Genomic DNA, 115,343 nt, shown 5'->3' with positions numbered 1-115,343 from the left:
CGCCCGGCAGCGCCTTGAAGCGGACGCTGTCACCGCTCGGAAGCCCCGTGGCAGGAGATGCCTTGAAGGTCGCTCCGCCGTCCGTACTGACGTAGAACTTCCCGGACTTGAAGCCGTAGAAGGTCTTCGCGTCGACCCGGTCCGACTCGACGATCGCCCCGGCGGGGATCCCTCCGGAGGCCTGCCACGACGTGCCGAAGCCGGTCGAGTGGTGCACGCCGGCGCCCTCGGGGCTCCACACGAACCGGCTGCCGTCGGCCGCCGACGCCACCGTGCCGCCGCCGCTCACGCCCGAAGGGTCGGTCCCGGCGAACCAGTTGGCGCCGTTGTCGGTCGAGAACGCGATGTGCGGTCCCGAGTCCAGGTTGCCCGTCCGCACCACCGTGTTCGGGTTCGACTCGGCGAAGTCCAGGCTCGTGGTCGTCGTGAAGTTCGGCTGGGTGAACATCATCGACGGCACCTTCGTCAGGTCCGTGTGCCGGAAGCCGCCGATGTCACCGAGCGCGCTCAGCAGCGGGGCGCCGGACGGGGGAGAGGCGAGGTCGTTGACCGCCGTCTCCTCCAGCCCCTGCACCATCGGTCGGATGGCGAACTTGCTTCCGCTGTCCCACTTCGTGAGGTTCTCGGTGCCGTAGACCGTCGCACCCGTCCCGTACATCATGCGGTCGGAGTTGAACGGGTCGATCTCCAGCGCCTCCGTCATCCAGCCCAGCTTCGGCGTCTGCTCGGGCGGTTGGGGGTTCGCGCCCCAGGTCAGCCACGGCGAGGACGAGACGTCCATCGTGTAGCGGTTCTCGCGGTTCGGATACGACGTGTAGTCCCACGCCTTGGTCCACGTCGCGCCGCTGTCCGTGGAGCGGAAGATCTGCGTGTCGGGCCACCAGGCGCTGTACGCGGTCGCCATGACCGTGCCCGGCTTCAGCCGGTCCACCGTCAGCCCGCTGAAGCCGTAGGAGGTGTCGGCCTCCGCCACCGGGCTGATGTTCGTCCAGTTCCCCGTGCCCGTCGCGTAACGCCACAGCCGGCCCTTGCCGCCGTCGTACGGGCCGCCCTTGTCGCTGTAGGCGAGGTAGAGGTAGCCGTTCTTCGCGTCCAGGACGCCCTTGTGGGCGAGGTGGCCGGTGGGCTGCCCGGCCAGCCGCTGCCAGGTGGCGCCCGCGTCCGTCGACCGGTACACCGCGTTGTCCTTGTCGGCGACCCCGACGTAGATCGTCTTCGTGGCGCTCCCGGCCGTGCCCGTGGACTCGTCGAAGGTGACCCACACGATGCCCTGGTTGTCGGACGCGTAGCCGCTCGTGTCGCTCGGGTCCTGGGCGTAGTTGCCGACGTTGGGGAAGTTCGCCACCTGCGACCAGCTGACCCCCGAGTCCGTCGACCGCCACAGCCCCTTGCCGCTGGGCGCGCCCAGGTAGAGCACGCTGTTGCGGTTCGGGTCGATCGCCAGCCGCTCGCCCATGCCCCGCCCAGGCATGTTGCCGCCCAGTTTGAACGGCAGGTCGGCCTTCCGCCAGCTCGCGCCCCGGTCAAAGGAGCGCATCACCGCACCGTTCTTCGGGTCCCAGCTGTTCGTGTACGTCCCGACCGCCGCGTACACCCGGTTCGGGTCGACGGAGTCGGACGCGATGCTGACGACGCCCGTGTGCCCCCAGTCGTCCCACCCGACCGAGTCCAGCAGCGGCGTCCAGGTCTTGGAGGACTCCTGCCAGCGGTACGCCCCGCCGATGTCCGTGCGGGCGTAGGCCAGGTTCTTCTCCGAGCGGTTGAAGACGATGCCGGGGACGAACCCGCCCCCGTCGATCCGGGCGTTCTTCCAGGTGTACGTGTCCGCGGCGAGCTTCGTCGCCGGGGGATCGGCCGCCAGGGCGGTGGGGGCGCCCGACAGCAGCCCGGCCGCCAGCGCCAGCACGGCCGTGAGGATACGGGTTCTTCGCACGGTGGGGGTCCTTCCGAGAGGGGAGACGTGCGAGGGCCGGGCGGCCCCTGTGCAAGTGGAGCCGCCCGGCCGTGGTGGCCCCGCGTCAGGTGCAGGGCCGTGTACGCAGAGCTTCGGACGCTGTCTTGGGGGGCGCGGGGAACTGCGCGACCAGCCACTCACGGCCCGCAGACGAAAACCGCACTACCCGCGGAGCGCCCGGCGGGGGCTATTCGAGGAGTTCCGCGTACGAGCCCATGGCCAGGGCGATGTCCGCCTGGGCCCAGAACCGGTGGTAGGTGAATGACGGCACCGCGCCGCCCGAGAGATAGCTCTCGATCTTCGACCAGGCGGGGTCGTCTTCGTAGAAGGAGCGGATCGAGTCGAAGGTGGATGACGAGTTGATCGCGTCGCCGTTCGGCATCGTGCCTGTCCAGCCGCTCGGGATGTGCACCGGGTCGTCGAAGCGGTTGTAGTCGGCCCGGTTCTCGGGAACGGCGATGCCGAGCGCGTCCTGGTGGTTGGCCCACATGCCGTCCAGCAGTTTCTTCGCCGCCGTGGCGGCCTCGGTGTCACCGGAGCGGTCCGCGTAGTACGTCAGGGTCTTGGCGTAGGCGGCCGCCACACCGACGTCGTTGGTGTAGTCGGCGACGGTGACGCGCAGCCCGCTGTTGGAGCCGGGGCTGGAGGCGTTCCAGGTGTCGGGCTGGCCCGACCACTGCAGCGTCGACGGGATGCGGAAGGTGCCGTCGGGGTTGAAGGTGGTCTTGGACAGCGCCCAGTCGACCCACTTGTCCAGGACTGTCTTGGCCTTGGCGTTGCCCGTCTGCTGGTACAGCTCGGCGACCCGCTCCATGGACCATGCCTGGAAGCCGAACCACTGGTTGGACGGCGGGTCGTGGTACACGGGCTTCTCGTCGTAGTACATGCCGTAGAACGTGGACTTGCCCGAGGGCGGGGTCGCGTACCGGCCCGCCCAGCTGTTGGTCGCACCGCCCGCGATGGCGCCCTCGTTCGACTGCAGCCAGCGGTAGAACTCCAGCTGCCGGTCCATGGACTTGGCCCAGTCCGCCGCGCCCGTCGCCGACTTCGGCTTCAGCGGCGCGTAGTTGGCGAGCGCGTAGGCCGCCAGGGGGTTCTGGTAGCCGCCGTGGGCGTGGCTGGAGCCGATGCGCCAGGCCCAGCCGGCACTGGTGTCGGTGGCGCCGCCCCAGGCGTAGTACCAGGACATCAGGTACATCGAGGCGTCCTTGCCGGTGCCCGCCGGGCAGGTGGAGGGCCCGACGCAGTTGCCGACCTTCTTGAAGTACTTGTCGAACATCGAGTAGCGCAGGTAGTCGCCCATCTTGGCGGCCTTGCCCACCGTCGCGGAGACGGCGGAGCCCTTGCCCTGCTCCTTGGCCCACAGGTCCGCCCAGTAGGCGGCCTGCACGGCCCGGGCGTCGGCGTCCGGCGCGTTGGTGAACTTCCACTGCTTGGCGTAGGAGGCGTCACCGGTGAACAGGTCCAGGTAGCCGTTCTTGCCGCCGTACTTGAAGGCGTCGCAGGTCGGCTGCGGGACGGTCTCCCACACCGACTCCTGCGGCCCGCGCTGGAAGGTGTTGATGTACGACGGGCCGGTGTCCGACGGGCCGGCCTCGCACTTGCCGGGCGAGTTGCCGAAGCCGTAGACGTTGTCCACGTCCTGCAGCCAGTGCATGCCGTAGACGTCGTCCGTGCCGTAGGCGCTCTTCAGCTCGCCCGCGATCGGGTCGGAACCGGCCGCGACGGACGGGTCGAGCTTGGCCGGGTACTCGTTCGGCGTGTCCAGCTCGGGGGCGTAGGTGGCGGGCTTGGAGGGGTTGTAGAAGGAGTTGGTCGGCTGGTCGGCCTTGGTGGGGATCATGTACTTCTCCATGAGCTCCCACGCGCCGTTGAACTTCGACCAGTCACCCGTCACCTTGCCGTACATGGCCTGCAGCCACAGCAGGTAGCTGTACGCCTCCGACGTGGTCTCGTGGCCGTGGTCAGGCGCCTCGACGATCAGCGTCTCCACCGAGTGGTACGGGATGCCCTCGGGGGAGAAGTAGCCGTTCGCCGGGTTGGTGATCTTCCCGTACAGCTCCAGGAAGCGGGCGTCGTACACCTTCGACGCCGCCAGCTGCGTGACGGTGACCGAGGCCTTGGCGTGGCCCGCGGCCGTCGACTCGAAGACGGCCGATCCGGTGCCGGAGCCCGCCGCCGACACGGTCACCTTCTGCGCGGTGTTCCAGTTCTGCGGCGTGAAGGTGAGCGAGGCACCGGCCGAGACCGACAGCCCCGAGTTGCCGCTCGCCCGGGCCGAGGTCACCGTCACGTTGGACGACGGCTGCTTGGACAACTTCACCTCGTAGGTGCCCGACTTGCCGGACTGGACGCCCAGTTGGAGCGGCGAGGCGACGACGGTCGGGCCCGAGGAGACGGTGATGCCGACCGGGGTGGAGTCCGCGGAGGCGCCCATGCTGTCGTACGCCTTCGCCACCAGGGAGTGACCGCCCACGGCCAGGTCGGAGACGGACAGCGCGTAGGGCGCAGTCGTGTCCGTGCCCAGCAGCTTGGTGTCGTCGTAGAACTCCACCTTGCTGATCGTGGCGTTGTCCGCGGCGGCCGCGGTGGCCGCCATTGGCACCGCCTGGCCCTGGGTGTAGACGGCGCCCGCGCTCGGGCTGGTCAGCACGGCGATCGGCGGCTGGTGCGCGCCGGTGCAGGGCGTGCCGTTGACGGAGAAGGACGTCGGCGCGGTGTTGCCGCCGCTGTAGGAGAACTGGGCACCGGTGGAGACGGCGGCGCCCGCTGCGACCCGCGCGTTGTGGGAGGCGTTCTTCACGGTGATGTTCTGGCCGGACTGCGACCAGGTGCCGTTCCAGCCGTTGCCCAGCTTCTGGTTGCCGGAGTAGGCGTAGGTCAGCGTCCAGCCGTCGATGACGTCCGTGCCGCGGTTGGTGAGGGTGAGGTCCACCGTGAAACCGGAGCCCCAGTCGTTCGTCTTGTAGTCGACACTGCACTGAAGTGCCGCCGCCTGCGCGGGAGTCGACCCTGAGGAGAGCATCGTCAACGGAAGGGTGAGAGCTGCGAGCGCCGCGGTCCACAGACGCCGCACGGCTCTCCGCCTCCGGGGTGGGGGATGCATGGTGCTGGTTCCTCCTTGCGGCTCGGAGAAGTCAAGGCTTGAACCAGTGGGAGCGCTCCCATAGTGCGGATGCGTCAGGTACCGGTCAAGGTTCTAGAAGAGTCGAAAAGATTCGACGCCTCGCGTTGAGCAAAAGTCAGCAACTCCCCTGTTCTTTACTGTCACTTGGCGCTACCTTCCTTGACACCAGTGGGAGCGGTTCCATCAGTCGACGCGTCCGTCACGGCACGCCCGACCTGCAAGGAGTCGCTCATGCGACACCCCCCGCGTTCAGTACTTTGAGCCGCCGCCGGCGCGAGAGCGCCGCGTGCGGCGGACAGGTGACGCCCTCCGCCGGCTGCGTACGGCGCACCAGGCCCCGGCATGCCCGCAAAGGCGCACACCGCACTCACCGCACCTCTGAACCCCCCACGGAACCGCGGACATCGCAAGGAACCCAACGGAAGAGGGACCCCCACTCATGAGCCGTACGAGAACCGCGTTACTGGCCGCCATGGCTCTGGTCGCCGGCGCGACCGGCACCGCCTTCGCCGTCGACCCGGGCGGCACCGGCGTCGCAGCCGTCCCCTGCACCGTCGACTACAAGATCCAGAACCAGTGGAGCACCGGCTTCACCGCCGCCGTGACCATCACCAACAACAGTGCCGCCAAATCGTCCTGGTCGCTGAAGTGGTCGTACGCCGGGAACCAGAAGGTCACCAGCGGCTGGAACGCCAAGCTCAGCCAGAGCGGCGCGGCCGTCACCGCCGCCAACGAGAGCTACAACGGGCAGCTGGCGACGGGCGGCTCGGTCAGCTTCGGCTTCCAGGGCAGCTACAGCGGCAGCAACGCGATCCCGGCGACCTTCACCCTCGACGGCGTGACCTGCAACGTCGACGGCGGCCCCGGCGGCCCCACGGACCCGCCGGACCCGGGCGGACCGTCCAACCGGGTGAACAACCCCTACGAGGGCGCGAAGGTGTACGTGAACCCGGAGTGGTCCGCGAACGCCGCCGCCGAGCCGGGCGGCAGCCGGGTCGCCAACCAGCCGACCGGTGTCTGGCTGGACCGCATCGCGGCCATCAACGGTGCGAACGGCAAGATGGGCCTGCGCGCCCACCTCGACGAGGCGCTGCGCCAGAAGGGCTCCGGCGAGCTCGTCGTCCAGTTCGTCATCTACAACCTGCCCGGCCGGGACTGCTCCGCCCTCGCCTCCAACGGCGAGCTGAAGGCTGACGAGATCGGCCGCTACAAGACTGAGTACATCGATCCCATCAAGGCCATCCTCGCCGACCCGAAGTACGCCTCGCTGCGGATCGTCACCACGGTCGAGATCGACTCGCTGCCCAACCTCGTCACCAACACCGGCAGCCGCCCGACGGCCGTCCCGCAGTGCGACGTGATGAAGGCCAACGGCAACTACGTCAAGGGCGTCGGCTACGCGCTGAACAAGCTCGGCGACGTGCCGAACGTCTACAACTACGTCGACGCCGGGCACCACGGCTGGATCGGCTGGGACGACAACTTCGGCCCCACCGCCACCATCATGAAGGAGGCGGCGACCGCCGAGGGCGCCACGGTGAACGACGTCCACGGCTTCATCACCAACACGGCGAACTACAGCGCCCTGAAAGAGAACAACTTCACCATCAACGACACCGTGGCCGGCAAGTCCGTCCGCGAGTCGAAGTGGGTCGACTGGAACCGCTACACCGACGAGCTGTCCTACGCCCAGGCCTTCCGCAACCAGCTGGTCTCGACGGGCTTCAACTCGAACATCGGCATGCTGATCGACACCTCCCGCAACGGTTGGGGCGGCACCGCACGGCCCACCGGACCGGGCGCGACGACCAGCGTCGACACCTACGTCGACGGCGGGCGGTACGACCGTCGCTTCAACGCCGGCAACTGGTGCAACCAGTCCGGAGCCGGCCTGGGCGAGCGCCCGAAGGCCGCCCCGGCCGCGGGGATCGACGCGTACGTGTGGATGAAGCCGCCGGGCGAGTCCGACGGGGCGAGCAAGCAGATCCCGAACGACGAGGGCAAGGGCTTCGACCGCATGTGCGACCCGACCTACACGGGCAACCCGCGCAACAACAACAACATGTCCGGTGCCCTGCCGGACGCGCCGCTGTCCGGGCACTGGTTCTCCGCACAGTTCCGGCAGCTGATGCAGAACGCGTACCCGCCGCTGTCCTGACCGGTTCGCGGTGAACCGCTGATCCGCCGGGGCCCCGGCCCCGGCGGATTTTGCCGCACCGGCAACAGCAGTGGCCTCCGCGCGGTGCGTCGGCGCACGCTGACCGCATCCGAGCGAGAGGCTGACCACCATGGCGCACGACCACCACGACCACCACGACGACCACGAGCGCGGCCACGCCCCTCACCACGGCCACACGGACCTCGACTGGGCCGAGATGGGCCCGATGCTGGAGTCCTCGGCGGAGCTGTTCGCGCCTCTGTACGAACGGGCGCTGGGCTGGCTGGCGCAGGAGGTGACCGAGCCGGGTCTGATCGTCGACGCCGGCAGCGGGCCGGGTGTGGTGTCGTGCCTGTTCGCGGAGACGTTCCCGGGCGCCCGGATCGTGGCGGTGGACGGCTCCGAAGCCCTGCTGGAGCGAGCCCGGGCGCGGGCCGGGCGGCAGGGCGTCGCCGACCGTTTCGGCACGCTCGCCGGTGATCTGCCCGAGGTGCTCGGCGAGCTGGACTACCCCGCCGACCTCCTCTGGGCGAGCCGAAGCCTGCACCACCTGGGCGATCAGCGGGCCGCGCTGGCCGCTTTCGCGCGGCGGCTCGCACCGGGCGGCACGCTGGCCCTCATGGAGGGCGGCCTGCCCCTGCGGTTCCTGCCGCGCGACATCGGCATCGGCCGCCCCGGTCTCCAGGCGCGGATCGACGCGGTGGAGTCGGAGTGGTTCAGCCGGATGCGCACCGATCTGGCCGGGCATGTGGCCGAGACGGAGCACTGGCCGGCCCTGCTGGCCGCCGCGGGGCTCAAGCACACGAGGACGCACAGCTTCCTGCTCGACCTGCCGGCCCCCGCCTCGGACCGGGCGCGCGCGTATGTCGTGGCCTCCCTGTCGCACATGCGCGACAAGCTCGCCGAGGGGCTCGACGCCGAGGATCTCGCGACCGTCGACCGCCTGCTCGACCCCGACGACGAGGCGAGCCTGCACCGCCGCCCGGACGTGTTCGTCCTGGAGGCCCACACCGTGCACACGGCGGTCCGGCCCGCGTAGCGGCCGCCGGCCCGGCACCCTCGAGGCAGCCGGTCCGAGGGGGATCCGCCCCGGAACGACAACGCCCCGGCCCGGGCTCCACGAGGGGGCTCCGGACGGGGGCGCTGCCAGGGGTCGGGCCCGCGAGGGGCCTCCGGACCGGTGGCCCTGCCGGGAGGGTGCTCCGGCCCCGCGAGGGGCCTGCAGCCCCTGGGTCCTGCGGCCCCGGGTGCTGACGGTGCGGCTCAGGCGCCGTTGAACTCCGCCGGGTCCGGGCCGATGCGCCGGTCCTCGTTCAGGGCGCTGATCGCCGCCAGGTCCTCGTCGTCGAGGCTGAAGTCGAACACCTCGATGTTCTCCTTGATCCGCGACGGCGTCACGGACTTCGGGATCACCACGTTGCCCAGCTGGATGTGCCAGCGCAGCACCACCTGGGCCGGGGTGCGGTCGTGCTTGCGGGCGATGGCCACGATCGCCGGGACCTCCAGCAGGCCCTTGCCCTGGCCGAGCGGGGACCAGGCCTCCGTGGCGATGCCCTGCTGCGCGTGGTACTCACGGGAGGCACCCTGCTGCAGGTGCGGGTGCAGCTCGATCTGGTTCACCGCCGGGACGACCGACGTCTCACCGATCAGCTTCTGAAGGTGCTCGGGAAGGAAGTTGGAGACACCGATGGCTCGGATCCGGCCGTCGGCGTGCAGCTTCTCGAACGCCTTGTAGGTGTCGACGTACAGACCCCGCTCCGGCGTCGGCCAGTGGATCAGGTACAGGTCGACGAAGTCCAGGCCGAGCTTCTCCAGCGACGTGTCGAAGGCGCGCAGCGTGGAGTCGTACCCCTGGTCGGCGTTCCAGAGCTTCGTGGTGACGAAGAGCTCCTCGCGGGGCAGACCGGAGGCGGCGATGGCCTTGCCGGTGCCCTCCTCGTTGCCGTAGATCGCCGCGGTGTCGATGCTGCGGTACCCGGCCTCCAGTGCCGTCCCGACGGCCTTCTCGGCCTCGTCGTCCGGCACCTGCCAGACGCCGAAGCCCAGCTGGGGCATCTCGACGCCGTTGTTCAGGATGATCGGGGGGACCTTGCTCACGAGCTCTCGATCCTTCGGTAAGTGGTCAGTGTGCTCCCATCGTCAACGATCACGGGCGGTGATGCATTCCTGACGGGAGAATTCCCAAGCCACACCTGCCCCGCGGGGCGGAGGTCACGCCCGGTAGAGCGCCTCGACCTCGTTCTCGTACGCGTTCTCGATGGCCTTCCGCTTCAGCTTGAGGGACGGGGTCAGCAGCCCGTGCTCCTCCGTGAACGGCTGGGCCAGTATGCGGAAGGTGCGGATCGACTCGGCCTGCGAGACGAGGGTGTTGGCGGCGACCACCGCGCGGCGCACCTCCGTCTCCAGATCCGCGTCGCGCACCAGCTCCGCCGCGGACATCTGCGGCTTGGACCGCATGGCCAGCCAGTGCTCCACGGCCTCCTGATCGAGGGTGATCAGGGCGGCGATGTAGGGGCGGTCGTTGCCCACGACGATGCACTGGTTGACCAGCGGATGGTCCCGGACGCGTTCCTCCAGCACGCCGGGGGAAACGCTCTTTCCGCCGGACGTGACCAGGATCTCCTTCTTGCGGCCGGTGATGGTGAGGAAGCCGTCCTCGTCCAGCGCGCCCAGGTCGCCGGTGGCGAGCCAGCCGTCGTGCAGGGTCGCGTCGGTGGCCTTCTGGTTGTTGAGATACCCCTGGAAGACGTTCTCGCCGTGCAGCCAGATCTCGCCGTCGTCCGCGATGTGCACGGTCATGCCCGGGATGGGCTGCCCGACCGTGCCGAACCGGGTGCGCCCGGGCGGGTTGGCGGTCGCGGCCGCCGTGGACTCGGTCAGGCCGTAACCCTCGTAGATGTGCACGCCCGCCCCGGCGAAGAACAGCCCGAGGCGGCGGTCCATCGCCGAGCCGCCGGACATGGCGTGCTTGATGCGGCCGCCCATCGCGGCGCGGATCTTGGTGTAGACGAGTTTGTCGAACAGCTGGTGCTGCATGCGCAGGCCCGCCGACGGGCCGGGGCCGGTGCCCCAGGCCTTCGCCTCCATCGCGTCCGCGTACCGGATCGCGATGTCGACGGCCTTCTCGAAGGGGCCGGAGCGGCCCTCCTTCTCGGCCTTGCGGCGGGCCGCGTTGAACACCTTCTCGAAGATGTACGGCACGGCCAGGAAGAACGTCGGCTTGAACGCGGCCAGATCCGGCAGCAGGGCCGCCGCGTTCAGCTGCGGCTGGTGGCCGAACTTCACCTTGCCGCGGATCCCGGCGACCTGGACCATCCGCCCGAAGACGTGCGCGAGCGGCAGGAACAGCAGGGTCGCCGCCTCGTCGCCGCGCCGGGAGTGGAACACCGGCTCCCAGCGCTCGATGACGGTGTCCGCCTCGTACATGAAGTTGCCGTGGGTGATGACACAGCCCTTGGGGCGGCCGGTGGTGCCCGAGGTGTAGATGATCGTGGCGACCGAGTCGGGTGTGACGGCCTGCCGGTGGCGGTGCACCACCTCGTCGTCGAGGTGTGCGCCCGCGTCGTACAGCTCGTGCACGGCACCGGAGTCCAGCTGCCACAGCCGGCGCAACCGGGGGAGCCGGTCGATGACGGTGGCGATCGTCATCGCGTGGTCCTCGTGCTCCACGACCGCGGCCGTGACCTCGGCGTCGTAGAGCATCCAGAAGCACTGCTCGGCCGACGACGTCGGATACACCGGCACGACCTGGGCGCCGATCGTCCACAGCGCGTAGTCGAAGAGGGTCCACTCGTAGCGCGTGCGGGACATGATCGCGACCCGGTCGCCGAACCGGATGCCGCTCGCCAGCAGGCCCTTGGCCAGGGCGAGCACCTCGTCGCGGAACTCGGCGCTGGTGACGTCCTGCCATTGACCGGAGTCGTCCTTGCGGCCCAGCGCGATGTGCTGCGGATCCTCCTGGGCATGCTCGAAGACCACGTCGGCCAGACCGCCCACCGGAGGTGCCAACGCCAACGGAGGGTTGGTGAACTCGCGCAAACCCCGCTCCCCGTTCCTCAGCGCTCTTGTCGAGTGACGCCCCGCACAGCGCCGTGAAAGCTACCCCACCGGGGCAGAGGGCGGGAGGGGGTACGGAAGCGCGCACCGCTTCGGTCCGCGCTGGACAGCGAGGGAAAAAGCGCTCACATGGGGAAGGGTCGGACACAAACCTGACGGTTGAGTAAGTTTCGGTGCCGTAATCTCCACCGAATCTGTACGAGTCCGGCCGTGGCGCGACGCGCCCCCGAACGGGGTCCCTTCTGTCAGCGGCAGGGCGCCGGATTTCGTCACTCCGCTTCCGTCGGAGGTGTCTGATCGGCCGGCTCAGAGGCCCTTGCGCTCGCTGCGCTGGAGCCGGTCGCCGCCTGCCAGGATCGCCGCTGCCAGGGCGTCGGCCGCGCCCTGGGCGGAGGGCCGGCGCCGGCCGTGGACCAGGACGAAGTCGACCTGCCCCAGTTCCGGCAGCCCCGCCCGGTCGGGGACCCGGACCAGACCCGGCGGGATCAGGCCGCGGGAGTGGGCCATCACACCGAGACCGGCCCGGGCCGCCGCGACGAGACCGTTGAGGCTGCCGCTGGTGCACACCACGCGCCAGTCGCGGCCCTCCCGTTCCAGGGCCTCCAGGGCGAGTGCGCGGGTGATGCCGGGCGGCGGGTAGACGATGAGCGGCACCGGGCGGTCCGGGTCGAGCCGGAGGCGTTCCGCGCCGATCCACACCAGCCGGTCGTGCCGGACCAGCTCGCCCCGCGGGTCCTCGGGCCGCCGCTTGGCCAGGACCAGATCCAGTTTCCCGGCGGCCAGCTGCTCGTGCAGCGTGCCCGACAGCTCGACCGTCAGCTCCAGGTCGACCTCCGGGTGCTCGTGCCGGAAGCCCTCCAGGATTTCCGGCAGCCGGGTCAGCACGAAGTCCTCCGAGGCGCCGAAGCGCAGCCGGCCGCGCAGCCGGGTGCCCGTGAAGAACGCCGCCGCCTGCTCGTGTACCTCCAGGATCCGGCGCGCGAAGCCGAGCATGGCCTCGCCGTCCTCGGTCAGCTCCACGGAGTGCGTGTCCCGGGTGAACAACGTCCGCCCCGTGGCGTCCTCCAGGCGCCGCACGTGCTGGCTGACCGTCGACTGCCGCACCCCGAGCCGCCGCGCGGCCTGCGTGAAACTCAGCGTCTGCGCCACCGACAGGAACGTGCGCAGATGGGACGGGTCGTACATGGGTCCATGTTATCGCGGAACGCAATGACAGTGAGAACGGTATACGGGATTCCCGATCGCCCGTCGGGGAAGCAGGATGGAAGGGGGCCGCTACGGCCCTGGACCGACCGAAGTACCAAAGCAAGTGGAGCACCGTGAAACGCCTGCGCCGGCCGCATTGGATGCCGATAGACCCCTACATCCTGCTCCTCCTCGGGACGGTGGGCCTCGCCGCGCTGTTCCCGGCGCGCGGACCGGCCGCCGATGTCGCCTCGGGTGCCTCCACGGCGGCGGTCGCCCTGCTGTTCTTCCTGTACGGCGCCCGGCTGTCCACGCGTGAGGCGCTGGACGGACTGCGGCACTGGCGACTGCACGTGACGGTTCTGGCCTGCACCTTCCTGGTCTTCCCACTGCTCGGACTCGCGGCCCACGGGCTGGTGCCGGTGATCCTGACGCACCCGCTCTACCAGGGCCTGCTCTTCCTCACCCTGGTCCCGTCGACCGTCCAGTCGTCGATCGCCTTCACCTCGATGGCCCGCGGCAACGTGCCCGCCGCGATCTGCGCGGGCTCCTTCTCCTCCCTCGTCGGCATCGTCGCCACCCCGCTGCTCGCGGCTTCGCTGCTCGGCGGCAGCGGCGGCGGCTTCTCCGCCGACTCGCTGCTGAAGATCGTGCTGCAACTGCTGGTGCCGTTCCTCGCCGGGCAGTTGCTGCGCCGCTGGATCGGCGGCTTCGTCACGCGCCACAAGCAGGTCCTCGGGCTGGTGGACCGCGGCTCGATCCTGCTGGTCGTCTACACCGCGTTCAGCGCGGGCATGGTCCAGGGCATCTGGCACCAGGTCAGCCCGGTGCGGCTGGGCGCTCTGGCCGTCGTGGAGGCCGTGATCCTCGCCGTGATGCTGCTGCTCACCTGGTACGGCGGCAAGGCGCTGGGCTTCGGCCGGGCGGACCGGATCGCGATCCAGTTCGCCGGCTCCAAGAAGTCCCTGGCGGCCGGACTGCCCATGGCGAGCGTCCTGTTCGGCGCGCAGGCGGCGCTCGCCGTACTGCCGCTGATGCTCTTCCACCAGATGCAGCTCATCGTGTGCGCGGTGATCGCCAAGCGGCGCGCGCGGGAGGCGGCGGCGGAGGTCACCGCACCGCAGCCAGCCGCAACGACACGAACCGCGGTCGGTACAGGGACACGTTCCGGCTGAGCCGGTCGGCGGCGCCCGTCATGTCCAGCCAGTTGACGTCGTAGCTCAGGACGAGCCGTCCCCCGCCGCTCAGCACCGGATGCGCCTGCGGATTGTAGGCGGCCACCTCCCCCTGCGGCAGCGGCGGGCCGAACTCCTTCGCCGGACCGTGCCACGGCCCGGCCGGGGAACAGGCCCAGTAGGACGCCACGGTGGTCAGTCCCTTCGGGCCGGCGGCCATCGTGAACAGCACGTACGTACCGCCCTCCCGGACGACCGAGAACGCGCTGCCCACGCCTTTGCGCCGCCCGTCCCCGAGCACCGGCCGGGGGCGGGCGCGGGGCACCCACGCCGAGCCGCTCCAGTACTGCCAGGCCGCCGGATCAGCGAGCGCGCCCTCGGGCACCCGGGCCGCGTACGCGTGCGAGGCGGGCCGGGAAGCGGCCCGGCCGTCGTCGCCGCCGAACACATAGGTCCAGCCGTCCTCCTCGACCAGCGTCGTGCCGAACAGCACCCGCCGGGACGGGTCGGGGACCGACTGCTGGCCGAGCACCTCGACGATCGACTCCAGGCGCAGCTCGGGCAGTGACAGCGTGGCGACCTCGGTCGCGGTGGGCACCCCGTAGATCCAGGGGGGCTGGCCTGCCGTGCGTACCCACAGCAGCACCCGGACGACCCGCTCCGGGGAGCCGGGGGAGCGGGGTTCGACGCGGGCGGCGACCGGCCAGCGCCACTGGTTCGGTGCCGGGTCGGCGAACAGCGGGGCGGGCAGGGTGGTCTCGAGGCGGCCGTCGCGCATCAGCACGGCCGAGTTGCGCACCAGCGGCGTGCCGGCGTCCCGCCAGGCGTAGGACTCGCCGTGCGGGTTGGGCGGGCCGTACACCCGGCCCAGGTAGGTGTCCGAGAACAGCCACAGCACCCGGCCGTCCGGCAACCGCACCGAGTGGGTGCCGTCGCCGCCGGTCCAGTCGTCCGTACGGCTCGCGTCGTCGCCGTAGCGGGCGAACTCGGCGGTGAGGCCGTCGTCCGGCTTCCAGGAGCCGACCGTCAGCGCCCGGCAGGCGTCGTCGTCCGAACCGTCGTCGCCGGGCAGGGCGATGAGCAGCGCCGCGCCGAGAACCAGGACCAGCAGCAGGCCGATCCCGGTTCCCGTGCGCTGTCGTGCTCGTAATGCTCCTGAGTCGTCGGGCACGCCCCGTGACGTTAGTTGCTGCCGCTCACCCGGTCCATGGGCAGCCACAGCACCGTGCCCCGGGAAGCCGCGCCCGAGGCGCCGGAGGCCAGCTCCTCGTCGCTCAGGGCCCGGTTCCACACCCGGACGTCGTCGATCGCCCCGGTGAGGAACGCCCGGCTGTCCATGCGCTGGCCGATGTGCACGCCGAACGGCGAGTTGCGGCTGACCGAGCCGGCCACGTCAGCGGTGCCGAGCGGCGTGCCGTCGAGGAACAGCGTCAGCTGCCCGCCGCCACGGCGCAGCGCCAGATGGTGCCAGCGGCCGTCGTTGTGGGCACCGTCGGTCGACACCGAGGCGGACCTGACGGTCGTGGCGCCCGATCGCGTGGTGATCAGCCCTCGGACCCGGTTGCTCGCCGGTTCGCCCCGCAGCCAGATCTGCGGCTGGGTGCTGCCGATGCCACCCATCCACAGGAAGGGCTGCTCGCCGGCCGTGGCCGTGTAGCGGAAGTGCAGCGAGGCCGTGAAGTCCCCTTCCCCGAGCGGGAGCCGGGACCGGTAGGGCAGCCGTACGGCGTCGTCGGTGCCGTCGAACGACAGCGCACCGCCGCGGACACCGGCCGTCCGTGCGGCACCGCCGAGCACCGCCGCGGGCTTGGCGCCCGCCGCCGCGTCACGCGTGGTCGGGTCGGCGCCCCGGCGTGGCTTCAGCCAGTCCTCGCTGAAGCGGGCGAAGCGGATCTCGTCGCGCGCGTCGACCGCGCCGCCCTCGTACAGCAGGCCCACCGCCCCGCCGCCCAGGGCCGCCATGTCGGAGTAGCCGGACCAGTCGGTGGTGACGACCGTGCCCCGGTCCACGCTCTCCCAGGTGCGCCCGCCGTCGTAGGAGGAGCGGACCATCATGGTGCGGCGGCGGTCGGGGTCGGCCGGAGCGGACAGCAGCATCCGGCCGCCGAGGCGCAGGGTCGCGCCCTGGACCTGCGGGGTGTACAGGTCAGGGAGGTCGCGGAAGGGTGTGGCGAAGCTGTCGCCGCCGTCGAGGCTGAGGGTCTGGGAGCGGTGGCCCAGGTCGGTGCCGTCCTGTTCCCGGCCGCTGACGAGCAGGGCGCCGTCGGCGCGTTCGGTGAGTGTCACCTCGGACGGCTTCTGCCGGAACGTGCCGTCCGGCGCTATGGGCCAGGTGTCCGTGGCGCCGACCCGCCAGGTCTCGCCGCCGTCGTCGCTGACGACGAGCGCGGCGTGGTTGGCGGAGACCCGGCTGCCGTTCCACGTCTCGGTGTTGACGCCGAACACGAGCCGCCCGGCGTGCTCGCCGCGGGTCAGCTGGATGCCGTGCACGGGCCCGGTCGCGTACCAGGAGTTCCAGTGCTCGGGCAGGATCTCGTCGCTCAGATCGCGCGGCTTCGACCAGGTGCGGCCGTCGTCGTCGCTGTACTGCAGGTGCGGGGTGCGGTCGCAGGGGACGGTGCAGTTGCCGGCGTCCGTACGGCCGGTGTTGTACGTCTCGGCCAGCAGGATCCGGCCCGTCCTGCGGTCCACGACGGGTGCCGGGTTGCCGTGCGTGTCGCCCGCGCCCTCGGTGACGACCTGGAGCGGCCCCCAGGTGCGGCCGCCGTCGGTGGAGCGCTTGACGACGATGTCGATGTCGGCCGCGTCACCGCAGTTGAGGACACGGCCTTCGGCGAAGGCGAGCAGGGTGCCGCTGGTGGTGCGCACCATCGCCGGGATGCGGAAGCAGGCGTAGCCCGGATCCTGGGACGCCTTGAAGAGCACCTGCTGGTCGAACTCCGGTTGGGCTGTGGTGGGTCGGCTGTGCGCCGCAGCCGTGGACGCGAGGAGCGCTCCGGCGGCGACCGTGGCTGTCAGGGTGGATCTCAGACGTGTGCGAAGACTTGACGGCATGGTGCGACCTGCCCTTCATGCGTCTGTCGGCTGGACCACCGAATCATGGGAACGGACATCCGGTCATTCGGACATTCCACGTCCCATGTGTGGGGCCACAGACGGTACTTGGCTCACAGACCCCCTACAAGGACCGTGCGTCAGGGGATCAGGACGACCTTGCCCAGGTTGGACCGCCCCTCGACCTCCGCGTGCGCCTTGGCCGCGTCCTCCAGGGCGAACTCCCCGTGGACGACGGGCCTGAGCTCTCCGGCCGCGAACAGCCGCCACAGTTCCTCACGCCACTGCTCGTACAACTCCGGCTTGCCCCGGGCGACGCGGGCCATCTGGAACCCGATGACCGACTTGGCACCCACGAGCAGGTCGTAGGCCTGGATGGCGCCGCCGCCCGAGCTGTACGCCACGAGCCGACCCTCGGGGACGAGCGCGTGGAGGGCGCGGGTGAGCAGCTCGCCGCCGACCGCGTCCAGGACGTAGTCCACCGGCGTTCCCCAGCTCGCGTCGCCGTACGAGATGACGTGGTCGGCGCCGAGACCGCGCACGAAGTCGGCCTTGCACGGGTCGGAGACGGCTCCCACCACGCGTCCGGCGCCGCGCGTCCTGGCCAGCTGCACGGCCAGCTGACCGACACCGCTCGCGGCCGCCGTGACCAGGGCCGCCTCGCCCGGCTCGGGGCGGGCGGCCTCCAGGGCGCCGAGGGCGACCAGGCCGCTGCGGACCAGGGCGACCGCGTCGACGGCGCTCGCGTCCCCGGGGACCGGGGAGGCCATGGTCTCGTGCAGCACCGCGAAGTCCGCGTAGCCGTGACCGAAGCAGAGCCCGGTCACCCGGTCGCCGGTGCCGAAGCGGGTGACGCCCTCACCGACGGCCGTGACCTGCCCGGCGATCTCGCCGCCGAGCGGGACCGGTTCGGCCGCCTCGGTGACCTTGCGTACGACCGGGAGCGTGACGCCGACCGCCTCCGCACGCACGAGCAGCTCTCCGGGGCCGGGCACGGGGAGCGGTGCCTCCTCCACGAAGAGGGGGCCGCCTGGGGATTCGTAGCGGACGCGGCGCATCACACCTCCGGGGCCGTCGGTGATCCCGACGAGATCGTTGGAGTTCCCAACGGTATAGGAGGATCATAGGGAGAACCAACGATTCTCTTGGTTAGGCTGCGGCCATGTCGGAAGCTCCCCTCCCCGCGATCCGCTCCCTGCCCAGCTGGCTGCTCGGCCGCGCCGCCGCCCGCGGCCGGGCCCTGGTGGCCGAGGCGCTGGCGGACGAGGACATGCGGATGTGGCACCACGTGGTGCTGTCCGCCGTCCGCGACCTCGCCCCCGTCGCCCAGGCGGACCTGGGCCGCGGGGTCCGGCTGGACCCCAAGGACCTCGTCGGCGTCCTCGACGACCTCCAGTCGGCGGGTCTGGTGGTGCGCGAGCCGGACCCGCGGGACCGCCGCAAGAACGCGGTGTCCCTCACCCCGCGCGGAGCCCGGCTGCTGAAGCGCTGCGAGGAGGCGGCCCGCGCCGCCAACGACGAACTGCTCGCACCGCTGTCGTCGGCCGAGCGGGAGCAGTTCACGGCGATGCTGGCACGGATATCCGGCACGGCCGACTGAGAACCCGGCCGGGGGCTGTCCACGTGCGGGCAGGCCGTGACGAGGTCTCACGGGTGTCAGGGCAAGCCGAGGCGAGTCCTGCGCGGCTGTGCGCGAGGGCGGGCCGAGACGGGGCCCCTGCGGCGCAGGGGGCGCTCCCCGCCGGTCGGGGCCCCGCCGCCGTGTAGCGGAGGAACCTGCTCAGCCCTGGGCGGCCGCGGCCCGCACAGCGATCCGGTCCTCACCCGCGTACACGTTCATGGAGCTGCCCCGCAGGAAGCCCACCAGCGTCAGGCCCGCCTCGGCGGCCAGGTCCACCGCCAGCGAGGACGGCGCCGACACGGCGGCCAGCACGGGTATGCCGGCCATCACGGCCTTCTGCGCCAGCTCGAAGGAGGCCCGGCCCGACACGAGCAGGATCGCCCGCGACAGCGGCAGCTGCCCGTTCTGCAGGGCGCGGCCGACCAGTTTGTCGACCGCGTTGTGCCGGCCCACGTCCTCCCGGACGTCCAGCAGCTCGCCCTCTTCCGAGAACAGGGCCGCCGCGTGCAGGCCCCCGGTCCGGTCGAAGACCCGCTGGGCCGCGCGCAGCCGGTCGGGGAGGCCCGAGAGCAGCTCGGGGGAGATCCTGACCGGCGGAGTGTCGGCGATGGGCCACCGGGCCGTGGTGCGCACCGCGTCCAGCGACGCCTTGCCGCACAGTCCGCAGGAGGACGTGGTGTAGACGTTGCGCTCCAGGGTGATGTCCGGGATCACCACGCCCGGGGCCGTCTGCACGTCGACCACGTTGTAGGTGTTCGACCCCTCGGCCGTGGCTCCGGCGCAGTAGACGATGTTCCGGAGATCCTGCCGCCCGCCGAGCACCCCCTCGCTCACCAGGAAGCCCGCCGCCAGCGCGAAGTCGTCGCCCGGGGTGCGCATGGTGATCGCCAGGGGCTTGCCGTTGAGCCGGATCTCCATGGGCTCCTCGGCGACCAGCGTGTCCGGCCGGCCGGAGACCACCCCGTCCCGGATGCGGATCACCTTGCGTCGTTCCGTGACTCGTCCCATGTCCTGATCAGTCCCGGTTCTGTACGTGCTGGTAGCCGAAGCGGCCCTTGATGCAGAGGTTGCCGTGGGTCACCGGGTTGTCGTGCGGCGAGGTGACCTTGACGATCTCATTGTCCTGCACGTGCAGCGTCAGGTTGCAGCCCACTCCGCAGTACGCGCACACCGTGGTCGTCTCCGTCTGCCGCGACTCGTCCCAGGTACCCGCCGCGCGCATGTCGAACTCGGACTTGAAGGACAGCGCCCCCGTCGGGCACACCTCGATGCAGTTCCCGCAGTACACGCACGCCGAGTCGGTCAGCGGCGCGTCGCGCTCCACGGCGATCCGGGCGTCGAAACCGCGCCCGGCGACCGAGATCGCGAACGAGTTCTGCCACTGGTCGCCGCATGCGTCGACGCACTTGTAGCAGAGGATGCACTTGTCGTAATCACGGACATACAGGTCGTTGTCGACCCTTGGTTCCTCGTTCAGCCGCGCCGCGTCCGGACCGAAGCGGTCCGGCTTCGCCTCGTACTCCTTCAGCCACCCGGCGACCTTGGGAGTCGTCGACAGGTCGACCGAGGAGGCGAGCAGTTCGAGGACGACCTTGCGGCTGTGCCGGGCGCGCTCGGTGTCCGTACGGACCTCCATGCCCGGCTCGGCCTTGCGGGAGCAGGCCGGGACGAGTGTCCTGGCTCCCTCGACCTCGACCACACAGACCCGGCAGGCGTTCTTCGGGCGGAGGGTGTCGCCCTCGCACAGGGTCGGGATGTTCTTCCCGGCCGCCCGGCAGGCGTCCAGGATGGTGGAGCCCTCGGGGACCCGGGCCTCCTCCCCGTCGAGGGTGAACTCCAGCATGCGGCGCGGGATCCCCAGCGGTGTGACGGTCATTCGTACGCCCCCAGACGGTCGATGGCGGACTCCACGGCGTTCCACGCGGTCTGACCCAGACCGCAGATCGAGGCGTCCCGCATGGCGCGGCCGACCTCCCGCAGCAGCGCGATGTCACCGGCGGCCTCGGCGCCCGTGCGCTCCACGATCCGGTGCAGTGCCTCCTCCTGCCGCACCGTCCCGACCCGGCACGGCACGCACTGCCCGCACGACTCGTCGCGAAAGAACTCCGCGATGCGCAGCAGCAGCCGGGGCAGGGGCACACTGTCGTCGAGGGCCATGACGACTCCCGAGCCGAGCGTCGTGCCCGCCTCCCGTGTCCCTTCGAAGGTGAGCGGCACGTCCAGCTCGTCGGCCCGGACGAAACCGCCGGCCGCCCCGCCGAGCAGCACCGCGCGCAGCCCGTCCCGCACCCCGGCCAGCGTGAGCACCTCGCCGAGCGTCGCGCCGAACGGCACCTCGTAGACGCCGGGCCGCTCCACACTCCCGGACACGCAGAACAGCTTCGGCCCCGTGGAGCGGCCGGTGCCGATCGCCGCGTAGGCCGGGGCGCCCATGGTCAGGATCGGCAGGACGTTGACCAGGGTCTCGACGTTGTTCTCGACCGTCGGCTTGCCGAACAGGCCCTTCTCCACCGGGAACGGCGGCTTGGAGCGCGGCTCGCCCCGGTAGCCCTCGATGGAGTTGAACAGGGCCGTCTCCTCACCGCAGATGTAGGCGCCCGCGCCGCGCCGGATCTCGATGTCGAAGGCGTAGCCCTGTCCGAGGACGTCGTCGCCGAGCAGTCCACGGGCACGGGCCTGCGCGATCGCGTGCTCCAGCAGGTGCAGGGCGCGCGGGTACTCGCCCCGCAGGTAGAGGTAGCCCTTGTGGGCGCCGGTCGCGTACCCCGCGATCGTCATCGCCTCGACGAGCGCGTACGGGTCGCCCTCGATGAGCACCCGGTCCTTGAAGGTGCCCGGCTCCGACTCGTCGGCGTTGCAGACGAGGTAGTGCGGACGGTCGGGCTGGGACGCCGTGGCCTGCCACTTGCGGCCGGTGGGGAACGCGGCGCCGCCGCGCCCGACCAGGCCCGAGTCGGTGACCTCGCGGATGACCCCTGCCGGACCCAGCTCGAAGGCCCGGCGCAGGGCGGTGTAGCCGCCGTGGGCGCGGTAGTCGTCGAGGGACGACGGGTCGACCACGCCGACGCGATGCAGCAGCATCAGCCCGTCCTGCCCCGCCTGGGGCACCGCCAGCGCGGCCGGCGCCTCCTCGGGCGCGGAACCGGGCGAGGACGCGGCGAGCACGGCCTCCTCGACGGTCGCCGGCGCCGAGACCGCCGTACGGACGGGATCACCGGCCTTGATCGCGAGCGCCGCCGGGGCCCGTTCGCACAGCCCCAGGCACGGGCTGCGCTCGACGCTCACCCCGCTGCCGGGGCCCAGCCGCGCCTCGATCCCGGCGCACAGCTCCGCCGCCCCGGCCGCCGCGCACGCCAGGTCCGTGCACACGTGCAGCACGGTCGCCGGACGCGGCTTGACCGAGAACATGGCGTAGAAGGTGGCGACCCCGTACGCCTCCGCCGGCGGTACCGTCAGCCGCCGGCACAGGTAGTCGAGGGCGCCCTCGCTGATCCAGCCGATCCGGTCGTTGACGGCGTGCAGCCCCGGCAACAGCAGGTCGCGGCGGTCCCGGGCCTCACGCCCGCCACGCGCCCACCTCAGATCGGCGGCTCGCATCTCGTCGCGTGCGGCGCCCTCCCAGGAGGACTCGGGAGGCCCGAGCAGGGCGTCGACGGCCGCCCGTTCCTCGTCCGTCGGTTTGCTGTCACCGAAGTGCAGGTCCACTTGCGTTCACCCCACGATGGTCGCGATGGGCAGCTTCTCGATCCGGATCGCCGACGCCTTGAACTCCGCCGTCCCCGCGATCGGGCAGTTCGCCTCGATCGTCAGGGCGTTGGTGTCCACCTCGTCCGGGAAGTGCATGGTCATGAAGGCGAGCCCGGGCCGCAGCGCGGTGTCCACCCACACGGGCGCTGTCACCGACCCGCGCCGGGAGGTCACCTGGACGTGCTCGCCGACCACGACCCCGTAGCGCTCGGCGTCCTCCGGGCTCAGCTCGACGAACTCGCCGCGCCTGAGGGGTGAGGCGTAACCGCCGCTCTGTACACCGGTGTTGTACGAGTCGAGCCGCCGCCCGGTGGTGAGCCGGATCGGGTACCGCTCGTCGGTGAGGTCCACGGGCGGGTCGTGCTGCACGATCCCGAACGGGGCGAGCGGACCGCGCCTGGCCGGGTCGGTCTCCCACAACCGCCCGTGCAGATACGTCGGTTCGATCCCGTCCGTGCTCGGGCAGGGCCACTGGATGCCCTGGTGCTCCTCCAGGCGCACGTACGTCATGCCGTAGTGGTCGGGTGAGACGGACCTCAGCTCGTTCCACACGGATTCGGCGTCGGCGTACTTCCAGTCATGCCCGAGGCGGGCCGCGAGGTCGCAGATGATGTCGATGTCCTCGCGGGCCTCGCCGGGCGGGGTGACGGCCTTGCGGACGCGCTGCACCCGCCGTTCGCTGTTGGTGGTCGTGCCGTCGGTCTCCGCCCAGCCGGCGGTGGCCGGCAGGACGACGTCCGCGAGCTCGGCGGTCTTCGTCAGGAAGATGTCCTGCACGACCAGGAAGTCCAGCGCCTTCAGCCGCCGCACGGCCTGCTCGCTGTCGGCCTCGGACTGGGCCGGGTTCTCGCCGATGCAGTAGACGGCCTTGAGGCTGCCGTCCTCCATGGCCTCGAACATCTCCGTGAGGTTCAGGCCGTAGTGCGGCTGGATCACCGTGTCCCAGGCCGACTCGAACTTGAGCCGCGCGTCCGGGTCGAGGATGTCCTGGAACCCGGGGAGCCGGTTGGGGATGGCCCCCATGTCGCCGCCGCCCTGCACGTTGTTCTGCCCGCGCAGGGGCTGCAGGCCCGAGCCGTAGCGGCCGACGTGCCCGGTGAGCAGGGACAGGTTGATCAACGCGCGGACGTTGTCGGTGCCGTTGTGGTGCTCGGTGATGCCGAGGGTCCAGCACAACTGGGCCCGCTCGGCACGGGCGTAGGCGTGCGCCAGTTCGCGGATCGCCGCGGCCGGTACGCCCGTCACCTTCTCGGCCAGCGACAGTGTCCATGGCTCGACCAGCGCCTTGTACTCCTCGAAGCCGGTGGTCGCCCGCGCGATGAACGCCTCGTTCGCGAGCCCCGCGTGGATGATCTCGCGGCCGATCGCGTGCGCCATCGGGATGTCCGTGCCGACGTTGAGCCCCATCCAGCTCTCCGCCCACTCGGCGGTCGAGGTCCGGCGCGGATCGACCGCGTACATCCGGGCGCCGTTCCTGATGCCCTTCAGCACGTGCTGGAAGAAGATCGGATGCGCGAACCGGGCGTTGGAGCCCCACATCACGATGACGTCGGTGTGCTCGATCTCCTCGTACGACGACGTCCCGCCGCCCGACCCGAACGCCGCCGACAGGCCCGCCACGCTGGGGGCGTGGCAGGTGCGGTTGCAGGAGTCGACGTTGTTGGTGCCCATCACGACACGGGCGAACTTCTGCGCCACGTAGTTCATCTCGTTGGTGGCGCGGGCGCAGCTGAACATCCCGAAGGCGTCGCGGTTGCGCCCGAGGCCCGCGGCGGCCCGGTCCAGGGCCTCCTCCCAGGTGGCCCGCCGGAACGGCTCGTCGCGGGAGTCCCGGACGAGCGGGTGCGTCAGACGGGTGTATGTCTTCGGTTGCCGTTTCCTCATGCGGCGCTCCTCAGTGCGAGCAGGTCCGAGATGGCGTGCACGGTGCGCAGGGTGGGCACCTCCACGCCGGTGATCTCCGCCAGTTCGACGACAGCCGCGAGCAGCACGTCGAGTTCGAGCGGCTTGCCGCGCTCCAGGTCCTGGAGCGTGGAGGTGCGGTGGTCGCCGACCCGCTCGGCACCGGCGAGCCGGCGCTCGATGGAGACCCCGACCTCGCAGCCGAGGGCCTCGGCGACCGCCAGCGTCTCGGTCATCATGATCTCGATGACCCTGCGGGTGCCGCCGTGCAGGCACATCTGCCGCATGGTCGCCCGGGCCAGGGCGCTGATCGGGTTGAAGGAGATGTTGCCGAGCAGCTTGACCCAGATGTCACTGCGCAGGTCCGGTTCGACCGGGCACTTCAGACCGCCCGCCTGCATGGCCTCGCTGAACGCGAGACAGCGGGCGGAGCGGCTGCGGTCGGGCTCGCCGATGGAGAACCTCGTGCCCTCCAAGTGGCGTACGACGCCCGGTCCTTCGAGTTCGGTCGCCGCGTAGACGACACAGCCGATGGCCCGTTCGGGCGCGAGCACCGCACTGACCGCGCCGTCCGGGTCGACACTCTCGACACGATGGCCGTCGTACGGGCCGCCGTGCCGGTGGAAGTACCACCAGGGGATGCCGTTCTGGGCCGCGACGACCGAGGTCGTCTTGTGCAGCAACGGTGCGATCAGCGGCCCGCACGCCGCGTACGCGTTGGCCTTCAGGCCCAGGAAGACATGGTCGACCGGACCGACCTCGGCCGGGTCGTCGGTGGCGTGGGGGCGCGCGGTGAAGTCGCCGCGTGGGCTGCGCACCCGGACTCCGTGCTGCCTCATGGCCGCCAGATGCGGTCCACGGGCGATGAGATGCACCTCGGCACCAGCGCGGTGGAGCGCGGCGCCGACGTAGGCGCCGATGGCACCGGCGCCGAGAACTGCGACTTTCACGGGAACACTCCGTTCGGTTTGAGGGATACCGCGGAGGTGGCTGCCGTCCGGCCGCTCACGGGGTGCGTATGGCTCGCGGACGGCTTGTGTCGACGAAATATTGTCTACAGTATGGAGGTTGAGCGGGCAAGGGTGCGCGCACCGACCGTTCAGCGCATGCCGGATACCGTTCACCGCATACGGTCGACGTGCCGCCTTCCCAACTCCCTTGTAAATCCCTACCGTCCGGGGTTCATGAGTCCCCCAGTCGCGCCCCCGGGCTGGAGCCGCTGGCTCGTTCCGCCCGCCGCTCTCTCCGTCCATCTCTCCATCGGCCAGGCCTACGCCTGGAGCGTGTTCAAACCGCCTCTGGAGTCCGCGCTCGGCCTCAGCGGCACCCAGAGCGCGCTGCCCTTCCAGCTGGGCATCGTCATGCTGGGTCTGTCCGCCGCGTTCGGCGGCACGCTCGTGGAGCGCAAGGGCCCGCGCTGGGCGATGACCGTCGCCCTGATCTGCTTCTCCTCCGGCTTCCTGCTCTCCGCGCTGGGCGCGTCCCTGGAGCAGTACTGGCTCATCGTGTTCGGCTACGGCTTCGTCGGCGGCATCGGTCTCGGCATCGGCTACATCTCGCCGGTCTCCACGCTGATCAAGTGGTTCCCGGACCGGCCCGGCATGGCCACCGGCATCGCCATCATGGGCTTCGGCGGCGGCGCGCTCATCGCCTCGCCGTGGTCCGCGCAGATGCTGGAGTCGTTCGGCGGCGACAGCTCCGGCATCGCGCTGGCCTTCCTCGTGCACGGGTTGTCGTACGCCGTGTTCATGCTGCTGGGTGTGCTGCTGGTCCGGGTTCCGCGTCATGCCCCAGGGGCGCGGGGAACGGCGCGGCAGGCTCCCACCGGCCCGCAGGTCTCCGCGAAACAGGCCATCCGCACCCCGCAGTTCTGGTTGCTGTGGATCGTGCTCTGCATGAACGTCACCGCCGGCATCGGCATCCTGGAGAAGGCCGCGCCGATGATCACGGACTTCTTCGCGGACACCTCCACCCCGGTGTCGGTGACGGCCGCCGCCGGCTTCGTCGCGCTGCTGTCCGCGGCGAACATGGCGGGCCGCATCGGCTGGTCGTCGACGTCGGACCTCATCGGCCGCAAGAACATCTACCGCGTCTACCTGGGTGCCGGCGCGCTCATGTACGCGCTCATCGCCCTCTTCGGCGACTCCTCCAAGCCCCTGTTCGTCCTGTGCGCGCTGGTCATCCTCTCCTTCTACGGCGGTGGATTCGCCACGGTTCCCGCGTATCTGAAGGATTTGTTCGGTACGTACCAGGTCGGCGCCATTCACGGGCGGCTGCTCACCGCCTGGTCCACGGCCGGTGTGCTCGGCCCGCTGATCGTGAACTGGATCGCCGACCGCCAGGAGGAGGCGGGCCGGCACGGCGCGTCCCTGTACGGGCTGTCCTTCGTGATCATGATCGGGCTGCTCGTCGTCGGCTTCGTCGCCAACGAACTGGTCCGGCCCGTCGACCCCCGCCACCACGTCCCCGCCCCGAAGGAGGCCGCCCATGTCGAGCGACAGCAGTCAGAGTCCGCCTAGCCCGGACCGGCGGTGGCTGATCGCCCTCGCCTGGGTGTGGGTCGGTGTACCGCTCGCCTATGGGCTGTACGAGCTCGTCCGGAAGGCGACGCAGCTGTTCACCGGGTAGCCGTTCGACAGGTGTCCGGGCATCCGAGGTCCTGACCGAAGCTGACAACCCCGGCGCTCGTTTCCTGTCGCCTTGGTTGCCGTCGTACCCGTGAGTCACTGATCAGACTGGTGGATCCGCTACCCAAGGCAACGAGGGGGATCCACCCAATGAACGGCTCGCGCATCGCCGCCGTCGGCCACTACCAGCCCGCCAAGGTGCTCACCAACGCAGACTTGGCGGGCCTGGTGGACACCAGTGACGAGTGGATCAGGAGCCGGGTGGGCATCCGCACGCGTCACATCGCCGGCCCCGACGAGCCGGTCGACGAACTGGCCTCCCACGCCGCCGCCAAGGCCCTCGCCGCGGCCGGACTGACCCCGGCGGACATCGACCTGGTGCTGGTCGCCACCTCCACCGCCGTCGACCGCTCGCCCAACATGGCCGCCCGGGTCGCGGCACGCCTGGGCGTCCCGCAGGCCGCCACCATGGACCTCAACGTGGTGTGCGCCGGATTCACCCACGCCCTGGCCACCGCCGACCACGCCGTCCGCGCGGGGGGCGCGAGCCGGGCGCTGGTCATCGGGGCCGACAAGATGTCCGAGGTGACCGACTGGAGCGACCGGAGCACGTGCGTACTCGTCGGTGACGGGGCCGGGGCCGCGGTGGTGGAGGCCGCGGGCGAGGCGGCCATCGGGCCGGTGCTGTGGGGCTCGGTGCCCGAGATGGGCCACGCGGTGCGCATCGAGGGCACGCCGCCGCGCTTCGCCCAGGAGGGGCAGAGCGTCTACCGCTGGGCCACCACCCAACTCCCGCCCATCGCACGCCGGGCCTGCGAGCGGGCCGGGCTGGAGCCGGCCGACCTCGCCGGGGTCGTACTGCACCAGGCGAACCTGCGCATCATCGAACCCCTCGCGGAGAAGATCGGCGCCGTCAACGCGGTCGTCGCGCGCGACGTCACGGAGTCCGGCAACACCTCGGCCGCGAGCATCCCGCTGGCCTTCTCGAAGCTGGTCGAGCAGGGGGCGATCACCACGGGCGACCCGGTGCTGCTGTTCGGCTTCGGCGGGAACCTGTCGTACGCCGGGCAGGTCGTGCGCTGCCCGTGAACGGCGGGGCGGTGTGACGCGGTCTTGCCGCCGCGGTGCGACCCGGTCCCGCCGCCGGGGTGTGACGCGGTCCCGCCGCCGCGGTGCGACCCGGTCCCGCCGCCGGGGTGTGACGCGGTCAACTCCTCGAAACCCTGGCTGTTGTGGGCCGTAGACTGTAGACGAAAGACAATCAATACTGACTCTGCGGCGATACCGGCTCGCGCCGCGTTGTGCACGGCCCTGCCGAGGAGGGGGACCGCGATGCTGTCGACAGGCCTGCCCCAGGGGGCGGTACCCAAGCTGGAACGCCCGGGTCCGCTGCGCGACCGTGTCTACGAGGCACTGCTCGAACTCATCACCACCCGTGCGCTGCAGCCCGGCCAGCATCTCGTCGAGAGCGAACTCGCCGGGCACCTCGGCGTCTCCCGGCAGCCGGTGCGCGAGGCGCTGCAGCGGCTCAACACCGAGGGGTGGGTCGATCTGCGGCCCGCCCAGGGCGCGTTCGTGCACGAGCCGACGGAGGAGGAGGCCGACCAGCTCCTCACGGTCCGTACGCTCCTGGAGGCCGAGGCGGCCCGGCTCGCGGCGGCGGGCGCGAACAGCGCGGGCATAGCCGCCCTGGAAGCGCTGTGCGCGGAGGGTGAGAAGGCCGTCGAGGCCGACGACGTGGACGGGGCCGTCGCCATGAACGCCCGCTTCCACGCCAAGATCATGGAGCTCGCCGGCAACGCGGTCCTCGCCGAGCTCGCCGCCCAGGTCGACCGGCGCGTGCGCTGGTACTACACGCCGGTGGCCCGTCGGCGCGGTCACCAGTCCTGGATCGAGCACCGCGAACTCATCGCCGCGGTCGCCGAGCGGGACGAACAGCGCGCCACCGAGCTGATGCGCGCGCACACCGAGCACACCCGGCGCTCGTACCACGCGCGTTAGCGTGGATAGCGCCGCCGTACGCCTGTAGCGCCGCCACTGCGTACGCCGTGCTGCCATGCGTGCGCCGTGCTGTCATGCGTACGCGGCGTTGTCATGCCTGTCCTGCAACGCATGAGGCACCCGTCACCGCTTCTTTGTCCACTGAGTGGAAAAAGTAAGGGGCAATTCCTGCGCGACTTCTTCCCACCCTCGGCAGCCACTGCTACGTTCCCTCCGAAAGCAAGCCACCGAGGTGGCGGAAAACCGGCGCGCACAGGCCGATCGAGGCGGGGAGGGGCTCGTGAGACGCATGACCGCACGACCCGGAAACGCCCACCAGGCCCGACTGCTCAGACTGCTGCGTGACGGCGGCCCCAACTCCCGTGCCCAGCTGGGCGACCAGGTCGATCTCTCGCGGTCCAAGCTGGCCGTCGAGGTGGACCGGCTGCTGGAGACGGGGCTGGTCGTGGCCGACGGACTCGCCGCCTCGCGCGGCGGCCGCCGCTCCCACAACGTCCGGCTCAATCCCGAACTGCGCTTCCTCGGCGTCGACATCGGCGCGACCTCGATCGACGTCGCCGTCACCAACGCCGAACTGGAGATCCTCGGGCACCTCAACCAGCCCATGGACGTGCGCGAGGGCCCCGTCGCGGTCTTCGAGCAGGTCCTCACCATGGCCGCCAAACTGAGGGCCTCCGGACTCGCGGAAGGGTTCGACGGCGCCGGTATCGGCGTCCCGGGCCCGGTCCGCTTCCCCGAGGGCATCCCGGTGGCACCGCCGATCATGCCCGGCTGGGACGGCTTCCCCGTGCGGGAGGCGCTCAGCCAGGAGCTCGGCTGCCCGGTCATGGTCGACAACGACGTGAACCTGATGGCGATGGGGGAGCAGCACGCGGGCGTCGCCCGCACCGTCGCCGACTACCTCTGCGTCAAGATCGGCACCGGCATCGGCTGCGGCATCGTCGTAGGCGGAGAGGTCTACCGCGGTACGACGGGCAGCGCCGGCGACATCGGGCACATCCAGGCCGTCCCCGACGGTCGCCCCTGCGCCTGCGGCAACCGGGGCTGCCTGGAGGCCCACTTCAGCGGGGCGGCCCTGGCCCGCGACGCCGTGGAAGCCGCCCAGCAGGGGCTCTCGGCCGAACTGGCCTCGCGGCTGGAGACGAACGGCGGCCTCACCGCCGCCGACGTCGCCGCCGCGGCCGCCGCCGGTGACGCCACCGCCCTCGATCTGATCCGCGAGGGCGGCAACCGCACCGGCCAGGTCATCGCCGGCCTGGTCAGCTTCTTCAATCCGGGCCTGGTGGTGATCGGCGGCGGGGTGACCGGCCTCGGCCACACCCTGCTCGCCGCGATCCGCACCCAGGTCTACCGCCAGTCGCTGCCGCTGGCGACCGGCAATCTGCCCATCGTCCTGGGCGAATTGGGCCCCACCGCCGGAGTGATCGGCGCGGCCCGGCTCATCAGCGACCACCTGTTCTCTCCCGCGTAAGCGCACTTCAGTACGTCGGCACGACGCTCCCGTACCGAGCCCTGCTCTGCCCTGCCCTGAAACCGGCCCGCACGCCCGCCAAGGGGACCTCATGGCACCAGAACCACCGCTGCTCAGCATGTCCGGCATCACCAAGTCGTTCCCCGGAGTCCGGGCCCTCGACGGCGTCGACCTCGATGTCCAGGCCGGCGAGGTGCACTGCCTGCTCGGCCAGAACGGGGCCGGCAAATCCACCCTCATCAAGGTGCTGGCCGGCGCCCACCAGCCCGACACCGGAACCATCCGCTGGCGCGGCGAGGAGCTCACCCTCCGCTCGCCGATCGCCGCCATGCGCCTCGGCATCGCCACCATCTACCAGGAACTCGACCTGGTGGAGCACCTGTCGGTCGCCGAGAACGTGCACCTGGGGCACGAGCCGACCACCGCCGGATTCGTCGTACGCGGAAGGGCGGCCAAGGCATCGACAGCGGCCCTGCTCCAGCGACTCGGACACGCAGAGGTCGATCCGGGCCGACTCGTAGGTGACCTGTCGGCGGCGCAGCAGCAGATCGTGTCCATGGCGCGGGCGCTCTCCCACGACGTGCGGTTGATCGTGATGGACGAGCCGTCCGCCGCCCTCGACCCGGACGAGGTCGACAACCTCTTCCGCATCGTCGGCGACCTGACCGCTGCCGGAGTCGCCGTCGTCTACATCTCGCACCGCCTGGAGGAGATCCGCCGCATCGGCGACCGGGTGACGGTGCTGAAGGACGGACGGGCCGTCGCGCACGGGCTCCCCGCGAAGTCCACCCCGACTCGCGAGGTCGTCGCCCTGATGACGGGCCGCAACGTCGAGTACGTCTTCCCCGACCGGCCCGTCTCGCCGCCACCCGGCGAACCCGTGCTGACGATCCAAGGACTCTCCAGACAAGGCGAGTTCGAGCCCTTCGACCTGGAGGTCCGCCCGGGCGAGATCGTCGGCCTCGCCGGGCTCGTCGGCTCCGGCCGCTCCGAGATCCTGGAGACCGTCTACGGCGCCCGTAAACCGACCGCCGGTCAGGTCCTCGTCGACGGGCAGGCGTTGCGGCCGGGCAGCGTACGGGCCGCCGTCCGGGCCGGACTCGGACTCGCCCCCGAGGAACGCAAGGCGCAGGCCCTGCTGATGCTGGAGTCCGTCACCCGCAACGTGTCGGTCTCCTCCCTGCCCCGCTTCTCGCACGGCGGCTGGATCGACCGGGGCGCCGAACTGGGTGCCGCCCGGACCGCCACCCGCGAACTGTCGCTCCGGCCGGACAACCCGTCCGTGCCCGTGCGCACCCTGTCCGGCGGCAACCAGCAGAAGGCCGTCCTGGCCCGCTGGCTGCTGCGCGGCTGCAAAGTGCTGCTGCTCGACGAACCCACCCGCGGCGTCGACGTGGGCGCCCGCGCCGAGCTCTACGCGGTCATCCGCAGGCTCGCGGACGAGGGCCTCGCCGTGCTGCTGGTCTCCAGCGAGGTGCCCGAGGTGCTCGGCCTCGCCGACCGCGTCCTGGTGCTGCGCGAGGGCCGTGTCGTCCACACGGCCCCCGCCCGCGAACTCGACGAACACCGCGTACTCGACCTGGTCATGGAAGGAAGCCCGGCGTCATGACGCAGCCTGTCTCCCCGCCGCGGGACAGCACCGCGAAGGTGCCCGAGGCCCGGCCCCCGGCCTGGCGCGGCCTGCCGGCCCGCGCCGACGTCCGCACCCTCTCCCTGCTCGGCGTGCTCGCCGCGCTGATCGTCGTCGGCGGCGTCACCAAGCCCGACGAGTTCCTCGACACCCGCAATCTGCAACTGGTCCTCACCCAGGCCTCCGTGGTCGGCGTCGTCACCGTCGGCATGACCTTCGTCATCGTCTCCGGCGGCATCGACCTGTCGGTCGGCGCGATCGTCGCCCTCGCCTCGGTATGGGCCACCACGGTCGCCACCCAGGAGTACGGCTTCGCCGGCATCCTCTTCACGGCGATCGTCGTCGGAGTCGGCTGCGGCCTGGTCAACGGGGTGCTCATCGCCTACGGCTCGATGGTGCCGTTCATCGCCACCCTCGCCATGCTGGCCTCCGCCCGCGGCCTCGCCCTGCAGATCACCGACGGCAAGACGCAGATCGTCACCGTGCCCTCCGTCCTCGATCTGGGGGAGCGCGACGCCTACGTCCTCGGCATCCCGCCCCTGGTCATGGTGTTCGCCGTCGTCACGGTCATCGGCTGGCTGGTGCTCAACCGCACCACCTTCGGCCGCCGCACGGTCGCGGTCGGCGGCAACCCGGAGGCCGCGCGGCTCGCCGGCATCGACGTCCGCCGCCAGCGCCTCTACCTCTACCTGCTGTCCGGGCTGTGCTGCGGCATCGCGGCCTTCCTGCTGATCGTCCTGTCCGGCTCCGGCCAGAACACCAACGGCAACCTCTACGAACTCGACGCCATCGCCGCCGCGATCATCGGCGGCACCCTGCTCACCGGCGGCCGCGGCACCATCACCGGCTCCGTGCTCGGCGTCCTGATCTTCTTCACGATCACCAACATCTTCGCCCTGAACAACCTGCAGAGCGACGTCCAGCAGATCGCCAAGGGCGCGATCATCGTCGCCGCCGTGCTGGTCCAGCGCCGTACCGCCACCGCGACCTGAGCGCCGTACCGCTCCCGCCCGGCACGACCTGAGGAAAGGGTTCTCCCGCCATGACAGAGATCACGAGCCGCAGAGGGCTGCTCTTCGGGGCCGCCGCCGTCTCCGCCGGTGCCCTCCTCACGGGGTGCACGAGCAACGAGCCGTCCGAGTCCAAGGACGAACCGGCCGGCAACGACCAGCCGGCCGCCGACGACAAGCCCGGCAAACAGGTCACCATCGGCTTCGCCGGCCCGCAGGCGGACCACGGCTGGCTCAACGCCATCAACGACAACGCCAAGAGCCGCGCCGAGAAGTACTCGGACGTCACCCTGGAGATCACCGAGGGCTCCAACGACACCGCCCAGCAGATCGGCCAGATCGAGACACTCATCAACAAGAAGGTCGACGTGCTGGTCGTGCTGCCCGCCGACGGCAAGGCCCTCACCCAGGTCGGCCTGAAGGCCATGCGCGCCGGCATCCCGGTCGTCAACCTCGACCGCATCTTCAACACCCCGCAGGCCTACCGCTGCTGGATCGGCGGCGACAACTACGGCATGGGCCTCAATGCCGGGCACTACATCGGCGAGAAGCTCAAGGGCAAGTCCGGCGCCCGCGTCATCGAACTGGCGGGCCTGGACAACCTGGAGCTCACCAAGCAGCGCACCCAGGGCTTCGACGACGCCCTGAAGAACTACCCCAACATCAAGAAGGTCGCCCGGCAGGCCGCCGAGTTCACCGTCGAGTCCGGCCAGGCCAAGATGGCCCAGCTGCTCCAGGCACAGTCGAAGTTCGACGCGCTGTGGAACCACGACGACGACCAGGGCGTGGGCGCGCTGCGCGCCATCGAGCAGGCCGGGCGCGACGACTTCCTCATGGTCGGCGGCGCCGGCGCGCTCTCCGCGTTCCAGGCCATCAAGCAGGACGACGGCGTGCTCAAGGCGACCGTGCTCTACCCGCCGACCATGGCCGCCTCCGCGATCGACCTCGCCCGCGCTCTCGGCCAGAGCAAGGGCATCGGGGGCCTCGCCGAGTTCGAGATCCCGTCGTCGCTCACCCTCTACTCGGCCGTCGTCGACAAGACCAACGTCGACCGGTACATGTCCACCGGCTTCAAGTGAGCCACCCCGCACCCCCCACGTGCGCCACCCCGACCAGGACGAGGAGGACACCCGTATGGGACAGCCGCAGGAGCAGTCGGAAGGGACCGAGGCAGGCAAACCACCCCTGCGCGTGGGGATGGTGGGCTACGCCTTCATGGGCGCCGCCCACTCCCAGGGCTGGCGCACCGCGGGCCGCGTCTTCGACCTGCCGCTGAACCCCGTGCAGGCGGTGATCTGCGGCCGGGACGCCGCCGCCGTCCGGGCCGCGGCCGACCGGCACGGCTGGGAGTCCACCGAGACCGACTGGCGGGCCCTCGTCGAACGGGACGACGTCGACCTGGTCGACATCTGCACCCCCGGCGACAGCCACGCCGAGATCGCCCTGGCCGCCCTGGCCGCCGGCAAGCACGTCCTGTGCGAGAAGCCCCTCGCCAACACCGTCGAGGAAGCCACCTCGATGGCGGTGGCGGCCGAGGAGGCCCACGCACGCGGCCAAGTGGCGATGGTCGGCTTCAACTACCGCCGGGTGCCCGCCACCGCCCAGGCCCGCCGCATGGTCGCCGACGGCCGCCTGGGCAGACTGCGGCACGTGCGCGTGACGTACCTCCAGGACTGGCTGGTCGACCCCGCGTTCCCGCTGACCTGGCGGCTGCGCAGGGAGCAGGCCGGCTCGGGCTCACTCGGCGACCTGGGCGCGCACATCATCGACCTCGCCCAGTACCTGACGGGGGAGCGGCTGGCCGGAGTCTCCGCGCTCACCGAGACCTTCGTCAGGGAACGGCCCGTGCCCACCGGGGCGTCGAGCGGGCTCTCCGCCGTCACCTCCGCCGGGACCGGGCAGGTCACCGTGGACGACGCCGCCCTGTTCACGGCCCGCTTCCCCTCCGGCGCCCTGGCCTCCTTCGAGGCCACCCGCTACGCCACCGGCCGCAAGAACGCCCTGCGCATCGAACTCAACGGGGAGCGCGGCTCGCTCGCCTTCGACCTGGAGCGGCTCAACGAGCTGTCCTTCCACGACGCCACCGAGCCCGGCGCGGAGGCCGGTTTCCGCCGGATCCTCGTCACCGAACCCGACCACCCCTACCTGGACGCCTGGTGGCCGCCCGGCCACGGCCTCGGCTACGAGCACACCTTCGTCCACCAGGCCCGCGACCTCGTCCACACCATCGCCGAAGGCCGCCGCCCCTCACCCTCCTTCGCCGACGGGCTGCAGGTGCAGCGCGTGCTCGCGGCGGTCGAGGAGAGCGCCGAGAAGAACTCCGTCTACACGCCGATCGCGGTCTGAGGAGGGCCTGTTCCGATGCCTCGCACCTTCACGCTCTTCACCGGCCAGTGGGCGGACCTGCCCCTGGAGGAGGTCTGCCGCCTGGCCCGCGACTTCGGCTACGACGGTCTCGAGCTCGCCTGCTGGGGAGACCACTTCGAAGTCGACAAGGCGCTCAGCGACCCGTCGTACCTGGACGGCCGCCGGGCCCTGCTCGACAAGTACGGCCTGAAGTGCTGGGCCATCTCCAACCACCTCGTCGGCCAGGCCGTCTGCGACGCCATCATCGACGAACGCCACCAGGCCATCGTGCCGGGGCAGGTGTGGGGCGACGGAGACCCGGAAGGAGTCCGGCAGCGGGCCGCGGACCGCATGAAGGACACCGCCCGGGCCGCGGCGGCCTTCGGCGTGAACACCGTCATCGGCTTCACCGGATCCGCCATCTGGCACCTGGTCGCCATGTTCCCGCCCGCGCCCGAGGCGATGATCGAACGCGGCTACCAGGACTTCGCCGACCGCTGGCACCCGATCCTGGACGTCTTCGACGCCGAGGGCGTGCGGTTCGCACACGAGGTCCACCCCAGTGAGATCGCCTACGACTACTGGACGACCCAGCGGGCCCTGGAAGCCGTCGGCCGGCGCCCCGCCTTCGGCCTCAACTTCGACCCCAGCCACTTCGTGTGGCAGGACCTCGACCCGGTCGGCTTCCTGTGGGACTTCCGCGACCGGATCTACCACGTCGACTGCAAGGAGGCCCGCAAGCGCCTCGACGGACGCAACGGCCGCCTCGGCTCCCACCTGCCCTGGGGCGACCCGCGGCGCGGCTGGGACTTCGTCTCCGCCGGGCACGGCGACGTCCCCTGGGAGGACGTGTTCCGGATGCTGCGCTCCATCGACTACGCCGGCCCCATCTCGGTCGAGTGGGAGGACGCCGGCATGGACCGGCTCCAGGGCGCCCCCGAGGCACTGACGCGCCTCAAGGCCTTCGACTTCGAACCGCCCAGCGCGTCCTTCGACGCCGCGTTCAACAGCTGAACCACGGGTTCGGCACGCAGACCTGTCTTGACGTGCTCAAGGCACCCAAGCCTCCGGGGTGACGGCGCACCCCGGCGCCCGCACCGCACGCTTCGCACCCACCCGTACGGCCCACCCCGTTCCCGGAGGGACTTCGTGCACAGAACCAGACCCAGCAGCACCCGCATCCCCAGGCGGCCCGGACTGCGCACCACCGTCGCCCTGTTCACCGGCCTGCTCCTCGCCGTGGGCACCCCGGCCACCGTCGCCGGCGCCCACCCCGGGCACCCGGAACACGACGAACCGGCAGCCGCGGAGGGCCAGTTCCAGCAGGTGCCGCTCGCCAAGGGCGAACCCGAGACGGGCGAACCCATGTCGCTCGCCGTGCTCCCCGACCGCAGCGTCCTGCACACCTCGCGCGACGGCACGCTGCGCCTCACCGACCAGGGCGGCGTCACCAGGATCGCCGGCAAACTCGACGTCTACAGCCACGACGAGGAAGGCCTCCAGGGCGTCGGGATCGACCCGGACTTCAAGAACAACCGGGCGATCTACCTCTACTACGCCCCGCCGCTCGACACCCCCGCGGGCGACGCCCCGGAGACCGGCAGCGCCGACGACTTCAAGAAGTTCGACGGCGTCAACCGCCTCTCCCGCTTCGTCCTCAACCCCAACGGCACGCTGAACCTCTCCAGCGAGAAGAAGGTCCTGGACGTCGCGGCCTCCCGTGGCACCTGCTGTCACGTCGGCGGTGACATCGACTTCGACGCGGACGGCAACCTCTACCTGTCGACCGGCGACGACACCAACCCGTTCGCCTCCGACGGATACACCCCGATCGACGACCGGCCGAACCGCAACCCGGCCTTCGACGCCCGCCGCAGCTCCGGCAACACCAACGACCTGCGCGGCAAGATCCTGCGCATCAAGGTCGCCGAGGACGGCTCCTACACCGTCCCGGAGGGCAACCTCTTCGCCCCGGGCACCGAGAAGACCCGCCCCGAGATCTACGCGATGGGCTTCCGCAACCCGTTCCGCATGAGCGTCGACGACAAGACCGGCACCGTCTACGTCGGCGACTACGGACCCGACGCCGGCGCCGCCGACCCCAAGCGCGGCCCGGGCGGGCAGGTCGAGTTCGCCAAGGTGACCAAGGCCGCCAACTTCGGCTGGCCCTTCTGCACCGGCGACAACGACCCCTACGCCGACTACGACTTCGCCACCAAGGAGTCCGGCGAGACGTTCGACTGCAACGCCCCGAAGAACACCTCGCCGTACAACACCGGCCTCACCGACCTGCCGCCCGCACAGGCCGCCTGGATCCCGTACGACGGCGGCTCCGTGCCCGAGTTCGGCAGCGGCTCCGAGTCCCCGATGGCGGGCCCGGTCTACCGCTACGACCCCGAGCTGAACTCCGGTGTGAAGTTCCCCGAGGCCTACGACGGGGACTTCTTCGCCGGTGAGTTCGGCCGCCGCTGGATCAAGCGGATCGAGCAGAACACGGACGGTACCGTCGCGAAGATCAACGACTTTCCGTGGACCGGCACCCAGATCATGGACATGGAGTTCGGCCCCGACGGCGCGCTCTACGTCCTCGACTACGGCCTCTCCTGGTTCCAGGGCGACAAGGATTCCGCGCTGTACCGGATCGAGAACGCCGAGGACGGCTTCTCCCCGATCGCCGAGGTGAGCGCCGACAAGACGTCCGGCGCGGCCGGCCTTAAGGTCAAGTTCACCGCCTCCGCCAAGGACGCCGACTCACCGAACCTCACCTACAGCTGGGACTTCGGCGACGGCACCAAGGGCGAGGGCCTCAACCCCACCCACAAGTACAAGAAGGTCGGCACCTACAGCGCCACCTTCACCGCCAAGGACCCCGAGGGCAACACCGGCAACGCCAGCGTCCGGATCGTGGTCGGCAACACCGAGCCGAAGGTGACGATCGAGACACCGGGCAACGGCAGCATGGCCGCCTTCGGCAAGCCCGTCCCGTTCAAGGTGAAGGTCACCGACCCCGAGGAGACCGTCGACTGCTCCGAGGTCAAGGTCACCTACAGCCTCGGCCACGACTCCCACGCCCACGAACTGACCAGCGAGATGGGCTGTGAGGGCACCCTGACACCGCCCCCCGGCGACGGTGGCCACGACCCCAACGCCAACATCTACGGTGTCGTCGGCGCCAGTTACACCGACGGCGGGGCGAACGGCCAGGAGTCCCTGACCGGCACCGCCCGCACCGTGCTCCAGCCGCTGCACCGCCAGGGCGAGCACTTCACCACCCAGTCGGGCGTGTCGGTGATCACCAAGACCGGCGCCAACGGCGGCAAGACCGTCGGCGACATCAACGACAGCGACTGGATCTCCTTCAGCCCCTACCGGTTCGACGGGCAGAAGAAGATGACCGTGAGGGCCTCCTCCGGCGGCGCGGGCGGCTTCGTCGAACTGCGCACCGGCTCGCCCGACGGACCGCTGCACGGCTCGGCCTACATCCCGCCGACCGGCGGCTGGGAGACGTTCCAGAACGTCGACGTGCCCCTGCGGTCGCTGCCGAAGAAGACCACGGACATCTATCTGGTCTTCAAGGGCGGCGAGGGCGCGCTGTTCGACGTGGACGACTTCGAGTTCTCCAAGGAACCCTTCAAGGGCGGCAAGAAAGTCCTCGTCTTCTCCAAGACCGCCGGCTTCCGGCACGACTCCATCCCGGCCGGCATCGCCGCGCTGAAGGAACTCGGCGGCCCGGCCGGCATCACGGTCGACGCGACCGAGGAGGCCAGGCAGTTCACCACCACCAACCTCGCCAAGTACGACGCGGTGGCCTTCCTGTCCACCACGGGTGATGTCCTCAACGCCGAGCAGCAGAAGGCGTTCGAGGACTACGTGGCGGGCGGTGGAGGATACATGGGCATCCACGCGGCTGCCGACACCGAGTACGACTGGGAGTTCTACGGCGGCCTCGTCGGCGCCTATTTCGACTCGCACCCGGCCATCCAGAAGGCCACCGTCCGCGTGGAGGACCACGACCACCCGTCGACCGCGCACCTGGACGACGCCTGGGAGCGTACCGACGAGTGGTACAACTACCGCACCAACCCGCGGGAGAAGGCCAAGATCCTCGCCACCCTGGACGAGACCACCTACCAGGGCGGCACCATGAAGGGTGACCACCCGATCGCCTGGTGCCAGAGCTACGGCGGCGGCCGGTCCTTCTACACCGGCGGCGGCCACACCAAGGAGTCCTACGCCGACGCCGCCTTCCGCGCCCACCTGCTCGGCGGCCTGCGGTACGCCACCGGTCAGGTGAAGGCGGACTGCAAGCCGGGCAAGGACCACCGGAAGATCTTCAACGGCCAGACCCTGGACGGCTGGAAGCAGGCCGGACCCGGCAAGTTCGTCGTCAAGGACGGCGTCATGGAGTCCGAGGGCGGCATGGGCCTGCTCTGGTACCAGGCCAAGGAGCTGAAGTCGTACTCGCTCAAGCTCGACTGGAAGATGCGGGGCGACGACAACTCCGGGATCTTCGTGGGCTTCCCCGCCTCCGACGACCCCTGGTCCGCGGTGAACAAGGGCTACGAGATCCAGATCGACGCCAGCGACGCGGCCGACCGCACCACGGGCTCCGTCTACTCCTTCAAGTCGGCGAACATCAAGGCCCGTGACCAGGTCCTGCGGCCGCCAGGGCAGTGGAACTCCTACGAGATCAAGGTCCAGGGCGAACGCCTCCAGGTGTTCCTCAACGGAGTCAAGATCAACGACTTCACCAACAAGGACCCCGAGCGGAGCCTGACCGACGGCTACATCGGCCTGCAGAACCACGGCGCCGACGACCAGGTCTCCTTCCGCAACATCCAGCTCAAGGAACTGCCCGTCCAGGGCCAGTGAACGGCGGCGGGCGGGGGACGCCGGACCCCCGCCCGCCGTCCCCGTATCCCGCTGCCCCCGTGGCTCGCGCACGATCAGGAGGCTGCCCATGTCCGCGTCCCTCTCCCGACCGCGTGTGGGGGTGTGGCTGATCGGAGCCCGGGGCTCCGTCGCCACGACCGTCGTCACGGGGTGCGCCGCCGTCGCCGCGGGACTGCACCCGCCCACCGGCATGGTCACCGAGACACCCCCGTTCACCGACAGCGGCCTGCCCGCGCTGTCCGACCTCGTCTTCGGCGGCCATGACACTCTCGACTGCCCCCTGCCCAAACGCGCCGAATCCCTGACCGCCGGCGGCGTCCTCCCGCCCGGAGTGGCCACCGCCGTCGCCGCCGAACTCGCCACCGCCGACCGGGAGATCAGGCCCGGCGGCCCCACCCCCGGAGACACCAGGAGCGAGGCCGGACTGATCACGGCCTTCGCCGACGACCTGCGCGACTTCATGCACCGCCACGAGCTGGAGCGGGCCGTGGTGGTGAACGTCGCCTCCACCGAACCCGCCTCCCAGAGGCCCGACGCCCCGCTGCCGGCCAGCACCCTCTACGCCCTGGCCGCCCTGCGCGCGGGCTGCCCCTACGTCAACTTCACCCCTTCCGAGGGCATGCACCACCCGGTCGCCGCCCGAGAGGCCGAGCGCAGCGGCCTGCCCCACGCCGGCCGGGACGGCAAGACCGGGCAGACCCTGCTGCGGGCCGTCCTCGGCCCGATGTTCGCGCAGCGCGCGCTGACGGTCCGGGCCTGGTCGGGTACGAACCTGCTGGGCGGCGGCGACGGCGCCGCCCTCGCCGACCCGGCCGCCGCGGCGGCGAAGAACGCCGGCAAGGAACGTGTCCTCGCCGACACCCTCGGCACCGTCCCCGAGGGCGAGGTCCACATCGACGACGTCCCCGCCCTCGGCGACTGGAAGACCGCCTGGGACCACATCGCCTTCGACGGCTTCCTCGGCACCCGCATGATCCTCCAGACCATCTGGCAGGGCTGCGACTCCGCCCTGGCCGCACCCCTGGTGCTGGACCTGGCGCGCCTGACCGCCCGGGCCCACGAGGCGGGGGCGTCCGGCCCGCTCGGCGCTCTCGGCTTCTACTTCAAGGACCCGGTGGGCGACGGGCCGTCGGGGCTGGCCGAGCAGTACGGCGAACTGATCCGATTCGGGCGGCGCCTCGGCCAGGCCGACGGCGAGGGCCGCCGCACCCGGGCTGTGCGGGGCACGGAGGAGACAGGGGGAGCCCTGTGACGCTGCGCGAGAGCACGTGCGGATGCCCCGACGGGACGTCCACAGCCGCCCCGGGCGACACTGCCGCTGCCACCGCCCCGGGAGTCGCTGCCGCTGCCGCCGTCCCGGGAGTCGCTGCCGCTGCCGCCGTCCCGGGAGTCGCTGCCGCTGCCGCCGCCCCTCGCGCCCACAGCGGCCGCTCGCACCTAAGCCGAGCCTGGGCCGAACTACTGCGCCTGCCCGCCCTGTTCAGCGTCCCCGGCGACGCCCTGACAGGCGCGGCGGCAACCGGCGCACCCGTCAACTCCCGCACCCTGCTCGCCATAGCCTCCTCCCTCTGCCTCTACGAGGCCGGCATGGCCCTCAACGACTGGGCCGACCGCGACATCGACGCCGTCGAACGCCCGCACCGCCCCCTGCCCTCCGGCCGTATCCGCCCCGCCGCCGCCCTCACGGCGGCCGGAGCCCTCACCGGAGCCGGACTGATCCTGGCCGCCCGCGCGGGCCGCCCCGCCCTGGCCGTCGCCGCACCCCTGGCGGCGACCGTCTGGGCGTACGACCTCGGTCTGAAGCACACGCCCGCGGGGCCGCTGGCCATGGGCACGGCCCGCGGACTCGACCTGCTCCTGGGAGCCGCGGCCACGGCAGGCAGTACACGACCGGCGCTGCCCTCCGCCGCCCTCCTCGGCACCCACACCCTGGCCGTCACCACGGTCTCCCGGCAGGAAGCACGGGGCGGCTCGCCCCTGCCGCCATTGGCGGCCCTCGCAACGACCGGGCTGCTCACCCGACTGGTGACACACCGCTCCGCTGCCTGCGCGAGGAGCCGCAGGCAGGCGACCGCCCACGCTCGGCCGGGCCCCCGAGCCCCCTGGCACCCGGGCCAGGAACCCGCGGCGCTGCTCACCACGGCCCTCGCAGCCGCCTACGCCGCGACGACCGCACGTCCCTACTTCCACGCCACCCTGAACCCCTCACCTCCCCTCACTCAACGCGCCGTCGGCGCCGGCATCCGCGCCATGATCCCCCTCCAGGCCGCCCTCACCGCCCGCTCCCGTGGCACGGCCACCGCCCTCCTCATCGCAGCGCTCGCCCCCTTGGGAGCCCGCTTCGCGAGGAAGGTGAGCGTCACATGAGCCCCGAAGCCCGGGCCTCCGCATCCCGAGCAGTCTCCGGACAGCGTGCCGGCGTGTCAGGTGTCCCCAGCAGCCGGGCCTCAGCATCCCGAGCAGTCTCCGAACAGCGTGCCGGGGTGCCAGGTGTCCCCAGCACTCGGGCCTCCGCTGTCTCGCCTGGTGCCATCGTCCGGGCCGCCGCCTCGCCACCTGCCACCGGCGCCCCTCCCGGTGCCGCCCCTCCCCTCCGTTTCGGCTATGGCACCAACGGTCTCGCCGACCTCCGGCTCGACGACGCCCTCGCCCTCCTCGCCGACCTCGGTTACGACGGCGTCGGACTGACCCTCGACCACATGCACCTCGACCCGCTCGCCCCCGGCCTCGCCGCCCGCACCCGCCGGGTCGCGCACCGGCTGGACGAACTCGGGCTGGGCGTCACCATCGAGACGGGCGCCCGCTATGTGCTCGACCCGCGCCGCAAGCACGGCCCGTCCCTGCTGGACCCCGACCCCGGCGACCGGGCCCGCCGCGCCGACCTCCTCGTGCGGGCCGTGCGGATCGCCGCCGACCTCGGCGCGCACGCCGTCCACTGCTTCAGCGGGGTCGTCCCGCAGGGAACCGACACGGACACCGCGTGGAAACGCCTCACCGAGACCCTGACCCCCGTCCTGGACGCGGCCGCCTCCGCGGGCATCCCCCTCGCCGTCGAACCCGAGCCGGGCCACCTCCTGGCAACTCTGGCCGACTTCCACCACCTCCGCAGCGCTCTCGGCGACCCCGAACCCCTCGGCCTCACCCTGGACATCGGCCACTGCCAGTGCCTCGAACCCCTTTCTCCGGCCGATTGCGTGCTGGCCGCCGCCCCCTGGCTACGGCACGTCCAGATCGAGGACATGCGGCGCGGTGCCCACGAGCACCTCCCCTTCGGAGACGGGGAGATCGACTTCCCTCCGGTCCTGGCGGCCCTCGCCGCCACCGGCTACCAGGGCCTGACCGTCGTCGAACTGCCCCGCCACTCCCACGCCGGCCCGCACTTCGCCGCACACTCCCTCCCGTTCCTCCGCCACGCCGAGCGGATCGCGGCCAACGCGTCGCCTGGTTCCGCTCCGGCCCTCCCGCAGGCCGCGCCACCTCACGGCGCTCCCTCCACCGCCCCTGAGGGGAGCAGCACCAGATGACCCATCCCCGAGCCACACCCGCGGCGAGAACCGAGAACACCGCAAGCAGCCAGGACGCCCAGAGTCCTGAAGAGACCGACCGGACTGCCCAGGGCCCGGCCGACGCCCGCACCCGTGCCCGCCTCTCCACCCGGGACACCGCCCCCACCGCCTCGCTCACCGACCTCCGCCAGCACCTCACCACCCACCTCGACCCGCCCGCCCGCACCTGGCTCGACCACGCCCTGCACGAGGCCGCCGCACATCCCGGCCTCCACGGACCCATCTCCGTCTGGGAACTGCGTCTCGCCGAAGCCGGCCGGCGCTGCGGCCCCGCGTACGCCGACGCCGCACGTGTCCTCATCCTGGACGCGGCCCGCGCCGGTGCCGACGCCCTGACCCGGGTGTACTTCCAGGGCACCGCCGATGAACGCCGAGCCGTGCTGCACGCCCTGCCCCACCTCGTGTCCGGTCCGGGCGCCCTCCCTCTGATCGAGGACGCCCTGCGCACCAACGACACCCGGCTCCTCGGCGCCGCAGTCGGCCCCTACGCCGCCCGGCACCTGACGGCCCACGCCTGGCGCCACGCCGTGCTGAAGTGCCTGTTCACCGGTGTCCCGGTCGACGACGTGGCGGACCTTCCCCGGCGCGCCGCCGGCGACGGCGAACTCGCCCGCATGCTGGGCGACTACGCCGCCGAACGCACCGCCGCCGGGCGCACCCTCCCCGAGGACCTGTACCGCGTCCTGGACCTGACCGAGTCCGTCCCCCCGGCCCCCGGCACGGACCACCCCCACGGCAAGGAGTCCTGATGCGCATCTTCGACCCCCACATCCACATGACGTCCCGGACCACCGACGACTACGAGGCCATGTACGCCGCCGGTGTCCGCGCCCTCGTCGAGCCGTCCTTCTGGCTCGGTCAGCCGCGCACCTCGCCCGCCTCCTTCCGTGACTACTTCGACTCCCTCCTCGGCTGGGAGCCCTTCCGCGCCGCCCAGTACGGCATCGCCCACCACTGCACGATCGCCCTCAACCCCAAGGAGGCGAACGACCCGCGCTGCCGGCCCGTCCTCGGCGAACTGCCGCGCTATCTCGTCAAGGACAACGTCGTGGCGGTCGGAGAGATCGGCTACGACTCCATGACCCCGGCGGAGGACGCCGCCCTCGCCGTGCAGCTCCAGCTCGCCGCCGACCACGGCCTGCCCGCCCTCGTGCACACCCCGCACCGCGACAAGCTCGCCGGGCTGCGCCGCACCCTCGACGTCGTCCGGGAGTCCGGCCTCGCCCCGGACCGGGTCCTGGTCGACCATCTCAACGAGACCACCGTCAAGGAGGCCAGGGACAGCGGCTGCTGGCTGGGCTTCTCCGTCTACCCGGACACCAAGATGGACGAGGTGCGCATGGTCGAGATCCTGCGCACCTACGGAACCGGGCAGGTCCTGGTGAACTCCGCCGCGGACTGGGGGAAGAGCGACCCCCTCAAGACGCGCAAGGTCGGCGACCTCATGCTGGCGGAGGGCTTCGACGAGGACGACGTCGACCAGGTGCTGTGGCGCAACCCCGTCGCCTTCTACGGGCTCAGCGGACGCCTGAACCTCGATGTCACCGGCACGGAGCCCACTCACGAGGGCAACTCCGTCCTGCGCGGCGCCCCGAGCGATCCCCACGAGGCCGACACCGGCTCCGGCTCTCCGGTCCGGGTCCCGGCCGCGGAGGCGTGAATCATGCGCTTCCGCCACCCCGACGGTTCCACCGTCCACCTCGCCTACTGCACCAACGTCCACCCCGCCGAAACCCTCGACGGTGTCCTCGCGCAGCTCCGCGACCACTGCGAGCCCGTCCGCCGACGCCTGGGCCGCGACCGGCTGGGCATCGGGCTGTGGCTCGCCAAGGACGCCGCCCACGCCCTCGTCACCGACCCGTCCGCACTGCGCGGCCTGCGCACGGAGCTCGACCGGCGGGGCCTCGAGGTCGTCACCCTCAACGGCTTCCCCTATGAGGGCTTCGGCGCCGAGGAGGTCAAGTACCGCGTCTACAAGCCGGACTGGGCCGATCCGGAGCGCCTGGACCACACCGCCGCCCTGGCTCGCGTCCTGGCCGGTCTCCTTCCGGACGACGTCACCGACGGGACCATCTCCACGCTGCCCCTCGCCTGGCGCACCGCGTACGACGACACACGCGCGGAGACCGCCCGCACCGCGCTGCGCACACTCGCCGAACGCCTCGACGCCCTCGAGGAACTGACCGGCCGCTCCATCCGTGTCGGCCTGGAACCGGAACCCGGCTGCGTCGTCGAGACCACCCACGACGCCATCGCCCCGCTCACCGCGATCGGCCACCACCGCATCGGCATCTGCGTCGACACCTGTCATCTCGCCACCTCCTTCGAAGATCCGCACACCGCCCTGGACGCGCTCGCCGCAGCCCGCGTCCCCGTCGTCAAATCCCAGCTCTCCGCCGCCCTGCACGCCGAGCACCCCCATCTCCCCGAGGTACGCGAAGCACTGGCCGCCTTCGCCGAACCCCGCTTCCTGCACCAGACCCGCACGGCGACCGCCGCCGGCCTGCGCGCCACCGACGACCTCGACGAGGCCCTCGCCGGACACGCCCTGCCGGACGCCTCACCCTGGCGCGCCCACTTCCACGTCCCCCTGCACGCGGCTCCCGCCGCACCCCTCACCTCCACTCTCCCGATCCTGAAATCCGCACTGACCCGGCTGGTCGGCGGCCCGGCCCCGCTCACCCGCCATCTGGAGGTCGAGACCTACACCTGGCAGGCCCTTCCGCCCGAGCTGCGCCCCAAGGGCCGCACGCAGCTCGCCGAGGGCATCGCCGCCGAACTCACCCTCGCCCGCGACCTGCTGACGGACCTCGGCCTGAAGGAGCTGCCATGAGCACCGGCCCCCATGAGCACCCCGATCCGGCCGCCACGGACACACCCGCCCCGCTCCCGGCCGTCACGGACACACCCGCCCCGCTCCCGGCCGCCACGGACCGCCCCACCCCGCTCCTCGTTCTCGACGTCGTCGGCCTCACCCCCCGTCTCCTCGACCACATGCCCCACCTCAAGGCGCTCGGCCAGTCCGGCTGCCGCGCCCCGCTGGGCACCGTCCTGCCCGCCGTCACCTGTGCCGCCCAGTCCACGTTCCTCACCGGCACCATGCCCTCGGAGCACGGCATCGTCGGCAACGGCTGGTACTTCCGCGAACTCGGCGACGTCCTGCTGTGGCGCCAGCACAACGGGCTCGTGGCCGGTGACAAACTCTGGGACGCCGCCCGCCGCGCCCACCCCGGCTACACCGTCGCCAACATCTGCTGGTGGTACGCCATGGGCGCCGACACCGACATCACCGTCACCCCCCGGCCGGTCTACTACGCCGACGGCCGCAAGGAACCCGACTGCTACACCCGGCCGGCCGCACTGCACGACGAACTCACCGCGGAATTCGGGACGTTCCCCCCTGTTCCACTTCTGGGGCCCCGGCGCCGACCTCGTCTCCAGCCGGTGGATCATCGACGCGACCCGCCACATCATCCGCACCCGGCACCCTGACCTGACGCTCTGCTACCTCCCCCACCTCGACTACGACCTGCAGCGCTTCGGCCCCGACGACCCGCGCTCCCTGAAGGCGGCCGCCGACCTCGACGCCGCCCTGGCCCCGCTGCTGGACGACGCCCGCGCCGAGGGCCGCACGGTCGTCGCACTGTCCGAGTACGGCATCACCCGCGTGAACCGGCACGTCGACATCAACCGCGCCCTGCGCCGCGCCGGGCTGCTGGAGGTGCACACGCAGGACGGCATGGAGTACCTGGACCCGATGGCGTCCCGTGCCTTCGCGGTCGCCGACCACCAGATCGCCCATGTCTACGTGCGCCGCCCCGAGGACCTCGACGCCACACGAGCGGCCCTCGACGGCCTGTCCGGCATCGCCCAACTCCTCGACGACGAGGGCAAGAAGAGCCACCACCTCGACCATCCGCGCGCGGGCGAACTCGTCGCCGTGGCGGAAGCCGACGCCTGGTTCACGTACTACTACTGGCTCGACGACGACCGCGCGCCCGACTTCGCGCAACTGGTCGAGATTCACCGCAAACCCGGCTACGACCCGGTCGAACTCTTCATGGATCCCCTCGACCCCTACGTCAAGGTCAAGGCGGCCACCGCACTGGCCCGCAAGAAACTCGGCCTGCGCTACCGCATGGCGGTCGTGCCCCTGGACCCCTCACCTATTCGAGGCAGCCACGGCCGCCTTCCGCAGAGCGACGACGACGGTCCGCTCCTCATCTGCTCCACCCCCCGCGCTGTCGGCGACCGCGTCGCGGCCACCGATGTGAAGTCACTGCTGCTCCGACTCGCCGGTCTCGCCTGAGGTCACAGCCCTCGGCACCGACTGGTCACAAGTGAAGCACTCACCACTGACAACGCCCCGCGATCACGAGGAGTTCCCCCGCATGAGCCGCTTCTCCCAGCCCGATCCCGAGCTCGGCCACCGCCTCAGCAGACGAGGCATGCTCGGCGTGGCCGCCGGTGCCACCGCCGCCGCCCTGCTCGGCGCCGCGGCCCCGGCGAGCGCCGCCACGGGCAGCACGCCCGCCGCCACCGGCAACGCCACGCCCGCCACCGCCTCCGGAACCAAGGGCCGCGGCCGCCCCGTCCTGCCGCCCGGCCGTCTCGGCGTCCAGCTCTACAGCCTGCGCGACAAGGTCTCCACCCTCGGCTTCGGCCCCGTCTTCGCCGAACTGGAGCGGTACGGCTACGACGAGGTCGAGTTCGCCGGCTACAGCCAGGGCTCCGCCGGCCCCATCACGCTCGCCCAGCTCAAGCGGCTCGCCCGCAACCATGGCCTGAACCCGATCGGCAGCCACGTCGGCTACTACTCCGACGACCCGAACGCGTATACCTTCGCCCAGAACCTCACCAAGGTCCTCGACGACGCCCAGGCCCTCGGCCTCAAGCACATCGGCACGGCCTCCGGCCCGTTCCGCTACGGCTCGACCGTCGACGCCTGGAAGCGCGCCGCCGAGGACTTCAACACGTACGGCGCGGCGGCGAAGGCCCGGGGCATGAAGTTCTACCAGCACAACCACTCCGAGGAGTTCTCCTTCGCCACCGACAACCCCAAGGTCCGCCTCTACGACATCCTGCTCAAGGAGACGGACCCCGACCTCGTCCACCTGGAGATGGACATCTACTGGGCGTACGTCGGCCAGTTCCGTTTCTCCAAGCGCCCCGACGGCACGCCCGCGCCCTTCGAGCCGCTGAACTACGTCCTGCGGCAGCCCGACCGCTATCCGCTCTTCCACGTGAAGGACGGCGAGAGCGACCCGTCGAACCCGTACGGCTACCGCATGACCGACGTCGGCGACGGGGACATCGACTACCAGCGGTTCATCTCCGCCGTGACCCGGCTGCGCGGCCACCGCATGGCCCACCACTGGCAGGCCGAGCACGACAACCCGGCCGAGTCCTTCACCTTCGCGCGCCGCTCCAGCGCGCACCTGCACTCCCTGAGGGAGAAGTGCTGACGATCCCGGAAACGTGAGGAGGCCCTTCCCCGGCCGGGGAAGGGCCTCCTCACGTGGGGGACGGTCAGCCCCCGGGCCGGACCCGGCCCGGGACGTCCCCGCCCGTCCCGGGGCGGCGGACGCGGGGGTGGCTGTCGGTCGTTCGGCTATGGGGACGGTGTACGGCGGCGGACGGTGCCGAGGGGCTGGGTGCCGCGGCCGGATCCGGCGTCATATCAGGTGGTGTCCTCGCCGAGCGGTTGCGGGTTGGGGGAGATGCGGCGCGTTTCCTTGTCGCGTCCCGGCGGGGTCAGGAACAGTGCCACGCAGCCGGCGAAGAGGGAGATGGAGCCGGCCAGGATGAAGGCGCCGGAGTGCCCCCAGGCGCCGACGACCACGGCACCCATGCCGGCGCCCAGGCCGGAGACGAGCTTGGCGCTGTAGACCATGCCGTAGTTGGACGCGTTGTTGTTCTCACCGAAGTAGTCGGCGGTGAGCGCGGCGAACATCGGGAAGATGGCGCCGCCGCCGAAGCCGGAGATCGAGGAGAAGACCAGGAACAGCGGAAGGTTCTCGGCGTTCGCCGACCAGAGGATGCCGTACTGGGACAGGCCCAGGATCACGCAGACGACGAGCAGGCACCGCTTGCGGCCGTACAGGTCGGAGAGCCAGCCGATGACACCGCGGCCGGTGCCGTTGACGATGGCCTTCAGGGACATGGCCGTGGCGACGATCCCGCCCGCGAACCCGGCCTCCTCGCCGATCTCCACCTGGAAGGCGATGCCGAAGATGTTCACGCCGGACGTGCACGCCAGACAGAACCACATCAGGGCGACCCGGCCGGTCTTCCACGCCTCCTTGGGGGAGTACTGGCGCACCGCCGGCGGGTTCATCCGCATCGAGCGGGCCGCGCGCGGGTCGTCCGGCGGGTTCAGCGGGTCGATCGTGGAGGGCCACCAGTTCTTCGGCGGGTCCTTGAAGAAGTAGCCGGAGCACGCGACCATCGCGGCCAGGAACACACCCACCGAGACCAGCACCCAGCGGAAGTTGGTCAGGTCCATGTAGCCGTTGAAGAGGAAGACGAAGGGCACCGAGCCATAGGCGAAACCGCCGTTGACGAAGCCGGTCTTGCCGCCCTTGCGCTCCGGGTACCACTTGCCGACCATGTTGACGCAGGTGGCGTAGACCATGCCCGCGCCCATGCCGCTGAACATGCTGAACCCGATGTAGGCGAAGACGACGTGCGGCGCGAAGGCGAGGGACAGGTAGCCCAGCAGCGTGCCGGTGGCGCCGAGCATCATGGCCCAGCGGGCCGGCAGTTTCCCGCTTTCCCGCAGCTTGCCCGCGGGGAAGGCCACCGCGGCCTGGAAGAAGACCCAGACGGTCATCATCCAGAAGATGTGCATGCTGTTCCAGCTGTGCGCCGTGTGCAGGGTGTCCTCGGCGGACGCGAACGCGTACTCGGCGGAGGAGATGCCCATCATGCCGATCCAGGGCAGGATCACCATCCACTTGCGTTTGCGCCCCATGATGTCGATGTCGGTCTCACCGAGGCGGTAGACGCGACCGTTCGCGTCGGTGACCTCCCGGTAGGGAACCGTGGTGGGCAGATCGGTCGTTGTCATGTCGTGTCGCACCCCTTGCGTCGAAAGATCTGGCCAGCGCCCCCTGTCCCATGCCTTTCGTGCGCGTGCGGCTCCCGGGGCCGGCCGACGCGCACCGTCGGCCGGCCCCCCGCTCACTCACCTCATGTACCGCCCCCCAGCAGTCCCGCCTCCCGCGCCCAGCGGTACTTCGCGCCGAGCACGGCCACCGGCTTCTCGGTCGTGTACGGATACGCCACGACCCCGTGCTCGAAGAGGTACTGGCAGGCCTCCTCGACCTCCACGTCCCCCGCGAGCGACGCCACCACGGGCTTCTCGATCCCCCGCTCCCGGAACTCGGCCACCACGCGCGCGGTGAGCTCCGCGAAGACCATGGGAGGAGTGACGATGGTGTGCCAGTAGCCGAGGACGAGCGCGTGGATGCGCGGGTCCTCCAGACCCAGCCGGATCGTCGCCTCGTACGTCGACGGTGGCTCGCCCCCGGTGATGTCCACCGGGTTGCCCGCGGCCCCGAAGGGCGGGATGAACCTGCGGAACGCCTCGTCCAGGTCCGGCGGGATCTCCATCAGCGACAGGCCGTTGTCCGTCACCGCGTCGGAGAGCAGCACACCACTGCCGCCGGCGCCCGTGATGATCACGACGTTGTCGCCCTTGGGCGCGGGAAGCACCGGCAACGCGCGGGCGTACTCCAGCATGTCGTTCAGCCCCGGCGCGCGGATCACGCCGGCCTGCCGCAGGATGTCGTCGTACACGGCGTCGTCACCGGCGAGGGCGCCGGTGTGCGAACCGGCCGCCTTGGCGCCCGCCGCGGTCCGCCCGGCCTTCAGCACGACCACCGGCTTCTTCGGCACGGTAGCCCGGGCGGCCTCCACGAAGGCGCGGCCGTCCTTGAGATCCTCCAGGTGCATCGCGATGCACTGGGTGTTCGGGTCCTCGCCGAACCAGGTCAGCAGGTCGTCCTCGTCCAGGTCCGACTTGTTGCCGAGCCCGACGATCGCCGACACACCCGTCTTGGTGGTGCGGGCGAAGCCCAGGATGGCCATGCCGATGCCGCCCGACTGCGAGGTCAGCGCCACCCCGCCCTTGACGTCGTACGGCGTGCAGAACGTGGCGCACAGGTCCTGCCAGGTGGAGTAGTAGCCGTAGATGTTCGGCCCCAGCAGCCGTACGCCGTGCCGTTCGGCGATCTCCACGATCTCCGCCTGGAGTTCGTGCTCGCCGGTCTCCGCGAACCCGGAGGGGATCAGCACGGCGTTCGGGATCTTCTTGCGCCCCACCTCCTCCAGGGCCGAGGCCACGAACTTGGCGGGGATCGCGAAGACCGCCACATCCACCTCACCGGGAACGTCCGTGACACTCTTGTACGCCTTGCGGCCCAGAATGTCATCGGCCTTGGGGTTCACCGGATGGATCTCCCCGGCGAACCCTCCGTCGATGAGGTTGCGCATCACCGAATTGCCGATCTTGCCCTGCTCGTTGGACGCGCCGATCACGGCGACAGAGCCAGGCTGCATCAGTCGGCGCATCGAGATGAGGATCTCGTCGCGCGTGTACTTCCGGCGCGGGGCGGGCTGCGACTCGGCGAGGATCACCCGGATGTCGGCCGCGACGGCACCCTCGGCCGTTGCGATCACCGGGTTGAGGTCCACCTCGGCGATCTCGGGGAAGTCCGCGACGAGTTGCGACACCCGGCGGATCTGCTCGGCGACGGCCCACCGGTCCACGCCCGCCTGGCCGCGCACCCCGCGCAGGATCTCCGCCGACCGGATCGAGTCCAGCATGGACAGCGCCTCGTCGGCCGACACGGGGGCCAGCCGGAAGGTGACGTCCTTGAGGACCTCGACGAGCACCCCGCCGAGTCCGAAGGCGACCACCTTTCCGAACGTCGGGTCCGTGACCGTGCCGACGATGACCTCCTGCCCCTTCGGCAGCAGCTCCTGCACCTGCACGCCCGAGATGCGGGCATCGGCGTCGTAGGCGCGTGCGTTGTCGATGATGGTGTGGAAGGCGGCCCGTACGCCGGTCGCGCCCTCGACCCCGACGATCACTCCGCCGGCGTCGGTCTTGTGCAGGATGTCCGGCGAGACGATCTTCATCACGACGGGCCCGTTGAAGCGCGCCGCGAACGCCACGGCCTCCTCGACGTCCGTCGCCAGTTCCTCGCCCGGCACGGCGATCCCGTACGCGTCGGCGATCACTTTGCCCTCGGGCGCGGTCAGCGCGGTCCGTCCCTCGGCCCGCACGGACTCCAGGAGGGACCGCACCCGCAGGACCCGGTCTTCGGCCATCACGTCAGATCACTCCGTTCGACTTGAGCAGGCGCACTTCCTCGTCGCCGAGGCCGAGTTCGCCGACGTAGACCTCTTCGTTGTGCTCGCCGAGCAGGGGTGAACTGGTCACCTCGACGGGGGAGTCGGACAGTTTGAGCGGGCTGCCGACGGTCACGAAGTCCCCACGCTCGGGGTGGGGGACGGTGACGACCATCCCGTTGGCGACCAGCGAACGGTCCTCGATGATCTCCCGGGTCGACAGGATCGGCCCGCACGGGATGTTGCGCGCGTTGAGCCGCTCCAGCACCTCCCACTTGGGCAGCGTCGAGGACCACTCCTCGATCAGCTGGAACATCTTGCCGAGCTTGGGCAGCCGTGCCTCGGGCGTCGCCCACTCGGGGTCGTCGGCCAGCTCGGGCCGGCCGATGAGCTCGCTGATCGGCTGCCAGCCGACGGGCTGCACGATGACGTACACGTAGTCGTTCGGGCCGCCCGGCGCGCACTTGACGGCCCAGCCGGGCTGGCCGCCGCCGGAGGCGTTTCCGGACCTGGGAACCTCGTCGCCGAAGTCGTCGTTGGGATATTCAGCGAGCGGCCCGTGTGCCAGACGCTGCTGGTCCCGCAGCTTCACCCGGCACAGGTTGAGTACGGCGTGCTGCATGGCCACGTTGACCCGCTGCCCGCGCCCGGTGCGCTCCCGTTGATAGAGCGCGGCGAGGATGCCCGCCACGGCGTGCACACCCGTCCCCGAGTCCCCGATCTGGGCCCCCGTCGCCAGCGGCGGCCCGTCCTCGAAACCGGTGGTCGACATCGACCCGCCCATGGCCTGCGCGACGACCTCGTACGCCTTGAAGTTGGTGTACGGGCCCTCGCCGAACCCCTTGATGGAGGCATAGACGATCCGTGGATTGATCTCCTGGATGCGGTCCCAGGTGAAGCCCATCCGGTCCACCGCGCCCGGGCCGAAGTTCTCGACCATGACGTCGGAGCGCCGGATCAGCTCGGTGAGGATCTCCTTGCCGCGTTCGGTCTTCGTGTTCAGGGTGATGCTCCGCTTGTTGCAGTTGAGCATCGTGAAGTAGAGGGAGTCGACGTCCGGCAGGTCACGCAGTTGCTTGCGCGTGATGTCGCCGGTCGGAGCCTCCAGCTTGACGACGTCCGCGCCGAGCCAGGCGAGCAGCTGGGTCGCCGACGGCCCGGACTGGACGTGGGTCATGTCCAGGATGCGGATGCCTTCGAGGGCCTTGGTGGAGGTAGCAGTCATCGCGGGCACCTCACTTGTACATGGTCTGGTTCATGGTTCCGGGGGCGTACGCGTCGGGGTCGACCCAGACGTTGATCAGCGACGGCTTGCCGGACTCGCGTGCACGCAGCAGGGCCGGGCCGATGTCGGCGGGGTCGCGGACCTCCTCGCCGTAACCGCCCAGCATCTGGGCGAACTTGTCGTAGTGGACGTCGCCGAGGGTGTTGCCGACCCGGTCGCGGTCCTTGCCGTACTTGGCGGCCTGGCCGTACCGGATCTGGTTCATGGAGGAGTTGTTGCCGACGATGCCGACGAACGGGAGGTTGTAGCGGACGAGGGTCTCGAAGTCCCAGCCGGTGAGGGAGAACGCGCCGTCGCCGAAGAGTGCGACGACCTCCTTGTCGGGCCGCGCCTGCTTGGCCGCGAGCACGAAGGGGACGCCGACGCCGAGCGTGCCGAGGGGACCGGGGTCCATCCAGTGACCGGGTGACTTGGGCTGCACGACCTGGCCGGAGAAGGTGACGATGTCGCCGCCGTCACCGATGTAGATGGAGTCCTCGGTGAGGAAGTCGTTGATCTCGCTGACCAGACGATAGGGATGGATGGGGGAGGCGTCCGACTTCAGGCTGGGCAGCCGCTTCTCCAGAGCGGTCTGCTCGGCCGCCCGCAGCTCGTCCAGCCACTCCTTGCGCTTGGACGCACCGCCGTTGATACGCCCGGAGGCCGCCTCGGTCACGGACTTCAGCACCAGACCGGCGTCGCCCACGATGCCGAGGTCGATGTCGCGGTTCTTGCCGACCGTGCGGTAGTCGAGGTCGATCTGCACGACGGTCGCGTCCGGCGACAGCCGCTTGCCGTAGCCCATGCGGAAGTCGAAGGGCGTCCCGACGATGACGATGACGTCGGCGTTGGAGAAGGCGTACCGGCGGGAGAGCTGGAAGTGGTGCGGGTCGCCGGGCGGGAGGGTGCCGCGTCCCGCGCCGTTCATGTAGGCGGGGACGTTGAGGGTCCTGACGAGCTCGATGGCCGCTTCGGTGCCCCGGGTCGTCCAGACCTGGCTGCCCAGCAGGACGGCCGGCTTCTCGGCGTGCACCAGCAGGTCGGCGAGCTTCTCGATCGCCTCGGGGTCGCCTGCAGAGCGGGTCGAGGCGCGGTAGGCGCCTTCTCGCGGCACGCGCGCCTTGGCGGCGGGGACCTTGGCGTCCAGCACGTCGCGCGGGATCTCCAGGAAGGAGGGTCCGGGCGCGCCGTGGAAGCACTCGCGGAACGCCATGGACACCATGTCCGCGGCGCGGGCCGTGTCCGGCACGGTCGCCGAGAACTTGGTGATGGGGTTCATCATGTCGACGTGCGGCAGGTCCTGCAAAGACCCCATCTTGTGCTGGGTGAGGGCTCCCTGACCGCCGATCAGCAGCATCGGGGACTCCGCGCGGAAGGCGTTGGCGACACCGGTGACGGCGTCGGTCGTCCCCGGCCCCGCGGTGACCACCGCGCAGCCGGGCTTGCCGGTGATGCGGGCGTAGCCGTCTGCGGCGTGGGCGGCGACCTGCTCGTGGCGTACGTCGACGACCTCGATGCCCTCGTCGACGCAGCCGTCGTAGATGTCGATGATGTGGCCGCCGCACAGCGTGTAGATGCGGTCGACCCCCTCGGCCTTCAGCGCCTTGGCTACGAGATGACCACCGGAAATCAAGTCCTGGGTGTCGTCGGGCATGGCGAAGTCCTGTCCCTTCGTAGGGGGTTGGAGCGGCTCGCAGTACATTGCATACAGTCGACGAATACTGTATGAAGCTTGTTATCCCGCATCCGGTGGGTGGTGTCCAGGGGGCGTGCGGCATTTTCGGGGGACTGGGGGTCGCTCCCCAGAAGACACGGCAGTCAGGAGCCGAAATGGACCTGTACGAACACCAGGCAAGAGAACTCTTCGAAGAACACGGCATCTTGGTGCCGCGGGCCGAGGTGACGGACTCGCCCAAGGAAGCTCGCGAGATCGCACGCCGGCTCGGTGGCCGGGTCGTGGTGAAAGCCCAGGTGAAGACCGGTGGACGCGGCAAGGCCGGTGGCGTGAAACTCGCCGCCGACCCGGCCGCCGCCGAGCTGACCGCACGCCAGATCCTCGGCATGGACATCAAGGGACACACGGTCGGCACGGTCATGCTGGCCCAACCGGTGGACATCGACACCGAGTTCTATGTGTCCTACGTACTCGACCGCGCGGCGGGACGCTTCCTCGCGATCGCCTCCGCGGAAGGCGGCATGGAGATCGAGGAGGTCGCCGCCACCCGTCCCGAGGCCGTGGCCCGTGTCCCCGTCGACCCCGCCGAGGGAGTCACCACCGCGAAGGCGGGCGAGATCGCCGAGGCCGCCGGGCTGCCGCGGCAGGCCGTGGACGTCCTCGTACGCCTGTGGGAGGTCCTGGTCCGTGAGGACGCCCTTCTCGTCGAAGTCAATCCCCTCGTGCGCACGAAGGAGGGCCGGATCCTGGCCCTCGACGGCAAGGTCACCCTTGACGACAACGCCCGTTTCCGGCAGGCGCGCTGGGGCGCGGACGACGCGGAGCACGACGACGCGCTGGAGGCGGCCGCCGCCGCGAAGGGCCTCAACTACGTCAAGCTGGACGGCGAGGTCGGCATCATCGGCAACGGCGCAGGTCTCGTCATGTCGACCCTGGACGTGGTCGCGGGATGCGGCGCGCGACCGGCCAACTTCCTCGACATCGGCGGCGGAGCGAGCGCCCGGGTCATGGCGGACGGCTTGTCGGTCATCCTCTCCGACCCGGCCGTGAAATCCGTCTTCGTCAACGTCTTCGGCGGGATCACCGCCTGCGACGCGGTCGCCGACGGCATTGTCCAGGCCTTGGAATCCGTGCGCTTGAGCAAGCCGCTGGTCGTCCGCCTGGACGGCAACAACGCGGCCCGGGGCCGGGCCATCCTCGACGAGCACGCGCATCCGCTGGTCCAGCAGGTCACCACCATGGACGGCGCCGCCGCCCGTGCCGCCGAACTCGCCACCACGGCCTGAGCAGAGGGAACGTCATGGCCATCTACCTCACCAAGGAGAGCAAGGTCCTCGTCCAGGGCATGACCGGCGGCGAGGGCATGAAGCACACCCGGCGCATGCTCGCGGCCGGCACGAACGTCGTCGGCGGCGTCAACCCGCGCAAGGCCGGCCGCACCGTCGACTTCGACGTCCCCCAGGGGCTCCAGGGCCTGGGAGGTGCCCCCATGGCTGTGCCGGTCTTCGGCTCAGTCGCCGACGGCATGCGCGCCACCCAAGCGGACGTCACCGTCGTCTTCGTCCCGCCCTCCTTCGCCAAGGCGGCCGTGATCGAAGCCGCCGACGCAGGCATCGCCCTCGCCGTCGTCATCACCGAGGGCATCCCCGTCCACGACTCCGTCGCCTTCACCGCGTACGCCAAGGACAAGGGCACCCGCATCGTCGGCCCCAACTGCCCCGGCCTCATCACGCCCGGCCAGTCCAACGCGGGCATCATCCCGGCCGACATCACCAAGCCGGGCCGCATCGGCCTGGTATCCAAGTCGGGCACGCTGACCTACCAGCTCATGTACGAGCTGCGCGACGTCGGCTTCTCCACCTGCGTCGGCATCGGCGGCGACCCCGTCGTCGGCACCACGCACATCGACTGCCTCACCGCCTTCCAGGACGACCCCGACACCGACCTGATCGTCCTCATCGGCGAGATCGGCGGCGACGCGGAGGAACGGGCGGCGGCCTACATCCGCGAGCACGTCACCAAGCCCGTCGTCGGCTACATCGCCGGATTCACCGCACCAGAGGGCAAGACCATGGGGCACGCGGGCGCGATCGTGTCCGGCTCCTCCGGCACGGCCGCCGCGAAGAAGGAGGCCCTGGAGGCGGTCGGCGTCAGCGTGGGCAGCACACCGACCGAGACGGCGAAGCTGGTCCTCGCGCGCCTCGAAGGCTGACGGCCGGGCCGCCCCACGCCGCATTCCCCGCCCCCGACTGTGCACCGAGAGCGGAGCAACCCATGGCACCCACCCTCACTCTCAAGACCGGCACGTCCTGGCCCGACGCGTGGCAGCGCTGCCTCGCCGTCGCTCCCGAGGCCTTCCACGACGACCGGACCTTCAACCTCTGGAACGGCGCCTGGCACGAGGACGGACGGGTGCTGCCCGCCGTCAGCCCGGTCGACGGCAGCCCGATCGCAGGCCCGCCCCGCCTGGACGGCACCACCGCCCACCGGGCCGTGTGCGCCGCCCTCGACCAGCACCGCGCCTGGCGGCACGTCCCCCTGGAGGAGCGCCGGGCCCGGGTCGCGGCCACCCTCGACGCCCTCACCGAACACCGCACGCTGCTCGCCCTCCTGCTCGTGTGGGAGATCGGCAAGCCCTGGCGGCTCGCCCAGGCGGACGTCGACCGGGCCATCGACGGGGTCCGCTGGTACGTCGACGGCGTCGAACCGATGCTCGCCGGCCGCTCCCCGCTGGACGGCCCGGTATCCAACATCGCCAGCTGGAACTACCCGATGAGCGTGCTCGTTCACGCATTACTGGTCCAATCACTGGCAGGCAACGCGGCCATCGCCAAGGCCCCGACCGACGGCGGTGTCGCCTGCCTGACCCTGGCCTGCGCCCTCGCCGCCCGCGAGGGAGTTCCGGTGACCCTCGTCAGCGGCAGCGGAGGCGAGCTGTCCCAGGCGCTGGTGCGGGCGCCCGAGATCGGCTGCGTCTCCTTCGTCGGCGGCCGCGACACCGGCGCCGCGGTGGCCACAGCCGTCGCCGACCTCGGCAAACGACACGTACTCGAACAGGAGGGACTCAACACCTGGGGTATTTGGAATTATTCGGACTGGGACGCCTTCACCGCGGTGATCCCCAAGCTCTTCGACTACGGCAAGCAGCGCTGCACGGCATACCCGCGCTTCGTCGTCCAGCGGCACCTGTTCGACGCGTTCCTGGCGGCGTACCTCCCGGCGGTGCGCACGCTCAGGGTCGGGCATCCGCTCGCCGTGGAGCAGGGGGACGATCCGTACCCGGAGCTGGACTTCGGGCCGGTGATCAACGCGGCCAAGGCGAAGGAGCTGCAGGACCAGGTCGCCGTGGCGATCGAACGCGGCGCCGTACCGCTGCACCGCGCCACGCCCGACGACGCCCGCTTCCTGCCCGGCCAGGACACCTCCGCCTACGTCCAGCCGGTCACGCTCCTCGACCCGCCCTCGTCCTCCCCACTGCACCACGCGGAGCCGTTCGGCCCGGTCGACACGATCGTCCTGGTCGACACGGAGGCGGAGCTGCTGGCCGCGATGAACGCCTCCAACGGCGCGCTGGTAGCCACGCTGTCCACGGACGACCGGGCGACGTACGAGCGGCTCGCCCCGCACATCCGCGCGTTCAAGGTCGGCCACGGCACGCCCCGCTCAAGGGGCGATCGCGACGAGCTGTTCGGCGGACTCGGCGCGTCCTGGCGCGGCGCGTTCGTCGGCGGCGACCTGCTCGTGCGGGCGGTGACGCGAGGACCGCAGGGGGAGCGGCTGCCGGGGAACTTCCCGGAGTACCAGCTGCTGCCCTGACGCAGGGGGCGCGTCCGACGCCGGTTCCCCGCGGGGTCCGCGATGAGGGGGGGCCGGCGTCGGACGCCGGAGCGGTCCGACGGCCGGCAGGGGGCCGGCACAAGGGTGCGGTCCGACGTGGCGCGGCCCGGCACAAGGGTGCGGTCCGACGTGGCGCGGCCCGGCACAAGGGTGCGGTCCGACGTGGCGCGGCCCGGCACTTCGAGACGTCGCTCAGCCGATGCCCTGCCGGTCCGGGCGCAGGGCGAAGTCCCGGTCCGGCGCGGTCGCCGCGGCGAGATCGACCGCCTGCCGGAGCAGTTCGCGATGGCGCAGCAGCGGCTCTCGGCGTTCCGGCGGTGCGAGCAGGAGCAGGTCGTCGAGGCCGGCCAGCATGCGCCGGGAGACCTGCGGGCTCCCGACGGCGCAGCCCCGTACCTCGGTGAACCCGAGATCCACCAGCTCGGTCCAGTCCGGCACGTGCTGCACCATCCGCACCGCACCGGCCCGGTCCCGGTGCAGGGCGGCGTCCAGCGGACGCCGGCTCAGCGCGGCAAGGAACTGGACGACGCGGTCCAGAGCCTGGACGGCGGTCGTCGGATCGTTGATCGCGGGGGACAGGGCGCGCAGTGCGATGTCGGACAACTGCCGCAGTCCGAAACCGAGATCCTGGTGGTAGGTCCGCTCCACCCCCACCGAGACCGCGGAGCGCAGCGCCCTGCGCGGTGGGACCGGCCCGCCGTGCACCGCCAGCACGGGCATCCCGGGCACCACGAAGTCCCCGATCCGCGGCAGCAGCCGCAGCACGACCCCGTGTTTGCGCGCCACCCGCACCAATCGTGCGATGTGCACGTCCCGCAGCACCCCGGCCCGGCCCTCGTGCGGCACCCACGCGGTCTCGGTGCCGAGGCCGGGCGCGTCCTGCCCGCCCACCGGCACGGGCATCGAGGCGACCACCCGGAACGACTCCGAGGCGATCCGCGCGATCACATGGCTGATCCGCATCAGCCGCAGGGTGGCGTTCACGTACAGCACGAAGAGCAGCAGGCTCAGGGCGACCATGCCGAGGGTGAGGACCGACTGCACCAGAGGGACCGTCGTGACGGCCCGGGGATCGTCGACGGTGTCGAAGCTCGTCAGGACCAGCAGGGTCAGCACAAAAGTCGACAGGAAGACCGCGAAGGTCGCCTTGGTGATCCGGCTGCGCACGAAGAGCCGCACCACGCGCGGGGTGAACTGCCCGCTCGCCATCTGCACCGCCACCAGCGAAATGCTGAAGACCACACCGATGAAGGTCATCATCGCCGAGCCGATCGCGCTCACCACCGCCTTCGCGTCCTCCGCGAACCGCAGCAGCTCGCCCAGCGTCTCGTAGTCACGGTCCTGCTGGAGCGCGTCGACGACGGCCGTGTCGAGCGCCTCCGCCCCCACCCAGACCACGAAGACCCCGACCATCGCCGCGGTGGGGGCGAACCAGAACGTGTCCCGCAGATGCTCCCTGAGCGGCGACAGCGCACGCGGGCGACGCCGGACCGAGGGGCTCTGCGTAACCATCCAGTCACTCATGGTGCGACCCTAGAGGTAACGGTGCGCGAGGTCCCGGACCCCCGCCAGGCGCACGGAAACGCAGGTGAAAGGCACTCCGAAAGCTTGGTATTGTTGTCCATGTCGCCGCGGGGAGCACCCCTGGCAAGGCGGCAGACACCTGGTCCGGGTGGCGGAATGGCAGACGCGCTAGCTTGAGGTGCTAGTGCCCTTTATCGGGCGTGGGGGTTCAAGTCCCCCCTCGGACACAGACCAGCTCGGGCGGGTCGAGATCTTCTCGACCCGCCCGAGCTGTTGTGCGTCATCCCCGTCATCCCCGTCATCAATGATCAGCGCCGGTACTCCCGCAGCTTGCGGTACAGCGTCGCCCGGCCGATCCCGAGGGCGACCGCCGTGCGCGCCTTGTTGCCCCCGTGGCGGCGCAGCGCCTCCAGGATCGCGGCCCGCTCGGCGCGCTCCATCGGGCTGAGCGGACGAGCGGCCGGTCCTTCCCGGACGGCGTCCGGCAGCTCCGCCCGGCGGACCGGCCCGGACATCCGCCGGTGCTCCGCGAGGGCCCGCACGACATGGGCCAGCTCGGTGACGTTGCCGGGCCACGGGTACCGCTCCAGCGCGTGCAGGGCGTCCATGGTCCAGGTCAGCGGCGGCTGCCCGGGCGCCGGACGGGGAGTGAGGGCCGACACCAGTTCCCGTATGTCCTCGGCGCGTTCCCGTAGCGGTGGCAGAGTCACCGAGCGGGCGGACAGTTTGTCCAGCAGGCGCTGCAGGCAGGGGCCGACGGGCGTACCGGGTGTGTAGGTGATCAGCAGCCGGGTGTCCGGGTGCCGGTCGAGCAGGGAGTTGAGCGCGGCCACGCCGGGCTGCGCGAGGCGCTCGGCGTGACGGAGCAGGAGGGGGCGATCGGAACGCCACCCGGGCAGGGCCTGATCGAGGCCGGTGTCGAGCGCCGCGTCGGCGACCTGGACGGGGCCCGGCCCGAACAGCTCCCGCGCAAGCGCCGACTTGCCCGTACCGCGCTCACCGGTGAGCAGCAGGGGCTCCCGGGAACGGGCCAGTTCGACGGCATGTCCGACGGTGTGCCGCCAGGGGACCGAGGAACCGCTCAGGGCCACCGGCGGGGACGAGACCGGGGTCGAGGCCCTGGGGGCCGGATCGTCGAGCGGTTCCAGGGCGGCCACGATCCCGAGGGTCCTGCCGTCCAGACGCACCGGAGTGACGCGCGCGGTGCACCCGGCTCCCTCCGGCAACTCCGCGAAGCCCGAGACGTCCGTATCCCGCGCGCCGGCCGCCGTACGCTCCAGCACCCCGAGCACCTCGGGCGTCAGCAGCCGCTGCGCCGCCTCACTGACCAGCCGGTTGCGGCCGTCGAGTGCCGCCACGGCCCGGCCCGGCCCCCGCGCCGCCCGCACATAGGCGTCCAGCAACACCCGCTCGTCCCACCCGGCCCGTGCCCGCAGCTCCGTCTCGATCGCCGCGACCGTCGCCTCGGCGAAGGCCGCCTGAGGGTGCGGCGCTCCCGTGGCGCACAGCCGTGTCCCGACCGTCACGGTGCCCAGCACCTGCCCGCCCTCCGGCCCGAGCACCGGGACGCTGACCGCGGACACGTCCTGCCACCGGTCGAGGAAGTGCTCGGGCCCGTGCACCTCGGCCCGGCCCCGGACACGCACGGCGAGCGCCGCGCTGTTGTTGCCGACCTCCTGCTCCGACAGGAAGGCGGGGCACGTACCGAACTCCGGGACGTGCCCCGCCGTCCACAGCACACGCAGCCGCTCATCGGTCAGGACGAGCAGCGCCCCGCCCACGCCCAGCGCCGGGACGACCCGGTCGAGCACCGGCCGGGCGGCGCCGAGCAGCGCAGGCTCCCCGGTGAGCGGGGGGCGGGTCGCGGGCTCCGCCAAGTCGTGCGGCACGCCGAAGAAGCGCGCCCGCCGCCACGCCGCGACGACCTCCTCCGGCACGCTCCGGGGCAGCGGACGCCCTGACAGGAACCGCTCGCGGGCGAGGCGCAGCGAGGGCCGGGCGGTGGCTGCGGGGGAGGGGTCTGTGGTGGTCACGGCACGGCCCACCGTAGCGCGTTCGGTTGAACAGGAAACAAGTGCGGGTCCCGGCGCCGCCCTTCGCGGCTCCGCGGCGCCCCTTCCCGAGGGACCCGACGCCGCCCCTCGTCGGCGAGCGGGTGTCTCGTAATGAGACACCCGCGTCCGGCCGCGGCGCACCATGATCATGCACGTTCCGCATCCGCCACCCGCCCCCTTTCGCAGGAGCGCCGCATGGCCACCGTCGTCGAGACCGACGTCCTGATCGTGGGCAGCGGCCCGGCCGGTGCCTCGGCCGCGCTCGCCCTGAGCACCTACGGCGTCCCCAACATCGTGGTGACCCGCCACGCGAGCCTCGCCGACACCCCCCGCGCGCACATCACCAACCAGCGCACCATGGAGGTGCTGCGCGACCTCGGCGTGGAGCAGGAGGTCGTCGCCCAGGCCACCCCGCAGCACCTGATGGGCAACACGACGTTCTGCACGAGCCTCGCCGGCGAGGAACTGGGCCGGGTGCGCTCCTGGGGCAACGACCCGCTCATACAGGCCGAACACGAACTTGCCAGCCCCACCCGCATGTGCGACATGCCGCAGCACCTCATGGAGCCGGTCCTCGTGAACGCGGCCGTCGCCCGCGGCACCCGGCTCCGCTTCGAGACCGAGTACCTCTCCCACACCCAGGACCCCGACGGCGTCACCGCCACCGTCCGCGACCGGCTGCGCGGGGACACCTACGAGATCCGCGCCAAGTACCTGATCGGCGCCGACGGCGGGCGGTCGAAGGTCGCCGCGGACGCCGGGCTGCCGATGGGCGGCCAGATGGGCGTGGCCGGCAGCATCAACATCGTCTTCGAGGCGGACCTGAGCGAGTACACCGCCCACCGCCCGTCCATCCTCTACTGGGTCCTCGCCCCGGGAGCGACGGTCGGCGGCATCGGCGCGGGGCTGGTGCGCTGCGTGCGCCCCTGGAACGAGTGGCTGATCGTCTGGGGCTACGACGTGAACGCGGGAGCCCCCGACCTGACGACCGAGTACGCCGAGGCGATCGTCCGGAAGCTCGTCGGCGACGACGACATCCCCGTGACCGTCACGTCGTCCTCGGCATGGACCGTCAACGAGATGTACGCCGAGACGTACGCCAACGGCCGGGTCTTCTGCGCCGGGGACGCCGTCCACCGGCATCCGCCGTCCAACGGCCTCGGCTCCAACACCTCGGTCCAGGACGCCTACAACCTCGCCTGGAAGCTCAAGCTGGTCCTCGACGGCACCGCCCACCCCCGCCTGCTCGACAGCTACACCACCGAACGCGCCCCGATCGGACGGCAGATCGTCACCCGCGCCAACCGGTCCATCCGCGAGACCGCGCCGGTCTTCGAGGCCCTCGACGGTCTCTCCCCGCAGACCCCCGAGCAGCTCTGGTCCAACATCGCGGCCCGCAAGGACGCCACCGCGGCCGCCGAGAAGCAGCGGGCGAAGCTGCGCGAGGCGATCGCCTTCAAGGTCTACGAGTTCAACGCACACGGCGTCGACCTCAACCAGCGCTATTCCGCGCAGAACTCCGCCGCGATCGTCCCGGACGGCACGCCCGACCCCGGCTTCACCCGCGACCCCGAACTGCACCACCAGCCGTCCACCCGGCCCGGCGCGCGGCTCCCGCACGCCTGGATCACGCGCGGCACCCGCACGCTCTCCACCCTCGACACCGTCGGCCGGGGCCGTTTCACCCTGCTGACCGGCATCGGGGGCGAGGACTGGGTGCGGGCGGCCTCGGCCCAGGACATCGGGATCGCCACCGTGGTGATCGGTCCCGGCCAGGAGTACGAGGACCCCTACGGCGACTGGGCACGCCTGCGCGAGACCTCCGACGCGGGCGCCCTCCTCGTCCGCCCGGACGGCTTCGTCGCCTTCCGTCACGCCACCGCCGCTCCGGACGCCGGGGAACTGCTCGCGAACGCGCTGCTGCAGATCCTCGGCCACGGTGAGCGGGCCATCATGGAAGAAGCGGACGTCGACGACGAGGAGCCGGGATGACCACCGATGCGACCAGGGCCGGCGTCACCGAGCAGGCCCTCGCCAGCCTGCGCGGGACCGCCGACCCGCGGCTGCGTGAGCTGCTCACCGGCCTCGTCCGCCATCTGCACGACTTCGCCCGCGAGACCCGCCTCACCCAGGTGGAGTGGGAGCGGGCGATCGCCTTCCTGACGGCGACCGGCCGGGCGTGCACCGACACCCGGCAGGAGTTCATCCTGCTGTCGGACGTACTGGGCCTGTCCATGCTGGTGGAGACCCTGAACGCCGATCACGCGGCAGGGGTCACCGAGTCGACCGTGCTGGGCCCCTTCCACATGACCGAGTCGCCGCCGCGCACGCTCGGCGACGACATCGACCTGGTGGGCGGGGGTGAGAGGTGCGTCGTCAGTGGCCGGGTGCGGTCCGCGGACGGCACCCCGCTGCCCGGCGCCGTCGTCGACGTCTGGCAGGCCGACGACCAGGGCTACTACGACGTCCAGCAGCCCGGCGTCCAGCCCGCGGGCAACGGACGCGGGCTGTTCACCGCCGACACCGAGGGCCGCTTCTGGTTCCGCACCTGCGTCCCGGCGGCGTACCCGATCCCCACCGACGGTCCCGTGGGCGGGCTGCTGCGCGCGACCGGGCGACACCCCTACCGCCCCGCGCACATCCACTTCATCGCCGCGGCCGAGGGCCACACACCCGTCACCACACACATCTTCGTGGCCGGCGGCGACTACCTCGACTCCGACGCGGTGTTCGCCGTCAAGCAGAGCCTCGTCCAGGACTTCACGGAGACCGACGACCCGGCGCTGGCCCGGGAGTTCGGCGTGGACAACCCCTTCCGGCACGCCAGCTTCGACCTCGTACTGGAGCGGACCGCATGACGTTCCAGGACGAGTTCAGCTACGAGACCCGGCCCCAGCGGGTGGTCTTCCGGCCCGGCGCGGCCGTCACCGCGACTCCGGACGAGGCGGCGCGCCTGGGTCTGAGGCGGCTGCTCGTGGTGTCCGGCAGCCGGGGCGAGCGCGTGGCGCGGGCGGTCGCGGACGCGCTCGGCGACAGCTGCGCCGGGCTGCACCCCGAGGCACGGATGCACGTGCCGGTGGAGGACGCGGACCGGGCCGTCGCGGCCGTCCGGGCGGCCGGCGCGGACGGTTGCGTCGCGGTCGGCGGCGGCTCCGCGATCGGGCTCGGCAAGGCGATCGCCCTGCGCACCGGACTGCCGCTGATCGCCGTACCGTCCACCTACTCGGGCTCCGAGATGACCCCGGTGTGGGGCCTGACCGAGCACGGCACCAAACGCACCGGCCGCGACCCAGTCGTCCAGCCCCGCAGCGTCGTCTACGACCCCCGGCTCACCCTCTCCCTGCCCGTACCACTGACCGTGACCAGCGGGATCAACGCACTCGCGCACGCCGTCGAGGCGCTGTACGCCCCGGACGTCTCACCGCTGGTCTCGGTCATGGCGGAGGAGGGCGTCCGGGCGATGGCCGAGGCGCTGCCGAGGCTGGCCGGCGACCCAACGGACCTCGACGCGCGCAGCCGGGCACTGTACGCGGCATGGCTGTGCGGCGCGTGCCTCGGCGCGACGACCATGGGCCTGCACCACAAGCTGTGCCATGTCCTCGGCGGCACCTACGGCCTGCCCCACGCCGAGACCCACACGGTCGTCCTGCCCTACGCCCTCGCCCACAACGCCCCCGCCGCCCCGCAGGCGTTGACGGTACTGCGCCGCGCCCTCGGCGCCGACGACGTGCCCCACGCCCTGTGGGACCTGGCCGGCCGCCTCGGCGCACCGCGAAGCCTCGCCGAACTCGGCCTCACGGAGGCCGATCTCACCCCGGCGGCGGCCCGGACCGCGGGCGAGCCGTACGCCAACCCGCGTGAGGTGACGGTGGAGGGAGTGCGGGGCGTGCTGCTCGCGGCGTTCGAAGGGCGCCCGCCGGACTCCGGCTCGCGGACAGAAGGTGACCGCAAGCGTTCCTAGGGTCGTGGCATGACTCAGACGCAGAAGATCCTTGTCACCGGCGCCACCGGAACCGTCGGCCGTCAGGTCGTCGCCGAACTGCTCGCCCGGGGGCACGAGGTGCGTGCTCTCACGCGTGACGCAGGGAAGGCCTCCTTCCCGACGGGCGTCGAGGTCGTCGAAGGCGACCTGACCGAGCCGGACGGCCTGGCTCCGGCCCTGGAGGGCGTCACGGGGCTCCACCTGATCACCTTCGGGGGCGCCGCCTTCAGCCCGCTGGAGACCGGCCCCCGGATCCTGGAACTCGCCCGCGCCGCCGGTGTCCGTCGCCTCACCGTGCTCCACGGCGGAGGCCCCACCCCGCTGGAGGACGCGGTGCGGGCCGACGACGGCGTGGACTGGACCGTGCTCATGCCGGTCGAGTTCATGGCCAACGCCCTGGAGTGGGTGGACGGGATCGTGGCCTCGGGCGAGGTGCGGGAGCCGTTCGTCGACCGCCTGAGCGCCATGGTCCACGAGGGTGACATCGGCGCCGTCGGCGCGGTCGCGCTCACGGAGGAGGGGCACGGCGGCCAGGAGTACGTGATCACCGGGCCCGACGTGCTCACCGTCGGCGACAAGGTGAAGACGATCGCCGCGGCCACCGGCCGGGAGATCACCCTGATCGAGCTGACGGAGGAAGAGGCGCTCGCGCAATGGCGGGCGGCGGGCCTCCCCGAGGACGTCATCGGCTTCCTGCTCATGGCGTACGGGAACACCCCGGAGGTGGGCCGTACGGTCTCGGGCACCGTGGAGAAGGTCACGGGCCGGCCGGCGCGCACCTTCGCCACGTGGGCCGCCGAGCACGCGCACCTCTTCGGGGGACGGTCGTGACTGTCTCGTATTGAGACACCCGTACCCGAACCCGGCCCGTCAAGATCGACAAGGGGGTGTGACCGCAGCAAGGTGCGGCCGTCGGCGTGCGCTGAATCGCTGCTCGTACGGCCGCACACCCGAAGAAAGGTGACCACCATGGCCCTCGCACTGCTCCGGCGCCGGTGGCTCAAGAACACCTCCGCCGCGGCGGCGGGCCTCGCCCTCCCCCTTCCCGACGGCGCGGGCGCGGTGGCCCGCGAGGTCGTCGACCCGATGGGCTCGCCCCTGGCGGCCGCGGACGTCACCGTCACCGCCCTGGACACCCACCGCGTCGCCGCCCGCGGCACGACCGACCCCTACGGCTACTTCCTCGCGGCGCTGCCGCCCGGCCGGTACAGCCTGCTCATCTCGGCGGAGGGCCTGCGGCCGCACCGCGAGACGATCGAGACGGGCCCGGGCGCCCCGACGGCCCCCGAGCGCGTCTGGCTGCAATCCGCCGAGGCGCTCCAGTTGCCGACGCCCGGAACCTGGCTCTTCGACCCGCCGCACACGGCGATCCGCTTCATCGCCAAGCACGTCGGGATGGCCCATGTGCACGGTCGTTTCGAACGCTTCGAGGGCGGTATCCGGATCGCCCCGGACATGTCCGACTCCCGCGTGCACGTCAGGATCGACGCCTCCAGCATCACCACCGGCAACACCACCCGCGACAACCATCTGCGATCCGCCGACTTCCTCGACGTCGAACGCTTCCCGTACATCGACTTCACGAGCGCGCGCTTCGCCTACCGCGGCGGCACCAAGTGGACGCTGCAGGGCTCCCTCACGATGCACGGCGTCAGCCGCTCGGTGGCCCTGGACACGACGTACCTCGGCACCGTGAACGGCGGCTACGGCCAGGAACTGCGCTGCGCGGCCCTGGCGACGGCGGAACTGCACCGCGAGGACTACACGCTGAACTGGCGCTCCATGCTGGCCCGGGGCATCGCGGTGGTCGGCCCGACGGTCCAACTGGAGCTCGACGTCCAGGCGATGTACCGCACCCACGACACGCCGACCCCGCCGGAATAATCCCTGGCCCCCTTCCCTCCGGTCTTCCTACACTCACGGACGGACCCGACGCCGCCTGCCGAGCGCCGGGCATCATCGCGACGAACGAAGGGAGACGGCCATGCGTGACCACGCCGCTGTCGTCGTCTCCCTGCCGCGCTACGAGGTGATCCTCGTGTCTTCGTCGTTCCGGTGCCCGCTGCGCGGCGGCACCGGCTGACCGGGTCGAACGACTCAGGCACCCAAAGTTGCTGACGCAATGTCAGATGTGGTGCCACCCACCTTCCCGTTTCGCCCTGGAATCGCGCTGCCCCTTTTCCCGATCGCACCGAAAGGCCCCGGGCCGTGCGTACCCACCTCAACCCGCTCTCCGCCGTCCGCAACCTCGGCATCCTCGCCCACGTCGACGCCGGCAAGACCACCGTCACCGAACGGATCCTGTTCGCCACCGGCACCACCCACAAGCGCGGCGAGGTCCACGACGGCACCACCGTCACCGACTTCGACCCGCAGGAGCGCGATCGCGGCATCACCATCTTCGCCGCGGCGGTCAGCTGCGCCTGGGACGGTCACCGGATCAATCTCATCGACACTCCCGGGCACGTCGACTTCGCCGACGAGGTGGAGCGTGCCCTGCGGGTGCTCGACGGGGCGGTGGCCGTGTTCGACGCGGTCGCCGGGGTGGAACCGCAGAGCGAGTCGGTGTGGCGGCAGGCCGACCGGCACGGTGTACCGAGGATCGCCTTCGTCAACAAGATGGACCGCGCCGGGGCCGACCTCGACGCGGCCGTGACGTCGATCCGGGAGCGACTGCACCCGGCGCCCCTGGTCGTGCAGCTTCCGATCGGCACGGAGGACACCTTCACCGGCGTCGTCGACCTGGTGCGCATGCGCGCACTGCTGTGGGACGAGGGCGGCTCGGCCGAGGAGACGCCGGTGCCGAACGTCCTGCGGGACGAAGCCGTCGCCCGCCGCCGGGCGCTGGAGGAGGCCGTGGCGGAACTGCACCCGGGCGCGCTGGAGGAGTTCTGCGACACCGGCACGCTCTCCGCGGGGACCCTCACCTCGGCGTTGCGCGCGCTGACCCGGGACGGTGACGGCGTGGTCGTGCTGTGCGGCTCCGCGTACCGCAACCGCGGTGTCGAACCGCTGCTGGACGCCGTCGTGGCCTACCTGCCGTCGCCCCTGGACGTGCCGCCGGTCAGGGGCACGCACGAGGGTGAGGAGCAGGAGCGGGCCGCCGACCCCGCGGCACCGGTGGCCGCCCTCGCGTTCAAGGTGCACGCCACCCCGACGGGACGGCTGACCTACCTGCGGATCTACTCGGGCACGATCGAGAAGGGAGACACCCTGTGGGACGCGAGCGCGCGGCGCACCGAGCGGATCGGGCGGATCCTGCGCGTCCGGGCCGACCGGCACACACCGCTGGACCGGGCCGTCGCCGGGGACATCGTCGCCGTGGTCGGGCTGAAGTCCGCCCGCGCCGGCTCGACCCTGTGCGCACCGGGCGCGCCGCTCGTCCTGGAGCCGCCCGGTGTGCCCGAGCCGGTCGTGTCGGTCGCGGTGGAGTCCCGCCGCGCCGGTGACACGGACCGGCTGGCGTCGGGGCTGGCCCGGCTGACCGAGGAGGATCCCTCGCTGGTCGTGCGAACCGACCCGGAGACCGGGCAGACGGTGCTGTCCGGCATGGGTGAGCTGCACCTGGAGGTGGCGGTGGAGAAGCTCCGGCGCGAGCTGGGGCTGGAGGTCAACGTCGGCCGCCCCCGGGTCAGTTACCGCGAAACCGTCGGCCGGGGCGTGTCCGGTCTGGTGTTCCGGCACGTCAAGCAGGACGGCGGGGCGGGGCAGTTCGCCCATGTCGTCCTCGATGTGGAGCCGTACGGAGAGGGATTCGCGTTCCGCTCGGCCGTGGTCGGTGGGCGGGTGCCGCAGGAGTACGTCCGGGCGGTCGAGGCCGGCTGCCGTGACGCCCTGGCCGAGGGGCCGCTCGGTGGTCATCCGGTCACCGGGCTGCGCGTCACGCTCACCGACGGGACGACCCATGTGAAGGACTCCTCGGACACGGCGTTCCGCACGGCCGGCCGCCTCGGTCTCCGTGAGGCCCTGCGCGCCTGCGCGATGGTCCTGCTGGAGCCGGTCGTCGAGGTCACGGTCACCGTGCCCGAGGACGCGGTCGGCGGTGTGCTCGGCGATCTCGCCGCCCGGCGCGGCCGGGTGACCGGTTCGGTCACCCGGGCCGGTGCGGCGGTCGTCACCGCCACCGTGCCGCTGGCCGAACTGTTCGGCTACGCGACCCGGTTGCGCAGCCGTACCCAGGGCCGCGGCACTTTCACGGCCCTTCCCACCGGCTACGCGCCGACGCCGGTCGCGTCGCCGGCGCGGTAGCGCTGGGGCCCGTCCCCTCCCTTCCTGCCCGAAGGGAGGGGACGGGCCGGGCCGGTTCTCCCTTCCTCGTCTCCAGGGAGGGGCCGGGCCGGTGTCTCATGGCCTGCCCCTACGGGTAAGACAGCACAGTGGACGTCCCCGACGTCGGCAATCCGTACTGGATCGCGGCCCGCGACCATGCTGGTGGTGGCCCAGGAACCCGGCGAGCCGTACGCCGTCGATGTCGGCGACCTTCAGGGCGGTGACGCCGTTGTCGGGGATGAGCGTGGCGTATCCCAGGCCCATGGTTGCGGTGCGACGACGAGGCCGGTGTCATCGGCGCGACTCCTGCGCGCAAGACGGAATGGGGAGACGACCATCATCGTGCGTGCTGTAGATCACTCACGATTCACGCGTGAGCGGCGGCCGTCCTGCCGCCCCCCTCCGCCTCGAAGCCCGGCACCGGCCCGGTGAGCTCCGGGTCGCCGAACTCCGCGCGCAGGGCCTGGAAGGCGGTCACCTTGTCCTCGCCGAAGCGGCGGATGTGGGCGGCGTATTCGTCGGGGGAGAGGAACACCGACGGCCGGGACTTGGTGTGGAACTTGTCCGCGTACATCACCAGCCTCTCCTCCTCCGTCACCGCCACATAGTCGGCGGGAGGGAGAGGCAGACCCTGGCTGACGATGTCCTGCCGGGTGAGTCCCACTCCGGTGTGGTGGGAGCAGAAGCGGCGGAGGGTGTCGGGGAAGCCCTCCGCTTCGAGGATCTCGTGGCCGAGCAGACCGTGCCGGATGTAGTTCCGGTGGTCCAGCCGCCCGTCATCCGCGTAGAGGCGGTAGACGCCGATGTCGTGGAGGAGACAGCCGGCGCGGACCAGTTCGGCGTCGAGGTGGGCGAGGTGGGGCGCGGCGAGGAGCTGCTCGGCGATTCCCCAGACGGTCTCGCAGTGCCTGTGGACGAGGGCGAACGCCTCGGTGGTGGGCGCGTACTTCTCGTGCAGCGCCCGGATCTCTGCGGGGCCCGGAATCCTCATCGGGGGAGCGTAACAACCGCTCGTCCGGCCGAGCCGGGAAGTTCCCGCAGCGGTCCTTTTCACGCGATCGGATGGTGCCTGGGGGATCGGGCACCTGCCCGGCCCGCGGGCCGTTCGAGCTGGTGACGGGACTTGTCGTCCACTACTCAGCACAGTGACGGGAGCACACCATGGGCCTGCATTTCCACCGTAACCCCGACGGCACGACGACCGGGCGCAACGAGGCCACCGGCTTCACCGTGACACATGCCGAAGAGGAGGAGGTGAAGCGGCAGTTGTACGAGGACGCCGGGTGGGAGTACACGCCTCCACCGCCGCCGGTTCCGCCCGGCTTCCATCGCTTCTCCTTGGTGCACGACGAGTTCCGGGCCTGCGGGTTCGAGGACGAGAGGTACGCGGGGCTGCGGGCGAGTCCGCCGGAGGGGTGCGTGCCGGTCGACCGGGGGTGCTTCGCCCTGGAATGCGAACGGCCGGGGAAGACGCTCCTGGACGCGGTCGCCGGTACCGTCGCGGAGGTCCGCCGAGAGCACGGCCTGGTGATGAACAGCTCGGGTGTCGAGAAGCCCCAGGAATGGTTCGACGCGGACAGCAAGAACGGATACGCCGCGAAGATCGTCGCGCACTTGGTGCTGATGGCAGCCGACCGGGCCCGGCTGCTCGGATACGGGCGCAAGGACGTGGTCCGGCTGCTCGACGCCACGGGGATCGAGTAGGGGAACGCCCAGGCGGGGACTCACAGACGGCGGAAATCCCGTTGTCCAGGACGCCACCTCCTGCAAAGGTCGCTTCCATGCCCGCCTTCACCGCACCGGACGGCACCACCTTGGCCTACCACGTGATGGGAGACGGACCGCCCCTGGTCTGCCTCCCGGGTGGCCCCATGCAGGACTCCGTCTACCTGGGGGACCTCGGCGGTCTGACGGCCCGCCGCACCCTGATCCGGCTGGACCTCCGGGGCACGGGCCACTCCACGGTGCCGAGGGACCCGGTGTCGTACCGCTGTGACCGGCAGGTCGGCGACGTCGAGGCGCTGCGTGCGAAGTTGGGCCTGGAGCGGATCGATCTGCTCGGGCACTCCGCCGGGGCGAACCTGGCCGTGCTGTACGCGGCCCGGCATCCGGAGCACGTGGGCCGGCTCGCGCTCGTCACACCCAGCGTCTTCGCCGTCGGCCTCGACATCACCGCCGAGGACCGGCTGGAGACGGCCCGCCTGCGCCGGGGCGAACCCTGGTACGCCCCGGCGCAGGCGTCCCTGGAGGCGATCACGTCCGGCCGGGCGAAGCCCGCCGACTGGGACGCCGTCGCCCCCTTCTGGTTCGGCCGGTGGGACGACGAGGCACGCCGGTTCCGTGCTGCGGAGCAGCGGCAGCGCAACGACGAGGCAGCGGCCCGGTACGCCTCCGAGGGTGCCTTCGACCCCGGCGCCACGCGTGCCGCTCTCGCCGAGTCGCCCTCACCGGTGCTCGTCCTCGCCGGGGAGTACGACATCGCCGCGCCCGTGCGCGCGATGAGGGAGTACGCCGGTCTGTTCCCGCATGCGGAACTCGCCGTGCAGAGCGGAGCGGGGCATTTCCCGTGGCGGGACGGGGCAGGTGCGTTCGTGACGGCCCTGGCGGCCTTCCTGGATCAGGCGTCCGCCCCGCTGCCCGGGACATAGTCCGGGTCCACCTGCGCCGCCAGATCCCGGCCCGTACGTGCGTCCGCCCAGGCGTGGACGTTGCGCAGGTGGAACTCGACCGCGTGGCGGTGGATCCGATTCCAGTCGCGAACCTCGGCGTCGACCGCCTCACGCAACACCGTGAGGGCGTGGCGGTTGTGCGGCTCCAGCGATGCCAGCGCGTCGGGGCCGGACCCGGCCCGGCCCTGTTCCGCCGCGCGGATCCAGGGGGAGTGCACCAGGTGGGTCAAGAGGTCGTCGCCCACCTGCTCCTTGAGGAAGAGCAGATCGTCCTCGCCGGTCACCTTGTTGCCGACAACGGCGATGCGGATACCGAACTGCTCCGCGTGGTCCCGGTACTGGCGGTACACCGAGACGCCTTTGCGGGTGGGCTCCGCCACCAGGAAGGTGATGTCGAAGCGGGCGAACAGGCCCGAGGCGAAGGCGTCCGCGCCGGCGGTCATGTCGACCACGACGTACTCGCCGGGGCCGTCCAGCAGATGCCCGAGGTACAGCTCGACCGCGCCCAGCTTGGAGTGATAGCAGGCCACGCCCAGGTCGGACTCGTCGAACTCGCCCGTCACCATGAGCGGGACGCCCCCCGCCCTGCCGACGTGCCGGACGTGCAGCTCGTCGTCGCCGAGCGGACGCAGGAGACGGGACCCGCGGCCGGGCGGGGTCGTCTTGATCATCGCCTCGGGGGAGGGGATGCGGGGGTTGTCGCCCCGTAGGTAGTCCTTGATCTCGGGCACGTGTGCGCCCAGGGGAGGGGCGGACTTCTCCTCGCCGCCCAGGGCCTCGGCCAGATGCTGGTTGATGTCGCCGTCGACGGCGAGGACCTGCGCGCCGGAGCGCGCCAGATGGCGGGAGAAGAGCGCGGAGAGCGTGGTCTTGCCGCTGCCGCCCTTGCCGACGAACGCGATCCTCACGACAGCCCCACCTTGTTGAAAATGGATGTCATGTGGCTAGGTGTAGGGAGTGATCGCCGCCCCTGTCAAATTCCGTGAGCCAATCGGGAATTACCTTGGTGCATAGGATGTGCAAGTGCGTATTTTCAGCAGCAAGAGTGCGGTCCGGTTTCTCGTCCCCCTCGTCCTTCTCCCGGGACTGCCCGGCTGCTTCGTCTCACCCGGCGGGGAGTCGTCGTCGGACGGAGGGCCGTCGGGGTCGCGGTTGCGTGTCGCCCTCGCCTTCCCGCCCGCCGAGAACCTCTCGCCGTACGGCGCCGACGCCACGCTGCTCAGCCGGCTCGGCGTCACCGAGGGTCTGACCGCCCTGGACGCCAACGGTGCCGCGGTCCCCGCGCTCGCCCGGTCCTGGCGCCGGGTCAGCGACCGGACCTGGCGCTTCACCCTGCGCGAGGCCACCTTCCAGGACGGCACGGATGTCACACCCGCCGCCGTGGCCTCCGCACTCACCCACGCCACGCAGGCCGAGCCCCCGCCCGCCGCCCTCGCCGGTGTCACCCTCGACGCGAAGGGCGACGGCGACAGCGGCATCCGCATCACCACCGCCGAGCCCGACCCCGTCCTGCCCATGCGCCTGTCCAGTCCGAGCCTGGCGGTCCTCGCCCCGAAGGCGTACGGGAAGAAGGGCACCCCGACCCCGGTCGGCACCGCCACCGGGCCCTTCGAGATCGCCGAGGTCAGCGGCGGCGGCTCCGCCACCCTCGACCGGTACGACCACTACTGGGGCGGCCTCGCCCACGCCTCCGGCATCGACGCGCGCTTCGTCAAGGACGGCACCGCCCGCGCCAACGCCGTCCGCACCGGCGGCGTGGACATAGCCGAGGCGATCCCCGTCGCCCAGGCCGCCACACTCGACGAGGCCACCCTCGAGGAAGCCGGCACCACCAGGACCACCAGCCTCCAACTCAACACGACGACCGGGCCGTTCAAAAACCCGAAGCTGCGCGTCGCGGCCCGCACGGCGATCGACTCCTCCGCCCTCGTCAAGGGCGTCTTCGAGGGGTACGCCGACCCGGGCGCCGGCATCTTCGGGCCCGCCGTCACCTGGGCCGAGAGCAAGCGCGTGAAGCCGGCCGGGCGCGCGAAGGCCGCCCGCCCCGACGGTGCGTCGATCACCCTCGCCACCTACGACAACCGGCCCGAACTCCCCGAGGTCGCCCAGGTCGTGCAACAGCAACTGCAGAAGGCGGGCTTCACGGTGAAACTGGAGGTGCGCGAGTACTCACGGCTGGAGAGCGACGCGCTCGCCGGGAAGTTCGACGCGTTCATCGGAGCCCGGAACAGCCTCCTGGACACCGGCGACCCCGTCGGCGTCCTCGGCAGCGACTACACGTGCGACGGCGCCTACAATCTCGCCCGGTTGTGCGACAAGCAGGTCGACCGGGCCGTCGGCCGGGCCGTCGAGACCGACGGCACCGATGAGCGGCAGGACGCCGCGATGGCCGCCGAGGCCGCGATCCTCGGCACGGACGCTGTCGTGCCGCTGGCCCATCAGCAGATCATCGCCGGCGTCTCCACCAAGGTCAGGGGCGTCCTGCTCGACCCCTACGAGCGGACCCTCGTGGGTGCCGGAACGCGTCGCTGACGGGGCGGTTCAGGCGGGCAGCTTCGTGTCGATCACGCAACTGATCTCGACGAGCTGCCCGGGGAAGGTCAGTTCGGTGACGCCGAGGGCCGTGCTGACCGGACGGTGGGCGCCGAAGTACGCCCGGTTGCCCTTCGCGACCACCTCGGCGTTCCGCACGAGGTCCACCGCGTACAGCGTCTGGGAGACGATCTGGTCGCGGGTGGCGCCGTAGTGGGCCAGGACCTTGTCGAGGTTGACGTAGGTCCGGTCGAGCTGGGCGGCGAAGTCGTCCTCGGGGTCGAAGGCGCCCGCCTCGTCGAACGAGAGCTGTCCGGAGACGTGGATAAGGTCACCGGACCGGATCGCCTGGGCGTAGCCGAAGTGGCCCTCGGCCGGGATGCCGTGGTCGTAGACGTCGAGCGTGGTCATGGCGTGCGTTCCTTCCGTCGGGCACGGACCGCGGGAAGCGGGTCCGTACTCTCTTGCGGTTACTCGGAAACCGTAGGAGAGTGAACGACGACCTGGAAGAACGCACTTTTCGGTGACTGGGGAACCAGATGGTGACCAAGCAGTTGAGAGACCTGCCCGAGAACGCGGACCTGCGGCGGGCGGACTCCCTGGCCCGGGAGATCTTCTCCGACGTGGCCAACAAGTGGGCCCTGCTGATCATCGAGGCGCTCGGGGAACGCACCCTGCGCTTCAGCGAGTTGCGCGACGAGGTCGAGGGCGTCAGCCACAAGATGCTGACGCAGAACCTGCGGATGCTGGAGCGCAACGGCCTGGTCGACCGGAAGGTGCACCCCACCGTGCCACCCAAGGTCGAGTACACGCTCACCGAGCCGGGCCGCGCCCTGCGCGCCACGGTCGACGCGATCTGCGGCTGGACCCACCACTACCTCGGGCACATCGAGGCGGCCCGAGGGCGCTTCGGCACCTGACCGGCGAGGCCGGCCGGGCGTCAGCTCGCGACCAGTTCCCGCACCTGACGGGGAGCGGCCTGCTCCGCGGCCCGGGAGGTCCGGTACAGCCACAGCACGTCTCGCCCGAACGACCAGACCAGCAGGCCCAGTGCCAGGGCAGCGACGCCGAAGTTGGCCGCGTACGGCAGCAGATCGGCGCCCGCCAGGAGCAGCAGCACGCCCTGGAGCGCGGCGACGGTCTTGCGGGCGGTGCTCGCCGGGAGCGCGGCGGTCAGCCAGGGCCACACCTTGGCCGCGGCGACGAAGACGTAGCGCATGCCGCCGATCAGCAGCACCCACGGGCCCAGTTGCATCGACACGTACACGCTCAGCACCAGGATCAGGAAGGCGTCGACCTCCATGTCGAAGCGCGCGCCCAGCGGCGTCGACGTGCCGGTGCGGCGGGCGACCTTGCCGTCGACGCCGTCGAGGATCAGCGCCACCGCCGTCAGACCGACGAACAGCGACACCGGTGGCGAGCTCTGGAACGAGTCGGCGACCAGGGCCGTGACCCCGCCGACGAGAGTGGCCCGGCCGAGGGTGACCCGGTTCGCCGCGCCGAAGGAGCGCAGCCGGGAGCGGTGCAGGGCCCGGGAGAGCACCGCCCAGGTGGCGATCGCGAACGCGAGGCCGCTCAGCCAGCCCGCCGGCCCCATCCCGATCGCCGTGCCGATCAGGGCCAGCAGCAGGACCTGCACGCCCGCCCCCAGGGCGGTCTCCTGCTGTACGAGCCTCGCGTCGTAAGTGTTGTTCAGGGCCACCGAACGTCCTCCGGCCGTGTGACAGAGTCGATCAAGGCCGCTACGTTGTGCGCGGCCTGTGCACCCCTCGGTACGCAAGCAGCTTCCCGATCGTTCAGGAGGACTTCGATGAAGCACACCGGACGCGCGTTCTGGATCGACTCGCCTGGGCGAGGCGAGATCCGGGACGTCGCCCTGCCGGCGCCCGGCGAGGGCGAGGTGCTGGTCCGCACGCTGTTCTCCGGCGTGAGCCGCGGCACGGAGACGCTCGTCTTCCGCGGTGGCGTGCCCGTCAGCCAGCACACCGCCATGCGCGCGCCCTTCCAGGAGGGCGACTTCCCGGGCCCGGTGAAGTACGGCTACCTCAACGTCGGTGTGGTGGAGCAAGGCCCCCCGGAACTCACCGGCCGCACCGTCTTCTGCCTCTACCCGCACCAGACGCGCTACGTCGTCCCGGCCGCCGCGGTCACCCCCGTCCCGGACACCGTGCCCGCCGAACGAGCCGTGCTCGCCGGGACCGTGGAGACCGCCGTCAACGCCCTGTGGGACGCCGCGCCCCTGGTCGGCGACCGGATCGCCGTGGTCGGCGGCGGCATGGTCGGCTGCTCGGTGGCCGCCCTCCTCGCCCGGTTCCCCGGGGTCCGCGTCCAGCTGGTCGACGCCGACCCCTCGCGCGCGAAGATCGCCGAGGCGCTCGGCGTCGGCTTCGCCACTCCCGAGGACGCCGACGGCGACCGCGACCTGGTCGTGCACGCCAGCGCCACGGAAGCGGGCCTCACCAGGTCCCTGGAGCTCCTCACCGCCGAGGGAACCGTGCTCGAACTCAGCTGGTACGGCGACCGGCAGGTGCGCCTCCCGCTCGGCGAGGCCTTCCACTCCCGGCGGCTCGTCATCCGCAGCAGCCAGGTCGGCACCGTCTCACCGGCCCGCCCGAACCGCACCTACGCCGACCGGCTCGCCGTCGCCCTCGACCTGCTCGCCGACCCCGCGCTCGACGCCCTGATCACCGGTGAGTCCCCCTTCGAGGACCTGCCGGACGTGCTGCCCCGGCTCGTCTCCGGCGAGGTCCCCGCACTGTGCCACCGCGTCCGTTACGACGGGAGCGATTGACGCATCGGATGACGATTCGTTCCATCCGGTACGAGTCGGCCACGACAAGAGCGCCTGACCTGAGAAAAGACGTACGACAGGCTGAACAGGGGAAGGCAACGGGCCGTACTACTCGGCATCCCCGGCACCGAGAGCGGGGAACAGACGCGCCGCACCTGGAGGGTCGTCCGTTGTTCAGCATCACCGTCCGCGATCACATCATGATCGCCCACAGCTTCCGTGGCGACGTCTTCGGACCCGCGCAGCGCCTGCACGGGGCCACGTTCCTCGTGGACGCCACGTTCCGGCGCGAACAGCTGGACGAGGACAACATCGTCGTCGACATCGGGCTGGCCACCCAGGAACTCGGCGCGGTCGTCAGCGAGCTGAACTACCGCAACCTCGACAACGAGCCCGACTTCGCCGGAGTCAACACCTCCACGGAGTTCCTCGCCAAGGTCATCGCCGACCGGCTCGCCGAGCGCATCCACAAGGGAGCGCTGGGCGAGGGCGCCAAGGGCATCGCGGGCCTGACCGTCACGCTGCACGAGTCGCACATCGCCTGGGCGAGTTACGAGCGTGCGCTGTGACCGACACGACCGTCGAACGGCCCGAGCACATGGGTCCGGCGCCGGCACGGCTGAATTATGTTCCCGTGCAGCACGCCTCCCTGAAGAACGCCGAGATCATCCCCATGTCCCTGCGCACCGTGCATTTCGTACTGCCGGGCGGCATCGACGACCCGACGGCCCCCAGCGGCGGCAACGCCTACGACCGGCGCGTGTGCCTGGATCTGCCCGGCTTCGGCTGGCAGGTGACCAAGCACGCCGTGGCCGGTGACTGGCCCCGGCCGGGAGCCGACGCCCGTACGGAACTGGCCGGCGCCCTTTCCGCGTTGCCCGACGGATCCGTCGTGCTCCTCGACGGGCTGGTGGCCTGCGGCGTGCCGGAGATCGTGGTCCCCGAGGCGGAACGCCTGCGCATGGCCGTCCTCGTCCACCTCCCGCTCGGCGACGAAACGGGCCTGGACGCGGCGGTCGCCGCCGAACTGGACGCCAAGGAGCGGACCGTGCTGCGGGCGGTACCCGCGGTGATCGCAACCAGCGACTGGGCGGTCCGCCGCCTGGTCTCCCACCACGGCCTTCCGCCCGAGCGGGTGCACGTCGCCGCCCCCGGCGCCGACATCGCGCCGCTCGCGCCCGGCACCGACGGGATGTCGCGCCTGCTGTGCGTGGCCGCCGTCACCCCGCGCAAGGGCCAGCACCGGCTGGTGGAGGCGCTGGCCGCGGTGAGCGACCTGCCGTGGAGCTGCGTGTGTGTCGGCTCCCTGACCCAGGACCCGGAGTACGTCGACCATCTGCGGTCCCTCATCGTCAAGCACGGCCTCGAGGACCGGCTGGAGCTGGCCGGTCCGAAGTCCGGCCCCGCGCTCGACGCGAGTTACGCAACGGCCGACCTGATGGTCCTCACCTCCTACGCAGAGACGTACGGCATGGCCGTGACCGAGGCGCTGGCCCGGGGCATCCCGGTGATGGCGACGGACGTGGGCGGGCTGCCGGAGGCGGTCGGCCGCGCCCCCGACGGCGGGGTGCCGGGCATCCTCGTCCCGCCGGAGAACCCCGCCGCCATCGCCGCCGAACTGCGCGGCTGGTTCGGCGAGGCGGACGTACGACGTCGCCTGAAGGCCGCCGCCCGCAGCCGCCGTGCCGCTCTCGACGGCTGGGCGACGACCGCACAGAGCCTGGCGGCGGTACTGCGCCGGCTCCCGACCGAACCCCGGAGGTCCGCATGACGAACCCGGCGACGACGACCCAGCACAACGGGGCGATCCCGGCACAGCCCGGGCCGAGGGAGGTCACGGGCGTGACGGACGGCGTACTTCCGGGCGGGAAGCCCGGCCCGGGGCAGGCCGCCGCAACGGGCATAGCGGGCGCGGTTCCGGGCGGGACCACGGGAACCCCGGGCCTGGGCTCCAGCGTGGAGTTCGTCCCCGGGTACGCCCCGGATGCCGTCATCCCCGGCGCCGGACCCAGCGGCAGGCCCGGCTCGCGGCCGACCGTCAAGCTGCGCGAGGCCAACCCGGACGACCCGCCCCGGTACGCGCCCGAGTGGCTGGAGCTGCGGGAGCCGGCCGACGCCGCCGCACGGGCGCACGACCTGCTCGACCCGCTGCGGATCCGGCTCGCCAACCTGCCGGGCAAGTCGGGCGTCGTCATCCACGACCTGGGCTGCGGCACCGGCTCGATGGGCCGCTGGCTCGCGCCCCGCCTGGACGGCGCCCAGCACTGGATCCTGCACGACCGCGACCCCTACCTGCTGCACTTCGCGGCCGTCTCCTCCCCGCGCTCGGCCGCCGACGGCAGCCGGGTCACCGTGGAGACCCGCCGGGGCGACATCGCCCGCCTCACCCCGGACGCCCTGCAGGGCGCGTCCCTGGTGACGGCGTCCGCCCTGCTGGACGTCCTCACGCGTGAGGAGATCGACAAACTCGCCGCCGCATGCGCCGGAGCCGGCTGCCCCGCCCTGCTGACGCTGTCCGTCGCCGGGCGCGTGGAACTGACCCCGTCCCACCCGCTGGACGCGGAGATCGCCCAGGCGTTCAACGACCACCAGCGTCGCGACGGCCTGCTCGGACCCGACGCGGTCACCGCTGCGGCGGAGGCGTTCTCCGAGCACGGCGCGACCGTACGGCTGCACCCGAGCGCCTGGCGGCTCGGCCCCGAGCAGGCCGCGCTCACCGAGCAGTGGCTGCGCGGCTGGGTCGGCGCCGCCGTCGAGGAGCGCCCCGAACTGCGGGCCGAGGCCGACGTCTACCTGACCAACCGGCTGGCCGCGTGCGCGGCGGGCGAGCTGCGCGTCACCGTGCACCACGTCGACCTCCTCGCCCTGTCCCGCCCGGTGGGCGGAGCGTCATGAGCCCGCAGGCGACGGGAACGCGCCCGCGCACCACGCTCACCGAGCAGCCCGGGCTGCCCGCGACCGCCGGCGGCACCCGTGTGCCCGCGCCCTCCGGCCCGGTGGACACGGCCCGGGCGGACGCGGCCGTGCCGCGCCCGCTGGTGAGCGACAGCAGCGAGCCCGCCGCCTCGACCCCGCCCGGCCCCACCCGGACGACCCAAGCTCTGACGAACCGTCACAACACGGGCATGACTGTTCCGGACGGCACCAGTCGCCTGGACGGCACCAGTGCCCTGGACGGCACCAGTGCCCTGGACGGCACCAGCGGCCTGGACGGCACTGCCCTACAGGTCACCCCTGGCCCGGACGGCGGCAGCGGTCCGGACGGCTTGCTTCCGGACGGCTTGCTTCCGGACGGCACCGGTACGCCGGCGCGCGGCCCGGTCCGTACGGCTCTGGCCCGCCTCGGCTCCCCGAAGGTCCGCACGCACCTCGGCACCCTCGCCGGAATCGCCATCTTGGGCGTGCTGTTCTGGCGCCTCGGTACCGGTGTCTTCCTGGACGGGCTGCGGCGGATCGACGGGGTGTCGCTGCTGCTCGCACTCGGCATCGGGCTCGTCACCACCGTGTGCAGCGCGTGGCGGTGGGCGCTCGTGGCCCGGGGACTCAGGATCCGGCTGCCGTTCGGGCCGGCCGTCGCCGACTACTACCGCGCGCTGTTCCTGAACGCGGCCCTGCCCGGCGGCATCCTCGGTGACGTGCACCGGGCCGTGCGGCACGGGCAGAGCGAGGGGGACCTGCGGCGGGGCGTGAAGGCCGTCGTCCTCGAACGGACCGCCGGGCAGCTCGCGTTGTTCGCCGCCGGGGCCGTGGTCCTGCTGACCATGCCGTCCCCGGTTCTGGCTCAGGCCCGGAACATCGCCCTGCCGGCGGCGCTGACCGGCCTGGGCGCACTCGCCGTCGTCCTCGCCCTGCGCATGAACCGCGCGGCACCCTCGCCCCGGGGCCGTAAGGTGCGCGCGTTCCTCGCCGAGGCCCGCGAGGGGCTGCTGTCGCGACAGAACGGGCCCGGGGTGGCTGTCTCCTCCGTGGTCGTGCTGGCAGGTTACGTCGCGATGTTCGTACTCGCCGCCCGGGTCGCCGGGACCGCCGCCTCCGCGACCGTCCTGCTGCCCCTCGCCGTCCTTGCCCTGCTGGCGATGGGCCTGCCGCTGAACGTCGGAGGCTGGGGGCCCAGGGAGGGCGTCACCGCCTGGGCGTTCGGCGCCGCGGGCCTGGGCGCGGGCCGGGGGCTCGCCGTCGCGGTCGTCTACGGCGTGCTCAGCCTCGTGGCGAGCCTGCCCGGCTTGATCGTGCTCGTCGCCCGCTGGTACGCGGGCCTGCGGGCCGGGGACCGGGCGACTCCCCAGGCCCCGGCACCGCAAGGTGACTACGCGTCGGAGGTCAGCAATGAGAAATACGCTCCGAAGGAATCCGCAAGGCTCGCCAGGAGTTCCTTCCCTTTTTCCGCCGAACCCAGCGAAGGACGGCCGATGACACCGGAATCGGTATAGCCGGACATGCCGAGGGTGAGCAGATGACGCCGGTCGTCAGCGACGAAATCGGAAGTCTCGTAACCGGGTCGGAGCATTTCGGGATGAGCGTGCAGGAGGATGGAGGTCTCGATTTCCCCCGCGTGCATGTCCGTGAGCAGCGAGGTGACCACACCCGCCCGCTCGCGCGCCGCCTCCCAGTCCTCCGCGGCCGGGAAGAGCGCCATCCGCTCGCCGCGGGCGGAGGATTCCTGAACCACGTTGCCCAGCACGTAGTTGCCGCCGTGTCCGTTGACCACCACCAGGGCGTCGACCCCGGACCGGCGCAGCGAAGCCGCAATGTCCCGCACCACCGCATGAAGGGTCACCGAGGAGATGCTGACGGTCCCCGGCCAGGCCGCGTGCTCGTGCGAGCACGAGATCGTCACCGGAGGAAGGAGGTGCACCGGATACGCGCCGGCTATCTCCCGCGCGACGGCACAGGCGACGAGCGTGTCGGTCGCCAACGGAAGATACGCGCCGTGCTGTTCGAAGCTCCCCACGGGAAGCACCGCGACCTGCCGTGAGACGCCGGCAGCTCGCGTCCGTACGTCTTCCGTGGTGTCCGCCGGCACCAGATCACTCATATCGTCACGGCCTTTCGTCTCTGCTTAGGAACTCGAGAATCATGACAGACAAAATTGGCGTACTCGGCAAGAAGGCACCGCAGCGGACCGGCGTGGAACGCGTCGTGAATGCCCCCTTGCCCACCGTGTACGGGAAATTCCAGGCGATCGGCTACATGGACCACGACCGCGGTGACGAACAGGTCGCGCTGGTCTACGGCGAGATCGGCGCGGACGACGTCCTCATCCGGCTGCACTCGGAGTGCCTGACCGGTGACGCCTTCGGCTCCCAGCACTGCGAGTGCGGCGACCAGCTCGACGCCGCCCTGCGCGCGGTCGTCGCCGAGGGTGCCGGTGTCGTGGTCTACCTCAGAGGGCATGAAGGCCGGGGCATCGGCCTGCTCGCCAAGCTGCGCGCGATGGCCCTGCAGGCGGAGGGCCTGGACACGGTCGAGGCCAACCTCGCCCTCGGCCTGCCCGTGGACGCCCGCGACTACGGTGTCGCCGCCCGGATCCTGGACGACCTGGGCGTGCGGTCCGTGCGCCTGATGTCCAACAACCCGCGCAAGCGCGAGGCGCTCGTGGACCACGGCATCACGGTCGCCGAGCAGGTGCCGCTGCTCATACCGCCGTGCGAGAACAACATCACCTATCTGCGCACCAAGCGGGAGCGCCTCGATCACCACCTGCCCCACCTGGACGCGGTGGTCAGCTCCTCCTGACCGGCCTCGTCCGGTTCGGGCCCCCAGACGTGAGCTGGGCGAATCCGTGCGCGACCCGTGGGTGGGCCGCGTACGCTTCGTGGACGTCCGCCCCAGAAGCGTCGGCCCTCGGCGGCCGACGCCTCACGCCGGAGGCCCACCTGGTATGACCGAGCTCCGACTGTGGCTGCGCCACGAGGCCCGCACGACCGAGCGACGCACTCCGATCGTGCCCGACGACGCCCGGCGGCTCGTCGGGCACGGAGTGGAACTGACCGTCGAGGAGTCCCCGCAGCGGGTCTTCCCAATCGAGGAGTACGAGGCGGCCGGCTGCCGTGTCGCGCCCGCGGGCTCCTGGGTGACGGCGCCCCGGGACGCCGTCGTGCTCGGCCTGAAGGAACTGCCCGACAAGCCGGCCGGACTGACGCACCGGCACATCTTCTTCGGCCACGCCTACAAGGGCCAGCCGGGAGCGGCGGATCTGCTGGGCCGGTTCGCCGCCGGGGGCGGGGCGCTGTTCGACCTGGAGTACCTGGTGGACGACACCGGACGGCGTCTCGCCGCCTTCGGGTTCTGGGCCGGTTATCTGGGCGCCGCCCTCGCCGTGCTCCGGCACCGGGGCCGGCTACGGGCACCGCTGACCCCGACCACCAAGGAAGACCTGGACGAGACCCTGAAGCCGGACGCCGCCGACGCCGGGTTCACCGGCCTGGTCATCGGCGCCCTGGGCCGCAGCGGCCGCGGCGCCCGCACGGCCTTCGCCACCGCCGGCGCCGATCCGACCTGCTGGGACCTCGCCGAGACCCGCGACCTCGACCGCGCCGCCCTGCTGCGGCACGACGTGATGGTCAACGCGGTGCTCGCCATCACCCCAATCCCGCCCTTCCTGCGCCCACAGGACCTCGACGCCCCGGACCGCCGCCTGCGCACCGTGTGCGACGTGACCTGCGACGTCGGTTCCCCGCTCAACGTCCTGCCGGTGTACGACGACACCACCTCCTGGGACGAGCCGGTACGCCGGCTGCGCCAAGAGCCCCCGCTCGACCTCATCGCCATCGACAACCTGCCCTCCCTGCTGCCGCTGGAGTCCAGCACCGATTTCTCGGCCGCCCTGCTGCCCCACCTGCTCGACTTCGGCGTCTCCGGGGCCTGGGGGCGCTGCCTGGACCGGTTCCGTGAGGCGTCCCGCGCCCACGGCCTCGACAAGGACAAGGGGGAGTCCCTTGACCACTGAACCGGCACCGGCGAGCGGCACCGTCCACTGGATCGGCGCCGGCCTGTCCACGGGCAGCGGTCTCGCCGCGTTGTGCGACACCGCCGATCGGGTACGGCTCTGGCACCGCACCGAGAGCCGCGCCGCCGACGCCCTCGGCAGGCTGGGACTCGCCGGCCGGGCCGAGCCCCGTGCCTACACGCTGTCCGCGCTCGCCGCCGAACTCGCCCCGGGCGACGTCGTCGTGTCGATGCTGCCCGCGCCGGAGCACGCCCCGCTCCTGGCGGAGTGCGTCCGGCGGGGGGCGCACTTCGCGTGCTCCAGCTATGTGTCGGAGGCGGTGCTGGAACAGGTGCCCGCCGCAGGCAAGGCCGGGCTCGTCGTCCTCACCGAGGCCGGTCTCGACCCGGGCATCGACCACCTGTTCGCCCACGCCCTGGTCGCCCGGGCCCGGGAGGCCATCGGTGACGGGACGCCCGCCTCATACACCTTCACGTCGTACTGCGGCGGTGTCCCCGCCGTCCCGAACGACTTCACCTACCGCTTCAGCTGGGCCCCCGCGGGTGTCCTGGGCGCCCTGCGCTCCCCGGCCCGTTACCTCGAGGGCGGTGCGGAGACGATCGCCGAGCGGCCCTGGGAGGCGACCCGGCGGCATGTCGTCGACGGGGAGACCTTCGAGGTCTACCCGAACCGCGACAGCGTCCCGTTCGTCGCGCAGTACGGGCTGCCGGACGCCTGGACACCGCGCACGTTCGTCCGCGGCACCCTGCGTCTGGAGGGTTGGCTGCGCGCCTGGGACGGCGTCTTCGAGGAGCTGCGGACCGGTGACGACGCCCGGATCGCCGCCCTGGCCCGGGAGCTGGCCGCCACGTACCCCACCACGGACGACGACCGCGACCGGGTGGTCCTGGCCGTGTCGCTGGACGTGCGCGCCGAGTCGGGGCGCAGGTGGAAGGGCGGTTATCTCCTCGACCTGGTGGGCGATGCCGAGGAGAGCGCGATGGCCCGCTGCGTCTCCCGGACCCTCGCCCTCGGCGTCCGCCACGTCCTGGACGGCTCCCTCCCGCCCGGCCTGAACCGCGCAGCGGAGACGGCCGACCGGTCCGAGCAGTGGCTGGGTGAACTCGCCCGGAACGGCGTGGACTTCACCCTGCGCGTCGACCAGTAGCGGTCAACGGTCCGACAGGGCCTCGTGGATGAGCCGCTTGAGGTCCTTGAAGACCGTGTGGGAGGTCCGGGGCCGCACCTGCGTCATGAACTGCACCGTCAGGTCGCGGCCCGGGTCGACCCAGAACGTCGTCGTGGCCACGCCGCTCCAGCCGAAGGCGCCGCGCCCGGACGGGACCAGGGTCCGGGACGGGTCGATCACCACGGAGCAGTTGAGGCCGAAGCCGAGCCCCTCGTTGCCGGGCTCGTCGTGGGCGGGGCGGCTGCCGAAGGCCCGCAGGTCGGTGCCGCCGGGCAGGTGGTTGCGGGTCATCAGCTCCACGGTGCTCGGGTCGAGCAGCCGCACGCCGTCGAGTTCGCCCCGGCGGCGCAGCAGTTCCATGAAGCGGTGGTAGTCGTGGGCCGAGCACACCATGCCGCCGCTGCCCGACAGGAACCGCGGCCGGCCGCGCAGCGGCAGCCCGGCGATCGGCTCGATGCCGCCGCCCTCCTTCTCCCCGTACATCTCCGAGAGCCGGGGCGCCTGGGCGTCCGTGACGTGGAAGCCCGCGTCCGTCATGCCGAGCGGCCCGAAGATCCGCTCCGCGCAGAACACGTCGAGCGGCTGCCCGGACACGACCTCGATGATGCGGCCCAAGACGTTGCTGGCCACCGAGTAGTTCCACTCGGTGCCCGGCTCGAACTGCAGGGGCAGACTCGCGTACACCTCAATGGTCTCGGCCAGGTCCGCGCCCGGCGGCACCGACGACTCCAGGCCTGCGTCGCGGTACAGGGCGTCGACGGGATGGGTGCGGTAGAAGCCGAAGGTCAGACCCGAGGTGTGGGTCATCAGATGCCGGACGAGTATCGGGCCGTCGGCGGGGCGGGTCTCGACCTCCGCGCCTTCGCCCGCGACGTAGACCCGCGGTTCGGCGAAGGCGGGCAGGTGGTCGGCGACCGGGTCGTCCAGCGACAGCCGGCCCTCCTCCACCAGCAGCAGCGCGGCGACGGCGGCGACCGGCTTCGTCATGGAGTACACCCGCCACAGCGTGTCGGGCTCGACCGGCAGCCCGGCCGCGACGTCGCGCAGCCCGTGTGTCGTGAGGTGGGCCACGCGTCCGGCCCGGGCGACGGACACGAGGAAGCCCGGCAGACGCCCCTCGTCGACCAGCCGGGCGAAGGTCCGGTCCAGCCGGCCCAGCACCTGCGGATCCAGCCCGGCCTCACCCGGATCGACCTCTTGTCGCAGCTGTGCCATGGCTCGTCTCCCGTCGCACTGGTCGAGATGAGATCCGGCATACCCCGCCCGGACCGCATCAGACACCCATCGCGGTGCAGGATCGGTTCATGATCGCGTCAGAACAGGTGAGCGAGGGACCGGAGGGGTCGAGGCCCGGAGGAGTCCCCTCAGGGGGCGCGGGGAACTGCGCGACCAGCCCCCGCGCACCGCACGCACGTCCTCGACGCCCCGTTCCCCGCAGCGCGCGGGGAGCGGGGCGTCACGGGCACCCGCACCCGCCCTCAGGCCGTCACCTTCTCCGGCTGCGCTGCCCGGAGCCCGGCCCGTTCCCCCAGCGACTCCGCAGGGACCCGGTGGGTCTCCCGCGCCGACAGCGCGGCGATCACCGGCGGCACGCACAACGCCGCCGTGAACAGCGCCACCGCCGCCCAGTCGTCGCCCCCGGGCCCGGCGATCCGCGCCGCGAACGTCACCGCGAACCCGGCCGCCGCGAAACCGATCTGCGTTCCGATGGCCACGCCGGACAGCCGGACCCGGGTCGTGAACATCTCGCCGTAGAAGGCGGGCCACACGCCGTTCGCGGCGCTGTAGACCACGCCGAAGCAGATGACGCCCGTCAGGAGGGTCAGCGGGTAGGAGCCCGTGGAGACCGCCCACAGGTACAGAAACATCGTCACCGCGCTGCCGGCCGCGCCGATCAGGAACACCGGGCGGCGCCCGATCCGGTCGGACAGCGTCGCCCACAGCGGGATCGCGGCGAGCGCGACGACATTCGCCAGCGCGCCCACCCACAGCATGGCCGTACGCGACATGCCGACCGCGTCGCTCGTGGCGTACGCCAGCGCCCACACCGTGAAGATCGTGCTGACCGAGGCGATCAGCGCGCCCGCGATCACCCGCAGCACGTCCGCCCAGTGCTCGCGGAGCAGGATCACCAGGGGCAGCTTGACCACACCCGCCTCGGCGGCCTGCCGGGCGAAGGCCGGTGTCTCGTCCAGCCTGCGGCGGATGACCCAGCCGACGACGGCGACCGCGACGCTCAGCCAGAACGGCAGCCGCCAGCCCCACGACAGCAGCTGGTCCTCGGGCAGCGCGGCGACGGGGATGAAGACCAGCGTGGCCAGCAACTGGCCGCCCTGGGTGCCGCTGAGGGTGAAGCTGGTGAAGAAGCCGCGCCGGCCCGGCGGCGCGTGTTCCAGCGTCATGGAGTTGGCGCTGGCCTGCTCACCGGCGGCCGAGATGCCCTGGAGCACCCGGCACAGCACCAGCAGGACCGGAGCGAGTCCGCCGACCTGGTCGCGGGTCGGCAGACAGCCGATGAGGAACGTCGACAGGCCCATCAGCATCAGCGTGAAGACCATGATCTTCTTACGGCCGACCCGGTCACCGAAGTGCCCGAGCACCAGCGCGCCGACCGGGCGGGCCGCGTACGCGACACCGAACGTGGCCAGCGACAGCAGGGTCGCCGTGGCCGGGTCGGACTCGTCGAAGAACACCTCGGGGAAGATCAGCGCGGCGGCGCTGCCGTAGATGAAGAAGTCGTAGTACTCCAGGGCGCTGCCGATCCAGGCGGCGGTCGCGGCTTTCCTGGGCTGACCGGGCGGGGCGGCGGACCCTGAGGGCATGGCGGGGACGGACACGGCGGCTCCTTGGGGGCTCCGTCAGAGGCGGAGGGCGAAGACGGCGATCGGATGGGGGCGTGCCGGATCGCGGCTAATTAACCCACTGGGTAGTTAGTAGGGGATGGCCAGAGATGCTGCGCCCGTGGGCCGCCGGTGTCAAGGGGTGGTGCGCCGGGCGTTCAGTCCGCCGAGCGCTCCGCTGTCAGGTACGCGATCACCATGTCGCCCAGCATCGCCCGGTAGTGCGCCCGCTGCGCCCCGTCGAGCAGGTCGCGGCCGAACAGCGCACCGAAGGTGTGCCGGTTGGAGACCCGGAAGAAGCAGAAGGAGGAGATCATCGCGTGCAGGTCGACGGCGTCGACGTCCGCCGTGAACAGGCCGGACTCCTGGCCGGACGCCAGGATCCGGCGGATCACGTCCAGGGCGGGGGAGCCGATCTTCCCGAGCTTCTCGGAGCCGGCGATGTGGTGGGCCTCGTGGATGTTCTCGATGCTGACCAGCCGGATGAAGTCCGGGTGCTGCTCATGGTGGTCGAAGGTCAGCTCGGCCAGCCGCCGGATCGCCGCCACCGGGTCCAGGTGGTCGACGTCGAGCTCCTGCTCGGCCTCCCGGATCACGCCGTACGCGCGCTCCAGCACGGCCGTGAACAGCTGTTCCTTGCCGCCGAAGTAGTAGTAGATCATCCGCTTGGTGGTGCGGGTGCGGGCGGCGATCTCGTCGACCCGGGCCCCGTCGTAGCCGGCCCGCGCGAACTCCTGGGTGGCGACGTCGAGGATCTCGGCCCGGGTGCGGGCGGCGTCACGGATGCGCTCGCCGGGTCGTGCCGGTTCTTCGACGCTGGTCATCGGGTTCCTTCGGGCTCGGGGGCCGGTGCCGGTGATTCTAGAAGCAGGGGCCCGTCCGGCCGCGGGGGTCTTCCCGGGCTCGTCCCCGGCTGATATAGCTACCGTACTGGTTCGTACATTAGTGAGCCCTCAGGAGGCGCGCGTGCCCCACAGGTCGTATCTCGTCGGGCTGATCGGTTCCGGCATCGGCCCGTCGCTCAGTCCGGCCCTGCACGAGCGGGAGGCCGGCCGGCAGGGCCTGCGCCTGGTCTACCGGCCGATCGACATCGACACCCTCGGGGTGCCGCCCGAGGCGGTGGGCGATCTGCTGCGGGCCGCCCGCGACCTGGGCTTCGACGGGCTCAACATCACGCACCCCTGCAAGCAGCTCGTCATCGAGCACCTGGACGCGCTCGCCCCGCAGGCCGAGGCGCTGGGCGCGGTCAACACCGTCGTCTTCGAGGACGGCCGCGCGGTCGGCCACAACACGGACGTCACCGGCTTCGCCGCGTCGTTCGCGCGCGGTCTGCCGGACGCGCCGCTGGAGAGGGTCGTGCAGCTGGGCGCCGGCGGTGCGGGGGCGGCCGTCGCCCACGCCCTGCTCACCCTCGGCGCCGGGCGGATCACCGTCGTCGACGCCCTGCCCGAGCGGGCCGCGGCGCTGGCCGGGTCCCTGAACCGCGCCTTCGGGGACCGCCGTGCGGCCGCCGCGCCGCCCGACCGGCAGGCCGGACTGCTCGCGCACGCCGACGGCATCGTCCACGCCACCCCCACCGGCATGGCCGCCCACCCCGGCCTGCCCCTGCCCGCCGAGCTGCTCCACCGCGGGCTGTGGGTGGCCGAAGTGGTGTACCGCCCGCTGGTCACCGAGCTGCTGCGCACCGCCCGCACCCTGGGCTGCGCCACCCTCGACGGCGGGGGCATGGCCGCCTTCCAGGCCGCCGACGCGTTCCGCCTGTTCACCGGCCGGGAACCCGACGCCGCGCGGATGCTGGCGGACCTGACCGAACTGGCCGGGGCCGTCGGGGCCTCGAACTAGAGAGAGGTACCGCCGTTGCGTACGTCCATCGCCACCGTCTCCCTCAGCGGCTCCCTCACCGAGAAACTCGACGCCGCGGCCCGGGCCGGCTTCGACGGGGTGGAGCTCTTCGAGAACGACCTGCTGGCCAGCCCCCTCACCCCCGAGGACGTCCGCGCCCGCTGCGCCGACCTCGGTCTGCGGATCGACCTCTACCAGCCGATGCGGGACATCGAGGCCGTCCCCGAGACCGAGTTCGCCCGCAACCTGCGGCGGGCCCGGCACAAGTTCGAGCTGATGCGCCGGCTCGGCGCCGACACGGTCCTTGTCTGCTCCAGCGTCTCCCCGCAGGCGGTGGACGACGACGCCCTCGCCGCCGAGCAGCTCGCCCGCCTCGCCGACCTGGCGCGGGAGTCCGGCATCCGGGTGGCCTACGAGGCGCTCGCGTGGGGGCGGCACGTCAGCACCTACGACCACGCCTGGCGCATCGTCGAGACGGCCGGGCACCCGGCGCTCGGCACCTGCTTGGACAGCTTCCACATCCTCTCGCGCGGCTCCAGCCCCGAGGACCTCGAAGGCATCGCGGCGATCCCCGGCGAGAAGATCTTCTTCCTCCAGCTCGCCGACGCGCCGCTGCTCGCCATGGACGTCCTGCAGTGGAGCCGCCACTACCGCTGCTTCCCCGGCCAGGGCGGCTTCGACATCGAGGGGCTGCTCCGGCACGTGCTGGCCACCGGCTACGACGGCCCGCTGTCCCTGGAGGTCTTCAACGACGTGTTCCGGCAGGCCGAGGCCGGCCCGACCGCCGTCGACGCCCGGCGCTCCCTGCTGCTTCTCCAGGAGGCGGTGGGCAAGACACCCCTGCCCGACCCGGTCGTCCCCACCGGCGTCGCCTTCGCCGAGCTGGTCACGCCCGATGCCGAACCCCTGGCCGACCTGCTCGGGGCCCTGGGCTTCACCCGCACCGCACGGCACCGCGGCAAGCCCGTCGCCCTGTGGGAGCAGGGGGACGCCCGGATCCTCGTCAACACCGGCCCGGCCGCCCGCCGCGACGGCACCCGGCTCGCCGCGATCGGGCTGGAGTCACCGGACCCGGCCGCAGCGGCCCGGCGTGCCGAGGCGCTGCTGGCTCCCGTCCTGCCCCGCCGCCGCGCACCGCAGGACGCCCCACTGGACGCCGTCGCCGCCCCCGACGGCACGGAGCTGTTCTTCTGCGCCACCGGCCGCCCGGACCTGCCCGACTGGCGGGCCGACTTCGCCGGCACGGGCGTGCCCCCGGCGCAGGCGGGCCTCCTGGGCATCGACCACCTCGCCCTCACCCAGCCCTGGCACCACTTCGACGAGGCGGCCCTCTTCCACCGAGGCGTGCTCGGCCTGCACGCCCAGGAGAGCGTGGACGTCGCCGACCCCTACGGTCTGCTGCGCAGCCGTGCCGTCACCAACGCCGACGGCGGTGTCCGGATCGCCCTCACCGTCGGCGCCGCGCCCACCGACGACACCGTCCACGCCCAGCACATCGCCCTGGTCACCGATGACGTGGTCGCCGCGGCCCGCCGCTTCCGGGACGCGGGCGGCAGTCTGCTGCCGGTCCCCGCGAACTACCACGACGACCTCGCCGCCCGCTTCGAGTTCGCCGACGGCGAGCTGGAGACCTACCGCGACCTCGGCATCCTCTACGACCGCGACGCCCACGGCGTCTTCCGCCACTGCTACACCCGCACCGTGGGACGGGTCTTCTTCGAACTGGTCCAGCGTGACGGCGGTGACGGCGGTGACGGCGGTGACGGCGGTGAGGGCGGCTACCGGGGCTACGGCGCCGCCAACGCCCCGGTGCGGCTGGCCGCGCAGCACACGGCGCGGGCGCTCACTGGCGGCTGACGGTCCGGGTGATGCCGGTGACGACGGTGGTGGCGAGGATCCAGCCCGTGAGCACGAGGGCGTAGGAGAGCCACTGGTAGCCGTCGGTGGGGGCGAACGCGGCCTCCTGCCCGAAGGAGATCACCGGCAGCAGCAGGTCGAGGGTGTAGAAGACCGGGTTGAACTGCGGTGCCTCGTCCGGCTTCAGCGGCGCGGGATGGTGCAGCGCGTAGACGAGGGAGCCGATCATCAGCAGCGACACCAGCCAGCCGGCGGCCCGCAGGGGGCGGAAGCCGTAGCCGACGGTGGCGTCCTGCACATGACCCCACAGCCGGCCGTACCAGGGCAGGGTGGCGCGCCTGCGGCGCTGCTTGGCGAGCTGGACGAGGCGGGCCGCGGGATCGTCGCCGATCCTGCGGTAGGCGGCGGTCAACTGCTCGTAGGCGTGCGGGACATAGCCCTCGCCGTCCCGCTCCAGCATCGCCAGCCGCCGCTCGGCGGGCTCGTGGGGGGTGAGGGAGGTGTAGACGAGACTGTTGAGCAGGACCTCGTCGGGCACCACCTCCGGCTCCAGGAACAGCACGTCCATCTGGGCGCGGCGCAGGTTGAGGGTGCCCTCCATACGAGGCCCCTTGCGCAGCCAGAGTTCACCGATGGTGCAGCTGCTGGCCCGCAGCGCCGCGTCTCCCGGATTCGCCAGCGTTGCGTGCGACAGGTCGAGACGGCCCGCTATGTGGGCGCCGCGCAGGCCGATCCAGCCCAGCACGTCCGCTTCGCGCAGCCTGGCGTCACCCTCCACCGTGAGAGTCTCGGCGTCCAGTGCGACCTCGCCCGCGCCGACCCGCAGTCGCGCCTCGTTGAGGTCGATCGTGCCGGCGACCGACGCGCCCGACAGCCGTACCTCACCGCGCGTGCGCAGCCCCGGCGCCGACAGGCCGTCCCCGATGGTCACATGGTTGAGCTGGAGCGCCGGCTGACCGGCGGGCGGCTCGCCGATGTCGGCCCCGTCCATGAACAGCGCGCCGGAGATCTGCGCCCCGCCGAGCCGCACGGGACCGCCGAACCGGCAGTCCGACAGGCGCAGGACGCCGTCCACGCGCAGGGTCTCGGCGCTCAGGGCGGGCAGGACGGAACCGCGCAGGTTCAGCTGTCGCAGTCGCGCCGCGTACAGCACGGGTGTGTCCTCGAAGAAGCAGTCGCTGAGGCGCACGGCGTGGTCGACGTCGGCGTACTGGAGCAGCAGTTCCCCGGTGATCCGCGCGCCGGCCAGCCTGAGGGCTGCGGTCTCCCCGTCCTCCTGCGGCGCGCTCAGCAGAAGTGCCCGCACCACGGCCGCCCGTACGGTCCGTTCGGGTCCCCAGTGCGCGCCCTCGGCGGCGCCCTCCTCCGCCGGGCCCCGGAAGTCCACGTCCCGCCCCCGCGGAAAGGCGCGCCACACCCGCTCCTCGGCGGGTGTCATGTCGTCGATCTCCATCAGCCGGGACTCTGACGTGCCCGGCCGGAGGTGTCAACTCACCTCCGGCCGGGGCTCGTTACGCCCGGGTGTTCCACTCCGCGATCACGGGCCGGCCGTGCTCGGTCGACAGTCGGCACACCGTGCCGGTCTCCAGCCGGAACAGCCGTCCCTCCGCCGGGGACAGACCCAGCCGACGGGCCGTCAGCACGCGGAGGAAGTGGCCGTGCGCCACGAGCATCACATCGCCGCCGGGCAGCGACTTCTCCGCCCGTGTCAGTACCCGGTCGGCCCGTTCGCCGACCTCCTCGGGGGACTCGCCCGGCTCGCCGTCCGGGCCGGGCGGGCCCCCGTCGGTCCACAGGTCCCAGTCGGGGCGGGTGCGGTGTATCTCGTCGGTGGTGACGCCCTCGTAGGCGCCGTAGTGCCACTCGTGCAGGTCCGCGTCCCGCACGGTCCCGGTCAGGCCCGCGAGTTCGGCGGTGCGCACCGCGCGGCCGAGCGGACTGGTGAGGACCAGCGCGAAGGAGCGGCCCGCGAGGAGCGGGGCGAGCGAGGCGGCCTGCTCCTCACCGTGTGGGGTGAGGGGCAGGTCGGTGAAGCTGGTGTGCTGTCCGCTCCGGCTCCACTCCGTCTCGCCGTGGCGGACCAGCAGCAGATCACCCACGTCCTACGCCTTCTTCGCGGACTCGACGGCGTGGCCGCCGAACTGGTTGCGCAGTGCCGCGATCATCTTCATCTGGGGCGAGTCGTCCTGCCGGGAGGCGAACCGGGAGAAGAGGGAGGCGGTGATCGCGGGCAGCGGCACGGAGTTGTCGATCGCGGCCTCCACCGTCCAGCGCCCCTCACCGGAGTCCTGGGCGTAGCCCCTCAGCTCCTCCAGGTGCTCGTCCTCGTCCAGGGCGTCCACCGCCAGGTCGAGCAGCCAGGAGCGGATGACGGTGCCCTGTTGCCAGGAGCGGAAGACCTCGCGGACGTTGTCCACCGAGTCCACGGCCTCCAGCAGCTCCCAGCCCTCGGCGTAGGCCTGCATCATCGCGTACTCGATGCCGTTGTGGACCATCTTCGCGAAGTGCCCGGCACCGACCTTGCCCGCGTGGACGTAGCCGTACGGGCCCTCCGGCTTGAGCGCCTCGAAGATCGGCAGCAGCCGGTCGACGGTCTCCTTCTCGCCGCCGACCATCAGGGCGTAGCCGTTCTTCAGGCCCCACACGCCGCCGGAGACGCCCGCGTCGACGAAGCCGATGCCGCGCTTGCCCAGCTCCTCGGCGTGCCTCTCGTCGTCCGTCCAGCGGGAGTTGCCGCCGTCGACCACCGTGTCGTAGGGCTTCAGGAGGCCCGCGAGCTGGTCGATGACGCGCTGGGTGGGCCCGCCGGCCGGGACCATGACCCAGACCGTGCGGGGCGCTTCCAGCTGGTTGACGAGGTCGGCGAGGCTGTCGGCGTCCGACTTCTCGGGATTGGTGTCGTAGCCGATGACGGTGTGGCCGGCGTTGCGCAGGCGCTCGCGCATGTTGCCGCCCATCTTGCCGAGACCCACAAGACCGATCTGCATGTCAGCTCACTTCCCGAAGTTTGCGGTAGGCGGCCACCAGGGCGGCCGTGGACGGGTCGAGACCGGGGACGTCAGCGCCCTCGGTCAGGGCGGGCTCGACGCGTTTGGCGAGCACCTTGCCGAGTTCGACGCCCCACTGGTCGAAGGAGTCGATGTTCCAGACGGCGCCCTGCACGAACACCTTGTGCTCGTACAGGGCGATCAGCTGGCCGAGGACCGACGGGGTCAGTTCGGTGGCCAGGATCGTCGTGGTCGGGTGGTTGCCCCGGAAGGTGCGGTGTGGCACCTGCTCCTCGGGCACGCCCTCCGCGCGGACCTCCTCGGCGGTCTTGCCGAAGGCGAGCGCCTGCCCCTGCGCGAACAGGTTGGCCATCAGCAGGTCGTGCTGCGCCTTGAGTTCGTCGCTCAGCTCGGCGACGGGACGGGCGAAGCCGATCAGGTCGGCGGGGATGAGCTTGGTGCCCTGGTGGATGAGCTGGTAGTAGGCGTGCTGCCCGTTGGTGCCGGGCGTGCCCCACACCACCGGACCGGTCTGCCACTCCACCGGCTTCCCGTCGCGGTCCACCGACTTGCCGTTGGACTCCATGTCGAGTTGCTGGAGGTAGGCGGTGAACTTCGACAGGTAGTGGCTGTAGGGCAGCACCGCGTGCGACTGGGCGTCGTGGAAGTTGCCGTACCAGATGCCCAGCAGGCCCAGCAGCAGCGGGGCGTTGGCCTCGGCGGGGGCGTTGCGGAAGTGCTCGTCGACGATGCGGAAGCCGTCGAGCATCTCCCGGAAGCGGTCCGGGCCGATCGCGATCATCAGGGACAGGCCGATCGCGGAGTCGTACGAGTAGCGGCCGCCGACCCAGTCCCAGAACTCGAACATGTTGTCGACGTCGATACCGAAGTCGGCGACCTTCTCGGCGTTGGTCGACAGCGCGACGAAGTGCTTCGCCACCGCCTTTTCGTCGCCCCCGAGACCCTCCAGCAGCCAGGAGCGGGCCGAGGTCGCGTTCGTGATCGTCTCGATCGTGGTGAACGTCTTGGACGCGACGATGAACAGCGTCTCCGCCGGGTCCAGGTCGCGCACCGCCTCGTGCAGATCGGAGCCGTCCACGTTCGACACGAAGCGGAACGTCAGGTCCCGCGCGGTGAACGGCCGCAGCGCCTCGTAGGCCATGGCCGGACCGAGGTCCGAGCCGCCGATGCCGATGTTGACGACGTTCCGGATCCGCTTGCCGGTGTGCCCGGTCCACTCCCCGGAGCGCACCCGGTTCGCGAAGCCGGCCATCTTGTCGAGCACGGCGTGCACTGCCGGGACGACGTTCTCGCCGTCGACCTCGATCACCGCGTCCCGCGGGGCGCGCAGCGCGGTGTGCAGCACGGCCCGGTTCTCGGTGACGTTGATCTTCTCGCCACTGAACATGGCGTCACGCAGCCCGAACACGTCGGTGGCCGTGGCCAGCTCCTGCAGCAGGGCCAGCGTCTCGTCGGTGACCAGGTTCTTGGAGTAGTCGATGCGCAGATCGCCCACGTGCACGACGTAGCGCTCGGCACGCCCCGGGTCCGCGGCGAACAGCTCGCGCAGGTCCGGCTGCGGCACGGCGTCCGTGCGGTGGTCCTCCAGGGCGGTCCACTCGGGGCGCCGGGTGAGCCTGGGGGAGTGGGAGGGGGAGTCAGACATGAGCAGGGGTCTCCTCGGTCGCCTCGCCGTTCAGGGCGATGGCGTACATCTCGTCCGCGTCGAGGCGCCGCAGCTCCTCGGCGATCAGTTCGGAGGTCGCACGGACCTTGAGCGCGAGGGTGCGCGGCGGCTGGCCCGGCAGGGTCAGCGTGGCCAGCGGTCCCTCGGGGCGGTCGATGACGATCTCGCCGTTCTCGGTGCCCAGGCGCACGGCGGTCACGACCGGCCCGGCGGTGACCACGCGGTCGACCCGGACGTGCAGTCGCGCCTCCAGCCAGCGGGCCAGCAGCTCGGCGGCCGGGTTCTCGGCCTCGGCCTCCACCGCCGCGGAGACGATCCGCGCCCGGGCCTGGTCCAGTGCCGCCGCCAGCATCGAACGCCAGGGCGTCAGCCGGGTCCAGGCGAGGTCGGTGTCACCGGGGGCGTAGGCGCGGACCCGGGCCTGCAGCGTCTCCAGCGGGTTCTCGACGGCGTACAGGTCGGTGATCCGCCGCTGGGCCAGCGCGCCGAGCGGGTCCTTCGAGGGCACCTCGGGGGCGTCCACCGGCCACCACACCACCACCGGCGCGTCCGGCAGCAGCAGCGGCAGCACCACCGAGTCGGCGTGGTCGGACACCTCGCCGTAGGTCCTGAGGATCACGGTCTCGCCGGTACCCGCGTCGGCGCCCACCCGGACCTCGGCGTCCAGCCGGGAGGACTGGCGGTCGCGCGGGGTGCGGGCGTGCCGCTTGATGACGACCAGAGTGCGCGAGGGGTGCTCGTGCGAGGCCTCCTCGGCCGCCTTGATCGCGTCGTAGGCGTTCTCCTCGTCCGTGACGATCACCATCGTCAGGACCATGCCCACGGCGGGCGTGCCGATGGCGCGGCGGCCCTGCACCAACGCCTTGTTGATCTTGCTTGCCGTGGTGTCGGTCAGGTCGATCTTCATGGCCTGCGCCAGCTCCGTCCGTCTCGTGCGAGCATCTCGTCGGCTTCCTCGGGTCCCCAGCTGCCCGAGGCGTACTGCGCGGGCCTGCCGTGCGTGGCCCAGTACTGCTCGATCGGGTCGAGGATCTTCCAGGACTCTTCCACTTCCTGGTGACGGGGGAACAGGTTGGCGTCGCCCAGGAGCACGTCAAGGATCAGCCGTTCGTACGCCTCGGGGCTCGATTCGGTGAACGACTCGCCGTAGGCGAAGTCCATCGTGACGTCCCGGATCTCCATCGACGTCCCGGGCACCTTCGAGCCGAAGCGGACCGTCATGCCCTCGTCCGGCTGGACGCGGATGACGATCGCGTTGGAGCCCAGTTCCTCGGTGGCCGTGGAGTCGAAGGGGGAGTGCGGGGCCCGCTGGAAGACGACCGCGATCTCCGTCACCCGGCGGCCCAGCCGCTTGCCGGTGCGCAGGTAGAACGGGACGCCGGCCCAGCGGCGGTTGTCCACCTGGAGCTTGATCGCGGCGTAGGTGTCGGTCGTGGAGGAGGCGTCGATGCCGTCCTCCTCCAGATAGCCGCGTACCTTCGCGCCGCCCTGCCAGGCCGCCGCGTACTGCCCGCGCACGGTGTTCGCCCCCAGGTCCTGCGGGAGCCGCACCGCCTTGAGGACCTTCAGCTTCTCGGTGAGCAGCGAAGGGGCGTCGAAGGCGGCCGGTTCCTCCATCGCGGTGAGCGCCATCAGCTGGAGCAGATGGTTCTGGATGACGTCACGGGCGGCGCCGATGCCGTCGTAGTACCCGGCCCGGCCACCGATGCCGATGTCCTCAGCCATGGTGATCTGCACGTGGTCGACGTACGACCGGTTCCAGATCGGCTCGAACATCTGATTGGCGAAGCGCAGCGCCAGGAGGTTCTGGACGGTCTCCTTGCCGAGGTAGTGGTCGATGCGGAAGACCTGTTCCGGATCGAACACGTCGTGCACGATGCGGTTGAGCTCCTCGGCCGAGGTCAGGTCGTGCCCGAACGGCTTCTCGATGACCGCGCGGCGCCAGGAGCCCTCGGGGGCGCTCGCCAGCTTGTGCTTCTTCAGCTGCTGGACGACCTTCGGGAAGAACTTCGGCGGCACCGAGAGGTAGAAGGCGTAGTTGCCACTGGTGCCCCGGGAGGCGTCCAGCTCCTCGACCGCGGAGCGCAGCTGCTTGAACGCCGTGTCGTCGTCGAAGTCGCCGGGGATGAACCGCATGCCCTCGGCGAGCTGCTGCCAGACCTCCTCGCGGAACGGGGTCCGGGCGTGCTCACGGACCGCGTCGTGCACCACCTGCGCGAAGTCCTGGTCCTCCCAGTCCCTGCGGGCGAAGCCCACCAGGGAGAAGCCCGGTGGCAGCAGACCGCGGTTGGCCAGGTCGTACACGGCCGGCATCAGCTTCTTGCGGGACAGGTCGCCGGTGACGCCGAAGATGACGAGCCCGGAGGGCCCCGCGATCTTCGGCAGACGGCGGTCGCGTGCGTCGCGCAGGGGATTCTCGAAGTGGGTGTCGGCGATCTCCGTGCGGGGGGCGTGACCGCTCACCCCGCTCTGCTCGACCCCCGCCGCCTCCTGCGCGGCCAGGGCCTCCTTCTCCTCCTTGGTCCCCTTCGTCTCCTGTTCGGCCGTCTGGGGGATGCCCTCGATGCCCTCGCTCATACCGCGTCAACTCCCTTGCTGTTCAAGGACTTGGTGACCGCGTCCAGCAGCTCCTGCCAGGCCACCTCGAACTTGGCCACGCCCTCGTCCTCCAGTTGCCGCACCACCTCGTCGTATGCAATGCCGAGCCGTTCGACGGCCGCCAGGTCCGCGCGCGCCTGGGCGTAACCGCCGGAGACGGTGTCGCCCTGGACGTCGCCGTGGTCGGCGACGGCGTTCAGCGTGGCCTCCGGCATGGTGTTGACGGTGCCGGGGGCGACCAGCTCGTCCACGTACAGGGTGTCCTTGTAGGCCGGGTCCTTCACACCGGTGGAGGCCCAAAGGGGGCGCTGCCGGTTGGCGCGCGCCCCGCCCAGCGCCTGCCAGCGCGCCCCGGCGAAGACCTGCTCGTACGCCTCGTAGGCGAGCCGCGCGTTGGCCAGGGCGGCCCGGCCCTTCAGGGCGAGCGCCTCCCGGGTGCCCAGCAGCGTCAGCCGCTTGTCGATCTCGGCGTCCACACGGGAGACGAAGAACGAGGCGACCGAGTGAATCGCGGACAGGTCGTGGCCGGCCGCCTGCGCCTTCTCCAGGCCCGCGAGATAGGCGTCCATCACCTCGCGGTACCGCTCCAGCGAGAAGATCAGCGTCACGTTGACACTGATACCCGCCCCGATGACTTCCATGATCGCGGGCAGGCCCGCCCGCGTCGCCGGAATCTTGATCATCACGTTGGGGCGGTCCACCAGCCAGGCCAGCTGCCGGGCCTCCGCGACGGTCGCCCGCGTGTCGTGGGCCAGGCGCGGATCGACCTCGATGGAGACCCGGCCGTCCCGGCCGCCGGTGGCGTCGTACACCGGGCGCAGGACGTCGGCGGCGGCCCGGACATCGGCGGTCGTCATCATCCGGACGGCCTCGTCGACCGTCACACCGCGCACCGCCAGGTCGGCGAGCTGTTCCTCGTAACCCGCGCCGGAGCCGATGGCCGCCTGGAAGATGGACGGATTGGTGGTGACGCCGACGACGTTCCTCGTGGCGACGAGCCCGGCCAGGTTGCCGGACTCGATGCGCCGGCGCGACAGGTCGTCGAGCCAGATCGACACGCCCTCGTCGGACAGGCGCTTGAGTGCTCCCGCGTGCGCGGTCGCTTCGGACACAGTGATCATCTTCTTTCGGGCGGTCGGATCAGCCACGGGCGGCGGCGAGGGATTCCCGCGCGGCGGCGACGACGTTCTCGGGGGTGAAGCCGTACTCGGCGAACAGGGTCTTCGCGTCGGCGGAGGCACCGAAGTGCTCCAGGGAGACGATGCGTCCGGCGTCCCCCACGAACCGGTACCAGGTCAGGCCGATCCCGGCCTCGACGGCGACCCGGGCCTTCACGGACGGCGGCAGGACGCTGTCGCGGTAGGAACGCGGCTGCTCCTCGAACCACTCCACGGACGGCATCGACACCACGCGGGTGGGCACGCCGGCGGCCTGGAGGTGCTCGCGCGCCCCGGCGGCGACGTGCACCTCGGAACCCGTGGCGACGATGATCACCTGGGGCGTCCCGCCCTCGGCCTCGAACCTCACGTAACCGCCGCGTGCCGCGTTCGGGTCCGGCTCGTAGGTGGGCACGCCCTGGCGGGTGAGCGCGAGGCCGTGCGGGGCCGGAGCGGTGCCGTGCCGCTTGAGGATCTCGGCCCAGACGACAGCGGTCTCGTTGGCGTCGGCCGGGCGCACGACGTTCAGGCCCGGGATCGCGCGCAGTGCGGCCAGGTGCTCCACCGGCTGGTGGGTCGGGCCGTCCTCGCCCAGGCCGATGGAGTCGTGCGTCCACACGTACGTCACCGGCAGCTGCATCAGGGCCGACATCCGCACGGCGTTGCGCATGTAGTCGGAGAACACCAGGAACGTGCCGCCGTAGACGCGGGTGTTGCCGTGCAGGGCGATGCCGTTCATCTCCGCGGCCATGGAGAACTCGCGGATGCCGAAGTGCACGGTGCGGCCGTAGGGGTCGGCCTCCGGGAGCGGGTTGCCCTCGGGGAGGAACGAGCTGGTCTTGTCGATGGTGGTGTTGTTCGAGCCGGCGAGGTCGGCCGAGCCGCCCCACAGCTCGGGGACGACCGGGCCGAGGGCCTGCAGGACCTTGCCGGAGGCGGCGCGGGTGGCGACGGCCTTGCCCGGCTCGAACACCGGCAGGGTGTCCTCCCAGCCCTCGGGCAGCTCGCCCTTGCTGACCCGGTCGAACGTGGCGGCCCGCTCGGGGTTCTCGCTCCGCCAGGCGGCGATCCGCTTGTCCCAGGCGGTGTGCGCCTCGGCGCCCCGGTCCAGGGCCAGGCGCGTGTGGGCCAGCACCTCGTCGGCCACCTCGAACGACCGCTCCGGGTCGAAGCCGAGGAGTCGCTTGGTGGCCGCGACCTCGTCCTCGCCGAGCGCCGAGCCGTGGGAGGCCTCGGTGTTGCGCGCGTTCGGGGCGGGCCAGGCGATGATCGTGCGCATCGCGATGATCGACGGGCGCTCCGTCTCGGCCCGAGCCGCCCTCAGCGCCGCGTACAGCGCGTGCACGTCGACGTCGCCGTCCTCCCGCGGCTCGATCCGCTGCACGTGCCAGCCGTAGGCCTCGTAGCGCTTCAGCACGTCCTCGGAGAACGCGGTGGCGGTGTCGCCCTCGATGGAGATGTGGTTGTCGTCGTAGAGGAAGACCAGGTTGCCGAGCTTCTGGTGACCGGCGAGCGAGGATGCCTCGGCGGAGACGCCCTCCTGCAGGTCGCCGTCGGAGACGATCGCCCAGATCGTGTGGTCGAACGGGGAGTGGCCCTCGGGGGTGTCCGGGTCGAACAGGCCGCGCTCGTAGCGGGCGGCCATGGCCATGCCGACCGCGTTCGCGACGCCCTGGCCGAGCGGGCCGGTGGTGGTCTCCACACCGGCGGTGTGCCCGTACTCGGGGTGACCGGGCGTCTTGGAGCCGTGCGTGCGGAACGCCTTCAGGTCGTCCAGCTCCAGCTCGTAGCCCGCGAGGTAGAGCTGTGTGTAGAGGGTCAGCGAGGTGTGGCCGGGGGAGAGGACGAAGCGGTCACGGCCGGCCCACTCCGGATCGGCGGGGTCGTGCCGCATCACCTTCTGAAAGATCGTGTAGGCGGCCGGCGCCAGACTCATCGCCGTGCCGGGGTGGCCGTTGCCGACCCGCTGGACGGCGTCCGCCGCCAGCAGACGGGCGGTGTCGACGGCACGCCGGTCGAGTTCGGTCCATTCGAAGCTGTCCGCTGTCTGCGTGCTCATCTTCAAGAAGTCCTCGATCGGTGCGAAGGTGCTGGGCCTGACGCTTCAAAACTAAAAGTCTGACTTTTACGCCGGAAGGTCGCCGTGTGCCAGCCTGTGGTGAAAGTGGGACACCCACCTGCAACAGGGCACGCACATGGGGCGGTACGAGGCGGACATGGCGGACAGAACCATCCAAGGCGGCGACGGGATCGATACGTTCCCCTTCCCGGTCGAGCTCAGCGTCGGCGGCGTCGGCATGCAGGTCGCCCCGATGGGCGACACCTGGCCGTCCGGCGTACCGCTGGAGCGCGTGCACCGCATCGACTTCCACATCGTCCTGCTGTTCGGCGCGGGCCCGGTCCGGCACATGGTCGACTTCACCGAGCACGAGGCCGCGGCCGGGGACCTGCTGTGGATCCGCCCGGGGCAGGTCCACCGCTTCTCGCCCACCAGCGAGTACCGCGGAACCGTGCTGACCATGCAGCCCGGCTTCCTGCCCCGCTCGACCGTCGAGGCCACCGGCCTCTACCGCTACGACCTGCCGCCGCTGCTGCGCCCCGACCCGCCCCAACTCGCCGCCCTGCAAGCCGCGCTGACGCAGCTGCGGCGCGAGTACGAGGACACGGACACGCTCCCGCTGAGCCTGCACACCGCCGTCCTGCGCCACACGCTGACGGCGTTCCTGCTGCGACTCGCCCACCTCGCGGCGAGTTCGGCCGAGGCTCGGCGGCAGCGGTCCGACTCGACGTTCACCCTCTTCCGGGACGCCGTCGAACGGGACTTCGCCACCAACCACAGCGTCAGCGCCTACGCCGACGCGCTCGGCTACTCCCGCCGCACGCTGGTCCGGGCGGTGCGCGCCGCGACCGGTGACACCCCCAAGGCCTTCATCGACAAGCGGGTGGTCCTGGAGGCCAAACGACTCCTCGCCCACACGGAACTGCCGATCGGCCGGGTCGGCGCGGCGGTCGGCTTCCCCGACGCCGCGAACTTCTCCAAGTTCTTCCACCAGCACACGGAGCAGACCCCGGCGGCGTTCCGCGCGGAGTTGCGCTGAGGACGCGAAAAGGGGCTCCACGCGCGCGCGAAGCCCCCTTCCCGATGAGCCAGAGGGCCGTCAGTGCCCGAAGGTGAACCAGTTGACGTTCACGAAGTCGGCCGGCTGACCGCTGGTGAAGGTCAGATACACGTCGTGCGTGCCCGTCACGGCGCTGATGTTCGCCGGGACGGTCCGCCACGACTGCCAGCCCCCGGTGCTGCCGACCGCGAAGCTCCCGACGGGCGGGTTGCTCCGGTTGTCCAGCCGCACCTCGACCAGTCCGCTGACGCCGCCCGCCGCTCCGCTCGCGACCCGGGCGTTGAACTGCCGGGCCGCCGAGGAGCCGAAGTTCACGCCCTTGAAGTGCAGCCAGTCGCCGCCCGCGAGCGCGCCGACGTTCTGCCCGCCGCCGGAGTCGGCCGTCGTCTCGGTGAGCACGCCGGACTGGCCGTCGTAGGACTCGGCCTGGATGGTGGAGTAGGCGTCGCGGTTCCCGGTCGGCGGGGGCGTGGTGCCGCCGCCGGACGACAGCACCTGCACGTAGTCGACGACCATCGCGTGCCCCGGCTGCGTTCCGGCGTCGGGGCCACCGCCGAACGCGTCGGGGAAGCCGCCCCCCATCGCGACGTTCAGGATGACGAAGAAGCCGTGGTCGGTGGCGTTCTTCCAGGTCGTCGCGTCGACCTGATTCGCGCGCACCGTGTGGTAGTTGACGCCGTCGAGGTAGAAGCGGATCTCCTCGACGCCCGTCGAGCGGTCCCACTCCATCCGGTACGTGTGGAAGCCGGCCTGGCAGGAGCTGCCCTGACAGGTGGTCGAACCGCCGATGCCGCTGGTCTCGTTGCAGGGGCCGCCCGGGGAGGTGCCGCAGTGCATCGTGGCGAACACCGTGTTCATGCCCTGGGTGTTCTCCATGATGTCCAGCTCGCCCACGGCCGGCCAGTTCCAGTAGTTGCCGCGGTACGGGCCGCCCAGCATCCAGAACGCAGGCCAGTAACCCTTGGCGGCGGCGCCGGTGACGTTCGGTACCTGGATGCGCGACTCGACGCGGAGCTTGCCGCCGGCCGGAGGCCGGAAGTCGGTGCGGTTGGTCTCGATCCGCCCGGAGGTCCAGTTGCCGGCGGCGTCCCGCCGGGGCGTGATGCGCAGGTTGCCGTTGCCGTCGAGCGAGACGTTGTCCGTGCTGTTCGTCATCGTCTCGATCTCGCCGGTGCCCCAGTTCGCGGGGCCGCCCGGGTAGCCCTTGCCGGTCGCGTACTGCCAGTCGGAGGTGTTGACGCCGGAGCCGGCGGCGCCGTTGAAGTCGTCCACGAACAGCTGCGTCCAGCCCGACGGGGGTGGGGGCGCGGAGGCGTTCGCGGACGGGCTGGCGACCATGGTGGCGGCCGCCGCGAGCCCGAGGGTGCTGACCACGGCGACGAACGCCCGCCGCAGCGGACGCCGTCTCGGGGAGGTGCCGGTGGTGTCGCTCATGTGGGGATGCCTCTCGGAAGGGAGACGGGGGTGAGAGCACGCTTGAGAGCGCTCTCAAAGTGCCGTCAATGTGCTCCACGCGGTCTGGGCCGTCAAGAGGTAAAGCCGGGATTGGTGCGGGGCTGAGCATGAGTGCACTCCTTGAACGGGACTGCAGGGTCCGGCCCCGGGCCGGGCTCCGCGCTGTTGAACAAGAGGTTCCGGGGCACTCGGGGGTCGACGGACTACCGGTCGAGGCAGCTGGAGGCATCCGTGGCCGTTCGCCATCACCTGATCCGAGTCGGCCCGGGCGCCGTGTGGGACGTCCTTGCCGACGGCAACCGCTACGCCGAGTGGGTGGTGGGCACCTCCGGATCCCACCCCGTGCGCGGACAGTGGCCACGTACCGGAGCGGCGATCCGCTACGAGGTCCGGCTCGGCCCGATGCGGCTCAACAACGAGACGACCGTCCGCGACTGCGAGGAAGGTTCCCGGCTGGAGCTGGAGGCCCACGCCGGTCCGCTCGGCACGGCACGCATCGCGATCGAGCTGCGGCCCTGGGGCGAGCACTGCCTGGTGATCGTGGACGAGCATCCGCTGCGCGGCACGGGCGGCCGGTTGCACAACGTCGGTTTCGAGGCGCTGATCCAGCTGCGCCACCGTGCCATGCTGGCCCGGCTGGCCAGGCTGTGCGAGGCGGAGGCACAGGTCCCGGGAGGAACCCGCCGCGGCCTCGGCCAGGTGACCATCGGTCCCGACACGGGCGGGGCCCACCATGCCTGACGCCGTGGTGATCGGCGCGGGCCCCAACGGCCTGGTCGCCGCCAACGTCCTCGCGGACGCCGGGTGGCACGTCGAGGTGCTGGAGGAGCAGCCCGAACCGGGCGGCGCCGTGCGCCACGACCGGGGCGTCGACCCGGCGTTCGTCAACGACCTGTTCAGTTCCTTCTACCCTCTCGCCGCCGCCTCGCCCGTCCTGGCCGCGCTGCGCCCCGAGGAGCACGGACTGCGCTGGAGCCACGCCCCCAGCGTGGTGGCCCACCCCCTCACCGACGGCAGCTGCGCAGTCCTGGACCGGAACGTGGACACCACCGCCGCGTCCCTCGACGCCTTCGAGCGGGGCGACGGAGCCGCCTGGCAGCGGCTCCACGACGTGTGGGAGAGCCTGCGCCCCGACCTCCTGGACGCGTTGTTCACCCCGTTCCCGCCCGTGCGCGCGACCGCCCGGCTGGCGCTGCGGCTGCGGGCCGCGGGCGGACTGCGCATGGCCCGCTCCCTGGTCCTGCCGGTGCGCCGCCTGGGCGAGGAGGAGTTCCGCGGCCAGGGCGGGCGCCTGCTGCTGGCCGGCAACGCCCTGCACGCCGACCTCGCGCCCGAGTCGGCGGGCAGTGGCGGCTTCGGCTGGCTGATGGCCATGCTGGGCCAGAGCTACGGCTTCCCGGTCCCGGTCGGCGGTTCCGGCGCGCTGACCTCGGCCCTGGTGCGCCGCCTGGAGTCCCGGGGCGGACGGGTGCGCTGCGGGCAGCGCGTCGAGCGGGTCGTCATCGGCGGCGGGCGGGCGCTCGGCGTGCGCACGGCGGCCGGTGACGCGGTGCGGGCCCGCCGGGCGGTGCTGGCGGACGTGTCGGTGCCCCTCCTGTACGGCGAACTCGTCGAGCCCGAGCACCTGCCCGCGCAGACCCTCGACGACCTGCGGCGCTTCCAGTGGGACTTCGCCACGTTCAAGGTCGACTGGGCGCTCGACGGCCCGGTGCCCTGGCAGAGCGAGCAGGCATCCCGGGCCGGTACCGTGCACCTCTCCGACGGGATGGACGAGCTCACCCGCTTCGCCGCGCAGATCGCCATGCGGCAGGTGCCGGACCGGCCGTTCGTGATCTTCGGCCAGATGACCACCGCCGACGCCTCCCGTTCCCCGCAGGGCACCGAATCCGCCTGGGCCTACACGCACATCCCCCACGAGATCGCCGCCGACGCCGCCGACGAGGGCATCACCGGCCGCTGGGGCACCAAGGACCAGGAACTCATGGCCGACCGCGTCGAACGCCAGGTGGAGCGCTTCGCGCCCGGCTTCCGCTCGCTGATCCGCGGCCGCCGCATCCTGGCGCCCCCGACCCTGGAGGCGCTCGACGGCAATCTCGCGGGCGGCGCCATCAACGGCGGCACCACCGCCATGCACCAGCAGCTCGTCTTCCGGCCCCTGCCGGGCACCGGCCGCCCGGAGACGCCGGTACCGGGCCTGTACCTCGCCTCCTCCGGAGCCCACCCGGGCGGCGGGGTGCACGGCGCGCCCGGAGCCAACGCCGCCCGGGCCGCCCTGCGCCGTCACCGGGCCCCCGGCCTCGCCGGCGCCCAGCGGATCCTGGCCCGCCGCGACCGCACCGGAGCCAGACGCTGACCCCGCCCCTCCGGGAGAGGGGCCCGACGCGGGAAGAAAGGGCAGCCCATGCGCAGCAGCCCGCTCGCCGACCGCACGATCGTCGTCACCGGAGCCGCCCGCGGCGTGGGCGCGGCCCTGGCCCGCGAGGTGGCCCGGCGCGGCGCCCGGGTGGCGCTCCTCGGCCACGAGAAGGCCGCCCTGGACGCGGTGGCCGCCTCGCTGCCGGGCCCGGCACTCGGCCTGGAAGCCGACGTCACCGACCTCGCAGCGCTGGACGCCGCGGCGCAGACCGTGCGGGACGGTCTCGGCCGCCCGTCGGCGGTGGTGGCGAACGCCGGCATCGCCGAGGGCGGTTCCCTGCTGGCCTCCGACCCGGCGGCCTGGCGTCGCGTGGTCGACGTCAATCTCACCGGCAGCGCCCAGACCGCCCGGGCGTTCCTGCCTGACCTGCTCGACACGGCGGGCTACTTCCTCCAGGTCGCCTCCCTGGCGTCGATCGGCGCCGCACCGCTGATGAGCGCCTACTGCGCCTCCAAGGCGGGGGTCGAGGCCTTCGCGCACTCCCTGCGGGCGGAGGTGGCGCACCGTGGGGTCGGGGTCGGCATCGCGTACCTCAACTGGACGGACACCGACATGATCCGCGACGCCGACCGGTACGCGGTCCTGCGGGAACTGCGCCTGCACATGCCGCCACCGGCCCGCCGCGTGTACCCCGTGGAGGTCGTCGCCGCCCGCCTGGTCGAAGGCATGGAGCGGCGGCGTACAGCCGTCTACGCCCCCGCGTGGCTGCGGCTGGCCCAGCCCATACGCCCGGCCATGCCCCCGGTGGTGCTGCGCGTGGCGCGCCGCGCACTGCCCCGCCTGGAGGCTTCGGGCCCCGTCCGCTACACCGGGCCGCTCGGCGCCGGGGGCCGGGCCGACCGCGCGGCGGCCGGGGGAGGGGCCTGACAGGGGGTGACCGGCCAGGCCCGGACCGGCGCGGTCATGCCGGACACTGGTCATCAGGGGAAGGGAGGCCGACCGTGCTGACCGGAGTCCGAGAACAGCTGGGCCAGGCGCTGTTCCGCCGCGTCGCGGGCCCGGGCGGGCCCGCGACCCGTGCCCGCATCCACCACACCCCCGGCCCGCGCTGGTTCGGTCCCGACCGGCCGATCCGCGCGGTCCACGGCGACGCCTCGATGTTCATCGGCGGGCTGACCGCGCTGCTCCTGCAGTCGCTGCATCCCCTCGCCATGGCGGCGGTCGCCGGTCACTCCGGCTTCCGCGGCGACCCGTGGGGCCGGTTGCAGCGCACCAGCACCTTCCTGGCCGTCACGACGTACGGCACCGCCGCGGACGCCCAGCAGGCGGTCGACCACGTACGCGGCATCCACGAACGGATCCGTGGCACGACGGCGGAGGGCGTGCCGTACCACGCGGCCGATCCCCATCTGCTCGGCTGGGTGCACGCGGCCGAGACGGACAGCTTCCTGCGCGCCCACGAACGCTACGGGGCCCGGCCGCTGGACGACGCGGGCTACGACGCCTACGTCGCCGACACCGCGCGCGTCGCCGAGGCGCTGGGCGCGGTCGACCCGCCGCGAAGCCGCACCGAACTGGCCGAGTGCCTGACGGCCTACCGGCCCGAACTGCGGGCCACGCCCGAGGCCCGGGCGGCCGCCCGCTTCCTGCTGTTCCAGCCTCCCCTGCCCCTGGCAGTCCGGCCCTTCTACGGCGGGCTGGCCGTGAACGCCGTCACCCTGCTGCCGCCCTGGGCGCGCGGCATGCTGTGGCTGCCCCGGGTCCCGGTCGTCGAGGACCTCGCCGTGCGCCCCACGGGCCGGGCCCTGACCCGGACCATCCGCTGGGCCATGACACCGGCCCGGGAAGTCTGAACCAGGGGTGTGCGGCGCGCGTCGAGCCAGGCACCGCTCAGGGCTGCCACCCCAGCGCCCGCGAGATCCCCCGCGCCGCCACCCGCACCGCCGGTCCCAGCACCGGCACCTGGGCGTCGGCGTGGGGCACCACGATCGACACGGCGGCGGTCACCGTGCCGTCCGCGCAGCGCACCGGCGCGGCCACCGACAGGGCGTCCTCCGTGACTTGACGGTCGCTCACCGCCACACCCGACCTGCGCACCTCGGCGAGGACCCGCCGCAGCCGCTCCGGTTCGGTGATCGTGTACGGGGTGAAGGAGGCGAGTTCGCCCGCGCAGTACTCCTTCTGGAACACCGGGTCGCCGTGGGCCAGCAGGGCGAGGCCGACCCCGGTGGCGTGCAGGGGCCAGCGGGCGCCGACGCGGATGTGCACACCCACCGCCGACCGCCCCGACAGCCACTCGATGTAGACGACGTCCCGGCCGTCCCGCACGGCCAACTGCACGTTCTCGTGCGTCGCCTCGTACAGGTCCTCCAGATACGGCAGCGCGATCTGCCGCAGCGCGAGGCCGCGTGGGGCCAGCGCGGCGAGTTCCCACAACCGCAGCCCGACGTGGTAGACGCCGGACGCGTCCCGCTCCAGGGCGCCCCATTCGGTGAGCGCGCCCACCAGCCGGTGCGCGGTGGTCAGGCTCAGCCCGGCCCGCCGGCTGATGTCCGTCAGGCACAGCGCCGGATGCTCGTGGTCGAAGGCCGCGAGCACGGACAGCAGCCGGCCGGGCGCGGTGGGGGCGGTCATGGCCGGGCGTCTCCCGGGTGGGCGAGGTCGTAGGGGCGGGGGTAGGGGGCCGGGCGGTATGTGAGGTAACGGGGTTCCGCCGTCGGGTCCGCCGCCCTCGCGCGGGAGTTGAGGGCGCCCGGCGAGGTGTCCCAGCGGCCGGTGTCCAGGCGGTGCTCCAGGGTGTGCAGGGCGGCCAGTGTCTCGCCCGGGGTGAAGGTGCAGTGGCCCGGCGCGTCCACGTACGCCTGGCGGAGCAGCCCGGCGGCGCCCGAGGCGGTGGCGGCCCGTCGGTAGGCGCTCTCCGACTGCACCGGGATCAGGGCGTCACCGGTGGTGTGGATGTTCAGCTGGGGGTCGCCGAGGCGGCCGGAGAGCACGCTGGTGTTGCGCATCCACCGCACCGCCGACGGGTCGGCGGAGACCCGGGGTGCCCGGCCCAGAGCCGAGAGGTCCGTGCGCAAGGACAGTCCCGCCTCCTTGTAGAGCTCCGTCACCTCTTTGTACAGCGGGGAGCGTACGAGCATCGAGCGGTAGTCGACGCCCGTGTTCCAGGACGGGTTGCCGCCCGCACGGCTCTCGGCCTCCTGCCGCCAGCTGAACGCGGGCCGTTGGAGCAGGCCCCGTACCGCGGCGTACTGGTTGGACTGCGCGGTCTTCCAGTCGCCGGGGCCCGGCTCGGTCTGCGAGGCGTCGTTGTGGCCGGGGATGTTGTGCAGGGCGGCGGCCAGGGCGATCCGGGCCCGGCCCTCGGGGGTCTGCTGGGCCGCGTCGACCTTCGAGGTGAGCGCCTTGGCCGCGGCGACGGCCTCGGCCTGGTCGGCGAACCCCGCGAGCCGCACACCGGAGTCCGGGGCGAGGAGGGTGCGCAGCGCGAACACCGGGTCCAGGGTGCTGTTCCAGTTGGCGACCCCGCCCTGCACCAGCCCGCACATCGACAGCGATCCGTCGAAGCGGCCGGCGTGCCGCTCGGCGAGCATGCTGGTGACGAAGCCGCCGTAGGAGGTGCCCCAGGCCAGCGTCCGCCGGGCCGCGCCGAACTTCTGCGTGAACAGGTCCAGCGTGGCGAGCTGGTCGGGCACCGCCTCGGTGATCGCCCAGCCGTTCGTCGCGTACGAGGAGCCGATCAGGGCGTAGCCCTCGGCCAGCAGCTTGTCCCGGGCGGCCGTACTCGGAGTGTTCTGGGCCCGCTTGGGGGATCCGGCCGGGGCGTAACCGTGGCTGTACAGCAGCACCGTGCCGTTCCAGGACGCGGGCACGTCCATCACGTACAGCGCGCCGGAAGACAGCTCGCCCTCCAAGTGGGCGTCGGTGGCGTCGGCGGCCTGCGCGGGCAGGGCGGTCGCCGCCAGGGCCAGGCAGGCGGTCGTCAGTAAGGCGAGGCGGATCCTCAAAGCGGGGTTCCTTCCAGGGCGGGGGCGGCGGTGGGGGAGTCCAGGGCGTCCGTGTGCGTCTCGCGCAGCCGCCACACGGTGACCGCGGTGACGGCCGCGCCGGCGCACAGCAGCAGCGACACCGGGGTGCTGCCGCCGCCGAAGGAGGCCAGCAGGCTGCCCGCGATCAGCGGGGAGAACCCGGCGCCGATCAGAGTCGCCCCCTGGTAGCCGAGGGAGGCGCCGGTGTAGCGGACGCGGGTGCCGAACATCTCGGTGAGCAGGGCGCCCAGAGGGCCGTACATCGTCGACTGGGCGACGCCGTGGCCCAGGGCCAGCGCGAGGATCAGCAGGCCGGGCGAGCCGGAGTCGACCAGGGCCAGCACCGGGAAGGCGAGCGCCGCCGAGGCGACGGCCCCGGCGAGGACGACGGGCCGGCGCCCGACACGGTCCGACAGGGCGGAGGCGGCGGGCAGGACGACGAGGGCCACGCAGGAGGCGACGGTCACCGCGGTCAGCACCTGCGGTCGGGTGTATCCCTCGTCGACGGCGTAGGAGATCATGAAGCTGGTCAGCAGCGACTGGGCGGTGAACGCGCCGATGCCCACGCAGGCGGCCAACAGCACGGGCTTCGGGCGGCGCAGCACCTCCACGATCGGGGGCCGGTCCACCGGCTCCCTCCTGACCTGTGCGAACAGCGGGCTCTCGGCGACCTTCAGACGCACGAACAGGCCGACGGCCAGCAGCACGATGCTCAGCAGGAACGGCACCCGCCAGCCCCAGGAGCGGAAGTCGTCGTCCGGCAGCGTGGCGACGAGCGTGACCACACCGGCCGACAGCACGGATCCGAGCGGGGCGCCGAGCTGGGTGAAGCTGGACCACAGGCCGCGCCGGGTACCACGGGCGTGCTCGGCGTGTTCGACGACCATCAGCATCGCGCCGCCCCACTCGCCGCCGATCGCGATGCCCTGCACCACGCGCAGGGCGACCAGCAGCACCGGCGCCCAGACGCCGATGGTGTCGTACGTCGGCAACAGGCCGATGAGGAAGCTGCCGGTCCCCATCAGGACCATGGTCAGCAGCATCATCGACTTGCGGCCGATCCGGTCGCCGAAGTGCCCGAAGACGATGCCGCCGAGCGGCCGGGCGAGATAGCCCGCGGCGAAGGTGCCGAACGCCGCGATGGTGCCGACGGCCGGGTCGGCCCGCGGGAAGAACAGCTCGCCGAAGACGAGCGCGGCGACGGTGCCGTAGACGAGGAAGTCGTAGAACTCGACGGTCGTGCCGAGCAGGCCGGACACGGCGACGCGGCGCAACTGCCGGGAATCGGGGGAGGGTTGGGGGGTGGACGGAGATGGCTGCACGGTGGGCTCCCTGGGGACGGGGCGCGGTTGGTCCGTGAAGTTATGCATCCATCGTGCAGCCGTCAATCATTTGCACAACATCAGTTCAGGTCGTTCTCCGCGATCCGCAGCAGCAACGCGTGCAGCGTCTCGCGCTCGGCCGGGTCCAGCGGGCCGAGCAGCTCACCGGTCACGCGCTGGCCGTCCTCGTCGGTGTCGCGGAGGAGGTCGCGGCCGCTCTCGGTCAGGACGACGATCCGGCTGCGGCGGTCGTCGGGGGAGGGGCGCCGCTCGGCCAGGCCCAGTTTCTCCAGGTCGTCGACCAGGCCGACGATCGCGCTCGGGTCGTAGCCGAGCCGGGCGCTGAGTTCGCGCTGCAGGGCGCCGTCGGTGGTGGCGAGGAAGCGCAGCACCGCGTAGTGGCGCAGGCGCAGGCCGGATTCCTGGAGGCAGGCGTTGAAGAGCTGCCCCGAGCGCAGGCCCAGGCGGTACAGCAGGTAGCCGGTGTCGGCGTGCAGTCCG

General features: G+C 71.6%; 89 protein-coding genes, 1 tRNA gene and 2 pseudogenes (2 of these 92 cut by a window edge). 52 read left to right on the top strand and 40 right to left on the bottom strand.

Annotated elements, in window-relative coordinates; genetic code table 11:
* Positions 1-1,933, bottom strand: partial view of a cellulose binding domain-containing protein gene (locus ACFY5B_RS10560; protein WP_389967484.1) — the 5' portion only. The gene continues 722 nt to the left of window position 1, outside the view; 1,933 of the gene's 2,655 nt are visible here — the first part of the coding sequence; it begins with the start codon at positions 1,931-1,933; its stop codon lies off the left edge, out of view.
* 208 nt (positions 1,934-2,141) lie between these two features.
* A complete protein-coding gene (locus tag ACFY5B_RS10555; protein WP_389967481.1) occupies positions 2,142-5,060 on the bottom strand; it encodes a glycoside hydrolase family 48 protein in 2,919 nt (972 codons plus the stop codon).
* 460 nt (positions 5,061-5,520) lie between these two features.
* On the opposite strand from ACFY5B_RS10555, the gene ACFY5B_RS10550 reads away from it, so the two are divergent.
* Positions 5,521-7,239: a glycoside hydrolase family 6 protein gene (locus ACFY5B_RS10550; RefSeq protein WP_389967478.1), complete on the top strand. Its 1,719-nt coding sequence runs from the start codon at positions 5,521-5,523 to the stop codon at positions 7,237-7,239.
* Positions 7,240-7,369: 130 nt separating this feature from the next.
* Positions 7,370-8,278, top strand: coding sequence for a class I SAM-dependent methyltransferase (locus ACFY5B_RS10545; protein ID WP_389967476.1), 909 nt, complete (start codon positions 7,370-7,372; stop codon positions 8,276-8,278).
* A 224-nt stretch (positions 8,279-8,502) separates the two neighbouring features.
* Here ACFY5B_RS10545 and ACFY5B_RS10540 read toward each other — a convergent pair whose 3' ends face one another.
* From ACFY5B_RS10540 to ACFY5B_RS10530, 3 genes are all read right to left on the bottom strand, one after another.
* Positions 8,503-9,294 (bottom strand): aldo/keto reductase, encoded by a 792-nt coding sequence (locus ACFY5B_RS10540; RefSeq protein WP_389967736.1) that lies wholly within the window; start codon positions 9,292-9,294, stop codon positions 8,503-8,505.
* Between the two features lie 156 nt (positions 9,295-9,450).
* On the bottom strand, positions 9,451-11,277 hold the full coding sequence (locus ACFY5B_RS10535) for an AMP-dependent synthetase/ligase (RefSeq protein WP_389967473.1): 1,827 nt from the start codon (positions 11,275-11,277) through the stop codon (positions 9,451-9,453).
* 324 nt (positions 11,278-11,601) lie between these two features.
* Entirely contained in the window at positions 11,602-12,480 is an 879-nt protein-coding gene (locus tag ACFY5B_RS10530; protein ID WP_389967470.1) for a LysR substrate-binding domain-containing protein, read from the bottom strand.
* A 161-nt stretch (positions 12,481-12,641) separates the two neighbouring features.
* On the opposite strand from ACFY5B_RS10530, the gene ACFY5B_RS10525 reads away from it, so the two are divergent.
* Complete coding sequence (locus ACFY5B_RS10525; RefSeq protein ID WP_389967735.1) at positions 12,642-13,655, top strand: bile acid:sodium symporter family protein; 1,014 nt, start codon at positions 12,642-12,644, stop codon at positions 13,653-13,655.
* Here the strand turns inward: ACFY5B_RS10525 and ACFY5B_RS10520 are convergent.
* The 3 genes from ACFY5B_RS10520 to ACFY5B_RS10510 all read right to left on the bottom strand — a co-directional run bounded on the left by ACFY5B_RS10520 (position 13,591) and on the right by ACFY5B_RS10510 (position 17,767).
* Entirely contained in the window at positions 13,591-14,826 is a 1,236-nt protein-coding gene (locus ACFY5B_RS10520) for a DUF4185 domain-containing protein (protein ID WP_389967467.1), read from the bottom strand. The genes ACFY5B_RS10525 and ACFY5B_RS10520 overlap by 65 nt on opposite strands.
* An 11-nt stretch (positions 14,827-14,837) precedes the next feature.
* Complete coding sequence (locus tag ACFY5B_RS10515; protein WP_389967464.1) at positions 14,838-16,709, bottom strand: exo-alpha-sialidase; 1,872 nt, start codon at positions 16,707-16,709, stop codon at positions 14,838-14,840.
* Positions 16,710-16,849: 140 nt separating this feature from the next.
* Positions 16,850-17,767, bottom strand: a complete 918-nt coding sequence (locus tag ACFY5B_RS10510) for a zinc-binding alcohol dehydrogenase family protein (RefSeq protein ID WP_389967461.1) — start codon at positions 17,765-17,767, stop codon at positions 16,850-16,852.
* Positions 17,768-17,871: 104 nt separating this feature from the next.
* On the opposite strand from ACFY5B_RS10510, the gene ACFY5B_RS10505 reads away from it, so the two are divergent.
* Positions 17,872-18,309, top strand: a complete 438-nt coding sequence (locus ACFY5B_RS10505) for a MarR family winged helix-turn-helix transcriptional regulator (RefSeq protein ID WP_389967458.1) — start codon at positions 17,872-17,874, stop codon at positions 18,307-18,309.
* Between the two features lie 180 nt (positions 18,310-18,489).
* Here ACFY5B_RS10505 and fdhD read toward each other — a convergent pair whose 3' ends face one another.
* From fdhD to ACFY5B_RS10480, 5 genes are read right to left on the bottom strand one after another with little or no spacing between them, the layout of a single operon-like run.
* Entirely contained in the window at positions 18,490-19,338 is an 849-nt protein-coding gene (gene fdhD, locus ACFY5B_RS10500; protein ID WP_389967455.1) for a formate dehydrogenase accessory sulfurtransferase FdhD, read from the bottom strand.
* 7 nt (positions 19,339-19,345) lie between these two features.
* Positions 19,346-20,206: a 2Fe-2S iron-sulfur cluster-binding protein gene (locus ACFY5B_RS10495; RefSeq protein ID WP_389967452.1), complete on the bottom strand. Its 861-nt coding sequence runs from the start codon at positions 20,204-20,206 to the stop codon at positions 19,346-19,348.
* Positions 20,203-22,035: an NAD(P)H-dependent oxidoreductase subunit E gene (locus ACFY5B_RS10490; protein ID WP_389967449.1), complete on the bottom strand. Its 1,833-nt coding sequence runs from the start codon at positions 22,033-22,035 to the stop codon at positions 20,203-20,205. The genes ACFY5B_RS10495 and ACFY5B_RS10490 overlap by 4 nt, the downstream gene beginning before the upstream one ends.
* A gap of 6 nt (positions 22,036-22,041) precedes the next feature.
* Positions 22,042-23,961: a molybdopterin oxidoreductase family protein gene (locus tag ACFY5B_RS10485; protein ID WP_389967446.1), complete on the bottom strand. Its 1,920-nt coding sequence runs from the start codon at positions 23,959-23,961 to the stop codon at positions 22,042-22,044.
* A complete protein-coding gene (locus ACFY5B_RS10480) occupies positions 23,958-24,929 on the bottom strand; it encodes a 2-dehydropantoate 2-reductase (protein ID WP_389967442.1) in 972 nt (323 codons plus the stop codon). Before ACFY5B_RS10480 ends, ACFY5B_RS10485 begins: the two co-directional genes overlap by 4 nt.
* Positions 24,930-25,163: 234 nt before the next feature.
* Here ACFY5B_RS10480 and ACFY5B_RS10475 point away from each other — a divergent pair, with 234 nt between their 5' ends.
* From ACFY5B_RS10475 to ACFY5B_RS10385, 19 genes and pseudogenes are all read left to right on the top strand, one after another.
* Positions 25,164-26,498, top strand: coding sequence for an OFA family MFS transporter (locus ACFY5B_RS10475; protein WP_389967439.1), 1,335 nt, complete (start codon positions 25,164-25,166; stop codon positions 26,496-26,498).
* Positions 26,467-26,607 carry a hypothetical protein gene (locus tag ACFY5B_RS10470; protein WP_167526639.1) on the top strand — a complete coding sequence of 47 codons (141 nt, stop codon included), beginning with the start codon at positions 26,467-26,469 and terminating at the stop codon, positions 26,605-26,607. The genes ACFY5B_RS10475 and ACFY5B_RS10470 overlap by 32 nt, the downstream gene beginning before the upstream one ends.
* 149 nt (positions 26,608-26,756) lie before the next feature.
* Positions 26,757-27,695: a beta-ketoacyl-ACP synthase III gene (locus ACFY5B_RS10465; RefSeq protein WP_389967436.1), complete on the top strand. Its 939-nt coding sequence runs from the start codon at positions 26,757-26,759 to the stop codon at positions 27,693-27,695.
* 243 nt (positions 27,696-27,938) lie between these two features.
* Complete coding sequence (locus tag ACFY5B_RS10460; protein WP_389967433.1) at positions 27,939-28,607, top strand: GntR family transcriptional regulator; 669 nt, start codon at positions 27,939-27,941, stop codon at positions 28,605-28,607.
* Positions 28,608-28,896: 289 nt separating this feature from the next.
* Positions 28,897-30,078: an ROK family protein gene (locus ACFY5B_RS10455; protein ID WP_389967430.1), complete on the top strand. Its 1,182-nt coding sequence runs from the start codon at positions 28,897-28,899 to the stop codon at positions 30,076-30,078.
* A 91-nt stretch (positions 30,079-30,169) separates the two neighbouring features.
* Positions 30,170-31,687 carry a sugar ABC transporter ATP-binding protein gene (locus tag ACFY5B_RS10450; RefSeq protein WP_389967427.1) on the top strand — a complete coding sequence of 506 codons (1,518 nt, stop codon included), beginning with the start codon at positions 30,170-30,172 and terminating at the stop codon, positions 31,685-31,687.
* Entirely contained in the window at positions 31,684-32,700 is a 1,017-nt protein-coding gene (locus ACFY5B_RS10445; protein WP_389967424.1) for an ABC transporter permease, read from the top strand. The genes ACFY5B_RS10450 and ACFY5B_RS10445 overlap by 4 nt, the downstream gene beginning before the upstream one ends.
* A 50-nt stretch (positions 32,701-32,750) precedes the next feature.
* Positions 32,751-33,797 (top strand): substrate-binding domain-containing protein, encoded by a 1,047-nt coding sequence (locus ACFY5B_RS10440; protein ID WP_361872496.1) that lies wholly within the window; start codon positions 32,751-32,753, stop codon positions 33,795-33,797.
* Between the two features lie 55 nt (positions 33,798-33,852).
* Complete coding sequence (locus ACFY5B_RS10435; RefSeq protein ID WP_389967421.1) at positions 33,853-35,064, top strand: Gfo/Idh/MocA family protein; 1,212 nt, start codon at positions 33,853-33,855, stop codon at positions 35,062-35,064.
* A gap of 15 nt (positions 35,065-35,079) precedes the next feature.
* A complete protein-coding gene (locus ACFY5B_RS10430; RefSeq protein WP_389967418.1) occupies positions 35,080-36,078 on the top strand; it encodes a sugar phosphate isomerase/epimerase family protein in 999 nt (332 codons plus the stop codon).
* A gap of 135 nt (positions 36,079-36,213) precedes the next feature.
* Entirely contained in the window at positions 36,214-39,936 is a 3,723-nt protein-coding gene (locus ACFY5B_RS10425) for a ThuA domain-containing protein (protein WP_389967415.1), read from the top strand.
* Between the two features lie 88 nt (positions 39,937-40,024).
* On the top strand, positions 40,025-41,209 hold the full coding sequence (locus tag ACFY5B_RS10420; RefSeq protein WP_389967412.1) for an inositol-3-phosphate synthase: 1,185 nt from the start codon (positions 40,025-40,027) through the stop codon (positions 41,207-41,209).
* On the top strand, positions 41,206-42,324 hold the full coding sequence (locus ACFY5B_RS10415; protein ID WP_389967409.1) for an SCO3242 family prenyltransferase: 1,119 nt from the start codon (positions 41,206-41,208) through the stop codon (positions 42,322-42,324). Before ACFY5B_RS10420 ends, ACFY5B_RS10415 begins: the two co-directional genes overlap by 4 nt.
* Before the next feature lie 164 nt (positions 42,325-42,488).
* Entirely contained in the window at positions 42,489-43,481 is a 993-nt protein-coding gene (locus ACFY5B_RS10410) for a sugar phosphate isomerase/epimerase family protein (RefSeq protein ID WP_389967733.1), read from the top strand.
* Positions 43,478-44,272 carry an EboA domain-containing protein gene (locus ACFY5B_RS10405; protein ID WP_389967406.1) on the top strand — a complete coding sequence of 265 codons (795 nt, stop codon included), beginning with the start codon at positions 43,478-43,480 and terminating at the stop codon, positions 44,270-44,272. Before ACFY5B_RS10410 ends, ACFY5B_RS10405 begins: the two co-directional genes overlap by 4 nt.
* A complete protein-coding gene (locus ACFY5B_RS10400) occupies positions 44,272-45,183 on the top strand; it encodes a TatD family hydrolase (RefSeq protein ID WP_389967403.1) in 912 nt (303 codons plus the stop codon). The genes ACFY5B_RS10405 and ACFY5B_RS10400 overlap by 1 nt, the downstream gene beginning before the upstream one ends.
* Before the next feature lie 3 nt (positions 45,184-45,186).
* On the top strand, positions 45,187-46,356 hold the full coding sequence (gene eboE / locus ACFY5B_RS10395) for a metabolite traffic protein EboE (protein WP_389967400.1): 1,170 nt from the start codon (positions 45,187-45,189) through the stop codon (positions 46,354-46,356).
* A pseudogene (locus ACFY5B_RS10390) lies at positions 46,353-47,832 on the top strand (alkaline phosphatase family protein). Before eboE ends, ACFY5B_RS10390 begins: the two are co-directional and overlap by 4 nt.
* 82 nt (positions 47,833-47,914) lie before the next feature.
* A complete protein-coding gene (locus ACFY5B_RS10385) occupies positions 47,915-48,988 on the top strand; it encodes a sugar phosphate isomerase/epimerase family protein (RefSeq protein WP_389967397.1) in 1,074 nt (357 codons plus the stop codon).
* Positions 48,989-49,203: 215 nt separating this feature from the next.
* Here the strand turns inward: ACFY5B_RS10385 and ACFY5B_RS10380 are convergent, their stop codons facing one another.
* From ACFY5B_RS10380 to ACFY5B_RS10365, 4 genes are all read right to left on the bottom strand, one after another.
* The gene (locus tag ACFY5B_RS10380) at positions 49,204-50,592 is read right to left on the bottom strand and encodes an OFA family MFS transporter (RefSeq protein ID WP_359629456.1); all 1,389 of its coding nucleotides are present in this window, start codon (positions 50,590-50,592) and stop codon (positions 49,204-49,206) included.
* 122 nt (positions 50,593-50,714) lie between these two features.
* Positions 50,715-52,859 carry an acetate--CoA ligase family protein gene (locus tag ACFY5B_RS10375; RefSeq protein ID WP_389967731.1) on the bottom strand — a complete coding sequence of 715 codons (2,145 nt, stop codon included), beginning with the start codon at positions 52,857-52,859 and terminating at the stop codon, positions 50,715-50,717.
* Between the two features lie 4 nt (positions 52,860-52,863).
* Entirely contained in the window at positions 52,864-54,105 is a 1,242-nt protein-coding gene (gene frc, locus ACFY5B_RS10370) for a formyl-CoA transferase (protein ID WP_389967393.1), read from the bottom strand.
* A 10-nt stretch (positions 54,106-54,115) separates the two neighbouring features.
* Complete coding sequence (locus ACFY5B_RS10365; RefSeq protein ID WP_389967390.1) at positions 54,116-55,798, bottom strand: thiamine pyrophosphate-binding protein; 1,683 nt, start codon at positions 55,796-55,798, stop codon at positions 54,116-54,118.
* Between the two features lie 176 nt (positions 55,799-55,974).
* On the opposite strand from ACFY5B_RS10365, the gene sucC reads away from it, so the two are divergent.
* The 3 genes from sucC (at position 55,975) to ACFY5B_RS10350 (ending at position 59,635) form a co-directional block, all read left to right on the top strand.
* Entirely contained in the window at positions 55,975-57,105 is a 1,131-nt protein-coding gene (gene sucC / locus ACFY5B_RS10360) for an ADP-forming succinate--CoA ligase subunit beta (RefSeq protein WP_389967387.1), read from the top strand.
* 14 nt (positions 57,106-57,119) lie between these two features.
* Entirely contained in the window at positions 57,120-58,031 is a 912-nt protein-coding gene (sucD, locus tag ACFY5B_RS10355; RefSeq protein WP_389967384.1) for a succinate--CoA ligase subunit alpha, read from the top strand.
* Between the two features lie 62 nt (positions 58,032-58,093).
* Positions 58,094-59,635 (top strand): aldehyde dehydrogenase family protein, encoded by a 1,542-nt coding sequence (locus ACFY5B_RS10350; protein WP_389967381.1) that lies wholly within the window; start codon positions 58,094-58,096, stop codon positions 59,633-59,635.
* 213 nt (positions 59,636-59,848) lie between these two features.
* Here the strand turns inward: ACFY5B_RS10350 and ACFY5B_RS10345 are convergent, their stop codons facing one another.
* Positions 59,849-61,180, bottom strand: coding sequence for a DUF2254 domain-containing protein (locus ACFY5B_RS10345; RefSeq protein WP_389967378.1), 1,332 nt, complete (start codon positions 61,178-61,180; stop codon positions 59,849-59,851).
* A 142-nt stretch (positions 61,181-61,322) separates the two neighbouring features.
* Here ACFY5B_RS10345 and ACFY5B_RS10340 point away from each other — a divergent pair.
* Positions 61,323-61,407, top strand: a tRNA-Leu gene (locus ACFY5B_RS10340).
* A gap of 81 nt (positions 61,408-61,488) precedes the next feature.
* On the opposite strand, the gene ACFY5B_RS10335 is transcribed toward ACFY5B_RS10340, so the two are convergent.
* Entirely contained in the window at positions 61,489-63,213 is a 1,725-nt protein-coding gene (locus tag ACFY5B_RS10335) for a sigma-54-dependent Fis family transcriptional regulator (RefSeq protein ID WP_389967375.1), read from the bottom strand.
* A 216-nt stretch (positions 63,214-63,429) separates the two neighbouring features.
* On the opposite strand from ACFY5B_RS10335, the gene ACFY5B_RS10330 reads away from it, so the two are divergent.
* The 6 genes from ACFY5B_RS10330 to fusA all read left to right on the top strand — a co-directional run bounded on the left by ACFY5B_RS10330 (position 63,430) and on the right by fusA (position 71,464).
* Positions 63,430-65,226, top strand: coding sequence for an FAD-dependent oxidoreductase (locus tag ACFY5B_RS10330; RefSeq protein WP_389967372.1), 1,797 nt, complete (start codon positions 63,430-63,432; stop codon positions 65,224-65,226).
* Complete coding sequence (locus ACFY5B_RS10325; protein WP_389967369.1) at positions 65,223-66,092, top strand: dioxygenase; 870 nt, start codon at positions 65,223-65,225, stop codon at positions 66,090-66,092. The genes ACFY5B_RS10330 and ACFY5B_RS10325 overlap by 4 nt, the downstream gene beginning before the upstream one ends.
* Positions 66,089-67,195: a maleylacetate reductase gene (locus tag ACFY5B_RS10320; protein ID WP_389967366.1), complete on the top strand. Its 1,107-nt coding sequence runs from the start codon at positions 66,089-66,091 to the stop codon at positions 67,193-67,195. The genes ACFY5B_RS10325 and ACFY5B_RS10320 overlap by 4 nt, the downstream gene beginning before the upstream one ends.
* Before the next feature lie 9 nt (positions 67,196-67,204).
* The gene (locus tag ACFY5B_RS10315; protein WP_389967363.1) at positions 67,205-68,047 is read left to right on the top strand and encodes an NAD(P)H-binding protein; all 843 of its coding nucleotides are present in this window, start codon (positions 67,205-67,207) and stop codon (positions 68,045-68,047) included.
* Between the two features lie 138 nt (positions 68,048-68,185).
* Entirely contained in the window at positions 68,186-69,100 is a 915-nt protein-coding gene (locus ACFY5B_RS10310) for a YceI family protein (RefSeq protein ID WP_389967360.1), read from the top strand.
* 324 nt (positions 69,101-69,424) lie between these two features.
* A complete protein-coding gene (gene fusA / locus ACFY5B_RS10305; protein ID WP_389967357.1) occupies positions 69,425-71,464 on the top strand; it encodes an elongation factor G in 2,040 nt (679 codons plus the stop codon).
* Between the two features lie 388 nt (positions 71,465-71,852).
* Here the strand turns inward: fusA and ACFY5B_RS10300 are convergent, their stop codons facing one another.
* Positions 71,853-72,476 (bottom strand): HD domain-containing protein, encoded by a 624-nt coding sequence (locus ACFY5B_RS10300; protein ID WP_389967355.1) that lies wholly within the window; start codon positions 72,474-72,476, stop codon positions 71,853-71,855.
* Between the two features lie 170 nt (positions 72,477-72,646).
* Here ACFY5B_RS10300 and ACFY5B_RS10295 point away from each other — a divergent pair, with 170 nt between their 5' ends.
* Together ACFY5B_RS10295 and ACFY5B_RS10290 are read left to right on the top strand one after the other, a co-directional pair.
* Positions 72,647-73,189 carry a hypothetical protein gene (locus ACFY5B_RS10295; protein ID WP_389967352.1) on the top strand — a complete coding sequence of 181 codons (543 nt, stop codon included), beginning with the start codon at positions 72,647-72,649 and terminating at the stop codon, positions 73,187-73,189.
* Between the two features lie 77 nt (positions 73,190-73,266).
* Positions 73,267-74,133: an alpha/beta fold hydrolase gene (locus ACFY5B_RS10290; RefSeq protein WP_389967349.1), complete on the top strand. Its 867-nt coding sequence runs from the start codon at positions 73,267-73,269 to the stop codon at positions 74,131-74,133.
* On the opposite strand, the gene ACFY5B_RS10285 is transcribed toward ACFY5B_RS10290, so the two are convergent.
* Positions 74,103-75,062, bottom strand: coding sequence for an AAA family ATPase (locus tag ACFY5B_RS10285; protein WP_389967346.1), 960 nt, complete (start codon positions 75,060-75,062; stop codon positions 74,103-74,105). The two genes, ACFY5B_RS10290 and ACFY5B_RS10285, sit on opposite strands and share 31 nt — an antisense overlap.
* A 109-nt stretch (positions 75,063-75,171) precedes the next feature.
* Between ACFY5B_RS10285 and ACFY5B_RS10280 the strand changes: the two genes are divergently transcribed.
* Entirely contained in the window at positions 75,172-76,686 is a 1,515-nt protein-coding gene (locus tag ACFY5B_RS10280) for an ABC transporter substrate-binding protein (protein ID WP_389967343.1), read from the top strand.
* 9 nt (positions 76,687-76,695) lie between these two features.
* On the opposite strand, the gene ACFY5B_RS10275 is transcribed toward ACFY5B_RS10280, so the two are convergent.
* Positions 76,696-77,097: a Rid family hydrolase gene (locus ACFY5B_RS10275; RefSeq protein WP_389967340.1), complete on the bottom strand. Its 402-nt coding sequence runs from the start codon at positions 77,095-77,097 to the stop codon at positions 76,696-76,698.
* Between the two features lie 128 nt (positions 77,098-77,225).
* On the opposite strand from ACFY5B_RS10275, the gene ACFY5B_RS10270 reads away from it, so the two are divergent.
* Positions 77,226-77,606 (top strand): winged helix-turn-helix transcriptional regulator, encoded by a 381-nt coding sequence (locus ACFY5B_RS10270; RefSeq protein WP_389967337.1) that lies wholly within the window; start codon positions 77,226-77,228, stop codon positions 77,604-77,606.
* A 20-nt stretch (positions 77,607-77,626) separates the two neighbouring features.
* Here ACFY5B_RS10270 and ACFY5B_RS10265 read toward each other — a convergent pair whose 3' ends face one another.
* Entirely contained in the window at positions 77,627-78,388 is a 762-nt protein-coding gene (locus tag ACFY5B_RS10265; protein ID WP_389967334.1) for a CDP-alcohol phosphatidyltransferase family protein, read from the bottom strand.
* Positions 78,389-78,496: 108 nt separating this feature from the next.
* Here ACFY5B_RS10265 and ACFY5B_RS10260 point away from each other — a divergent pair, with 108 nt between their 5' ends.
* From ACFY5B_RS10260 to ACFY5B_RS10240, 5 genes and pseudogenes are all read left to right on the top strand, one after another.
* Positions 78,497-79,477 (top strand): zinc-binding alcohol dehydrogenase, encoded by a 981-nt coding sequence (locus ACFY5B_RS10260; RefSeq protein WP_389967331.1) that lies wholly within the window; start codon positions 78,497-78,499, stop codon positions 79,475-79,477.
* Between the two features lie 170 nt (positions 79,478-79,647).
* Positions 79,648-80,046 (top strand): 6-carboxytetrahydropterin synthase, encoded by a 399-nt coding sequence (locus ACFY5B_RS10255; RefSeq protein WP_030843501.1) that lies wholly within the window; start codon positions 79,648-79,650, stop codon positions 80,044-80,046.
* Positions 80,043-81,248 (top strand): glycosyltransferase family 4 protein, encoded by a 1,206-nt coding sequence (locus tag ACFY5B_RS10250; protein WP_389967327.1) that lies wholly within the window; start codon positions 80,043-80,045, stop codon positions 81,246-81,248. Before ACFY5B_RS10255 ends, ACFY5B_RS10250 begins: the two co-directional genes overlap by 4 nt.
* Entirely contained in the window at positions 81,245-82,372 is a 1,128-nt protein-coding gene (locus ACFY5B_RS10245) for a class I SAM-dependent methyltransferase (protein WP_389967324.1), read from the top strand. Before ACFY5B_RS10250 ends, ACFY5B_RS10245 begins: the two co-directional genes overlap by 4 nt.
* A pseudogene (locus ACFY5B_RS10240) lies at positions 82,369-83,640 on the top strand (lysylphosphatidylglycerol synthase transmembrane domain-containing protein); the annotation flags it as partial. The gene ACFY5B_RS10245 and the pseudogene ACFY5B_RS10240, both read left to right, overlap by 4 nt.
* Positions 83,641-83,783: 143 nt before the next feature.
* Here the strand turns inward: ACFY5B_RS10240 and ACFY5B_RS10235 are convergent.
* Positions 83,784-84,512, bottom strand: coding sequence for a creatininase family protein (locus ACFY5B_RS10235; RefSeq protein ID WP_344465675.1), 729 nt, complete (start codon positions 84,510-84,512; stop codon positions 83,784-83,786).
* Positions 84,513-84,553: 41 nt separating this feature from the next.
* On the opposite strand from ACFY5B_RS10235, the gene ribA reads away from it, so the two are divergent.
* From ribA to ACFY5B_RS10220, 3 genes are all read left to right on the top strand, one after another.
* Entirely contained in the window at positions 84,554-85,213 is a 660-nt protein-coding gene (gene ribA / locus ACFY5B_RS10230) for a GTP cyclohydrolase II (protein ID WP_389967320.1), read from the top strand.
* Positions 85,214-85,358: 145 nt separating this feature from the next.
* The gene (locus ACFY5B_RS10225; RefSeq protein ID WP_389967317.1) at positions 85,359-86,426 is read left to right on the top strand and encodes a saccharopine dehydrogenase; all 1,068 of its coding nucleotides are present in this window, start codon (positions 85,359-85,361) and stop codon (positions 86,424-86,426) included.
* Complete coding sequence (locus ACFY5B_RS10220) at positions 86,416-87,573, top strand: saccharopine dehydrogenase family protein (RefSeq protein ID WP_389967314.1); 1,158 nt, start codon at positions 86,416-86,418, stop codon at positions 87,571-87,573. The genes ACFY5B_RS10225 and ACFY5B_RS10220 overlap by 11 nt, the downstream gene beginning before the upstream one ends.
* Before the next feature lie 3 nt (positions 87,574-87,576).
* Here the strand turns inward: ACFY5B_RS10220 and ACFY5B_RS10215 are convergent, their stop codons facing one another.
* The 3 genes from ACFY5B_RS10215 to ACFY5B_RS10205 form a co-directional block, all read right to left on the bottom strand.
* The gene (locus ACFY5B_RS10215; RefSeq protein ID WP_389967311.1) at positions 87,577-88,809 is read right to left on the bottom strand and encodes a serine hydrolase domain-containing protein; all 1,233 of its coding nucleotides are present in this window, start codon (positions 88,807-88,809) and stop codon (positions 87,577-87,579) included.
* A 263-nt stretch (positions 88,810-89,072) separates the two neighbouring features.
* Complete coding sequence (locus tag ACFY5B_RS10210; RefSeq protein ID WP_389967308.1) at positions 89,073-90,431, bottom strand: MFS transporter; 1,359 nt, start codon at positions 90,429-90,431, stop codon at positions 89,073-89,075.
* 161 nt (positions 90,432-90,592) lie between these two features.
* Positions 90,593-91,258, bottom strand: coding sequence for a TetR family transcriptional regulator (locus ACFY5B_RS10205; RefSeq protein WP_389967306.1), 666 nt, complete (start codon positions 91,256-91,258; stop codon positions 90,593-90,595).
* Positions 91,259-91,400: 142 nt separating this feature from the next.
* On the opposite strand from ACFY5B_RS10205, the gene ACFY5B_RS10200 reads away from it, so the two are divergent.
* Together ACFY5B_RS10200 and ACFY5B_RS10195 are read left to right on the top strand one after the other, a co-directional pair.
* Positions 91,401-92,276, top strand: a complete 876-nt coding sequence (locus ACFY5B_RS10200; protein WP_389967303.1) for a shikimate dehydrogenase — start codon at positions 91,401-91,403, stop codon at positions 92,274-92,276.
* Positions 92,277-92,291: 15 nt separating this feature from the next.
* Positions 92,292-94,133: a bifunctional sugar phosphate isomerase/epimerase/4-hydroxyphenylpyruvate dioxygenase family protein gene (locus ACFY5B_RS10195; protein WP_389967300.1), complete on the top strand. Its 1,842-nt coding sequence runs from the start codon at positions 92,292-92,294 to the stop codon at positions 94,131-94,133.
* Here ACFY5B_RS10195 and ACFY5B_RS10190 read toward each other — a convergent pair.
* From ACFY5B_RS10190 to tkt, 8 genes are read right to left on the bottom strand one after another with little or no spacing between them, the layout of a single operon-like run.
* Positions 94,120-95,586 (bottom strand): membrane-associated oxidoreductase, encoded by a 1,467-nt coding sequence (locus tag ACFY5B_RS10190; RefSeq protein WP_389967296.1) that lies wholly within the window; start codon positions 95,584-95,586, stop codon positions 94,120-94,122. The genes ACFY5B_RS10195 and ACFY5B_RS10190 overlap by 14 nt on opposite strands.
* Positions 95,587-95,644: 58 nt before the next feature.
* Positions 95,645-96,232 carry a histidine phosphatase family protein gene (locus ACFY5B_RS10185; protein WP_389967293.1) on the bottom strand — a complete coding sequence of 196 codons (588 nt, stop codon included), beginning with the start codon at positions 96,230-96,232 and terminating at the stop codon, positions 95,645-95,647.
* 3 nt (positions 96,233-96,235) lie between these two features.
* On the bottom strand, positions 96,236-97,120 hold the full coding sequence (gene gnd / locus ACFY5B_RS10180; RefSeq protein ID WP_389967290.1) for a phosphogluconate dehydrogenase (NAD(+)-dependent, decarboxylating): 885 nt from the start codon (positions 97,118-97,120) through the stop codon (positions 96,236-96,238).
* A 1-nt stretch (position 97,121) separates the two neighbouring features.
* The gene (pgi, locus tag ACFY5B_RS10175) at positions 97,122-98,786 is read right to left on the bottom strand and encodes a glucose-6-phosphate isomerase (protein ID WP_389967287.1); all 1,665 of its coding nucleotides are present in this window, start codon (positions 98,784-98,786) and stop codon (positions 97,122-97,124) included.
* On the bottom strand, positions 98,779-99,714 hold the full coding sequence (gene opcA, locus ACFY5B_RS10170) for a glucose-6-phosphate dehydrogenase assembly protein OpcA (protein ID WP_389967284.1): 936 nt from the start codon (positions 99,712-99,714) through the stop codon (positions 98,779-98,781). Before opcA ends, pgi begins: the two co-directional genes overlap by 8 nt.
* On the bottom strand, positions 99,711-101,384 hold the full coding sequence (zwf, locus tag ACFY5B_RS10165; protein WP_389967281.1) for a glucose-6-phosphate dehydrogenase: 1,674 nt from the start codon (positions 101,382-101,384) through the stop codon (positions 99,711-99,713). The genes opcA and zwf overlap by 4 nt, the downstream gene beginning before the upstream one ends.
* A complete protein-coding gene (gene tal / locus ACFY5B_RS10160) occupies positions 101,381-102,526 on the bottom strand; it encodes a transaldolase (protein ID WP_389967278.1) in 1,146 nt (381 codons plus the stop codon). Before tal ends, zwf begins: the two co-directional genes overlap by 4 nt.
* A gap of 19 nt (positions 102,527-102,545) precedes the next feature.
* Positions 102,546-104,621: a transketolase gene (gene tkt, locus ACFY5B_RS10155; protein ID WP_389967275.1), complete on the bottom strand. Its 2,076-nt coding sequence runs from the start codon at positions 104,619-104,621 to the stop codon at positions 102,546-102,548.
* A 157-nt stretch (positions 104,622-104,778) separates the two neighbouring features.
* Between tkt and ACFY5B_RS10150 the strand changes: the two genes are divergently transcribed.
* Complete coding sequence (locus ACFY5B_RS10150) at positions 104,779-105,660, top strand: helix-turn-helix domain-containing protein (protein ID WP_389967272.1); 882 nt, start codon at positions 104,779-104,781, stop codon at positions 105,658-105,660.
* Positions 105,661-105,720: 60 nt separating this feature from the next.
* On the opposite strand, the gene ACFY5B_RS10145 is transcribed toward ACFY5B_RS10150, so the two are convergent.
* The gene (locus ACFY5B_RS10145) at positions 105,721-107,115 is read right to left on the bottom strand and encodes a glycoside hydrolase family 16 protein (protein WP_389967269.1); all 1,395 of its coding nucleotides are present in this window, start codon (positions 107,113-107,115) and stop codon (positions 105,721-105,723) included.
* Positions 107,116-107,367: 252 nt separating this feature from the next.
* Between ACFY5B_RS10145 and ACFY5B_RS10140 the strand changes: the two genes are divergently transcribed.
* From ACFY5B_RS10140 to ACFY5B_RS10125, 4 genes are all read left to right on the top strand, one after another.
* The gene (locus ACFY5B_RS10140; protein ID WP_389967266.1) at positions 107,368-107,877 is read left to right on the top strand and encodes an SRPBCC family protein; all 510 of its coding nucleotides are present in this window, start codon (positions 107,368-107,370) and stop codon (positions 107,875-107,877) included.
* Positions 107,870-109,489 (top strand): phytoene desaturase family protein, encoded by a 1,620-nt coding sequence (locus ACFY5B_RS10135; RefSeq protein WP_389967263.1) that lies wholly within the window; start codon positions 107,870-107,872, stop codon positions 109,487-109,489. The genes ACFY5B_RS10140 and ACFY5B_RS10135 overlap by 8 nt, the downstream gene beginning before the upstream one ends.
* Before the next feature lie 48 nt (positions 109,490-109,537).
* Positions 109,538-110,419: an SDR family oxidoreductase gene (locus ACFY5B_RS10130; RefSeq protein ID WP_389967260.1), complete on the top strand. Its 882-nt coding sequence runs from the start codon at positions 109,538-109,540 to the stop codon at positions 110,417-110,419.
* A gap of 74 nt (positions 110,420-110,493) precedes the next feature.
* Complete coding sequence (locus ACFY5B_RS10125) at positions 110,494-111,345, top strand: oxygenase MpaB family protein (protein ID WP_389967258.1); 852 nt, start codon at positions 110,494-110,496, stop codon at positions 111,343-111,345.
* 37 nt (positions 111,346-111,382) lie between these two features.
* Here ACFY5B_RS10125 and ACFY5B_RS10120 read toward each other — a convergent pair whose 3' ends face one another.
* The 4 genes from ACFY5B_RS10120 to ACFY5B_RS10105 all read right to left on the bottom strand — a co-directional run.
* Entirely contained in the window at positions 111,383-112,126 is a 744-nt protein-coding gene (locus ACFY5B_RS10120; protein ID WP_389967255.1) for an IclR family transcriptional regulator, read from the bottom strand.
* Entirely contained in the window at positions 112,123-113,499 is a 1,377-nt protein-coding gene (locus ACFY5B_RS10115; RefSeq protein WP_389967252.1) for an alpha/beta hydrolase family protein, read from the bottom strand. The genes ACFY5B_RS10120 and ACFY5B_RS10115 overlap by 4 nt, the downstream gene beginning before the upstream one ends.
* Positions 113,496-114,842 carry an MFS transporter gene (locus ACFY5B_RS10110; RefSeq protein WP_389967249.1) on the bottom strand — a complete coding sequence of 449 codons (1,347 nt, stop codon included), beginning with the start codon at positions 114,840-114,842 and terminating at the stop codon, positions 113,496-113,498. Before ACFY5B_RS10110 ends, ACFY5B_RS10115 begins: the two co-directional genes overlap by 4 nt.
* 80 nt (positions 114,843-114,922) lie before the next feature.
* A protein-coding gene (locus ACFY5B_RS10105; RefSeq protein ID WP_389967729.1) for a MarR family winged helix-turn-helix transcriptional regulator crosses the window boundary here: on the bottom strand, positions 114,923-115,343 show its 3' portion. It continues 5 nt past the right edge of the window; the window shows 421 of its 426 coding nt (coding positions 6-426); its start codon lies off the right edge, out of view; its stop codon occupies positions 114,923-114,925.

The organism is Streptomyces sp. NPDC013187 (genome assembly GCF_042899705.1).
GTDB classification, from domain to species: domain Bacteria; phylum Actinomycetota; class Actinomycetes; order Streptomycetales; family Streptomycetaceae; genus Streptomyces; species Streptomyces hawaiiensis_A.
This window is presented reverse-complemented; position numbering and strand designations above follow the sequence as displayed.

Bases quoted from the DNA above. Each gene is read 5' to 3' on its own strand.
- gnd (WP_389967290.1), bottom strand. From the start codon at position 97,120: ATGCAGATCGGTCTTGTGGGTCTCGGCAAGATGGGCGGCAACATGCGC.
- zwf (WP_389967281.1), bottom strand. From the start codon at position 101,384: ATGAGCGAGGGCATCGAGGGCATCCCCCAGACGGCCGAACAGGAGACG.
- ACFY5B_RS10420 (WP_389967412.1), top strand. From the start codon at position 40,025: ATGTCCGCGTCCCTCTCCCGACCGCGTGTGGGGGTGTGGCTGATCGGA.
- ACFY5B_RS10300 (WP_389967355.1), bottom strand. From the start codon at position 72,476: ATGAGGATTCCGGGCCCCGCAGAGATCCGGGCGCTGCACGAGAAGTAC.
- ACFY5B_RS10315 (WP_389967363.1), top strand. From the start codon at position 67,205: ATGACTCAGACGCAGAAGATCCTTGTCACCGGCGCCACCGGAACCGTC.
- ACFY5B_RS10445 (WP_389967424.1), top strand. From the start codon at position 31,684: ATGACGCAGCCTGTCTCCCCGCCGCGGGACAGCACCGCGAAGGTGCCC.
- ACFY5B_RS10550 (WP_389967478.1), top strand. From the start codon at position 5,521: ATGAGCCGTACGAGAACCGCGTTACTGGCCGCCATGGCTCTGGTCGCC.
- ACFY5B_RS10495 (WP_389967452.1), bottom strand. From the start codon at position 20,206: ATGACCGTCACACCGCTGGGGATCCCGCGCCGCATGCTGGAGTTCACC.
- ribA (WP_389967320.1), top strand. From the start codon at position 84,554: ATGACAGACAAAATTGGCGTACTCGGCAAGAAGGCACCGCAGCGGACC.
- ACFY5B_RS10470 (WP_167526639.1), top strand. From the start codon at position 26,467: ATGTCGAGCGACAGCAGTCAGAGTCCGCCTAGCCCGGACCGGCGGTGG.
- ACFY5B_RS10435 (WP_389967421.1), top strand. From the start codon at position 33,853: ATGGGACAGCCGCAGGAGCAGTCGGAAGGGACCGAGGCAGGCAAACCA.
- eboE (WP_389967400.1), top strand. From the start codon at position 45,187: ATGCGCTTCCGCCACCCCGACGGTTCCACCGTCCACCTCGCCTACTGC.
- ACFY5B_RS10275 (WP_389967340.1), bottom strand. From the start codon at position 77,097: ATGACCACGCTCGACGTCTACGACCACGGCATCCCGGCCGAGGGCCAC.
- sucC (WP_389967387.1), top strand. From the start codon at position 55,975: ATGGACCTGTACGAACACCAGGCAAGAGAACTCTTCGAAGAACACGGC.
- ACFY5B_RS10455 (WP_389967430.1), top strand. From the start codon at position 28,897: ATGACCGCACGACCCGGAAACGCCCACCAGGCCCGACTGCTCAGACTG.
- ACFY5B_RS10450 (WP_389967427.1), top strand. From the start codon at position 30,170: ATGGCACCAGAACCACCGCTGCTCAGCATGTCCGGCATCACCAAGTCG.
- ACFY5B_RS10430 (WP_389967418.1), top strand. From the start codon at position 35,080: ATGCCTCGCACCTTCACGCTCTTCACCGGCCAGTGGGCGGACCTGCCC.
- ACFY5B_RS10225 (WP_389967317.1), top strand. From the start codon at position 85,359: ATGACCGAGCTCCGACTGTGGCTGCGCCACGAGGCCCGCACGACCGAG.
- ACFY5B_RS10510 (WP_389967461.1), bottom strand. From the start codon at position 17,767: ATGCGCCGCGTCCGCTACGAATCCCCAGGCGGCCCCCTCTTCGTGGAG.
- ACFY5B_RS10270 (WP_389967337.1), top strand. From the start codon at position 77,226: ATGGTGACCAAGCAGTTGAGAGACCTGCCCGAGAACGCGGACCTGCGG.
- ACFY5B_RS10150 (WP_389967272.1), top strand. From the start codon at position 104,779: ATGGCGGACAGAACCATCCAAGGCGGCGACGGGATCGATACGTTCCCC.
- ACFY5B_RS10330 (WP_389967372.1), top strand. From the start codon at position 63,430: ATGGCCACCGTCGTCGAGACCGACGTCCTGATCGTGGGCAGCGGCCCG.
- sucD (WP_389967384.1), top strand. From the start codon at position 57,120: ATGGCCATCTACCTCACCAAGGAGAGCAAGGTCCTCGTCCAGGGCATG.
- ACFY5B_RS10460 (WP_389967433.1), top strand. From the start codon at position 27,939: ATGCTGTCGACAGGCCTGCCCCAGGGGGCGGTACCCAAGCTGGAACGC.
- ACFY5B_RS10320 (WP_389967366.1), top strand. From the start codon at position 66,089: ATGACGTTCCAGGACGAGTTCAGCTACGAGACCCGGCCCCAGCGGGTG.
- ACFY5B_RS10400 (WP_389967403.1), top strand. From the start codon at position 44,272: ATGCGCATCTTCGACCCCCACATCCACATGACGTCCCGGACCACCGAC.
- ACFY5B_RS10380 (WP_359629456.1), bottom strand. From the start codon at position 50,592: ATGACAACGACCGATCTGCCCACCACGGTTCCCTACCGGGAGGTCACC.
- ACFY5B_RS10130 (WP_389967260.1), top strand. From the start codon at position 109,538: ATGCGCAGCAGCCCGCTCGCCGACCGCACGATCGTCGTCACCGGAGCC.
- ACFY5B_RS10515 (WP_389967464.1), bottom strand. From the start codon at position 16,709: ATGCCGTCAAGTCTTCGCACACGTCTGAGATCCACCCTGACAGCCACG.
- ACFY5B_RS10525 (WP_389967735.1), top strand. From the start codon at position 12,642: ATGCCGATAGACCCCTACATCCTGCTCCTCCTCGGGACGGTGGGCCTC.
- ACFY5B_RS10365 (WP_389967390.1), bottom strand. From the start codon at position 55,798: ATGCCCGACGACACCCAGGACTTGATTTCCGGTGGTCATCTCGTAGCC.
- ACFY5B_RS10375 (WP_389967731.1), bottom strand. From the start codon at position 52,859: ATGGCCGAAGACCGGGTCCTGCGGGTGCGGTCCCTCCTGGAGTCCGTG.
- ACFY5B_RS10545 (WP_389967476.1), top strand. From the start codon at position 7,370: ATGGCGCACGACCACCACGACCACCACGACGACCACGAGCGCGGCCAC.
- ACFY5B_RS10290 (WP_389967349.1), top strand. From the start codon at position 73,267: ATGCCCGCCTTCACCGCACCGGACGGCACCACCTTGGCCTACCACGTG.
- ACFY5B_RS10345 (WP_389967378.1), bottom strand. From the start codon at position 61,180: ATGAGTGACTGGATGGTTACGCAGAGCCCCTCGGTCCGGCGTCGCCCG.
- ACFY5B_RS10385 (WP_389967397.1), top strand. From the start codon at position 47,915: ATGAGCCGCTTCTCCCAGCCCGATCCCGAGCTCGGCCACCGCCTCAGC.
- ACFY5B_RS10245 (WP_389967324.1), top strand. From the start codon at position 81,245: ATGACGAACCCGGCGACGACGACCCAGCACAACGGGGCGATCCCGGCA.
- ACFY5B_RS10135 (WP_389967263.1), top strand. From the start codon at position 107,870: ATGCCTGACGCCGTGGTGATCGGCGCGGGCCCCAACGGCCTGGTCGCC.
- opcA (WP_389967284.1), bottom strand. From the start codon at position 99,714: ATGAAGATCGACCTGACCGACACCACGGCAAGCAAGATCAACAAGGCG.
- ACFY5B_RS10485 (WP_389967446.1), bottom strand. From the start codon at position 23,961: ATGAGGAAACGGCAACCGAAGACATACACCCGTCTGACGCACCCGCTC.
- ACFY5B_RS10465 (WP_389967436.1), top strand. From the start codon at position 26,757: ATGAACGGCTCGCGCATCGCCGCCGTCGGCCACTACCAGCCCGCCAAG.
- ACFY5B_RS10295 (WP_389967352.1), top strand. From the start codon at position 72,647: ATGGGCCTGCATTTCCACCGTAACCCCGACGGCACGACGACCGGGCGC.
- ACFY5B_RS10260 (WP_389967331.1), top strand. From the start codon at position 78,497: ATGAAGCACACCGGACGCGCGTTCTGGATCGACTCGCCTGGGCGAGGC.
- ACFY5B_RS10120 (WP_389967255.1), bottom strand. From the start codon at position 112,126: ATGACCGCCCCCACCGCGCCCGGCCGGCTGCTGTCCGTGCTCGCGGCC.
- ACFY5B_RS10145 (WP_389967269.1), bottom strand. From the start codon at position 107,115: ATGAGCGACACCACCGGCACCTCCCCGAGACGGCGTCCGCTGCGGCGG.
- tkt (WP_389967275.1), bottom strand. From the start codon at position 104,621: ATGAGCACGCAGACAGCGGACAGCTTCGAATGGACCGAACTCGACCGG.
- fdhD (WP_389967455.1), bottom strand. From the start codon at position 19,338: ATGGGACGAGTCACGGAACGACGCAAGGTGATCCGCATCCGGGACGGG.
- ACFY5B_RS10505 (WP_389967458.1), top strand. From the start codon at position 17,872: ATGTCGGAAGCTCCCCTCCCCGCGATCCGCTCCCTGCCCAGCTGGCTG.
- ACFY5B_RS10205 (WP_389967306.1), bottom strand. From the start codon at position 91,258: ATGACCAGCGTCGAAGAACCGGCACGACCCGGCGAGCGCATCCGTGAC.
- ACFY5B_RS10440 (WP_361872496.1), top strand. From the start codon at position 32,751: ATGACAGAGATCACGAGCCGCAGAGGGCTGCTCTTCGGGGCCGCCGCC.
- ACFY5B_RS10530 (WP_389967470.1), bottom strand. From the start codon at position 12,480: ATGTACGACCCGTCCCATCTGCGCACGTTCCTGTCGGTGGCGCAGACG.
- ACFY5B_RS10325 (WP_389967369.1), top strand. From the start codon at position 65,223: ATGACCACCGATGCGACCAGGGCCGGCGTCACCGAGCAGGCCCTCGCC.
- ACFY5B_RS10475 (WP_389967439.1), top strand. From the start codon at position 25,164: ATGAGTCCCCCAGTCGCGCCCCCGGGCTGGAGCCGCTGGCTCGTTCCG.
- ACFY5B_RS10350 (WP_389967381.1), top strand. From the start codon at position 58,094: ATGGCACCCACCCTCACTCTCAAGACCGGCACGTCCTGGCCCGACGCG.
- ACFY5B_RS10215 (WP_389967311.1), bottom strand. From the start codon at position 88,809: ATGGCACAGCTGCGACAAGAGGTCGATCCGGGTGAGGCCGGGCTGGAT.
- frc (WP_389967393.1), bottom strand. From the start codon at position 54,105: ATGACTGCTACCTCCACCAAGGCCCTCGAAGGCATCCGCATCCTGGAC.
- ACFY5B_RS10310 (WP_389967360.1), top strand. From the start codon at position 68,186: ATGGCCCTCGCACTGCTCCGGCGCCGGTGGCTCAAGAACACCTCCGCC.
- ACFY5B_RS10555 (WP_389967481.1), bottom strand. From the start codon at position 5,060: ATGCATCCCCCACCCCGGAGGCGGAGAGCCGTGCGGCGTCTGTGGACC.
- tal (WP_389967278.1), bottom strand. From the start codon at position 102,526: ATGATCACTGTGTCCGAAGCGACCGCGCACGCGGGAGCACTCAAGCGC.
- ACFY5B_RS10190 (WP_389967296.1), bottom strand. From the start codon at position 95,586: ATGGAGATCGACGACATGACACCCGCCGAGGAGCGGGTGTGGCGCGCC.
- ACFY5B_RS10405 (WP_389967406.1), top strand. From the start codon at position 43,478: ATGACCCATCCCCGAGCCACACCCGCGGCGAGAACCGAGAACACCGCA.
- pgi (WP_389967287.1), bottom strand. From the start codon at position 98,786: ATGTCTGACTCCCCCTCCCACTCCCCCAGGCTCACCCGGCGCCCCGAG.
- ACFY5B_RS10235 (WP_344465675.1), bottom strand. From the start codon at position 84,512: ATGAGTGATCTGGTGCCGGCGGACACCACGGAAGACGTACGGACGCGA.
- ACFY5B_RS10540 (WP_389967736.1), bottom strand. From the start codon at position 9,294: ATGCCCCAGCTGGGCTTCGGCGTCTGGCAGGTGCCGGACGACGAGGCC.